Below are 115,343 nucleotides of genomic sequence, written 5' to 3'. Positions count from 1 at the left end.
GGCGGACTCCCGTCGTACCCGCACCCCCGCCTGCTCCCCGACTTCTGGGAGTTCCCGACGGTATCGATGGGCCTCGGCCCGATGAACGCCATCTACCAGGCGCGGTACAACCACTACCTCAACGATCGCGGCATCAAGGACACCACCGATCAGCATGTGTGGGCATTCCTCGGCGACGGCGAGATGGACGAGCCGGAGTCGCGCGGTCTTGCGCACGTCGCGGCGACCGAAGGCCTCGACAATCTGACGTTTGTCGTCAACTGCAACCTGCAGCGCCTCGACGGCCCGGTTCGCGGCAACGGCAAGATCATCCAGGAGTTGGAGTCGTTCTTCCGCGGCGCAGGCTGGAACGTCATCAAGGTCGTATGGGGCCGCGAGTGGGATTCGCTGCTGCACGCCGACAAGGACGGCGCGCTCGTCAACCTGATGAACGTGACTCCGGACGGCGACTTCCAGACCTACAAGGCCAACGACGGCGCGTTCGTGCGTGATCACTTCTTCGGCCGCGACCCGCGTACCAAGGAACTGGTCAAGGACCTCACCGATCCGGAAATCTGGAACCTCAAGCGTGGTGGCCACGACTACCGCAAGGTTCACGCCGCGTACGCCGCCGCGATGGCTCACAAGGGCCAGCCGACGGTCATCCTCGCGCACACCATCAAGGGCTACACGCTCGGCAAGCACTTCGAGGGCCGCAACGCGACGCACCAGATGAAGAAGCTGACGCTGGACGACCTGAAGGCCTTCCGCGACATGCAGCACATCCCGATCTCGGATGCCGAGCTCGAGAAGGATCCGTACCTGCCTCCGTACTACCACCCAGGCAACGACGCTCCCGAGATCCAGTACATGCTCGATCGCCGAAAGGCACTCGGCGGTTTCCTGCCCTCCCGCAATACGGACGCTGCACCGCTGAAGCTTCCCGAGGACAAGACGTACGACGTCATCCGCAAGGGTTCGGGCAAGCAGGAAGTGGCCACGACCATGGCCATCGTCCGCATCCTCAAGGAACTGCTGCGCGACAAGGAGATCGGCAAGCGCATCGTGCCGATCATCCCGGACGAGGCCCGCACCTTCGGTATGGACTCGTGGTTCCCGTCGCTGAAGATCTACAACCGCAACGGACAGCTCTACACGTCTGTCGACGCCGAACTCATGCTTGCCTACAAGGAGAGCCCGGTCGGCCAGATCCTGCACGAGGGCATCAACGAAGCCGGCTCGACGGCGTCGTTCACCGCGGTCGGAACGTCGTACGCGACGCATGGCGAACCGATGATTCCGCTGTACATCTTCTACTCGATGTTCGGTTTCCAGCGCACCGGCGACGGCCTGTGGGCAGCAGCCGACCAGATGGCCCGCGGATTTGTTCTCGGCGCAACTGCCGGCCGCACGACGCTGACCGGTGAGGGCTTGCAGCACGCCGACGGACATTCGCTGCTCCTGGCATCCACCAACCCGGCCGCGGTCACCTACGACGCGGCGTTCTCGTACGAGTTGGCGCACATCGTCAAGGACGGCCTGCGTCGTATGTACGGCGGTACAGAAGGTGTTGCCGGCTTCGGCGGCGAGAACATCTTCTACTACCTCACCATCTACAACGAGCCGTACGTGCAGCCTGCCGAGCCTGCCGACCTGGACGTCGAGGGACTGCTCAAGGGCATCTACCTCTACAAGGCATCCGATGCGCAGGGCCCGAAGGCTCAGATCCTCGTTTCCGGTGTTGCCATGCCGGAAGGCCTGCGGGCTCAGCAGATGCTCGCAGACGACTGGGGTGTCTCGGCTGACATCTGGTCCGTCACGTCCTGGGGCGAACTGCGCCGCGAGGGTGTCGAGTGCGAGCGTCAGGCTCTGCTCAACCCGGGCGTCGACGCTCCGGTTCCCTTCGTCACCAACGCGTTGGCGTCGGCGCAGGGTCCCGTTGTGGCGGCATCGGACTGGATGCGCGCTGTCCCGGATCAGATCCGCCAGTGGGTTCCGGGCGACTACATCACGCTGGGCACCGACGGTTTCGGATTCTCCGATACCCGCACTGCCGCTCGTCGTTACTTCAACGTCGATGCCGAGTCGATCGCCGTGGCCGTGCTCAACGGTCTGGCCAAGGAAGGTTCGATCGACCGAAGCAAGGCCGTCGAGGCAGCTGGTCGGTACCGCATCGACGACGTGAATGCTGCCCCCGAGCAGACCGGGGACACCGGTAGCGCATAGTTTCCACCGCTACTGAGAACCACTTCCGCCCATTGCTGCGGGTGTCATCACGACATCCGCAGCGATGGGCGTAGGTTTTTGTCATGCCTGATCCTGATTCTGATGTGCCTGCATCCGGGGTACCTCCGGTAGGAGTACGACGCATCCGGTCGTCGACTTCCGGGTTGCAGGCGTCGCTGTCGCGGCGGCGTCAGGTTCGCGATCCACTGCCCGAGGCTTTGCTGCGGCGGGTCAAACAGTTCTCCGGACGGCTGGCGACCGAAGCCGTGACGGTCATGGAGGAACAACTCCCGTTCTTCGACACCCTGGACGCGTCCCACCGCGCAGACGTTCAACTTTTGGTGCAGACGTCAGTGGTGAATTTCCTCGAATGGCTCAGGCAGTTGGATTCGGAGATCAGCTTCGGATACGAGTCCTTTCCGGTCATTCCTCAAGAGTTGGCGCGGCGGCTGACGCTGCGGCAGACGGTCGACATGGTTCGCGTTGCCATGGAGTTCTTCGAGAAGTGGTTGCCGGCGTTGGCTCGCAACGATCAGCAGCTCATCGCGTTGACCGAGGCTGTTCTTCGGTACGGACGTGAACTCGGATTTGCTGCTGCATCGGTGTACGCCAGCGCCGCTGAATCGCGTGGCGCATTGGACAGCCGACTGGAAGCACTGGTGGTCGACGCCGTTGTGCGCGGCGATACCGGCTCGGACATGCTCTCGCGCGCTGCCACGTTGAATTGGGATGCGACTGCTCCGGCAACGGTCATCGTCGGATCACCGCCGCCCGATGAACGGGTCTCGGTCGCAGGAACCGTCCACGCCACTGCTGCGGCCCACGGCCGAGCGGTACTCGCAGTCGTTCAGGGCAGCCGCCTGGTGATGGTTGTCAGCGGCGACGTGACCAGCAAGTCCGCGCAGAGCGAGTTCATGCAGGATCTTCTGCGAAGCTTCGCCGGCGGCCCGGTGGTGATCGGCCCGACGACCCCAAGTCTGAGCGCCGCGCATTTCAGTGCGTCTGAGGCTTTTGCCGGAATTAAAGCGGTCGTGGGATGGCGGGGAGCGCCGCGCCCGGTGTTTGCGACGGAGCTACTGCCGGAACGCGCACTACTCGGCGATCAAGCTGCCGTCGACGCTCTCCAGGATCATCTCGTTACTCCGTTGGCGGAAAGTGGCTCCGTCTTGACCGACACTTTGGACACTTATCTCGACTGTGGAGGTGCGGTTGAGACTTGTGCACGTCAGCTGTTTGTTCATCCAAATACGGTGCGATACCGCCTGAAACGAATTACCGAAGTGACCGGTCGGGATCCAACCAATCCACGCGACGCGTACGTCCTGCGTATAGCCGCTACCGTGGGCCGATTAAGCGAAATCGATAACAAATCGGACACAACGTTCACTCCCGTCACACCGTTCACAGTGTGACAAATTGCCTTGTAACCCTTTCGCGTCCAATTCCGATGAGGAAACGCGACGTGGGAATTTGTGGGAAACCTACAAAACACACCACCAGAGTTCATCGCCACCGACATCTCGAACTTCACTGCTGCCAGTGTTCTCTTAATAAGTGATTTCCTTGCTTGCCCCGGGACAGGGCTCTCAGACACCCGGCATGCTCAGCCCATGGCTGGCATTGCCCGGAGCACAAGACCGCCTGGAAATGTGGTCGAAAGCCGCAGGTCTCGACCTCGTCCGTCTCGGAACCACCGCGACCGCGGAAGAAATCACGGACACGTCCGTGACTCAGCCCCTGGTCGTCGCAGCAGCACTGCTTGCCTACGAGGAAATCGAATCGCAGGGCCTCCTCGGAACTGGCGTCATTGCCGCCGGTCACTCGGTGGGCGAACTCGCCGCGGCGGCAATCGCGGGCGTCATCACTGCTGACGAAGCTGTCGCACTCGCAGCACTGCGCGGCGCGGAGATGGCCAAGGCATGCGCACTCGAGCCCACCGGCATGTCCGCGGTCCTCGGCGGTGACGAAGCCGAGGTACTGGCCCGCATCGAGGAACTCGGACTCGAAGCCGCTAACCGAAATGCTGCGGGTCAGATTGTTGCAGCCGGTTTACTCAGCGCCCTCGAAGAGCTTGCGGCCAGCGCACCCGAGAAGGCTCGCGTGCGGGCACTTCCCGTCGCCGGTGCCTTCCACACCCGATTCATGGCTCCGGCCCAGGACGCCGTTGCAGCTGCTGCCGCCAAGATCACCCCGTCTGATCCCACGCGCACGCTGCTGTCCAACTCGGACGGCGCACCGGTCTCCTCTGGTGCCGACGCCCTCACAAAACTTGCCGCGCAGGTAACTCGACCCGTTCGTTGGGACCTCTGCTCCGCTTCGTTGCGGACCGCAGAAGTCACCGCGATCGTCGAACTCCCGCCGGCCGGAACCCTCGTTGGTATTGCCAAGCGCGAAATGCGTGGCACTCCGACGGTGGCCCTCAAGAACCCGGAGGATATCTCCGCTCTGTCCGGACTGACCTAGCCCGGGCGCTTCACCCTGAGTTCAGCTGCCCAGAAGCTGGACTTGGTTCACCACCTCAATCGATCAAGAAGGGAGCCACACCAGTGGCCCACACTCAGGAAGAAATCATCGCGGAACTCGGCCAGATCGTCGAGGAGGTCACCGGAATCGAGCCTTCCGAGGTCACCGCTGACAAGTCGTTCGTCGACGACCTCGATATCGACTCCCTGTCCATGGTCGAGATCGCAGTTCAGACGGAAGACAAGTACGGCGTCAAGGTTCCGGACGAGGATCTGGCCGGCCTGCGCACCGTCGGCGACATCGTCGCGTACATCCAGAAGCTCGAAGCCGAAGGCGCCGAAGCCAAGAACGCAGAGTGAGCCGACCGTGACTTCCGCTTCTACCCGCAGGGGGAAATTTCCCGACATCGTTGTCACGAGCCTCGCGACGACGACGTCGGTGGCTGGTGATGTGGATGGCACGTGGAAGGCTTTGCTCGCCGGCGAAAGCGGCATCGGAGTCCTCGACGACCCGTTCATCGACGAATTCGACCTTCCGATTCGCATCGGCGGGCACCTCAAAGTTTCACCGGACGAGGGTCTGTCGAGAGTTGAAATCCGACGGATGAGCTGGGTCGAACGACTCGCGCTGACCCTCGGCCGGACTGTGTGGAGCAATGCCGGCAGTCCCGAGGTCGATCAGGACCGCCTCGCGGTTGTCATCGGCACCGGACTCGGCGGCGGCGACACGCTGATCGACGCAGTCGACAAGCTTCGCGGAGGTGGATACCGCAAGGTGTCCCCGTTCTCGGTGCAGATGGTCATGCCGAACGGGCCGGCGGCAACGGTGGGACTCGAGCTCGGCGCCCGTGGTGGCGTCATTACTCCCGTCTCCGCATGTTCGTCGGGTTCCGAAGCGATCGCCCACGCGCACCGCATGCTTGTCATGGGTGACGTGGACATGGTGGTGGCCGGCGGAGTCGAGAGCTTCATCGACGCCGTTCCCATCGCAAGTTTTGCCATGATGCGTGCGATGAGCACCAATAACGACAATCCGACCGCGGCTTCGCGTCCGTTCGACAAGGACCGCGACGGATTTGTGTTCGGTGAAGCCGGCGCGCTGATGATCCTCGAAACCGAGGAGCATGCAAAGGCGCGTGGCGCCACGATTCACGCACGTTTGTTGGGCGCGGGAATCACGTCCGACGGTTACCACATCGTGGCACCGCATCCCGAGGGTCTGGGCGCGGCTCGAGCCATGACGCGGGCAATCGAGATGGCCGGTCTCTCGAAGGCCGACATCAAGCACATCAATGCTCACGCCACCGCGACGCCGATCGGCGACATCGCGGAGGCAACGGCAATCAACTCCGCCGTGGGCAACCACGCGGCGGTGTACGGACCGAAATCCGCACTGGGACACTCGATCGGCGCTGTCGGTGCCCTCGAGTCCGTTCTGACGGTTCTGGCTGTGCGCGACGGGATCATTCCGCCGACGCTCAATCTCGACAACCAGGATCCAGAGATCGATCTCGACGTCGTCAAGGGCGAAGCCCGAACCGGCAGTTTCGATTTCGCACTGAACAACTCGTTCGGTTTCGGTGGGCACAATGTTGCGCTCGCTTTCGGCCGGGCATAGCCAGTCGTTGACCTTGTCCGCGGGTGATGTTGGAACGGAAATGACAACATCACCCGCGGGCACACCGATCGGCAGTTCTGCCGAAGGCACGTATTGAAGGAGGACGCGATGACCATCCTGGCCCCCGTGACTAAGTCCGAATCGTCGACAGATCCGCGTGATCCCCTTGCGCGCCTGGAGAATCTGTTCGATCCGGGAACCACGGTTCCGCTTCACCCGCGCGACAAGTCAGGTGTGCTCGCCGCATCCGGAAAAATCGACGGCGTCCGCACCATCGCCTACTGTTCCGACGCCACCGTCATGGGTGGTGCCATGGGCCTCGACGGATGCAAGCATCTGGTCGACGCCATCAACACCGCCATCGACGAGCAGACCCCCATCGTGGGGCTCTGGCATTCCGGTGGCGCTCGCCTCGCTGAAGGCGTCGAAGCTCTGCACGCTGTCGGACTTGTCTTCGAGGCAATGGTCCGCGCATCAGGCCTTATCCCACAGATTTCGGTTGTCCTCGGATTTGCCGCAGGCGGCGCGGCGTACGGACCGGCTTTGACCGACGTCGTCATCATGGCGCCCGAAGGTCGAGTGTTCGTCACCGGACCCGACGTCGTACGCAGTGTGACCGGCGAACAGGTCGACATGGTCTCGCTCGGCGGACCGGACACCCACAGCAAGAAATCAGGCGTCGCACACATCGCCGCGCATGACGAGTCCGACGCCCTGCATCGGGCCCGTCGACTCGTCTCCATGCTCTGCGACCAAGGCACGTTCGATCAGCGCGCCGCCGAACTCGGCGATTCCGATTTGCGGGCGATGATGCCGGCGTCGGCGAAGCGCGCGTACGACGTGCGTCCGATCGTTCACGAACTGCTCGACAACGTCGAAGGTGAGTCGAGTTTCGAAGAGCTGCAAGGTAACTACGCGCGCAGCATCGTCACAGGATTCGGCCGGATGGCCGGTCGCACTGTTGGTGTCATTGCCAACAATCCGCTGCGACTCGGCGGCTGCCTCAACTCCGAGAGCGCCGAGAAGGCCGCGCGATTCGTTCGCCTCTGCAATGCCTTCGGTGTGCCACTCGTCGTAGTCGTCGACGTCCCCGGATATCTCCCCGGCGTGTCGATGGAATGGGAAGGCGTCGTCCGCCGCGGGGCAAAGCTGTTGCATGCCTTTGCCGAAGCCAGCGTCCCCCGCGTCACCGTTGTCACCCGAAAGATCTACGGCGGCGCCTACATTGCCATGAATTCACGGGCCCTCGGTGCCACGGCTGTATTTGCGTGGCCGAATTCCGAGGTCGCCGTCATGGGCGCAAAGGCCGCGGTGGGCATCCTGCACAAGCGCGCCCTCGCCGCCGCTCCCGACGACGAACGCGAAGCCCTCCACGACCGGTTGGCCGCTGAACACGAAGCCATCGCAGGCGGCGTCGACCGGGCCGTCGAGATGGGTGTGGTGGATCGGGAAATCGATCCCGCGAAGACTCGCAGTATCGTCACGGCCGCCCTTGCCGCCGCTCCGAATGTGCGTGGGCAGCACAAGAATATTCCGCTGTAGGAACGCGTCGAACGCAAGGTGAGCCCCGCCGATAACGGCGAGGCTCACCTTTTCATTCACGCTTGCGGATCAGCTGACGCGGCGGTGCAACCACATCACTTCAGCGCCCTCGCCGGAGCATCGATACGGTTCCAACTCTTCGTCCCAGGGCGCCCCCATTGCCCGGTCGATTTCTCCGACGATGTCGCCGCCCGCGTCGATGATGGATCGAAGCCGCAGTTCGCCGACAACAACGTCTCCGTTGGCACTGGTGGAACCGCGCCACAGCCCGAGACTGGGAACGTGGCTGTAGCGCTCACCGTCCACGCCGGCACTGGGGTTCTCGGTGACCTCGAATCGAAGCTTCGGCCACGCCCGTAGTGAATCCACCAGTCGGGCACCGGTTCCGACGGGCCCCGACCAATCCGTTGTTGCACGCAGCAGTCCATTGTCTGCCAACTGCGATGTCCACCGCAGTTTGGCAGGACAGCCCAACGCGGCGGACAAAGCCCAATCCACGTGCGGGCACAGCGCTGCGGGTGACGAGTGGATGAAGACCACACCAGTCGTCAGTTCCGCGAGGTGATTCGGTTGCACTCGAGCCTCCTGCTTCGACGAGGGACGTCTTCCCCAACGACCTCTGTCGAATGTGTGAAGCAGGCTCGATTGAATAGTGTGCCTGTGTTACCCGTGTTGCGCTAGTGGAACAAGAGAAAATTGTTACCGAATGTCCGTTATAACGTGATCGGACAATTCAGTCCATAGCGGCTTTGCCCAATCACCGAAGGCGCGATCGGTCAGGACAACGCAGGCAGCGTCGATATCGGGATCCACCCACAGGAAGGTTCCGGACTGACCGAAATGGCCGAAAGTCGACGCGGAATTCTCGAGTCCGGTCCAATGCGGATTCTTTTGTCCGCGTATTTCGAAGCCCAATCCCCAATCATTAGGCCGCTTGGAGCCGTATCCCGGCAAAATACCGTTGAGCCCGGGGAATTGCACCGAGGTCGCCATTTTGTACGTCTGCGGCGAAATCAGCGTCGGGGCTAGTAGTTCAGCAGCGAAGCCGGCCAGGTCGGCCGCCGATGCCTGCGCTCCGTGGCCTGCCGGGCCGACCAGCGCCGCACTCGTCATCTTCAGCGGTTCGAACACCGCCTCAGCCAGGTAGTCGGCAAACGAAATCGAGGTTTCGTGTTCGACCAATTCGGCAAGCACCTCGAATCCCGCACTCGAATAGATCCGCTTCGACGCGACGGGAGCTTGGACGGTCCGCTCCCCGAAGGCCAGGCCGGACGCGTGAGCCAGCAGATGCCGCACCGTGGATCCTTCGGGGCCTGCTGGTTGATCCAGCTCGACGGCGCCTTCCTCCACGGCAATCAGAATTGCGTAGGCGCACAGGAGTTTTGTTACCGAAGCCAATAGGAACACGCGGTTCTGGTCGCCGTTCGACGCAGAAATGCGGCCGCCCCCGCCGGAATGTTCTCCCGTGAGGACGACCGCTGCCGCATTGTCGACGGGCCACTGATCGATGACGTCAAGACTGTGCACCCGATCAGACTACTGGCCCACGAATTCAGCTGTAGATCACCAGTCCGCTTCGGTGTAACGGATCACGCCGCGGATATTCTTGCCGTCCAGCATGTCCTGGTAGCCGTCGTTGACACCTTCGAGGGTGTACGTGCGGGTGACCATGTCGTCGAGGTTGAGCTTGCCCGCCTTGTACATCGCGAGCAGGTTCGGAACGTCCTGGCGGGCGTTGCCGCCGCCGAAGATGTTGCCCTGGAGGTCCTTCTGCAGCATCGACATCAGGAACAGATTGAGCTTGACGTCCATGTCCGTCAGATGCCCCATCGCAGTGACAACACAACGTCCGGCCTTGGCCGTAAGGATCATCGCCTCTTCGACGTATTCGCCCTTCATCTCACCGACGGTGATGATGGTCTTCTGCGCCATCCGTCCGTGTGTCGCCTCGATGATGGGTTGAATTGCCGCAGCAGCACTCTCGAACGCGTGGGTGGCACCGAACTTCAGAGCCTGCTCACGCTTCCACGGCACCGGGTCGATGGCAAAGACGTACCGCGCACCGGATGCAACGGCACCCTGCAGCGCGCTGATTCCCACGCCGCCGACGCCCATGATGACAACGTCCTCGCCTGGCTTGACGTCGGCAATGTGCGTCGCCGATCCCCAACCGGTGGGAACGCCGCAACCGACAAGCGCGGCAACCTCGAACGGAATGTCCTTGTCGATCTTCACCACCGAGGACTGGTTCACCACCATGTACGGGGCAAACGTTCCCAGCAAGCACATCGGGATCACGTTCTCGCCGCGAGCCTGAATTCGGTACGTGCCGTCACTGATTGCCTGACCGCTGAGGAGTCCCATGCCGAGGTCGCAGAGATTCTGGTGTCCGGCCGAACAGGCGGGACAGGTTCCACAGGCCGGGATGAAGGACAGCACGACGTGGTCGCCGACCTCGAGACCTGAGACCTCGGGGCCGAGTTTGGTGATGACGCCCGAGCCTTCGTGGCCGCCCATCACGGGGAACGACGGCATCGGCGTGGCGCCGGTGACGATGTGGTGATCGGAGTGGCACATTCCGGCCGCTTCCATGCGGATCTGGACTTCGCCGGCTACCGGATCGCCGATCTCGATCTCCTCGACGGACCATTTCTCGCCCAGGCCCCACAGGATTGCACCCTTGGTCTTCACGTCAGTTCACCCTTTCATTCGCACACCCGCATCTATCACTGTGACCATAGCCACAAATAGCGGAAATTGGAACGTGTTCTAACGAAAGTTTTCGTGCCGCAGGTCAGACGTCCAATTGAGCTGGGAAAACACGTGTCGGACATTTAGGAATCGGCCCGCTCAGTGGGACAACAACTCAGTGGGACAACTCTGCCGACCACGGCGGGTCCGCGCCGGGTCGTGACACCGTGACGGCGGCCGCACGCGCCGCAAACTCCAGCGCCGCCTGCCATTGAGGTGCCGTGAAGCTGCGAACAGCTACGGGATCGAGTGCGTCGTGGCGCTGCAAGTAAGCCAACAGAGCGCCGTGCACCGTGTCCCCCGCTCCGATGGTGTCGGCGACGCGGACCGTCGGCGCCGGTACCGAAACCTCGAATCCCGGTGTCAATACCGTCAATCCATCGCCGCCTCGCGTCAACAAGATTGCTCCGACACCGTCGGCCAGCCACTCACGACCGTCGACCGAACCCAGCCACGCCGCGTCGTCGTCGCTCACTTTGAGAATGTCGATGGACGGCAACCAGGTGCGGAACCGTCGACGGTACGCGTCGGGGTCGCTGATGACGGCCGGTCGAATATTGGGGTCCACCATGGTGAGTCGTCCGCGTCGATGCGCCTCGAACAGCAACGCTTCGTACGCCGACGCTCCGGGTTCCAAGACCAGCGAGAGGGTTCCGAACGAGAAGGCGCGGGCGTCGGGAAGTTCCGGCGCACTGAAAAGCCGATCCGCTGTCCCCTCCAGATAGAAGCTGTACCGGGCGCTACCGTCGTCGGAAAGATTGACGACGGCAAGTGTGGTCGGCTCCGGACCCCGTTCCACGGCACTGGTGTCCACGCCCGACGCGGTCAGCGAGTCGATCATGCGATCACCGAACGCGTCGGACGACAATCGGGAGACAAACCCGACAGCCGACCCGAGCCTGCCCAACGCGAGTGCGACGTTGAACGGTCCACCGCCGAGTTTGGGTGAGAAGTTCTCCCCCACCGGCACCAGATCGACCAGTCCCTCACCACACACCACGACGGATCGATTTCGGGTATCAGTCATCGGTAGACCTTAACTTTGAGGCGATCATGGTAATGCCCTGCTCGGCGCGATCGAGTTCGAGCGCCGAGCAGGGCACGATGTCGGATGGAGACTCAGTTACCCACGCGCTCACCCGTCGTGGGGTCGAAGAGGTGCACCGGTCCGTCTACCCGCTCGAATCCGAGCGTCTGGCCGTACTGCAGTTGCGATCGCCCACCTGTACGTGCGACGAGTGAAATCGGGTCGGCATCCGTTCCCGGCACATGGGCGTAGATGTACGACTCGTTGCCCAGTTCTTCGACCAGATCGATCTGAGCGGCGATGCCGGTTCCCGCGGGAACCACGTGGAATTGTTCCGGCCTGATTCCGACGGTGACTGAATCCAGCCCGGCGGCAGCAATTGCCGTCATCTGCTCTCGCTCCAAGGGAACGTCGACGGATCCGAATCGAACGCCGCCGGACGTGACGGGCGCCGTCACCAGGTTCATTCCCGGCGATCCGATGAAACCGGCGACAAACGCGTTTGCCGGACGATCGTAGAGCTCGGTCGGTGACGCAAACTGTTGCAACTTACCACCTTTGAGCACTGCGACGCGATCACCCATCGTCATCGCTTCCACCTGATCGTGAGTGACGTACACGGTGGTGGTTCCGAGTCGACGCTGCAATGCCGCGATTTGCGTACGCGTCTGGACCCGCAGCTTTGCGTCGAGGTTGGACAGCGGTTCGTCCATGCAGAACACCTGAGGCTCACGAACGATGGCACGTCCCATGGCAACTCGCTGACGCTGACCACCGGACAGCTTGGCGGGCTTGCGGTCCAGGTACTCCGTCAGATCGAGGAGCTTTGCAGCTTCGGCAACCTTCTTCTTTCGTTCCTCCAAAGGAACTCCACGCATCTTCAGCGCGAAACCCATGTTCTCGCCGACGGTCTTGTTGGGATACAGGGCGTAGTTCTGGAAGACCATCGCAATGTCGCGATCCTTCGACGGGACATCGGTCATGTCCTTGCCGTTGATCGTGATTGCACCGGAGTCGATGTCCTCGAGCCCGGCCAACATGCGCAGCGCAGTCGACTTTCCTGATCCTGAAGGTCCGACGAGGACGATGAACTCACCGTCCTTGATATCGAGATCGAGCGAATCGACAGCGAGGGTTCCGGCACCTTCGTAGATGCAAGACGCTTTCCGGTAAGAGATTTCAGCCATGACGAACTCCTGAAAGTGTGGGGCGAACTAGTGGATTGCGCCGGGTCATTTGATGGCGCCGAAGGACAGGCCGCGCACCAGCTTGTTCTGGGCGAACCAACCGGCCAGGATGACGGGCAACGCCGCCATGGTTGCTGCTGCAGAGAGGCGAGCCCAGTACAGGCCCTCGCCCGTGATGAAGCCGACCAGGAAGACCGGAATCGTCTGAGCTTGAACAGCTGTCAGGTTGACTGCGAAGAAGAACTCGTTCCACGAGAAGATCACGCAGATCAGCGCAGTGGCAGCGATTCCGGGCGAGATCAGGGGCAAGATCACCTCGCGAACCGAGGTCCACAAACTCGCGCCGTCCATGCTGGCTGCTTCGAGGAGCTCGCTGGGTACTTCGAGGAAGAACGAGCGCATCATCCACACAGCGATCGGCAGATTCATCGACGTGTACAGGATGACCAGAGCCCAGATGTTGTCGAGCAATCCGATGTCGTTGACGATCACGTACAGCGGCACGATCGCTGCCACGACGGGAAGCATCTTGGTACTGATGAAAAAGAACAGCACATCCTGCGTCTTCTTCACCGGGCGAAGCGAGAGCGCAAACGCCGCTGGAACACCCAGTAGCAGAACAAGAATGGTGGACATTCCCGTGGCAAATGCCGAGTTCGCCAGCGTCGTACCCAGACCCGAATCGAGAACGGCACGGAACTGCTCGAGTGTCGGAGTGAAGAACAACTTCGGCGGATCCGTGTAGGCATCGGCCTCGGTCTTGAACGCCGTCAGAACCATCCAGAAGACCGGAAAGAAGAAGCCCAGAGCGGCAATCCACGCCACAACCGACCAGGGGCTGAACTTGCTGCTTTTCTTTTTCTTCACTACGGGCTTGTCGGTCGTCGCGCCTGTCGTATCTACGGTAGTCATCACGCAGCCTCCTCATTACCGGTGAAGCTCTTGAAGATCAATCGGAGCGCGAGTGTCGACACGATGATGGTCGCGATCACTGTCACGACGCCCATCGCCGCAGCTTGACCGACGTCGAAGCCGAGGAACGCACGCTGGTAGATGTAGAACGGCAGGTTCGAGCTGGCGACTCCTGGCCCTCCCGCCGTCATCATGTACACCGCGTCGAAGGTGTTCACGAGGTAGATCGCACCGAGCACGGCGCCGAGTTCGATGAATCGGCGCAGATGCGGCAACGTCAATTCGCGGAACATCGCAAACGGCTTGGCGCCGTCGACTCGCGCGGCCTCGAGAATGTCGCGGGGCATGGACTGCAGCCCGGCCAGGATCAGCAACATCATGAACGGGGTCCACTGCCAGATCAAATTGATCATGACTGCCGCGAGCGGGAACTTGCTCACCCAGTCAACCTGGCCGACACCGAACGGTTGGAGGACGAAGTTCACGATGCCGAACACCGGGTCGAACATCGTTGTCTTCCACAGCAATGCGCCGGCGACCGGGGTGATGAGGAACGGCGTGATCAGCAGCGTTCGCACAATTCCGCGGCCGAGGAACGCTCGGTCGAGAAGCAGTGCCAGCGCCAGTCCGAGGATCACGGACACGATGACCGTTCCCACGATCATGATGACCGTGTTGACAGCCACCTCACGGAACTGACTGTCCTTGAACACCTCGATGTAGTTGTCCAACCCATTGAAATGCCGTGATCCCGGCCGCACGAGGTTCCACGACTGCGTGGAGTAGTACAGCGTGAACAGGAACGGAATCTGGGTGACAACGATCGCGAAGATCAACGCCGGCAACAACGGACCTCGACGACGCCACCCCTCGGCGCGGGAGATCTTCTTCTCGATTCGGACCGGCGGCGCGTCGTCCACCGCAGTTCTGGGCTCAGCAACCGTAGTCATCGGTTCTCCTGATAGGTCTTGCCGACCACCTCGGCATACTGCTGCGATTGTTCGAGTGCTTCTTTCACACTCTTCTGACCCGCGATGGCAGCGCTGATCTGCTGGCTGACGCGAGTGCCCAGATCCTGGAACTCAGGAATGGTGAGGAACTGGACTCCGGTGTACGGAACCGGTTGCACTGTAGGGTTTTTCGGATCTGCGTTGTTGATCGATTCGAGGGTGATTTCACCGAATGCCTTGGACGCTTCCTGATACTCCGGAATCTCGTACGTCGAAAGACGACTTCCCGGCGGCACCCTCGACCAGCCGAGCTCCGTGCCGACTCGCTGGATGTAATCCTTGTTTGTCATCCACGAGATGAACTTCCACGCATCGTCCTTGTTCTGGGCCGACTCCGGGATCCCGAGCGCCCACGTGTAGAGCCATCCTGGATCGGATTTCTCGACCTTCGGAGCCTTGGCGTAGCCGATGTTTCCGAACACCTTCGACGACGCGGGATCTTCGAGAACCGACACCGCCGACGTCGCGTCGTACCACATCGCGGTATTGCCCTGCGCGAATTGTGTTGCACACTCACCGAATCCACTGGTCGCGGGACCTGGTTGACCATGTTCCGTGACCGTGTCCACGTAGAACTGAACGGCGTCTTCCACCTGCGGACTGGTCAGCTGCGCATTCCAGTCTTCGTCGTACCAGCGACCTCCGAAGGTGTTAATCACGGTATTCAGTGGCGCGAGGACCTCTCCCCAGCCAGGCTTTCCGCGAAGGCAGATGCCCGACATCTTGGCGTCGGGGTTGTCGAACTGCTCTGCCCAACCGGCAACTTCCTGCCACGTCGGATCTTCGGGAACCGTGATGCCGGCCTCGTCGAACAGGTCTTTGCGATACATCAGGAACGACGACTCACCGTAGAACGGAACGGCGTACATGCTGTCCTCGTAGGACAGGGACGTCTTGATCGACGGAATGAAGTCGTTTTCGTCGTAACCCGTTGTGGCATTGGCATACTCGGACAAATTCACGAGCCAACCATTGGCAGCCCATTGCGGCGTCTCGTAGTTGCTGATCATGACTACATCGAATTCACCGCCGCCCGTAGCCGTCGATGCCGTGATCTTGGCGCGCGCCTGATTCTCGGAGAGGCTGACGAACTTGAGGTCGATCCCCGGGTTCTCGGCTTCGAAAGCGGGTGCCAATTTGATGGCGTCCTGCATCTGTGAGTTCGACACCATCGCAATGGTGACGGTTCGTTCGCCGGAACCACCGAGTGCGCCCGCACCCGCACATCCCGACACCAGGAGGCAGAGAGCCGCAGCAGCAGCGCCCCACACTCGTCTTCCTGTTTTCACGGATTACCTTCCTTCACACTCACGTGTCAGTTGCACGCTCAGCCGGCAGAACTCGTGAGAGAGCTAGCTTTCGAGCAGCCACTGGGCGCACTCGACATCGGTGACGAGTACGTGTGCCAAACCTCCGCGCAATGCGCCCAGAACGGCCTGGCGTTTGTGTGTTCCCCCCGAAATCAGAATGGTCTGATCACAGGATTTCACTGCGTCGAGCGATACGGATACCGTGCGCTCGGGTAGTGGCCCCTCCACTGGAGTTCCGTCGATCGTGTAGAAACGGCCCCCGATTTCGCCGACCGCGCCGCGACTTTCCAACTCGTCCAGCATGGTCGAGTCGACAAAGCTACCGGCAAACAACGTGGTGGCCGTGGATACGGCGCCAACACCGAAAACCATGATGTCGGAATCGGTTCCAGCTTGCAGCGCCTTTGATATGACCGAATCGTTTTGCATCGACTCCACAGTCGCCGGATCGGCGTACAACGGAGCATTGAGGCGAATCGGATTGGCCTGCAACTGTTGTGCACATCGGCCGATAGTGAAGTCAACGCCGGTTTGATAGTCGGTCACCGTCATGGAGCCGTCAAGTTGTACCACAGCCGAGCACTTTGCCGCCCGATCCGGCAAAGAACCCGCTACCGCAACAGTTTCCGGCCCCCACGTGAATCCGAGAACGCTCGACGGCTGCAGACGCCGAACCAGCACGTCAGCAGCGCGACGGCCCAACGCATCGTAGTCGGGATCGTCTGAATCCGAATTCGCTTCGGGGACAACCAAAACTTCCGCCAGGCCGAAACACTTCTCGAGCTCGGACTCCAATTCCGTGTTCACCGAACCTTCCAACTCCGGCGGAACCAAGATCTCGACCCTGACCAAGCCTTGCGACCGCGCCCGAGCCAGCAAGCGGCCCGCCGTCGGCCTCGAGACACCGAGTTTTGCCGCGATCTCCGCCTGAGTAGCACCTTCGAGGTGATACATCGTTGCCGCGCGCAGCGCGAGTCGGACATCCTCGGACGCCGGCGTCTTCGACGTCTTGGGTCCCGTTGGCTGAGCCGACTGGTTCACGCGTTCTCCTCGTTGATTCTTTTGGTTGATTCTTTTGGTCGTGAGCAAATGCTCACTAGATGTTCTTATGCTCACTAAGCTAACATCTACGTTGTGACCCACACAACAGTTTCCGGTGAATCCATCGATCTACCTGCGACAATTCGGGCAAATGTCCTTATTTCAGTCGGAAAGATGCAGATGGAGGAAAGACCGCGACCGTCGCCCAGGCCTGGCGAAGTGCTCGTCCGCGTCCATGCGGTTGGCGTATGCGGATCGGACGCCCACTATTTCCGCGAAGGCCGCATCGGCCCCTACGTCGTCGAGGCTCCCCTCGTTCTCGGACACGAGGCGTCAGGTCGGATCGCAGCCGTCGGGGACGGCGTTGATCCCAGTCGCATCGGACAACGGGTCTCCATCGAGCCACAGAAGCCCGATCCGACCAGTTCGGAATCGAAATCCGGCCGATACAATCTCTGCCCTCACATGGAGTTCTTCGCGACGCCTCCCATAGACGGTGCGTTGACGGACTACGTGACCATTGGCGCTGACTTCGCACATCCGATCGCCGATTCCGTGTCCTATGAAGCCGCAGCGCTATTCGAGCCACTCTCTGTGGGCATCGCTTCCGTCCAGAAGGCGGGTATCACCGGTGGGTCCCGAGTCCTCATCGCGGGCGCCGGACCGGTGGGAATCGTGACGACACAGGTAGCCAAGGCTTTTGGCGCCACCGAGGTCATCGTCTCGGACATCGACGCCGCCCGACGCGAGGTGGCACTGAAGTTCGGCGCCACCGCCGTGGTTGATCCCCGCGAGTGCGATGTACGTTCACTCGGCGTCGACGCGTTCATCGACGCCTCGGGAGCCACAGCCGCCGTGATCGACGGCATCCATGCTGTTCGGCCGGCCGGGACAATAGTGTTGGTCGGAATGGGCGCAGACGAAATCCCGCTGCCCGTCCCCATCATTCAGGGTCGCGAGCTCGTCCTCACCGGCGTGTTCCGATACGCCAACACGTGGCCGATCGCCGCGGCACTGGTCGCGTCCGGTCGCGTCGACCTGGATTCGATGGTCACAGCCCGCTTTTCACTCGAACGCTCGCGCGAGGCGCTGGAAGCCGATCGCGTCCCCGGCAGCATCAAGGCCGTTGTCATCGTCGCCGAAGGAGACTAGAACTTTCATGGAACTCAACACGAAGACCTTGCGCGACTTCGATGCTTCACTCGAAGTGCCGAACTACGACCGGAGCAAAGTCACCACCGGCATAGTGCATTTTGGTGTCGGCGGCTTTCACCGCGCGCATCAGGCCATGTACATCGACACCCTCCTACGCCAAGGAGAAGGCTTCGACTGGGGAATCTGCGGCGTCGGAGTGATGCCGTCGGACAAGCGGATGAAGGATGCGCTCGGCGCTCAGGACGGTTTGTACACGCTGGCGCTCAAGCATGCCGACGGAACGCTCGAAGGCCGTGTCATCGGGTCAATTGTCGAGTACCTGTTTGCTCCGGACGATCCACGTGCTGTCATCGAGAAGATGGCGTCGGAGTCGACAAAGATCGTGTCCCTCACCATCACCGAGGGCGGTTACAACATCTCGCACACCACCGGTGAGTTCGAGGCATCCAATCCCGATGTCGTACATGATCTTCGGCCAGGAGCTCTCCCCTGCACGACGTTCGGACTGGTCTGCGATGCTCTCGCCCTTCGCCGAGAACGCGGCCTCGCGCCCTTCACGATCATGAGTTGCGACAACATCGAAGGGAACGGCGCCGTCGCACGAACAGCTTTCGGAGCCTTTGCCGCCCTGAAAGATCCGGAACTTGCAGAGTGGATCGAGCAGAACGGTGCGTTCCCCAACTCCATGGTCGACCGGATCACGCCCGTCACTACTGCCGAGGTGACTGCCGAGATCGCCCAGGCATTCGGCGTCGACGATCAATGGCCTGTCGCAGCGGAACCGTTTACTGCGTGGTTCCTCGAGGACGAGTTCACGGTGGGCAGGCCACCTTTGGAAAATGCCGGCGTGAATGTGGTGCCGGACGTGCGCCCGTACGAACTCATGAAGCTGCGTCTCCTCAATGCCAGCCATCAGGGCATCGCTTACTTCGGCTACCTCGCCGGATACCGACTCGTTCACGAGGCATGCCAGGACGAACTCCTGTCCGGGTTCCTGCTCGACTACATGAACCTCGAAGCAACGCCGACCCTGGATCCGGTCCCCGGCGTCGACCTCGATCAGTACAAGAAGACGCTCATCGAGCGCTTCTCGAACCCACAGGTTCGTGACACGATTGCGCGTCTGTGCGCCGAATCGTCCGATCGAATTCCCAAGTGGCTCTTGCCGGTGATTCGCAAGCAACTCGACACCGGAGGGCCCATCAATCTGTCCACCGCCATCGTGGCCAGTTGGGCGCGCTACGCCGAGGGCGTCGACGAGAACGGCGACCCGATCACCGTGGTCGATCAATTGGCCGACACGTTGGTGCCCCTTGCCCAGAAGCAGGCGGTCGACCCACTCGCCTTCATCGGCAACCGTGCCGTTTTCGGCGACCTGGTCGACAACCGACGATTTGTCGCGAGCTTCCGAACAACACTCGACTCGTTGCACTCGGTCGGAGCCCGAAAAACCCTCGAGGAGGTGCGCGGGCTCTGACTACCCCGACACGTCGTGCAGGTGATGGATCGGATCATGAATGAAGTACATGGCCAATGATTCGACGGTGAACGCCGATCCGTCACTGCGGAGTCCACGCCTCCCCAGCTGACCCTCCGCGACTGATTCGAATGCGCTCGCGACGGCTTCAGCAGCGTCGGCCAATTCCGAAGCGACTGTCGCCGAATCCTGCTCGTTGTAGCGATCGGCAATTGCTGTTGCGTCTTGGTCCCAGTTCTCGAAGTGCGGATCGTCGAATGTGAGCATCTGCTCCAACCGGGCTCTGAAAATCCTGAACACGTCACGCACATGGGCGGAATACTCCAACGCCGACCAGGTTTCGCTGTTCGGCCGTACCGTCACGTCTTCGCGCTGCAGCACCTCAGCCCAGGCTGCAGCATTCCTGCGAACCAGATCGGGAACATCAGCGAAGGTGATGGTGGTCGAGTCGAACCCGCACTCTGTGCACGGGCGTTCGAGCACCCAGGTCCAGTTCTTTGTGTCCGGCGTGATCGGCATGGATCGAGAATAGTCCGCCCACGGCGGGTATTGATTCCATCGCCGATCGTGGAAGAGAGTTGTGGGGCGGGCGGGGCTCGAACCCGCGACCAATGGATTATGAGTCCACGGCTCTAACCGACTGAGCTACCGCCCCATCCGAGTTGCATGACATCTCGGCGCGTCCGAATGTTACCGGCACCGCTGACGCGAATCACAACCGGGCAGGGTGTGACTGGTGTAACTCATATCGGAGCAGGTACCTCGACTTGGTTCGCACGGGTGCCGGAACCCGATAACGTTGGAGAGCACACCCCACTGAACAGGATCATCACATGAAGCTTGCACTCTCTGAATTCAAGAACTCCAAGGCCACGATCCGGATCATCATGTCCGACGGCGCAAAGCTCAACGGCACCGTCAAGGACTTCTCCGAGGACACGTTGGTGCTCAACTCCCCCAACGGGGTCTACTACATCAACCCGGCCCACATCGTTCGCTTGTTCGAGCCTTCGGACCGCGCAGCGAAGTAGTCGCTCGCACCATGAACACCGAAGCCCGGCGCAGAATCCTGCGCCGGGCTTTCGCTTCAGACAACCACCGACTTCGAACGACCACCGACAGGAAGGGCAACAAATGAAGGTCACCGCCAAGGTCACGAAATCCGGCGATTGGTGGGCCGTCGAGGTGCCCGAAGTCGACGGCGCATTCACCCAAGCACGCCGACTCGATCAGATTCCCGACATGGTCGCTGACGCGGTGCACCTTCTCACGGATGTTCCTGCCGGGGATGTCGAGGTCACGCTCGACGTCAACCAAACCCACAGCCCCGGCGCGCAATTCGAATAGCCGCCAGTCGGCCGAATCGCCATGCAGCCTCGGGGCTCGTCCGGGCGATCATCTTGTAGACGCGGCGGAAAGTGTCCACTGGCGGCATAGTTGGCATGGTGTCAGGTATGCGGCGATGTCGTTTGGGGCCGGTATTGGCAGGCTCCGTTGCTGTTCTCGCGGTTGGGGTAGTTGTTGCTTTCCAGATTGTGGACGACCGACGGTCCCCGGCAGCTGCCCCGCAGGGGCAGGTTATCGGGCAACCCACATGTCTGGCGCCTGACGTGCTCGAGGCGGTCATTCCGATACCGGTCCAGTCACCGGAGTACCTAGTAGACCCATTGCCTCCGGCAGGAACGATTCCCGAGAGCTTCCAACCGACATCGGTGGTGGTGTGCGAATTCCTGAAGTTCGCGGACGACAACAGTGGGGCGATCCTGAGGCAGACGAGGAGAAGCGGTGATTTGACGCGAGTCATCGCTGAATTGGCGCAGCCCTCGCTCGATCGTCCGTGGTTGGGCGAGTGCCCCACTGGGTCGACCATTCCTACTCCTGTGGTTTGGCTGGTCGATGCCGTAGGACACGGTGTGAGAGTTGCTTTTCCGACTGGAGGAGTGTGTGAGCACCCACTACCGGAGGCATACGAGGCAGTCATGAACCTGGCCGTGCAGGAAGACCAGGTGCACTATCTTCCCAGTGCGTTGTGAGCTTCCTACCTGCTGACAACGATCAAATCTCGGACGAATACCTCCCCTGGATATTCTGATGTACCCGTCCGGATCCAGCCGGTCAGCGCCAGCCCTCGAATCATTGCGGTCACGAGGCTCACAACAACTAACCTGACGGTCTGTCATAGACAGCCGGGCTGCGGCGGCATAGATCTACCGACTGCGCCAGCGATCAACCTGCGGCATGGCACCGGCGCATGGCGGCGTTCGCACAGTCTTGCCACACTTGCGGCAGTAGTGCGTTCGATGCCCGCCGTTCTCGGCCGTCACACAGCCGCATACTTCCCATCCGACGAGACAGGTGCCACCGGTGAGGGCGTGCCCGCTGGGGCAACTGGTCGGCGCAGACTCGACAGACATACCAGAATCTTCGCACACACATTCGAATGACAGTTGTCGGTCACGCGGCGCCTGGCAGGCCTTCGACATAACCGTGCAACAAAAAATCCCTGATCCGCATTGCTGCGGATCAGGGATTCTTCTGAACGCTCCCCCGGCTGGACTCGAACCAGCAACCGTCCGATTAACAGTCGGAAGCTCTGCCAATTGAGCTACAGGGGATTGTCTTGCTCGCTTCGCCCGTTCCGGCGTTGCCTGAGAAACTGTAGCGAATCCACCGCCGAAGTACCAAATCGCCTGCCCAGCGAGTCATCAGGCAGGATGGAGTCAGGACGATCGGTGCTGGAGGGAAGCAGGAATGATGCGTTTGTTGATCGGTGTTGCCGCTGGGTACGTCCTGGGGACGAAAGCAGGGCGGGCCCGGTACGAACAGATCAGTCGGGCCGCGAAGGCGGTGGCGACCAGTCCTGCCACGAAGAAGGTGCTCGACGCGTCGCGTCAGAAGCTGGCTGATTCGCTCAGCACGCAGCCGAAATTGGAGCCCATGAAGCCGATCAACGAGGAAACCACGATCCTGATCCCTCATGACCAGTTGAAGAAGAACCGCTAGTCAGACGCTGTTGTCGCCGACGGCTTGCTCACGCAGCTGTCGGCGGTACTGCTCGAGGGCGACGAGGTCGCCGAACAGCGAGTTGTACTCGTCCGGTGCTGCGGCGGGTGAGATGCGCTGCAGTTTGGATTTGAGGTCTGCGACCTGTTCGCCTACCCAAGCCTCCTGCAGTCGCGCGAGCACGCCGCTGATGTAGCGGGGAACTGTGTCCTCGTCACATGGCATCGGTTCGACGGCAAGTTCGGAGATCACTGAGGCAACTGTCACATCTTCGACGCCCTTGGTGACAACCTCGATCCATTCGGCGCCGCCGAAGCCCTTGCTGGTGCCTCCGGCGTCGGACATCGACTGCCTGATTGCCACGTAGGCGGGATGAGTGAACGTCTCGACGGGCAGTGAGTCGAACACCGTTCCGGCGATCCCTGGGTACTGCAGGGCCGCTTTGAGCACCGCTCGCTGCGTGGACAGCCCCGGATCGTTGGGCCGGGGCCGTGAGATGCCGATCGGGAGCGCAAGGGCGTCGTCGCTGGGCTCCGGAATGACCTGACGACGCTTCGGGGCGGGTGAAGAACCACGGGTGGACGCACGTTTGCGAGCTTCGTCACGGACACGTCGACGCACGGACGGCAGGTCGTCCCACCCGACCCATCCACACAGCAGGTTGGCGTAACTGTCGCGCAGAGTCGATTCCTTGATCTGCGCGACGACGGGAACGGTACGACGCAAAGCCTCGACGCGACCTTCCGCTGTGTCAAGATCATGCTCGGTGAGTATCGACTTGACCACGAACTCGAACATCGGGGTGCGCCTCGCCACGAGGTCGCGGACTGCGGCGTCGCCCGACGCCAGCCTGAGATCGCACGGGTCCATTCCGTCGGGAGCGACGGCAACAAACGTCTGCCCGGCCATCTTCTGATCACCTTCGAAAGCCTTCATCGCGGCAGCTTGCCCCGCGGCATCGCCGTCGAAGGTGTAGATGATTTCGCCGCGAAAGTAGCTGTCGTCCATCAGGAGTCGGCGCAGCATCGCCAGGTGTTCCTCGCCGAATGCGGTGCCACACGACGCGACGGCGGTCTTGACGCCGGCCAGATGCATCGCCATGACATCGGTGTACCCCTCGACCACCACAGCCTGATGCCCCTTGGCGATGTCGCGTTTCGCGAGATCGAGGCCGAACAAGACCTGAGACTTCTTGTACAGGATGGTTTCCGGGGTGTTGACGTACTTGCCTGGCATGGTGTCGTCGTCGAAAAGTTTGCGGGCACCGAAGCCGATTACGTCGCCGGCAACGCTCCGGATGGGCCACAGGAGTCGACGATGGAAACGGTCGATCGGGCCGCGTCGCCCCTCCTTGGCCAGGCCGGCGGCTTCGAGCTCCTTGAACTCGAATCCCTTGGCCATCAAGTGCTTTGTGAGTGTGTCCCAGCCTTCGGGGGCGTAGCCGCAGCCGAACTGCAAGGCCGCAGCGCCGTCGAAATTTCGCTCGGTGAGGTAGTCGCGCGCAGCTTGGGCGTCTGGCTCCCGCAGGCGCGCCGCATAGAACTCCTGCGCTGCCGCGTTGGCCGCGATCAAGCGCGCACGGGTGCCGCGATCGCGCTGAACCGAGGGACCGCCGCCCTCGTAGGAGATCGAGTAGTTCAGCCGGTCGGCCAACTGCTCGACAGCCTCGACAAAACTGATGTGGTCCATCTTCTGCAAGAAGGAGTAGACGTCGCCGCCCTCACCGCAACCGAAGCAGTGATAAAGCCCATGGTTGGGACGAACGTGGAACGACGGCGACTTCTCGTCGTGGAACGGGCACAGCCCCTTGATGGAGTCGCCACCCGCACGCTTGAGCGAGACGTATTCACCGACGATGTCTTCGATGCGTGTGCGTTCGCGAATGGCCGCGATGTCTCTGTCAGAAATTCGGCCCGCCACGTATGTCAGTCTAGGCGGTCCACGAACTGCGCCTGACACGGCAAGTTCGTCACGGGTGGTCTGGAGTCTTGCGGTAGGAGTTCGGTGTGAAACCGAGGACGTTGCGGAAGTCGGCGGACAGGTGGGCGTGGTCTGCGTAACCGAGATCGGCCGCCACCTGCGCGATCTTCACCGACGGATCTTCGCGTAGCCGCTGTGCGGCTTCCTGAAGTCGGTAGCGTCGAATGATCGCCAATGGCGGCAACCCGACGTATCGCTGGGCAAGGCGTTGAACACCACGGACGGAGGTGCCGAGAAGTTCGGCGATATCACCGACACGGATCACTGTCCGATCCGAAGCGATCAGGTCTTCCATGGCATTTGCCTGTCGACCACTCTCGTCGTCCGGCGCAATGTGATCGGCCGCCCACTCGGAGAAAGCCGCAATCGCACGCTGCCTACCCACCTCGTGGTCAGCCTCACCCATCGCCGACATCACTGCCTCATGCAAGTCCGGCGCGGCGATCTGCACTTCGGTGTTCTGGATGGTCTGCGGATCAGCGCGCAACGACGCGAGGCCCGCCGGCCGCAACAGTGCACCCACCGCCCAGCCACTGCCGGACAGGTCACGGTGCGACGCCCCTGTCGACGGGCCGACCAGGGACACCCCGCCGGGTTCGACCACGAGATTGGAAGCGGGGAACGGAAGCACTTCCTGTCGGACAGTTCGGCCGGGCGCCAGCTGCCATCGCGGAATCCAGAACCAGCGGATACGCCCTTCCAACGAGGCGTCGGCCGGTTCGCGGTGGAACGTCGGGAGTTTGGTCGGGTACAGAATCCCGCGACTGTCATTGGCCATGACCAACTGCCGTCCTCCTCGTTCGTCGCAAATCTTCAAGCCACAGCCCATCTGACGGCGCTACCTTCGTTTCATGAACGCAGACAGCATTTCCCAGCAGGGCGTGACCGGCGAGCACACAACAGACGGCATCCCGCACGGCTCGACGAGCTTGACCCCGTTTCTGGCGATCAAGGGAGCCGCCGACGCGATTGAATTTTACCGGTCGGTGTACGGCGCACGCGTCGTCGACATCACCGAGTTCAGCGGCGTCGTCGTCCACGCCGACCTCGATTTCGGAAACGGTCGGCTCCAACTCGGCGAACCCAACCCCGATTACGGCCTCGTCGAGGCACCTTCCGGCGACGCCGACTCCTACTCGATGGGCCTGTACTGCTCAGATGTCGACGCCGTCGTCGAGCGCGCAGTACAAGCCGGCGCGACCGTTCGTGAATCGGTAAGCACGTTCGTCTCGGGCGACCGGTTTGCCTCGATCCGCGACCCCTTCGGCGTGCGTTGGTCCATCATGACGCGCGTCGAGGACCTCAGCGAAGCCGAGAGTGCGCGCAGGGTCGCAGAATGGGCGCTGACGCAAACGCCGTCGAGTTGAGCAGTCAGCCCCAACTGGCCTGCGCGCCGAGGCTGGCTTTGTCGACCCGCTCGAGGCGACTCTCCGTGTACGACGCGATCTGATCCACGACAACTCGGGTGCGCGCCGCATCGTTTTCCGCTCGCTCCCAGGCAGGCAGCAAGATGGGGTCCAATCCGGCGGGCGCGGTCGCCAGCAGCCATTCCGCGACGCGATGAACTCGGTCACGTTGACGGTCTTGGCGGGCCTTGTGCCCGTTGTCGGACATCACGTAATACAGCGCAACGGTTTTGAGCAGCGCTACTTCGGATGCCACCGCTTCGGGGATGTCGAGGTCTGCTTGGTACCGCGACAGCGGCCGGTCTCCGTTGGTCAGCCGGGTGCGGGCGATGGCTGCCGTCGCAAAGCGTCCGACCAATTCGCTGGTCAGGTTTTTCAATGCCACGGAACTGTTCAGGGTCCCGTCGTAGCTGCCGACGCTCTGTACGACGGGCAGTTCCGACAACCGCTGCGCAGCGTCGATCAGATCGTCGATCACCAGGCCGCGAAACTCCGAGGCACCCAACTCGGCGAGAGCGCGCTGCTCGCTCGGATCGGCCAGTGACCGAAGGTCGATACGGCCGGCAATCACCCCGTCCTCGACGTCGTGCACCGAATAGGCGACGTCGTCGGCCCAGTCCATGACCTGAGCTTCCAATGCTTGCCGACGCCCGGGCGCTCCGTCGCGGACCCAGGCCAGCACATCGGCGTCATCGTCGTAGGCGCCGAACTTGGCTCCGGGTTCCGGCCTGGTCCACGGATATTTGATCGCGGCGTCGAGGGAAGCTCGGGTGAGGTTGAGTCCGGCACTGCGACCGTCGGGCCCCAAGATCTTGGGTTCGAGGCTCGTGAGGATGCGCAGGTTCTGGGCGTTGCCTTCGAACCCGCCGCAGTCTTTCGCGACCTCGTCGAGTGCCTTCTCACCGTTGTGCCCGTACGGAGGGTGCCCGATGTCGTGGGCCAAACCGGCGAGGTCTACGAGATCGGGGTCACAGCCGAGGCCGTCGGCGATACCGCGACCGATCTGCGCAACTTCCATCGAGTGCGTGAGCCGGGTACGCGGGGTGTCACCATCGCGAGGACCGACTACCTGGGTTTTGTCGGCCAGGCGTCGTAGCGCCGCGGAGTGCTGCACGCGAGCGCGATCCCGCGAGAAGTCGGATCGATGTTGGGCGGCGGCAATCTGAGTTCCGGGCAATCCCGCTCGCTTCGGAGCCTCGACAATGCGGCGCTCCAGATCGTGCTCGGAATAGGTTCCGCCGCCGTACGTGGTGTGTGCCGTCATTTCGGTTGTTCCTATTGCCCTGCCGTGTAGGGGAAGTCAGCGGAGAAGTGCGTCAGTTGGTACCAGAGCAGAGCGCCGGTTTCGCGCGCGATGCCATGCAGTTGGGATTCGCGGGTGAACACGGCCGGCCCTTGTCTGGTGGGCGCGGTCCAGGCTTCGAGGCCGGTGTCGCGGGCCATGGTTCGAGTGCGCAGGGAATGCCACGGGTCACTGACCAGAACTGCGGAATTGATTCCCTGCGAAGCCATTTCGTCGCTGACGGCATCAATGCTCAGCAAGGTGTCCGAGCCGGTTTCCACAGCGGTAATCGCACTCGACGGAATCCCGCGGTCGGTGAGATACATCTTTCCGGACGCGGCTTCGGTGTACTCGTCACCTTCCTGCTTGCCGCCGACGGTGATGATCTGCGGCGCTACCCCACGCTTGTACAGCTTGTACGCCTGCTCGAGCCTGGCTTCGAACACCGACGACGGAGTTCCCGAATACTGAGCGGCCCCGAGAACAACAATCGCGTCGGCTGGTGTTGTGTCGTCGATCCGCGCAACCTGCCAGACCCGGACCGCGGTTCCGCCGATCAAGACGAAGGTCATCAGTAGAGCCCCGGCGATGAGGCGTCGGGTCCATCGAGCCAGACCTTCGCCGAAGCCGCCGCCAGCCCCGGAGGGCGCAGAGTTGCGGGAGCGGTTGCCGAAAGCTGGTTTCACTCCCGCAATTGTGCCAGCCCTGATCGCTCCCCCGCGCTGCCGACGCGCCATAACGGTTAGATTTGCGTCATGGCCTTCGCAGCACACATCGAGCAGTCGTCTCCAGCAGACCACGACCGGGCATTCGTCCGGCCGATCCGGCGTTGGGGAAGCGCGAGCGCCGTTGCGGCGATCTTCGCGATCCTGGCATTGATCTTCAGTCCTGCCACTGCGTCGGCTGATCCGCCGTTGGTCCTTCCCAACCAGATCACCGATACCTCTGGCGTACTCAACGACGGCCAGAAGGAGGACATCCAAGCTGCGCTCGACCAACTCAGCGAAGACCATCAGATCGATCTGTGGGTTGCGTTTGTCCCCGACTTCAACGAGATGGGTGGCCAGGCGTGGGCCGATCAGACAGCAACGAAGTCCACTCTCAGCGGCACCGACGTCCTGCTTGCCGTCGCGACCACGGAGGGCGCCTACTACCTCGACGTGCCGCCCGGACTGACAAACATCACACAATCCGACATCGACTCCATCAAGTCCGACGCGACGGAACCGGCTCTCGCCGACGGTGATTGGGCTGGAGCCGCCATTGCCACCGCCGGCGCGCTCGGTGACGCAAACGCCAAGAGTGGCGGCATGTCCGTAAGCACACTCCTCATCGGCGGCGGCGCGGTCATCGTCGGAACCGGCGGAGTGGTTCTGTACTCACGCAAGCGGAAGAGCGATCGAGACAAGGCCAGCCTCGAGGCCGCAAAGAACATCGCGCCCGACGACATCGCTGCCTTGAACGCACTTCCGTTGCCGACGCTGGACGAGCGAGCGCAGGCCATTCTCGTCGAGACCGACAACGCCATCGCGTCGAGCCAGGAAGAACTCGAACTCGCGCGGGGCGAATTCGGTGATGCGGCCGTCGCGCCGTTTGCCCAGGCTTTCGACAAGGCCAAGGCGACACTCGCCGGAGCCTTCGGTATCAGGCAGAAGCTCGACGACGCTATCCCGGAGTCACCCGAGCAGCGGCGCCAGATGCTCATCGACATCATTTCCTCGTGTGGCCGTGCCGATCAGGAACTCGATGCGCGGGTCGACGAGTTCGACACGATGCGTGATCTTCTCATCAACGCGCCCGCTCGCCTCGATGCCCTGACTCAGGCTGTTGTAGCCGTCAGCGTGCGGCTGCCGGAGTCCGAGAAGATCCTGAACGAGCTGAAGAACCAGTTCCCGGCTCCGACCCTGGCGCCGGTCGCCGGCAACGTCACCATGGCCGGAGAACGCTTGACTCTGGCCGAGCAGTCCATCGAGCAGGGCCGCGACGCCGTTGCCTTGCCCGCCGGTAAGCAGGGCGCCGCCGTCACAGCGATTCGGACCGCGGAGGCCGCGCTGGATCAGGCTCGCAAACTTCTCGACGCCGTGGATCACGCGGCAGACGACATCCGCAACGCTATCGCTACCCTCCCCGCCGCGATGGACGACGTTCAGCAGGGCATCACCGCTGCCGACGCCTACCTGGCCCAGGGCGGCGATAGATTGGCCGCCGCCAAGGCCGGTGCACAAGCCGCGTTGGCTCACGCCCAGACATCGAAGGACAGTGATCCACTCGGCGCCTTCAACCAGATTGTGGCCGCCGACGCACAACTCGACGCATTGCTCGCAGAGGCTCAGGAGCAGAAGCAACAGCTCGAACGGGCGCAGCAACGCCTCGCGCAGGACATCCTGGCGGCCCAGGCACAGGTCACTGCTGCCGGCGATTTCCTCAATACGCGACGCGGCGTCATCGGCGCCGAGGCGCGCACCCGCTACGCCGAGGCGCAGCGCCATCTGCAGGCAGCTCAGCAGTTGCAGGGCACCGATCCGTCGACGGCTCTGCAGCACGCGCAGGCTGCAACGACGCTGGCCACGCATGCTCTGCGGGCGGCCCAGAGCGACGTCAGCACATGGGAGGCAAACCAGCGTCCCCGCGGCGGAAGCGGCGGCGGCGGCAACGCGGCAGGCGCCATTCTCGGCGGCATCCTGATCAACAGCGTTCTGCGTGGCGGCGGCGGTGGACCGCGTTCGTACGGCGGTCCGAGCAGCAGCGGCCGGGGCGGCGGATTCGGCGGCGGCGGGTTCGGCGGCGGCGGTGGAGGACGCGGCAGTCGCGGCGGTGGCGGCGGCGGCCGGTTCTGAGTCAACTACCCGAGGTAGTAAAATTCTGACTTTGTTCGCGACCGACCTCGTCGTACGCTTCATCCGGCAAGTCGGGATCACAGATCATACGAAGGTGTTATGAACAACGTCGCTCCGCAGATTACCGTCGTGGTACCCACGTACAACGAGCGTGAAAACCTGCCCAAGCTCGTCGATCGTCTCGCCGCATTGAAGATCCCGAACCTGGCAGTACTCGTGGTGGACGACAACTCCCCCGACGGAACCGGCGAGGTAGCTGACAAGCTCGGCATCGACGGCCCCATCCCGGTGGGTGTTCTGCATCGCACCGCCAAGGACGGACTCGGCCGCGCGTACGTCGCCGGTATGACGCGGGCGCTCGCCGAGAACGCCGACATCGTCATTCAGATGGACGCCGACCTGTCTCATCCGTCCGAAGTGATCCCCGCCATGATCGAGATCCTCACCACAACCGACGCTGCGGTGGTGCTCGGTTCGCGCTACGTCGAGGGCGGCGCCGTGGCCGGCGACTGGCCGTGGCACCGCAAGGCACTGTCGGCATGGGCCAACTTCTACGTCAACGCAATCTTGCGGCTGCACGTCAAGGACGCCACCGCCGGATTCAAGGCGTGGCACGCAAAGACGTTGCGCGCCATCGACGTCGAATCGGTGCAGAGCAACGGTTACGCCTTCCAGGTCGAGATGAACTACCGAGTTGTGCAGCGCGGCATGAAGATCGCCGAAACCCCCATCCGTTTCGAGGAGCGCACCGACGGCGTCTCGAAGATGAGCCTGGCTGTTCAGCTCGAATCGGCACTGGTTCCCTGGAAGCTGAAGTTCGGCAAGAAGTCACTCTGATTTCGCTCTGAAGAACTCCGCGGTCTCGCGGTCGGATGGATAAAAACATTCGATCGCGATCTCTGCCAAAGTGACATCGCGCGGCGTACCGAACACGGTGGTGGTACTGAACATCGCCAGTTCGGTGTCGCCCGCGCGAATCCGCAAGGGCACCAACAGAGAACTCTCGTCCTCATGCCACTCGCCGCCGCTGGGATAAGTCAGCAATTCTTCCAACAGCGCACCCAACTGCGCGTCGGCGGTCACCTCGACCTCACGGCGCAGCCGAGCGATCACGTGATTTCGCCACTGCGCCAAGTTCACGATGCGCTCAGCCATGCCTTCGGGATGCAAACTCAGCCGCAGAACGTTGACCGGCGGCTCCAGAAGAAACGACGCAGCGCCCTCCGTCAGGATGCTTACCGCCCGATTGCCGACGATCAGATCCCACTGGTGATCGACCACCACAGCCGGGTACGGGTCATGGGCGTCGACGATGCGATTGATGGCGTCGCTGACCGCGGACATCGGCGTTTCCGCCAACGCATTCTCCGAATAGGCCGGTGCGTGACCGCCCGCCAGCAACAGCGTATTCCGCTGCCGTAGCGGCACTTCCAAACACTCGGACAAGTGGATAATCATGTCCTTACTGGGTTTCGATCGACCGGTTTCGATGAAACTCAAGTGCCTCGTCGAAACTCCGGCAGCGGAGGAAAGCCCCAACTGAGTGAGCCGTCGTCTCTCACGCCACGACTTCAGCTGGGCTCCCACATGCGTGCTCTGAGTCATCCACTCAACGTAGCGACAAGGTGTAATCAACGCCATGACCTCCGAGGTAATCGACTGACGACACATCCGCTTGGCACAGTGATCTCAGCCGGGAAACAAACCCCGGACCTCGACAACCAGGAGGATCTGCCATGAGTGACTTCGACGCAATCGCACACGCCTACATCGACCTGTGGAACGAAACCGATGCCGGCGCTCGTCAGGAACGAATCGAGCAACTGTTCGCGGCCGACGGCCGGTACACCGATCCACTGGCAGATGTGACCGGACACAGACAGATCGACGCGATGATCAGCGCTGTGCAGCAGCAGTTTCCGGGCATGACCTTCACACTCGCCGGACCGGTGGACTCACACCACAGCCAAGCTCGGTTCGGCTGGAAGCTCGGCCCGGCCGGCAAAGAATCCCTGATCGACGGATTCGACGTGCTCGAACGAAATGACGACGGCCGGTTGACGCTTGTTCTCGGGTTCCTCGACAAGGTGCCCTCAGCCTGAATCCCCCACCACCGACAGCGCTGCACCTTCAGCGCTGTCGGTGACCCGTGCCATCATCATTGCCGATGAGCGCTCACGGATGTACCTGGTCCACACCGATTCCCGAACCCGAGGGCGCGGAGTACAGCGCTCACTCCCTCACTGTCGACGGGCGCAGCGCCGTGTACCGTCGCGCAAAGACGACTCCTACCAAACTCGGGCAGTTCGTGACGCTGTGGCGACGATCGGACGCCGGGCCGATCCGCCCGTTCGATGTTTCCGACGGCGTCGAATTGTTCATCGTGAAGGTATACAACGAAGAACAACTGGGGCACTTCATTTTTCCCGTCGACGCTCTCATCACGAATCGAGTGGTTTCGACAGACTTCACGGGCGGTAAACGCGCCATTCGCCTCTACCCGCCGTGGGTAGCGCCGACCAGTGTGCAGGCCGTCAAATCCCAGCGCTGGCAACTCGAGTTTTTTCGCCCCACTCACTGCAACTGATACGTCGCCATGATGACTCCGGTTGTGGTGGAAACACTTTCGGTGAGAGTGAACCGCGCGAGTGCGGCGCCGTCAGGAAACAACCTGCGTCCCGTTCCGAGAACCACAGGATGGATGAGCAGAATGTAGGTGTCGATCAATTGGCGCTGCGCCAACGACGTGATCAGTTCCCCACTACCCAGAATCACCAGATCCGGCCCCTCGGTGTCCTTCAACTGGGCAACCGCGTCGGCCGCGTCACCGCGGAGCAACGTCGAGTTCTTCCACGGCAGCGGTTCAATTAATGTCCGCGACGCAACGTATTTCTGCGTGTTGTCGAGCACTTCGGTGAACGGATTGTCGGTCTGGTGCGGCCAGTACGACGCAAAACTCTCGTACGTCCGTCGCCCGAAGAGTAGCTGCGATCTCGCAGCCATTCCCTCGCCCATCTTCCGCGCCATGACCGCGTCACTGAACGGCGCAGCCCATCCCCCGTGCTCGAATCCGCCGCGACGGTCCTCGTCGGGCCCACCCGGTGCCTGCATGACACCGTCGAGAGTCACGCTGTTGGTCACACTGAGTTGTCTCATATGTCTGTTCTTACGCCTCGAAGGCCGCCGGGAACAGCAAACGGGCGGCCTCCCTCGTTATCGAGGAAGGCCGCCCGAGACGGATACGGCTTAAGAACCGATCAGTCGCGTCGCAAGGTAGCTCTCGACCTGATCGAGTGCGACGCGTTCCTGAGCCATGGAGTCACGCTCGCGAACGGTGACGGCCTGGTCTTCGAGGGTGTCGAAGTCGACCGTGATGCAGAACGGGGTGCCGATCTCGTCCTGACGACGGTAGCGGCGGCCGATGGCGCCGGCGTCGTCGAATTCGACGTTCCAGTTCTGACGCAGTTGCGCTGCAAGATCTTTTGCCTTTGGCGTGAGATCCGCATTGCGCGAGAGCGGCAGGACAGCGGCCTTGACCGGAGCGAGACGACGATCCAGGCGCAGCACCGTGCGCTTGTCGACGCCACCCTTGGCGTTGGGGGCTTCGTCCTCGGTGTACGCGTCGACGAGGAAGGCCATGAGCGAACGGGTAAGACCTGCGGCCGGCTCGATGACGTACGGCGTGTAGCGCTCGCCGGTTGTCTGGTCGAAGTAGTTCAGCTCGGTGCCCGAGTGCTTGGAGTGCGTCGAGAGGTCGAAGTCGGTGCGGTTCGCGATGCCCTCGAGCTCACCCCATTCGCTGCCCTGGAAGTGGAAGCGGTACTCGATGTCCGTGGTGCCCTTGGAGTAGTGCGAGAGCTTTTCCTTCGCGTGCTCGTACAGGCGCAGGTTGTCCTTGTTGATGCCGAGGCCGGTGTACCAGTCCAGGCGGTAGTCGATCCAGTACTTGTGCCACGCGTCGTCCTCGCCGGGCTTGACGAAGAATTCCATCTCCATCTGCTCGAACTCGCGGGTGCGGAAGATGAAGTTGCCTGGGGTGATCTCGTTGCGGAAGCTCTTGCCGATCTGGCCGATGCCGAACGGCGGCTTCTTACGCGACGTGGTCAGCACGTTCGCGAAGTTCACGAAGATGCCCTGCGCGGTTTCGGGACGCAGGTAGTGCATGCCCTCTTCGCTCTCGACGGGGCCGAGGTACGTCTTGAGCATCATGTTGAAGTCGCGCGGTTCGGTCCACTGGCCGACGGTGCCGCAGTCGGGGCACCCGATGAGGTCCATCGTGACGTCGTCCGGGTTGTCGAGCTTCTTCTTCTCCGCGTACGCCTCCTGCAGGTGATCCTGACGGTGACGCTTGTGACAGTTGAGGCACTCGACCAGCGGGTCGTTGAAGACGCCGACGTGTCCGGATGCAACCCACACCTCGCGGGGCAAAATCACCGAGGAGTCGAGGCCGACAACGTCCTCGCGGCTGGTGACCATGTTCCGCCACCACTGACGCTTGATGTTCTCCTTGAGCTCGACACCCAATGGGCCGTAGTCCCATGCGGACTTGGTGCCTCCGTAGATCTCACCGCACGGGTAGACCAGGCCTCGCCGCTTGGCGAGATTGACGACGGCTTCGATCTTGGACTTGGGTGCCACTGGATTGCTCTCCATCTGGGTAATAGATGCACGGTTTTCCTGCGCTTTTTGCATGTCCAGACTAACCGGCCCCGGAAGTGGACTTCGCGCCACGGTTGACATGCGTACTTGTGCATATCAAAATGAATGTGATTTGCAATAGTGTGGTCTTATGGCTACGCAGGAACGTTGTGACACACCCCTCGAAGGAGCCTCGCTGTGAGCATTGCGGATACCGGCGATCTCCACAACCACCATGATCACGACGCGCTCGATCACACACATGACCCGTTCGAACCCGTCCCCCCAGCCGTGGTTCCACCCAAGGAAACTCTGGCTGCGGCCGGTGAGATCCTGCGAGCGCTCGCCGCACCTGTCCGCATCGCGATCGTGCTCCAACTCCACCAGTCGCAGCGGTGCGTCCACGAACTTGTCGGCGCCCTCGGCGTCACCCAACCGCTCATCAGCCAGCACCTTCGTGTCCTGAAGGCTGCGGGCGTCGTGCGTGGCGAACGCCACGGACGCGAAGTTCTCTATCGACTGGCCGACGACCATCTGGCCCACATAGTCGTGGACGCTGTCGCCCACGCAGAAGAAGGATGATCACCACCAACATGAACACCACCGGTCAGTCTGCATTCAAGCGCAGCGCCACTGTCGGCATTCGATCGACCAAACAGCGCAGCGCGATCTCCGCACTGCTCGACGACATCGGCGAGTTCAAGTCGGCGCAAGAGCTGCACGATGAACTGCGCAAGCGTGGTGAAGCCATCGGCCTGACCACCGTCTACCGAACCCTGCAGACCCTCGCCGACGCCGGAACCATCGACGTCCTACGCACCGACACCGGTGAATCCGTCTATCGCCGTTGCTCTTCCGGCCACCATCACCACCTCGTGTGCCGCAATTGCGGCTACACCGTGGAGGTGGAAGGCGCGATGGTCGAGCAGTGGTCACAGACCATCGCCGACGACAACGGTTTCACCGACGTCAGTCACACCGTCGAAATTTTTGGTACCTGCCGCGATTGCGCGGCCGCGACTTAATCAGCCAGCGAAAACCGAAGCAGATTGGATTCGCGCGGCTCGAAACCGAGTTTCCGGTAGAGCTGATTCGCGGCTACCCGCGAGCTCCTCGAGGTCAGATCCACAGTGCGGGCACCGAGCTCCTCGGCGCGAGCGAGGGCTGCTGTGGTCAGCGCGGATCCGACCTGTCGGCCTTGAGCCGCCCCGTCGACCACAACGTCCTCGATCCAGGCGCGGTAGCCGGTCGGGGTCGGAAAGACGACCAGGGTCAGCGTTCCGACGATACGACCGTCGAGCCTGGCCACGAAAAGTGTGTTCGTGGGGCAGGCCACAACCTTCTCGAGCGACGCCGCGGTGACTGGTGGCGCCGACTTCGACAGCTGCGGAATGAGTCTCGCGCAGGCTTCAACCAGCTCGTCGGTGACTTCGCAGGCCTTGTGGATCTCGAGCGTCATGGACTACTCCTCGAAGAATCGGTGCGTTCAGGTTTAAGGAAGTAGTCCCTGTCGAGCCGTATCGGCTCCCGTGAGCGCCAGGAGCAGCATCGTAGTGAGCGCTTCGTCTTCCAGTCCCGCTGCCGGGAACGTGTACCGCAGAATGACATCTGCGAGACTGCCGTGCCCGAACACCGCGATGGATCCGAACTGGATGGTGCGGTTGCGCTCGGCTACCTTGCGGTGCAGCGCGGCGCTGACCGGTCGGTCCCACGCCAGCACGCACGTCATCGACAGAACGTCGAGGCCTTCGGAGAGGTTCATCGCCTGAACCGAGCACAATGCGCCGGAGTACTGGAAACCCAGTGAACCGTCGTCAGCCACGTCGACGGTCACAAAATGTGCCAGCGCTTCGGCGGCACGCTCTTGCAGTCGCGCGGCGTTGTCGGTCTCAGTCATATTTTCACCTGTCATTTCACTCCACCAAATCGGCGGTCACGTGAGGCATATTCGACACACGCGGCCCACAGGTCACGACGATCGAAATCGGGAAACAGCTTCTCCTGGTACACCATTTCGGCGTACGCGGACTGCCAGATCAAGAAGTTGGACGTACGCTGCTCCCCTGAGGGGCGCAGGAACAGGTCGACGTCCGGCATGTCGGGTTCGTCGAGGTACTTCGCAACGGTGGCCTCGGTGATCTTGTCTGGATTGATCTCGCCGGCCGCGACCCGCTTGGCGATTTCCTTGACCGCGTCGGCAATTTCGGCGCGCCCACCGTAGTTGACGCACATCGTCAGGTTCATCACCGTGTTGTTCTTGGTGAGCTCTTCGGCGATCTCGAGTTCCTTGATGACACTCGCCCACAATCGTGGCTTCCGGCCCGCCCAGCGAACCCGAACGCCCATCTCGTTCATCTCGTCGCGTCGACGACGAATGACGTCACGGTTGAAGCCCATGAGGAAACGCACCTCGTCGGGGCTGCGCTTCCAGTTCTCGGTGGAGAAGGCGTACGCGGAAAGCCACTCCACGCCCATCTCGATGCACCCGCACACCGTGTCCATCAGTACGGCTTCGCCGCGCTCGTGACCAGCTGTGCGCGGCAAACCGCGCTCCTGAGCCCAGCGTCCGTTGCCGTCCATCACCAGCGCAACATGGCGCGGGATCAATTCGGTTTGCAGGATCGGCGGTTTTGCTCCGGACGGGTGTGGGTCAGGGGGCCGGATCACCCGATCTGCAGCAGAATCAAGCGGGGTGCGCGGTTCGCGTCGTCGAATCACGCGTTCCATCCTGCCCCACCGCTGCAGCGCCCTCGACCGCCGCATGCGGCCTTGACCGTTCGATGAGCGGTAGCGTGCGCAATTGTCGCTCCAGATGCCACTGCAAGTGCGCTGCGACCAGGCCACTCGCCTGAGTGCGCAGCGAGGTCGGCGCCACGTCGGTACCTTCCCACTCCCCCCGCAGCAACGCTTCCATCAGATCAAGGACACCGGGAGACGGAGTCGCAGATCCGGGTGGGCGACAGTACGTACAGACCGCCCCGCCGGCCGCGACGTGGAAAGCGCGGTGCGGGCCGGGAGACGAACACTTGGCACATTCCCCGAGTGCGGGCGCCCAACCCGCGTAACCCATTGCGCGGAGAAGAAAAGCGTCGAGAACAAATTCGACGGGACGGCCCTGCTCGGCGATAGCCCGCAGGGCGCCGACAGTGAGCCGCTGAAGTTGCGGCGCCGGTGCACGTTCTTCACCGGCCAGCCGTTCCGCGGTTTCGAGTACCGCGCAGGCCGTGGTGTACCGGCTGTAATCGTCGACAATGTCGGTGGCAAAGGCGTCCACCGTCTGGACCTGCGTGATGATGTCCAGATTTTTACCCGGCAGGAGTTGGACGTCGACATGCGCAAACGGTTCGAGCCGCGCACCGAACTTGGAGGTAGTTCTGCGGACACCCTTGGCCACGGCACGCACCAACCCGAATTGACGGGTGAGCAACGTGACGATGTGGTCGGCTTCGCCCAGCTTATGCAGGCGCAGCACCACCGCCGTGTCTCGATACAACCTCACCGAACAAGTGTCCCACGCGGCACCGACGGTTTATACGACCGCTAGCGACGGGATTTTGTCCAACGCCTCGGTTCACCGCGATACCGGGCCCTGTCACCGGCGATTCCGAACTTCTTCCAAGCCCGCCGCGAGACTGGATTCATCAGCCCCAACTCGTCTGCCAATGCGCGCATTTCACCGAAGTAGTTACCCAGGATTCGGCGCGAGGTAGGACTGTCCCAAAATGCTTCCCGGATCACCGAGTCGGGGATGTCGAACTTTTCCGCAAACTCCTTCGGCGGTGCCATGATTTCGCCGGACAGCCAACGCATCGCGCCGGGGAAGGCGACAGACGTCATCGCACGGCCGAATGAACTCAGTCTCGGAACATGCGTGCGCAGGAAATCATGCGCGAAGGAAATGTGCCTGGCCTCTTCCGCGATGTGAATCTCCATGGTGCGCAACATCACCGGGACGGTGTCCTTGCCTTCGCGGATGAGGTCCTTCTGGAAGTGATCGATCGGTTCCTCACCGGCCAGGATGCCGATGAAGAAGATGACCGGGAACCTAGCGCCCAGCAAGCCGACATACGGAGACATTCGGCGAAACAGCGGGCGCATCCCCGGTACGTCGACGCCAACCCGATTGACGAATTCCTGGAACATCTGAATGTGATTGCACTCTTCGGTCATCTCGTGCAGGCAATACCGAAACTCCGGGGATTGGTTCGGCAACGCCATGATGTAGTCCATCATTCCGCGAATCAGGATGCTCTCGAACGCCGAACCCACCTTGGTGACGTTGGCCTGGCGCCACTTCCCCATCGCGATGCGACGCTCGAGGGACTGCTCCTGATACCAACTCGTGGCACCGAGCGGATCGGATATCGACGACAGCACCCACCGGGGGTCGTCGGGATCGATCGCGTATTCCGGTGCATCCCAATCGATGTCGAGATAGGGGTCGAACCTCCTGTGCACCGAGCCGTCGGACAGCGTCGCCAGCAACTCGCGGTACGACTGGTCCATGGTGATCGATGTCGACCTGGCCATCGGTGTCTCCTCACAGTGCCTGTAACTCGATGTGGCTCAACTTAGTGCTACGGCGAGTCTCACACAACCCCTATGGCGTCGACGTGCTCACTTCAGCTCATTCATCGCCTCTTCCCGAATACGCGGAAACTGCTCACCCATGGCGGCAGCAAGAGCATTGGCACCTGACAGCGGCCGGACCATCACCGTGAACTCGTCGATCAGCCCGTCGTCGTCGAAATGCAGAAAGTCGCAACCGTTTACGAGCTTGCCGTCCACTGTTGCCTCGAAGACCAAGGCATGATCGCGCCCATCTGCCGACTCGATCTCGCGCACATACCGGAAATCCTCGAACACCCGCATCACACCGCGCAGGATCGACGCCGTGATCGCCTTGCCGGGATACGGCATGAAGGCAACAGGACTGGTGAAGACCACGTTGTCAGCGAGCAGCGCCTCCATGGCGTCGGTATCGCGCGCTTCGACAGCACTTCGGAAGGACTTCATGGTGACTCCTCGTCATGGGGTTGTTCGGCGGCCAAGTAATCATGCGCGCTGCGACGCCCACCCACGCAGCAATCGAAGACCGTCGTTCAGCCCTATCGCACGCGTCACTCGACCGAGGACAATGGAACGTACGCCGAAGGGGGTCACATCATGAACGAAAAGCACTGGTCGGTGGATATCACCATCGACGAACACACATCCGACACGGCAAACCGAACTCGCGCGATTGCCCGACTGCGGGCGCAGGAAGACACGCATTTCGCAGGAGCTGGTTTCGCGCGCTGCAATCCCGCCGACCGAGACGTACCCGAGATCGGTGACGAACTTGCGGTCGCGCGCGCTTTGGCCGACCTTTCTCGTCAATTGATCGAGGCCACAACTTCTGATCTCGCAAGCGCTACGCACGAAACAATTCGGCTGACGTCCTGACGCTGCTGCGCGAGCGGCTAGTCCGGGAGCAGCGGCACCGAAACGTCGGGATCGCGGCCGATCAGCACTGCCCGCGTGAGCGCCCCCGAGCCGAACTTCTTCCGCACACTGTCCATCGCGGAGTCGAGGGCAGCGGTATCCGGCCCGCCGTCGAAGGACAGTTCCAATTGCTCCGCGCCGCTTCGGTCCAGATTGGATACGGCAACACCGATCAGCGTGATGCCTTTGTCGGCGATGAGTGGCGCCGCTTCACTCAGCAGCGCCATCGCCGCATTCAACAGATCTGTGGTTTCCGCCGTCGAACGGCGCAGCGTGTGGGAACGGGTTGCCCGCGTGAAATCGCCGAAACGGAGCCGGAGTGTGACGGTGCGGCCGGTTTGTTGCGCGGAGCGCATGCGCCGCGACACCCGATCGACCAGCGACATCAACGACACCTCGAGTTCGGATCGTGAGTGCACACCTCGACCTAATGCGTGCTGAGCGCCCATCGAGCTTCGGCCGCCGTACGCACGCACCGGCCGCGGATCCCGGTTGTGCGAGAGCGCGTAAAGGTGTCGGCCGGCGCCGCGACCCAGAATCGACACGATGGACGACTCGTCATGCCGCGCGATGTCCCCCACCGTCGCGATGTCGAAATTCCGCAGCTTCTGCGCCGTGATCTTGCCGACGCCCCACAGCCTTTCCACGGGCAGCGGATGCAGGAATTCACGCTCACCGTCCGGTGGCACCAGCAGCAATCCGTCGGGTTTGGCATAGGCACTGGCGACCTTTGCCAGGAACTTCGTGCGGGCAATGCCGACGGTGATGGGGAGGCCAACCTGCTCGGCCACGTCTCGTCTGAGGTTGGCGCCGATCTGCAGTGGCGTGCCGACAATGCGTGCCAGTCCCCCGACTTCCAGGAAGGCTTCGTCGATCGAGATCCCCTCTACCAGCGGCGATGTGTCATGAAAGACCTCGAATACGTCCTTGCTCGCCTGTGAGTACGCGTCCATGCGCGGCGGAACGACAATTGCCTGCGGACACAACGTACGCGCCTGACCACCACTCATTGCGGTCCGGACCCCGAACGCTTTGGCCTCGTAGCTGGCCGCCAGCACCACACCCCCGCCCACGATGACGGGTCGCCCGATCAAACCAGGATCGTCTCGCTGTTCGACGGAGGCGTAGAACGAGTCGAGATCGGCATGCAGGATCGTGGCGTCACCGGACCGGTGATCGCCGCGAGCATCTGACGACATCGACACGAACAGATGTTCGCACAGGCCACCGACATATCTGATCTGGCGAAGATGCGGGCGCCGTCAACTAACTTCTAATCGCTCTGGCCCCGCGAGAAAAATCTTGTTAGTCGATCGACAACGGACACCAAGTCGGCACAATCGGACCACAAACGCCCTCCACAAACCAACCTGCCATTGACTGCCAGCAAGTGCTAACTCCGTGTTGTTAAGGTGCCGAATGTTGCTCTGTCCATGGGACTTCGATGTACGAGGTATGAACTGACGTTGTTGTTCGACTTCGCGATGCCACTCAGGTAGGCGTCATGACTAGTTCGGTCATCCTAATGGTCGCCGCCCGATCCGGGTGAAACCGTTGACTGGAACGCTTCCAGAAATCTGCCGATGCAACCCTAGAACGAATTTGCCGTCATGCTCGATAAGTGTAATCCGACCCTTCTATTCACCCGGTTCGAACTCCGCCATATCTCCACCCTCCAAAAACTCGCGAATAAGGTCATTACCACGAAACCATTTGAGTAGGAGCATTGACCATTGTTGAGTGGTAATAACTCCGTCGATTCGAAACACTTTACGATATAGGGCGTTCTTCGTTACACCTAGCCCGAAACTGCCGCACGCCTGATTCCTCAACAGATCCGCGTAGGATTCTTCCTCAAATACTTTTACTGCACCATCACAGTGAACAAAGCCAGAAATTTCGGGATCTCGAATTGAGTGAAAATATCTAATAAGAACCTTACCATCGACGCGCGACCAATTCTCGGAAACTCGTTCCTCAACCTCAATATGTTTTAGAAAAATATTTGATGATCCATCAATTCTGGATTCAGATCTCACGATCGCATAATCATAGGCCGCCCGTCCGGAATGCTGATCAAAATCACCTTTCACTACCGTTCCATTCGAGTGCAGATCGTCCAGCCATCCTTCGGACGGCATATTCCTAGGACCGAAAACGTGATCTTTCTCGAAGTGCGGCAGCCAATGATCTGCAGGCATTAGGCGACGCTCATCCAACGCAATTCTGGCTATATTGCTAGGATGGCTCGCCTCCACTCTTAAAATTTCTTCAATAAGCTCAGTATTCATACGGCCAACGTACGAACGTCGAAGTAACTGATGATAATGCACCATATGCCCATCCACTCTACCAATTTGACTATCTCCGTCCACTGCATTTACCGGCACAAGCCCATACTTATCAAGCTTCGCAAAAAGGTCCGGATGCTCAGCAAAAACTCTACTGTCCTTACATCCTCGATCAAGTACAACTTCTGGAATAGCAGAGTAGAATGGAATCGCTGCTTCCTCAATGATCATTTGGCCAGGTGAGTCAAAACCATCGGAAAAATATTCGCTTAAACCTACTATCGCAAATTCATCAAGCGAATCGATATACGAATTAACCTTCAGCAGAATTTGAGTATTTAATTCTTCAACAATTTGGCATACCCCCAGTCCAAGAAAACTGGGAGGAACCGCATAGTCAAGCATCGCTTGGATCAGGTCGTCGAATACCCGGTCATCAACCATTGCGTCCCGTAGAATTTTCCGTGCGTCGAAGTGCTGGGAGTATGACATCCGGCAACTATCCCATGGTTTGGTTACAACTAGTACCAGAACCGCAAGCAAGAATGAATTGCATTCCCTCCCCGTCGCGACAGGACAGGTAGATCTGCATCCTGAAGGAGCCGACAGAACTATCTGCTACTTAGCTTCACCCTGTTCACTATCGACTTCGAGCCTAACCATCGAAAGATATGTCCGCGGTGCTGTTGCTGGACTGGAAGTCGTGGATTCCCCCCATATGCGACACAGAACCTGCACCACCCACCGCCTCAAGTCAGACCGGCATGGCCAGCGAGGCCGAACGACGGGCGGTTGCCAGGCTGCTCCAAAACCGATCGCTTCAATCACCATTCGACAACGCACCGTCTTTCAGGTACTCCATATACTGTCACCTAGGCGGATCCTGACTCAGCTGCGAACCGCAGGACAATAGATCGCAAGTATTGGGCAGCAATGACGTCATCAACTGCTCGAAATAGCTCCAGAATCACTGCCGACCAATAACTCACAAGTCTCTATCAAACCACGAGGTTCAGTCTGCTAGCCGATCATGCGGGGCATGGTTGCGCACTCCGACTGCACAGGCTCCGTCATAGTCGACTCACGATCAGTGGCCCCACCACTCGCGACGATTAACACAGCCCTGCACGCCTTACGAAGATCTGTGCAGTAACGTCCTCCTAGTGATCCCCACGATGACGCTTCCGGTGCCTGACAGTCTCGATGGTCCCGCTTGGCAACGTCTCTGTTATCGAATGCTTCGGCAGCACCACGGCGCAAAGCTCGTTGAGGTGCCCGACACGGTCGGCGGCGACGCGGGGCTTGATGCATTTACGACCGATGGAATTGTATATCAAAGCTATTCTCCGCAGGAGCCGCTAACTCCAAAAGTCCGATATGAAAAGCAACGAGATAAAATGACAGTTGATATAGGAAAGTTCATCAAAAACCAGGAAAAAATATCACGCCTATTTGGCCCTACCGTTGTGATCAACCACTGGGTGCTCCTCGTTCCCCGTATCGATGATCGGCGACTGTTTGAACATGCACTCGCGTCCCAGACACCGCGGATCCGTGAGGAAAAACTTCCGTATGCTGGCAATTCTATTGTAGTCACTGCAGAAACACCGACCGCATACGAAGCAGCATACCGTTCCATCGTCGAGAATCGCCTAGCGGATTTACACCTCCCAAGTCCTCGAAAACCTGATTTCGCCGCGATTAATTCGACAGACGTTCAGATACTAAAGGACAAACTGCAAAAAGTCCCCCTAGTTTCCGCCAACGGAGCATATCGAGAGAAACTCGTCAATCAATTACTTTCGTCATACATAGCAGGACAGGATCACCGTGCATGGATGTCCGATCATCTAACCGAGATGGAAGCGGATCTTGATGATCAGTTTGACGAACTCGAAGCACTCCTTGAGAGCGAGTATCCTCTCGATGGCGATGCCCCCGAAGCCCTGCTGAAGCGCGTGCTTAATGAAGCACGAGAGCGAATTACCACTGTTGCGCCAAATGTTAAACCCAAAGATAGAACAATAATCGCGCAGGGCCAAGTGGCTGATTGGCTCATGAGGTGCCCACTGAACTTCATCGGGCCGGAGGACAATTCCGAATGACGATATCCGATACCGACGATCAGCTTCAATCGATCGAGTCTTCGCGGGTTAGCTTCGTTCGACAACCCAAGGCCATTCCCGCGCATCAACGAATAGCATACCGGATATCGTTACTAATATTGATAATCTCACATTTTCGCGGCAAATCCGCCTCAATTACAAATTTACATCTATTTATGTGGGGAATGCGCTCTGCGCGCACTCGCCAGATGCTGGCATCGTGGTGGAGTGGGGCAAGACCCCCAGGAGTTTCTTCCTTACGAATCGACCCAAGGCTGGCAGTCACACTAAATATTGCCACAGTCGACAACCTCCTGCGCATCACGATATCGTCGGGCCGCGTTACTCTGACTGAATCGGGACGCGAAATTCTAAACCTCATAAACGAAGACGAAGATTTAATGCAGATCGAAAAAGAATATCTAAGAAATTTTTCAAAACTGAGCGATACAGAACTGTCTCGACGTCTGGGGGTTTACTTGTGAAAGCTATAGTGCGTGCAGTTCACCTCAACGTCGAGACCGAATCTGGAAGACTAAATCGCACGATAAAATTCGAAAATGGTCTAAACATAATCCGAGGAAGGAATAGCGCAGGAAAAACTCAGGTTTTACGCGCAATATGCTGGAGCCTAGGCGTCGAGTCCATGTTCGGACCGATTCGGAAAAATTCTTCGATAATGGGAAGCGTCTTTAACGATGAGGCAATGCTCCCAGCGGGAACTACCTCAAAGGTTATTGAATCCTATACAGCAATCGAACTGGAAAATTCCCTGGGCGCCATAATGACGACCAAAAGGTTCGTAAAAAATAGAGAAGTAGAAAAGGATCTAATTCATGTTTGGCAAGCACCAGTTATTACCGAGGGGGTAGATCCTGGAAGAGCAGCCGACTACTTCGTTAATCGCGCTGGATCGGCACGCGGCGAATTCGGTTTTGCGCGTCTACTTGCCGAATTCCTGGGATGGAATCTCCCAGAGGGGCCTCGTTACACAGGTGGCGAATCCGTTCCACTATATGTGGAATTACTTTTTCCGTACCTTTACGTGGACCAAAGAGACTGGGGCGACGCCGGCCCCCGCCGAGTCACACACCTTCTCGTCCGCGAACCTTCTCGACGTGCGGCAGAGTTCCTACTGGGATTGCAGGGACCCCAAGCTCAGTCAGAGCGGGATCGATTGGCCTCTCGCATGGACGAACTTCGAGGCGCCTGGGAAAGAAGCTTCACAGCTGCAGGGACAGCAGCTCGTATTTCTGGCACTCGAATAGTAGGGGTACCTAAATGGCCAGCCGGATTGCGCGACAAGTCCGTACAGCCAACCAATCTAGAGGGAACTTCTTTAGTCGTCTTCCATAACGGTGAATGGCTCGACTACTCCGAAGTCGTCGCCCAACTCGAAGCTCGAACGGTGGTTACAACGAACCGCGTCGACCCACAGGCACCCAGTCTCATTCCCTCACACCTCCAAGACCAGCTGACGATCGCTGAGGAACGATTATCGTCGACCTTGGCAGCAGCAGCGGTGGTCGATCAAACGCTTACCCTCAACGAGGGCCAAGTTTCCGCTCTCGACCGAAGAATCGCTGCACTGACAGAAGAACGAGATCGCTACAAGGATCTAAAGACACTCAAGCGACTCGGAAGCATCCAAACAAGCAATCACCTAGCGGACTCTGATTGCCCGACTTGTCACCAGTCCCTGCTGTCGGTCGAAGCCGAAAGTTTGGGCCCGGTCCTAGATATAGAGGAATCTGCCACTATTGTAATTGCGCAACTTAAGACACTTAATTCAATGCGTCAGCATGCTATACTTTCCATGCAAGAATCTAGAGATGCCTTTACGGGTCTTCAGCATGACGCAGACGATTCAAGAATACTAATTCGCGCCATTCGCGCAGATTTAATTGCTCCACCTAATTTCCCCACCGAGTCCGAAATTGCAGACAGAATATCGGCAGAAGTTCGTCTCGCTGAACTTGAACGAGTTGGACAAGCGATCAATTCAGACATTGACAATCTAGAATCGATAGCCATACAAGTCGCCAGCACACGTGCAGAGATTCAGAACCTGCGCACTAACGGATCCAACGATGATTCATCCCGGATACAAGAAGTTGAACTCAAGATGCAACAACAGCTTGAAGAATTTGGGTTTCTGAGCTACTCAGCTGCGAAAGTTGTGATTGACGATGAAACACTACGCCCAGTGAGAAACGGTTTCGATCTGACGACGGACGTTAGCTCAAGCGACGTTGTTCGCATCAAGATCGCATATCTGAATGCAATTCGAGAAGTGGCCACCGAGGTCCAGTCACCCCATCCTGGACTGCTGTTTCTAGACGAGCCTCGCCAGCACGAGATGGACGAAGAAAACTTCCGTCAGACTCTTCGCCGTTTATCAACTAGCTCCAAATCGCACGGCCAAGTTATCGTAACAAGTGCTGCGTCCGTTGAATCCCTGGCAGCACAAGTCGGCGATGCCCCCGCCAACGTGATCGACCTACTGGATGAAAGACTTCTAATTCCAAATGGCCCAGGTAGCACTTTGGATTCCCAACCGATCTCCAACCAAGACAGCTAATCCTCCTAGACAGTTCTTCGGGTTTGGCTGACGGACCCGCCATTCAAATTCGTCTCCGGAAACTGCGTTGGATCCAGACCATTCCGCATGGCCTCGAGCACAATGGGGAATACGCCTGTCGTGCTAGGCCTTAGGTGTACACAGTGCGAACCCCTTCCGCAGCACACCGGAGCGAGGCACGATTAGGGGAGAGGTACGACGGCTGGACCCGCAGCGATTGACGATCGGAGGCAACTGTGACCGACGTCCCTACCCGCCCCCGAACCCCTGTATCGATGGCCTCGTGGCAGGTACACCAGCCTGGGCCGGTCCGAACGCACCCATTGGTCGAGGTTCAGCAATCGCGGCCGGTGCCTACCTCGGGCGAATTACTGGTCCGGGTTCTCGCCTGCGGAGTGTGTCGCACCGACCTGCATATTGCCGAAGGCGAACTGCCCGTACATCGCGCAAACGTGGTTCCCGGCCACGAAATTGTCGGTGTGGTCGAAGAGGTCGGTACGGCGGTCGAGGACTTCTCCCCTGGCGATCGCGTCGGAATTCCGTGGCTGCATTCCACGTGCGGCGAGTGCGAGTACTGCTTGCGCGGCCGGGAGAACCTGTGCCCGAACTCCACGTACACGGGCTGGGACATCGACGGCGGCTACGCCGAATATGCCGTGGCGACAGCCGAATTCGCGTTGCGCTTGCCGGACGGGTACAGCAATGCCGAAACCGCACTGCTGCTGTGCGCCGGCATCATCGGATTTCGGGCACTTCAGCGCGCCGAGGTCCCCGATGGTGGGCGACTGGGGATTTACGGTTTCGGCGGGAGCGCACACATTGCCGCGCAAGTCGCGATTGCGCGGGGCGCAGAAGTCCACGTCATGACGCGCAGCGAATCGGCGCGCGCACTGGCCTCTCAGCTCGGCGCAGCCTCGGTGCAGGGTAGCCGCGACCGTCCACCCACTCCGCTGGATTCAGCCATCCTCTTTGCTCCCGCCGGAGATCTGGTTCCGACTGCACTCACCGCGCTGAACCGTGGCGGAATCCTGTCGATCGCCGGGATACACCTCTCCGACATACCGAGCCTGAACTATCGGCACCACTTGTTCTACGAGCGCGAAATTCGTTCGGTCACCGCAAACACACGGCGCGATGCTCGGGAGTTCCTCGCGTTTGCCGGCGAGCACCACCTCGAAATCACCGCCAACACGTATCCGCTAGCCGATGCGAATCGGGCCTTGGTCGACCTGGCCGAGGACCGAATTACCGGCGCTGCCGTCTTACTGCCTCAACTTGTCGACTCAGGAGGACGAGCATGAATGCACCAATTGTCGTGGGAGTGGACGGTTCGACGCGCTCGTTGGACGCGGTTCGCTGGGCGTCGCACGAGGCAGTTCTCCGCCGGCGGCCTCTTCATATCGTTGCCGCGATCCGCGGCGAACCGAGCACGTACGGAAACGCTTTCACTCTCGCTGCGCCGCAGTTTGCCGCGAAGCGCCGGGAAGGAAAACTCAGACTGTCCCGTGGCCGAGCGGCGGCGCTGCCTGCAACAGGTGACGGCCCGGTTGTCACCGAACATCTCGGTTTCGGTCACCCCGTCGACATTTTGCTCGAACAATCAGCGGACTCCGCAATGCTGGTCGTAGGCTCGCGTGGCCTCGGCCGGTGGGCTGACGGGATCCTCGGTTCCGTCAGTACCGCGATCGTCTTGCACGCCCGGTGTCCGGTGGCCGTGATCCGAGAACTACCCTCGGAGGACGAACCGGCGCGAGGCCGTCCCGTTGTTGTCGGCGTCGACGGCAGCGAACACAGCGAACCTGCACTGGCCCAAGCCTTCGAAACGGCGTCGCTGCACGGCGTCGAACTTGTTGCCGTCCACGCTTGGAGCGACTCTCACCTGTCCACAGCATTCCGCACCGATCCCGACGGCGAGTCTCTCGACTGGGATGCCGTCGCTATTGCCGAGCACGCAGTTCTCGCCGAACGGCTTGCCGGATGGAAGGACCAGTATCCCGACGTCGTCGTTCGTCGAGTTGTGGTGCACGACAACCCTGCTCAAGAGCTGATCACCGAGTCGAAGTCTGCGCAATTGGTTGTTGTCGGCCGACGGGGACGCGGCGGTTTCAAGTCCATGTTGCTGGGCTCGACAAGTCGAAACCTCTTACACCGAGCGCTGTGTCCGCTGCTGATCGTCACGCACCCCTGAGCCGACACCACCCGAATTCTCACACCACCGAGCTCTCACACCACGAAGCGGTAACCCATCCCCGCTTCCGTGATCAGGTGCTTGGGGTGAGCCGGGTCGTCTTCGAGTTTGCGACGCAGTTGAGCCAGATAGACCCGCAGGTAGTGGGTCTCGGTGTCGTAGGCCGGTCCCCACACCTCACGGAGAAGTTCCTTCTGCCCGACCAACTTTCCGCGGTTGCGCACCAGCATCTCGAGCATTCCCCACTCGGTGGGCGTCAGATGTACCTGCTCGCCGCGCCGACTGACCGTCTTCGCCGACAAATCGACGGTGAACGAGGCCGTCTCCACCGACGGTTCCGACGTGTCAGTTGCCGATACTCCTCGTCGGGCCGCCGCGCGCACCCTCGCCAGGAATTCGTCCATCCCGAACGGCTTGGTGACGTAATCGTCCGCACCGGCATCCAACGCTTCGACCTTGTCTGCCGAGTCGGTGCGTGCCGACAACACGATGACCGGCGCGGTACACCAGCCACGCAGTCCGGCAAGCACTTCGGTGCCGTCCATGTCCGGCAGACCGAGGTCGAGAATCACCACGTCCGGCGGCCGTTCCGCTGCAGCGCGCAGCGCCCCTGCTCCGGTGGACGCCGTCACCACGTCGTATCCACGCACAGTGAGGTTGATGCGTAGTGCCCGCAAGATCTGCGGTTCGTCGTCGACAACCAGTATCCGGCTCATGACTCGCTTCCATTCGTTCCTGCACCGGCCAGTTCGACCATCATCGTCAACCCACCGCCCGGAGTGTCGGTGGCACTGACCGTTCCGCCCATCGCGTCGACAAATCCGCGAACCACGGACAGTCCGAGCCCGACGCCGCCCGTGTTGTCGCGATCCCCCATTCGCTGAAACGGCTGGAACATCGATTCGGCTTCGCCGCGCGGTACACCGGGGCCGGTATCTGCGACGGTGATGACGGTACGGTCTCCGACACGTGCTGCTCCCACCCGCACCGGAGTTCTGCCGCCGTATCGCAAAGCGTTGTCCACGAGGTTGGCGATCACTCTCTCGAGCAAACCCTGATCAGCTTGCACGGCAACAGTACCCACGTCGACGATCACACTGTGGGATCGGGAGTCCGACCTGCCGCCGATGCCTAGTCCGAGCAGCGCCCGGTGAACAACTTCGTCGAGGTATACCGCCCGCAACGTCGGCTTGACCACTCCCGCAGCCAGTCTGGACGAATCGAGTAGGTTGCCGACCAAAGCGGTCAACTGATCCGCAGACTCCTCGATGGTGGCCAGTAGTTCTGCCGTGTCCTCGGGTGAGAACTCGATGTCGTCGCTGCGCAAGCTCGACACAGCAGCCTTGACGCCGGCAAGCGGTGTCCGAAGGTCATGGCTCACAGCCGAAAGCAATGCTCGGCGCAGTTGATCGGCCTCGGTCAGTGCCGCCGCCTTGCTCGCTTCGACCGTGAGCTTGTCCTGACGGATCATGCCGACCGCCTGGTGCGCGACAACGGTCAGCACCCGTCGGTCACGCGCACTCAGCTCCGGCCCCGATAGCAGTAGCGCGTATTCGCCGTCATTGACCTCGCACACGGTATCCGCGTCAGCCTCACGTGTCGGCGGTTCTGCACCCACTGCCGCGACTACGCCGTCCTCATGATGCACCACCGAAACCCCACGTTGACGGTAGATTTCGCGAGCTTTCTCGAGCAGCGTGGACAGGTCGGCGCCGCGGAGAACCGACCCCGCAAACAGTGTCAGAAGTTCCGCTTCCTCCGAAGCGCGCTTCGCTTCCCGCGCTTTTTTGGCGGCCGCATCCACCAGAACGGCCACTGCCACAGCCACTATCAGCAGAACGACCGTCGTGATGAAGTTGTCGGGTTCGGCAATCGTGAAGCTGTATTTGGGGTCGGTGAAGAAGTAATTGAGCAGTAGTCCCGATATCAGAGCAGACACCATGGCCGGCCCAACACCACCGAGTAGCGCGACCAGAACCACCACCACGAAGAACAACGCGTTTTCGCCCTGCACACCGGAGATCCGGTCGATCAGACCCATGAGTCCGGCTGCGGCCGTCGGAACCACCACTGCCGCAATCCACGACAGCAAGCGGCGCTCGGATCGGCCGAACAACGAGATCCGACGGCGGACGGTCGCTTCCTCGTGGGTGACCATGTGCACGTCGATGCCGCCGGACTGCTGAACGACCGCCGCGCCGATCCCCTCGTCGAGAATTCGGGCCAACCGTGACCGCCGCGACGTCCCCAAGACCAACTGCGTGGCGTTCTCCTCACGCGCGAACTCGAGGAGCGTCGACGGTACGTCGTCGCCGACCACGGTGTGCAGTGTTGCGCCCACTCCGGTTGCCAGTGCGCGCACCTTTCCCATCTCCGGTGCCGAGACACCGGTGAGGCCGTCGCCGCGAACGACGTGCACCACCATGAGTTCGGCACTCGACTTGGAGGCGATCCGAGAAGCGCGTCGTACCAGGGTTTCCGACTCCGGTCCCCCGGTCACCGCAACGACAACGCGCTCGCGCGCTTCCCAGGTGTCGGTGATCTTGTTCTCGGCCCGGTACTTCGCCAGCGCCGCGTCCACCTGATCGGCTACCCACAGAAGCGCCAACTCGCGTAGCGCGGTGAGGTTTCCGCGCCGGAAGTAGTTTCCGAGGGCCGCGTCGACTCGTTCGGGGGCATAGACGTTTCCGTGGGACAGTCTGCGTCGCAATGCTTCCGGAGTGATGTCGACCAACTCGACCTGCGCCGCACCGCGCACAATTTCATCCGGAACCGTTTCCTGCTGTGTGACCCCCGTGATGTGCGCGACTACGTCGTTGAGGCTTTCGAGGTGTTGCACGTTGACGGTCGAGAGGACGTCGATTCCGGCGTCCAACAACTCCTGCACGTCCTGCCACCGCTTGTGATTCTTACTTCCCGGTGTGTTGGTGTGCGCCAATTCGTCCACCAACACCAAGGCGGGACGACGAGCCAGCACCGCCTCGACATCAAGTTCCGGCATCCGTGTGCCCCGATATTCGACCAGCTTGGGCGCGATGATCTCGAGGTCGCCGATCTGCTCGGCGGTGCGGGCGCGGCCGTGTGATTCCACAACGGCCGCGACCACATCGGTTCCACGGGCCCGGCGGCGATGAGCCTCACCGAGCATCGCAAAGGTCTTTCCGACGCCTGGCGCTGCGCCGAGGTAGATGCGCAGTTCACCTCGTTTGCGCGTACCGACCTTCTCAGAAGAACTCACGTGACAATCATCCACCAGCAGTCGACGTGGCACACGTAGGCGCCGTCAATCCGAGAGCAAGATTCAGTTCGAGGACGTTGACGCGCTCCTCACCGAGGAAGCCCAACTGCCGCCCGTCGGTGTGCTCGCTCACCAATTCCCGTACCGCGTCTTCGGATATCCCGTTGGTCGAGGCAACCCGGGGCACCTGCAGCAGCGCGTAAACCGGGCTGATGTGCGGATCGATGCCCGAGCCCGAACCGGTGACGGCGTCAACGGGGACGGACGACGGGTCTACACCCTCGCGATCCGCGATGGCGGCCCGACGCTCGGCGATGAAGTCGGCAAGAATCTCACTGCTAGGCCCCTGGTTCAAGGGCAACGCAGCGGCGGGATCACCCGTTGCAAAGGGGTCCTCGTCCGCAACCGAGCCCACAACCCGGTTGTGGAAGAACGGGTCGCGCGCTCCCTCCGGCACCTGCGGATCGACGCCTACCCAAGCACTTCCGACTACGCACCCGGCCGCATCGGTCACTGGTGATCCTTCAGCGGAACCGGAACTGATCCGGCCAACTCCCCAGACCGCGGCGGGATAGATCACGCCGAGAATCACGGTGAGCGACAGCAGCACCAGAAGGCCCGCCCACACCTGTTTGGCAAAACCGATAGTGAAACGCATGGCAGGTCACCCAATCCCGGGAATCAAACGAACAACAAGATCGATCAGCCAGATACCGATGAACGGCGTGATCACACCGCCGAGTCCGTACACCAGCAGATTTCGGCCGAGCAGCGCCGACGCCGTCGACGGCCGGTATCGAACGCCCTTCAGGGACAGTGGAATCAGCGCGATGATGACAAGCGCATTGAAGATCACGGCCGAGACGATTGCCGACTCGGGAGTGGCCAGTCGCATGATGTTCAGCGCATCCAACTGCGGGTAGATACCACTGAACAGAGCCGGCAGAATCGCAAAGTACTTCGCGAGGTCGTTTGCCAGCGAGAACGTGGTCAACGCGCCGCGAGTGATGAGCAACTGCTTGCCGATCTCGACGATCTCGATCAACTTGGTGGGATCGGAATCAAGATCCACCATGTTCCCGGCCTCTTTGGCCGCCGAGGTACCGGTGTTCATCGCGACGCCGACGTCCGATTGCGCCAGTGCGGGAGCGTCATTGGTACCGTCGCCGGTCATCGCCACGAGGCGACCACCCTCCTGTTCCTTTCGGATCAGGGCAAGCTTGTCTTCCGGCGTTGCTTCCGCCATGAAGTCGTCCACACCAGCTTCGTCCGCAATGGCCTTGGCGGTCAACGGATTGTCTCCGGTGATCATAATCGTGCGGATTCCCATGGCGCGCAGTTCCGCAAACCGCTCTGCCATACCGGGCTTGACGACGTCCGAGAGTGCGATGACGCCCAGAACCGACGCTTTCTCACCCTCTGCCACAGCCACAACAAGTGGTGTACCGCCCGCCTGGGCTATCTCGCCCACGGAATCGGTGACGGCAACATCGACTGTTCCGCCGTTTCGCGCAATCCAGCCCAGGACGGCATCGGCCGCGCCTTTGCGGATCTCGCGACCAGGCAGGTCCAGTCCACTCATACGCGTCTGCGCTGTGAACGGAACGAACTCTGCCCGGTTCTCGTCCGCTGTCGGTTCGGTTCCCAGGCCGAACTGTGCGGCGCACAGTTCGACAATGCTGCGCCCCTCGGGAGTTCCGTCCGCAAGGCTCGACAACCGCGCTGCGGCAGCAAGCTCGAGCGCCGAGACACCCGGAGCGGGATGCAGCGCCGTGGCCCGGCGATTACCGAAGGTGATGGTTCCGGTCTTGTCCATCAACAGTGTGTCGATATCCCCGGCAGCTTCGACGGCGCGTCCCGACATCGCAAGCACGTTGCGCTGCACCAGACGATCCATCCCGGCGATGCCGATAGCGGACAGCAGTGCGCCGATCGTAGTCGGGATCAGGCACACCAGAAGGGCGATCAATTTGATCGGATCCTGCTCGTGGCCGGCGTACAACCCCATCGGACCGATTGCAACGACCGCGAGCAGGAAGATCACCGTGAGCGACGCAAGCAGGATGTTGAGCGCAATCTCGTTCGGTGTCTTCTGACGCGAAGCGCCCTCGACCAACGCAATCATCCGGTCCACAAACGACTGGCCGGGTGCCGCCGTGATCTCCACGACGATGCGGTCGGAGAGTACCGTCGTACCACCGGTGACGGCGCACCGGTCACCACCCGATTCGCGGACCACCGGTGCGGATTCGCCGGTGATGGCGGACTCGTCGACTGAAGCGATACCTTCGACGACATCGCCGTCGCCCGGTATGACCTCACCCGCCACCACGATCACCCGATCGCCGACAACGAGGTCGGTACCGGACACCATCTCGATGGCACCACTCTGCGTGATGCGATGGGCAGTGGTGTCCTGCTTCACCTTTCGCAGACTGGCGGCCTGCGCCTTACCGCGCCCCTCGGCCACGGATTCGGCGAGGTTGGCAAAGATCACCGTGAACCAGAGCCACAGTGTGATCACCCAAGAGAAGACGGACGGTTCGGCAATCGCCATGACCGTCGTGATGACGGAGCCGACGAACACTACGAACATCACCGGATTGCGGGCGAGATGCCGCGGGTCGAGCTTGCGTACGGCGCCCGGTAGTGCAGTGATCATCTGCCGCGGGTTGAACGCGCCGGCCTTGACGTGGTGGGAATGGACGGCGCCGTCGACGCTGTCCACCGCCACAGGTTTTTCTTCGGTATTGAGGGTCGCTTCGGTATTCATGGTCATTGGAGCGCCTCCGCGATAGGGCCCAGTGCGAGGGCCGGGAAGAATGTGAGTGCGGCAACCAACACAACGGTGCCGGTGAGGAGTCCGGTGAACATCGGCCCCGACGTGGGCAGGGTACCGACGGTGGGCGCCACCTTCTTCTGCGATGCCAATGATCCGGCCAATGCGAGCACAAAGATGATGGGCAGGAAGCGGCCGAACAGCATGGCGATACCGAGCGAGGACTGGAACCAGTCGCTCGTGACGGTCAAACCGCCGAATGCGCTGCCGTTGTTGTTCGACGCCGACGCGAAGGCGTACAGCACTTCACTGAAGCCGTGGATGGACCCCGGCGAACCCGGATCTCCGCCGTTTCCTTGATATCCCAAGGTCGACCCGAGAATCACTGTGATGCCGGTGCCGATCAACACCAGCGCAGGCATCACCAGAATCGAGAGCGCTGCCAGGGTGATTTCACGTCGGCCGAGTTTCTTACCGAGGTACTCGGGAGTGCGGCCAACCAGGAGTCCGCCGACAAACACCGCGATCAGCGCGAGGACCAAGATGCCGTACAGACCGGTTCCGACCCCGCCGGGAGCGATTTCCCCGAGCAGCATGTTGAGTAGGACCGCACCGCCGCCCAAGGGAGACATACTGTCGTGTGCGGAGTTGACTGCGCCGGTGGATGTTCCGGTGGTGCTCACCGCGAACAATGCCGATCCGGGAATCCCGAAGCGGACTTCCTTACCTTCCATCATCGAACCTGCTGCGGTTGCGGCGACACCGCGAGCACCGGATTCAGCGGCCAATGTGACGGCCAGCAATCCGCTCCACAACAGACCCATCACAGCGAGCAGCGTCAGCCCTTGACGGCGGTCACTGACCATCGTTCCGAAAGTCCTTGTCAGACAGACCGGAATCAGCAGTATCGCCAGAATTTCGACGATGTTGCTGAGCGGCGTCGGATTCTCGAACGGATGGGCGGAGTTGGCAGCAAGGATTCCGCCGCCATTGGTTCCGAGTTCCTTGATCGCTTCCTGCGACGCCACCGGCGCAAGCGCATTGGTGACGGCATTTCCGTCGAGACCCGTCGACGCAAATCCGCTGTGGAACGACTGAATCACGCCCTGACTCAACAGGATCAGTGCGATCACAAACGAGAACGGCAACAGGATACGAAGGCATCCTCGTGTGAGGTCTACCCAGAAGTTCCCGATCTCACCGCCCCTCGCTACTCGGACGAAGCCGCGAACGAGCGCAATCGCCACCGCCATACCCACAGCTGCCGATACGAAGTTCTGAACAGCCAAACCCAACGGCTGAACGACATTGCTCATCGTCGTTTCCGGAGTGTATGACTGCCAGTTCGTATTGGCCACAAAGGAAATCGCCGTATTGAACGCCACCGCCGGGCTCACCCCTGACAGCCCGTCACTGAGCGGCAATACACCCTGTATCCGCTGAAGGAAGTAGAGCAGCAACGCACTCGCGAGCGAGAATCCCAGCACACTGGCGGCGTAGCCGTACCACGTCTGCTCAGCCCGTGAATCGATCCGGCCGACGCGGTAGATGACGCTCTCCACCCGCAGATCACGGGTCGAGGTGTACACCCGAGCCATGTAATCGCCAACCGGAACGTACGCGATCGCCAACACAATCAGAACAAACGCAATCTGCAGTCCGGCTGCCAGAGCGGGCGACATCAGAACCTCTCAGGATCTACGAGCGCAACAAGGAGATAAACAACCAGAGCCGCGGCCACGGCAATCAGCACGGCGCTGACAACACCGGCGACCGTCATTTGGGAGCGCTCGCTTGTAAGGCGCGAAGAACCAGTGCGCACACGAGAAAACCACCAAGAATCAGAGCAACGTAGGCCAAGTCGGCCATGAGCTTCCCTCTTCGACATCAAAAACCGTGCTGCAGTTCATCGCAGCCATGACGCACCAGGAGCGCTCTCCCAGCTTCGACCTGAAAATGTCGGCTTTGACGCTCTCTGACGATCCGTTTACACAGCGGACAACCGTCTTGACGGAATCTTGACGCGCCACCCACCGTCGTCGATACTGAAACGCGTTGCTGATCGGTCGCTCGATAAGTTCCGAATTAAGGAGTTCAATGCCGCCGAGACCGCATACGGAACTGCGCCATGCCCCTACCTTGATCGATCAGGTGGCCGGCCTGACGTCGGGCGCCACGTCGTCCGTAACAGCCACGACCGAGACACTCGACCGCATCGACGCAGCGCAGTCGACACTCAATGCGTTCAAGATCGTTCGCCGCCGGCAAGCTCTCGAGGAAGCCGCCGACGCAGACCGCCGGCTTGCCCGCGGCGAGCGACTCCCGCTCCTGGGCGTACCCATCGCGGTCAAGGACGATGTCGACATCACCGGCGAGCCCACTGCATTCGGTTGCCCCGGCGACTTCCCCGTCAAGACGGAAGATTCCGAGATGGTTCGACGGTTACGCGCCGCCGGCGCTGTCATCGTTGGAAAGACCAACAGCCCTGAACTAGGCCAGTGGCCGCTCACCAGCGGTAGCGCCTTCGGATACACCCGCAATCCATGGTCACGTGAGCACACTCCCGGCGGTTCGTCCGGCGGTACCGCAGCCGCGGTTGCGGCCGGATTGGTCAGCGCCGGAATCGGTTCCGACGGAGCCGGGTCGATCCGGATACCAGCGGCCTGGACCAATCTGGTCGGCATCAAACCACAGCGTGGCCGCATCTCCACGTGGCCCGACGCCGAAGCGTTCTACGGCCTGACCGTCAACGGACCACTTGCCCGCACGGTCGCCGACGCAGCCCTTCTCCTCGACGTAGCAGCCGGAAACCACGACGGCGACCTACACACGCCGACGCCACTCACGGTCAGCGACGCGGTCGGCCGCGATCCCGGAAGGCTGAACATTGCTCTCTCCCTGCGTAATCCGTTCACCGCTACACCGGTCACACTCGATCCCGAAGTGCGAAGGGCTGTATATGCCGTCGCCGACACGCTGCGCAGTCTCGGCCATCGCGTCGTCGTGGACGATCCCGCCTACGGACTGATCTTCGGCCTCAACTTCCTGCCACGCTCACTCGTCGGGGTACACGATTGGCTCGGGCGCCTCCCCGACCCGGCGCTCGCAGACCCGAGAACTCGCGGAAATGCACAGAGCGGCAAGCTACTTCGCGGGGCACCGTTGCGTGCCGCTCGCGCGGCCGAGCCGAGAATGCGCAGGCGCATCGGCGCAATCTTCGACAAGTACGACGTTGTCCTTGCGCCAACCACGGCAACTCCGCCGATCCCGGTCACCGCTATCGACGGTATCGGCGGCTGGCAAACCGACAAGGTGATGACTGCGGCGTGCCCGTATGCCTGGCCATGGAATGTCCTCGGGTGGCCCTCGATCAATATCCCCGCGGGATTCAGCAGCGCCGGCCTGCCGATCGGAGCACAATTGATGGGTAGCGAGAGCACTGAGCCGTTGCTGGTTTCGCTCGCCTCGCAATTGGAGTCGGTGCTCCGCTGGGATCAGAGTCGTCCTCAACAGTGGTGGTGAGCCCAAATGGCCGCAGTAGACATCCGAACAAGCATCCTCGACGCGGTACTTCACATCGTTGCCACCGAAGGTATCTCCGGTGTGAGTAACCGTCGCATTGCATCCGACGCCGGGGTGTCACTGGGTTCCGTCACGTATCACTTTCCGAGCCAGTCGGACATGCTCCGGGCCGCACTGTCCCGGTTTGCCGCCGAGGAGACTGCCCGCATTCTCGACCTCGTCGAGCAGTACCGCGACCAGGATTTGAGCGCGGAGGATGCGGAGGCCGCCACGGAGAGCATCGCGCAGGACATCGCTTTTGTGGTCGAGCGGATCGCACCGTTCGAAATGTTCGTCGCCGCAGGCCGCGATCACGAACTTCACCAGATAGCCGCGGAGTGTTTTGCGGCGTACGACTCTTTGGGAGTCGCAGTCCTGACCGCGCTCGGGGCACCTGATCCGGAATCCGTCGCGTCCTACCTCGTCGCGATGATCGTGGGCCTACAACTGCGCCGCCTGGCAACAGGTATCGACAACGCGGATGTTGCGTCGTCGATCCTGTTGGTACTCAAAGGGGCTGCGCCCTAGAACCCGAGCCGGCCCAACTGCTTGGGGTCGCGCTGCCAGTCCTTGGCAACCTTGACGTGCAACTCCAGGAAGATCCGCACACCGAGGAGCTTCTCGATCTGCAGACGCGCGCTGGTGCCGACTTCCCGTAGGCGCGCTCCGCCCTTGCCGATAACGATGCCCTTCTGGCTGGGCCGCTCGACATAGAGCAAAGCGTGGACGTCGAGCATCTCGCCCTGCTTCTCGGTGCGTCCTTCACGCGGAATGACCTCTTCGATCACGACGGCGAGAGAGTGCGGCAATTCCTCGCCCAGACCCTCGAGCGCGGCTTCACGGATGAGTTCGGCCATGAGCACCTCTTCGGGCTCATCCGTCAATTCACCGTCGGGGTAGAAGGCCGGACCCTCGTCCATCAGACCGGACAGCACGTCGACCAGGATCTCGACCTGCTCACCCGACTGGGCGGACACAGGCACAACTTCGCACTCGGGTCCGAGCAGGGTGGACAGTGCTAGCAACTGCTTGCCGACGGCGTCGCGGCTGACCTTGTCGATCTTGGTGACGATGCCGACCAGCGTCGTCTTTGGCGCCATCTGGCGGACCTGCTGCACGATCCAGCGGTCGCCGGGGCCGATGGGCTCGTCAGCCGGAATGCACAGGCAAATGACGTCGACCTCTGAGTACGTGTCACGAACCAGGTCGTTGAGGCGCTGGCCGAGCAGGGTGCGCGGCTTGTGCAGACCCGGAGTGTCCACCAGGATCAGCTGGGAATTCTCGCGGTGCACGATGCCGCGGATCGTGTGGCGCGTCGTCTGCGGACGCGAGGACGTGATGGCGATCTTGCTGCCGACCAACGCGTTCGTCAACGTGGACTTACCCGTATTGGGCCGGCCGACGAAACACACGAACCCCGACCGGAATTCCTTCTTACTCATACCTACTCCTCGTAGAACGTCTCGCTCAGTCATCGTTGTCTTCTGCCGCATCGTCTTCCGAGCGAGGCGCACGCTGCACAAAAACCGTGCTGATGCGCACACGTCCACGGCCGGTGTTCGTTCCCTCACCGCGCAGGATCAAACCGTCGTACTCCACCTCGGATCCGGGTAGCGGCACCCGGCCGAGCACGTAACCGATCAAACCGCCGACGGTCTCGACTTCGTCGTTCTCGAGTTCCAGATCGAACAGTTCGCCGAGGTCCTCGATGGGCAGGCGCGCCGAGACGCGGAACATCCCGTCACCGAGATCTTCGACGGGTGGTGTCTCGTCTTCGTCGTACTCGTCCGCGATCTCGCCGACGATTTCCTCGATGACGTCCTCGATGGTCGCGAGGCCGGCAATTCCGCCGTACTCGTCGACGAGGATCGCCATGTGGTTGCGGTCGCGCTGCATTTCGGCGAGCAGGCTGTCGAGTGGCTTGGAATCCGGAACGAATACCGCCGGACGCATCACCTCACAGACATTGACGCTGCGGCCGCCGTCGGGCAGGTGATAGGTCTGTTTCACCAGGTCTTTCAGGTACACGACACCAAGAACGTCGTCGACGTTCTCACCGATCACCGGTAGGCGCGAGTGTCCGCTGCGCACTGCCAACGATGTTGCCTGTCCGGCGCTCTTGTCGTTCTCGATCCACACCATGTCGGTGCGTGGCACCATGACCTCGCGGGCGGACGTGTCGCCGAGATCGAACACGGACTGGATCATGCGACGCTCTTCGTCGTCCACGACGCCGCGAGCCTGTGCCATGTCGACCAGTTCACGCAGTTCGATTTCCGACGCGAACGGGCCGTTCCGAAATCCTTTACCCGGCGTCAGCGCATTACCCAGAAGAATGAGGATGCGACTGACCGGCCCGAGAAGAACACCGATCCACAACAGCGGCAACGACGCCGTCAGAGCGATCGAGTACGCATGTTGACGACCAAGCGTCCTCGGCCCGACACCGATCACCACGTACGAGACCAACACCATGACAGCAGCCGTGGTTGTCAGAGCCCAGCCCATCGACATCACATCGATGAGTGCGCCTGCCAACACGACTGTTGCGGTGATCTCGCACAAAATGCGAAGCAACACCATGAGATTCACGTATCGCGGACGATCGGTCAGAATGCGTTGCACGCGCTCAGCGCCTGCTCGCTCCTCTTTTGCCATCTCGTCGATGCGTGCCGACGATATTGTGTTGAGCGCCGAATCCACGGCGGCGAAGAGTCCACCGACCGGGACCAGAGCAACGGCTAGTACCAACAGCGCGATTGCGCTACTCACTACAGATCCCCCGGCTGTTCGATTATCGGTCTGCGCCGTCGACGAACCCGGTCTTGCCGAGCAGTTTCTGATCTCGCTCCGCCAGCGCGGCCTCGCGTTCGATCCGACGCAAATCCTCGTACCACTCTTCCAGGAGACTGTTCTGCAGTCCGAACATCTCCTTCTCCTCTTCCGGCTCCGCGTGGTCGTAGCCGAGGAGGTGCAGCACCCCGTGGACCGTCAGCAACGCAAGCTCGTGGGCCAGTGAATGCCCGGCCTTGTCTGCCTGATCGGCCGCGAACGACGGGCACAGGACGATGTCGCCGAGCATCGACGGTCCGGGTTCCGGGGAGTCGGGGCGTCCGCCTGGCTCCAGTTCGTCCATCGGGAAGGACATGACGTCCGTCGGCCCCGGAAGATCCATCCACCGGACGTGCAGATCTGCCATCGTCGCGGAGTCGACGAGAACCATCGACAGCTCGGCCGCCGGATGGACATCCATCCGTGCGATCACGAAACGGGCGACACTGATCAACTCCGGTTCGGAGATGTCCATGCCCGATTCGTTCGAGACCTCGATGCTCATGTGCGACGCTCTTTCCTGGGAAAAGTAGGGGTTGGTGCGTCGCTCAGCCTACCGTCGAGGTGAATGAGCATGCGCAGCGCGGCGTTGTGCTCGGTTGCCGAGCCTCGGCTCCCCGTCGCGATCCGTTTCGTGGCGTTCGTAGGCGTCGACGATGTCGGAGACCAATCGATGGCGGACGACGTCGCTGCTGTCGAGCTTCGCGAAGTGGATATCGTTGATGCCCGTGAGGATTTCGGATGCCGCCCGTAGGCCCGATCGAGCACCGCCCGGGAGGTCGACCTGCGTGACGTCTCCGGTGACAACGATCTTGGATCCGAATCCGAGCCTGGTGAGGAACATCTTCATCTGTTCGGCCGTGGTGTTCTGCGCCTCGTCCAGGATGATGAACGCGTCATTCAGGGTGCGACCACGCATGTACGCCAGTGGCGCCACCTCGATGACCCCGGCTGCCATCAGTTTCGGAATGGCCTCGGGATCCATCATGTCGTGCAGTGCGTCGTGCAAGGGGCGCAGGTACGGATCGATTTTCTCGTGCAACGTGCCAGGCAGGAATCCCAACCGCTCGCCCGCCTCGACGGCCGGACGCGTCAGGATGATGCGTGAGACCGACTTGGACTGTAAGGCCTGCACAGCCTTGGCCATCGCAAGGTACGTCTTACCGGTGCCTGCCGGCCCGATGCCGAAGACGATGGTGTTCTCGTCGATCGCGTCGACGTAGCGCTTCTGGTTGAGCGTCTTGGGACGAATTGTCTTGCCGCGCCGCGACAAGATGTCGAGCGAGAGCACCTCGGCCGGGGACTCCCCGACCTCGTTGGTGAGCATGCCGATGGTTCTGCGGACGGCGTCGGGTGCGATGGGCTGCCCGCGCCTGGCCATCACGGCCAGCTCGGCGAATACCCGCTCCGCGAGGGCAACGTCGGCCGGTGTTCCGGACAGTGTGATGGTGCCGCCACGAACGTGAATATCGGCAGAAAGCTCACGTTCGATCGCGGTGAGGTTTTCGTCCGTCGATCCCAGGAGTTGACGCACGGTCTCCGGCGCCAGGTCCATACTCGATCGGACGGTGCGCTCTGCGGGCAGAGCGCGCTCGGTAACGGTGGATGTACGGTTGCCGCCGAACTCACTGTGTTCACTCACGTGGAGAATATGGCCTGCTTCCTGGTCCGAAAGAGCCCGCTCGACCCGAGGGCTCCGATACTTCGAAGTCTAGCGCCCGAGTCCGACACCGCCCACTTGTTAATCCTCGGGCGCAACGGGCGGCACTGACTTTCGGATCCATTTCCAGGCGTCCGCGACTATCTCCGCGCTGCGGTCCGGGCTGATCCCGACCAGGACGAGACACACGATCGCGAAGGACTCTCCCGAGTCCGTGATCACCCCACTGTTTGCCTGGTCGAACAGCGTGATGGTCACCGATTCGGTCATCGCTACCAAGGTTTCGGCCGGCAGATAGGTCGAGAAGATACCTTCTCGCTGGCCTTGCTCGACAACTCTGATGCTCAAGGCGCGAGCGGGTTCCATCAGGTCGAGGATGCGCTGCTCACCCAATTCCTTTCGGGCGAAGCTGAGCAGCACCCGGAACCGATCTCCCACCGGCCAGGCCAACAACGCCAGCACGGCGGTCGCAAGTTCCGGGTTCTCGGGCGGCTCCCCGGCGCGACTCAATGCCGCCACCAGATCAGCGGACGCCTCGTCCACGATTCCGTTGATCAGGGCGTCACGGCTCTCGAAGTGTGCGTACACGGTCCGCCGCACGACGCCGGCGGCTTTTGCGACGTCGTCCATGCTGGCGTCGGGATCGACTGCAAATGCTGTGATCGCCGCTTCGATGATGCGACTGCGGTTCGCCCGCGCCTGACTGCGTCGCTGCCGCGTTGCCGGCACAGCAGTTCCCGATTCCGTCAACGCGTTGTCCACCTTCCTCGTGTGATCTACATCAATGATAGTTGCACAATGGTGTGCAAGTTATTAACTTACACAGCACTGTGCAAATAGATCAGAAACGGAGTCGCGCCATGACAACACTCGTGAGCAAACCGGTCACAGAAATGGACCAGCCGTATCCACGGCGATGGGCCGCGCTCGGGGTGCTGTGTCTGAGCTTGCTGATCGTGGTCATGGCCAACACGGCACTGATCGTCGCGGCGCCGGACATGACCCGCGACCTCGGACTCACCAGCACACAACTTCAATGGGTCATCGACGGCTACACGGTCCCCTACGCCGCGTTGATGCTGCTGTTCGGCGTGATCGGCGACAAGTACAGTCGTCGCGGTGCACTCCTCGCCGGACTCGCGGTGTTCGCCGGCGGCGCAGTCTTCGGCAGCATTGCCGACACCACCACCGCCGTCATCGCGGCCCGCATGATCATGGGCGTCGGTGCCGCGATCATCATGCCCGCGACGCTGTCACTCCTGGTCGCGACCTTCCCGAAATCCGAACGCTCACGCGCTATCGCAGCGTGGGCAGCCACCTCGGGTCTTGCCATCGCGCTCGGCCCTCTGCTGGCCGGATGGATTCTCGAAAGTCATTCCTGGAGTGCCACATTCCTGATCAACGTTCCAATCGCAGCAGTTGCTGCCCTGGCCGCCGTATTCCTGGTGCCGCCGAGCAAGGCCGAGCACCTCGGTCGCATCGACTGGATCGGCGGCGCGCTGTCGGTCGTCACCATCGGCGCACTTGTCTACTCGATCATCAACGGCTTCCACTTCGGGTGGACCGCAGGACCCATCAGCGCAGCAGTGCTTGCCGCACTCGGCCTCACGATGTTTGTCGTCTGGGAACTGCGGCATCCCCAACCGCTCCTCGACGTCCGTAAACTCGGTCAGCGTGTGGTCGGCGGCGCCACACTTGCCGTACTGCTTCTGTTCCTGGCCGCATTCGGCGCTATCTACTACATCTCGCAGCAATTCCAGTTCATTCTCGGATACGGAGCACTCGAGACCGGTGTCCGTCTGTTGCCCTTGGCAATTGCCGTGTCGATCGGTGCGGTGGTCAGCGGCCGGATCACCCCGCTGATCGGTGTCCGCGCATCCATCGTCGGTGGCATGCTCATCGCTGCGATCGGCGTCCTCATCCTCACGCAGGTGGACGGCAACTCCGGCTACTGGATGTTCGCGGTCCCGCTGATCCTGCTCGGGCTCGGCATCGGCCTCAGTGAACCACCGGCCACCGACGCCATCATGGACAACTTCTCCGAGGACGATCTTGGCGGTGCCGGCGGTCTCAACGACACTGCCATCGAACTCGGCGGATCACTCGGAATTGCCATCCTCGGCTCGATTCTGGCTGCAAGCTACAAAGATTCGATAGCAGGATTCATCAGCGGAATGCAGGTCCCGCAACTGACCGGCGAACTGGCCGAGCAAGCCGCCTACGCACTCGAAGTGTCCGGAGAATCCGTCGGCGGCGCTTCCCTGGTCGCCGAAGAGATGGCCGACAATCCATTGGCCGCGGCTCGAGCTCAGCCGCTACTCGACGCAGCCGGTGCCGCGTATGCCGACGCGATCTCGGCCGCCAGTTGGGCGGGCGGCCTCGCACTGCTCGTCGGCGCGATCGTCGTCGCGTTCATCCTGCCGCGCAAAAAGGCTCTGGTATCAGTGTGACGTAGCCGGTGGGTCTTCCAGAACCAGTTCACGGGAGACCCTCCACGACTCGGCCCCGGGCGAGAGAAATGCATCGTGCCCCTCGCCCTCGACCACACGCAATGCCACGGGATCACCGGCTGCCTGCGCCGCTTTCACGTACCGCGCACTGACCTTGGCTGGGACTTGCAGATCATCGCTGCCCGTCACACATACGACGGGGACGCCGATCGGCAACCGATGTTGCGGCGACGCACTCCGATACAGATCCGGATCCGATTCGAAGGGGATGCCGAAAAGATCCTCGATGTAGCTGATACGTCGACCACGCTCGGCCGCCGACGCGAGATCCAGTGCAGCGGCTTGCGCGACAACGCGCTCCGGGCGCGTGAACACGTCCTTCTCCCCCGCCAGCCAGACCGCGAGGTGCCCACCGGCGGAGTGCCCGACAAGGCGAACCTGCGTCAGGTCGAACACGACGCCGGAAGCTTCGGCCACAATCCCGGGAATCGCGTCGTACGCGGTTTTCACGTCTGTGGACATCTCCGGCCAGCCGCCGCCGGCCCCAAGGCGCCGGTACTCGATGTTCCAGACCGCCACACCAGCTCGCGCGAGTTCGACGGCAAATGCAGTGCCGAGATTCAGTCCGTATTGCCCGCTCCAGAATCCGCCGTGGATTTGCATGACCACAGGAACTGGGCCGTCAACGGTATCGGGAACGTACAGATGACCGAACTGCTGACCGTGGGAACCGTAGGAGATCTTGATCCGAGACACCAGGAAAACCTAGCTCAGGCGAGGGCGCTGCCCGCGGCCCACTGGTCCCAGGACAGGCTCCAGTCGCCGTTCTGCCACACCTCGAGCGGAGCGCCACCGGTGTTCTTGATCTCGACAACGTCACCGGGCTGTGCGAAGTCGAAGAACCATTTGGCATTGGCCGCACTGAGATTGAGGCAACCGTGTGACGTGTCGGTGTTGCCCTGAGCCCAGACGGTGCTTTCCAACTCGTGCAGATAGATACCGTCGGTGCTGATACGCGTCGCCCAGTTGATGGTCTCTTTGTACCCGAGCCGGGAGTTGATGGGCAGACCGTACGTGGACGAGTCCATGATGACCGGGTTTGCCTTGTCCATGACGGTGTACGTGCCTGGTTGTGTCCAGAAGGACAGTGTGGTGTCGCCGATGGTTTCGGTTCCACCCATGCCCATGGACGTCGGCATTTCCTTGATCACCTGACCGTTTTCGTACACGGTCACCATCTTGGTGTTGTCGTCGGCAATGGAGATGTGGGAGTCACCGATCGTGAAGGCGACGGTGTCGTCCTGCTCGCCGTACAGACCCTTGCCTAACTCTTTGCCGTAGATGTTTGCGCTCACCGACACCGTGGTTCCCGGCGTGTAGTACTCCTGCGGGCGCCAGTGAACGTTCTGGCTGTCCACCCAGTACCAGGATCCGGTGACCGGCGGATTGGTCGTCACCAGTAGCGACTTCTCGGCAGCGGCCTTGTCTCCGATCGATTCGTCGAAGTGAACCGCAACGACGGTGCCGACGCCGTAAGTGCCGCCCTCGGAGATCGACGCGCCGCCGGTGGTGTTGATGTATGCCCGCGTTTGATTGCTCGGGGCGACCGTCGTGAGCGTCGTATTCTTGGTTGTGGCAACACCATTCGAGTCGACTGCATCGACAACCAGGTCGTAGGACTTGCCGTAGCCCAGTGGTTCACTCGGCTTCCACGCCGTCTTGTCCGGGGTGATGATTCCGGCGACGTCCTTACCCTCAGGGTTCGTGAGGGTGACACTGGTCAAAGTGCCTTTGGCGACCTCGACGGTGATGGGGTCGAGCGGGTTGATCGGAGTGCCGCCTTCTGCAGGCGACACCGAGATGACAGCGACGCTGGTTGCCGTGGTGGCAACAGCACTCGCAGCCGGATCGGCCTTGTCGTCAGTGGATACGGTGCACCCCGCAGCCAGCATCATTGCCGCGACGGCAGCCACCGCGCCTGCAACTCGCTTGTGCGCACGTGAGCGCATCATTCCTCCTGAGATTTCCGAACGAACCCGCGGAACGCCGCCGGGCAATTCAACGATAGTGGTCATGGCTGACACTTCGCTGAGCGCAAGGTCTCAATTGGCTTCAGATCACATACCGATCAGTGCAGCGGTCGTGGTCCCCAGCGATCGGTCAGAACACCGATGGCCCCCAATGCAACTGCGCCGGCCGTCGAGGTTCGCAGCACAGTCGGGCCGAGTAGCACGGGGGTTGCGCCCGCCTCCGAGAGTGCAGCGATTTCCGAGTCGTCGAGCCCACCTTCAGGTCCGACAACCAGAAATACTTCTTCCGCACTTGCCAGGGGAAGTGCCGCCAGCGCAGTGGTGGCCGACTCGTGCAGAACAGCTACCACGGCGCCGCGCGCAACGGCTTCGCGAACCACCGCAACCACAGCCGCGGTCTTGTGCAGCTCAGCGATCTCCGGAACAAATGCCCGGCGCGACTGCTTGGCCGCCGACACCGCGGCACTACGCCAACGAGCGACGCCTTTGGTGAGCTTCGCGCCTTCCCATTTGGCGACGCACCGCAGTGACTGCCACGGAATGACGGCATCGATACCGGCCTCGGTGGCCAACTCGACAGCCAACTCGGAACGCTCCGCCTTCGGCAATGCCTGAACGAGTGTCACCAGCGGCTTCGGTTGCTCGAGTACCTGTACGTCACTGACCAGAAGTTCCAAGCGGTCTTTCCCGGCTGCGATCACCTCGGCGTCGGCGACGCGGCCACGGCCGTCAGCCAGTACGAGGCGCTCACCGACACCGATCCGGCGGACGGTCGCCGCATGGCGACCCTCCGGACCGTCCAGAACCGCAGTCTCACCGACGCCCGGAACGGGGTCGAGGAAAAAGACCGTCGCAGCCACTGTCAGCGGCCGCTGAATGCTTCGCGAAGACGCGAGAACAACCCGCCACTGTTCTGCGACCCGGTGGAGACAACTTCGGCCTCGTCACGATCGCGGAGCAACTTGAATTCCTTGAGCAACTTGGACTGCTTGTTGTCGAGGCGGCTCGGGATGACCACTTCGAGGTGAGCGTGGAGATCGCCGCGCGTACCGGACCGCAACTTCGGCATACCGTGTCCGCGAACAACGGCGACGTGACCGGGCTGAGTTCCCGGCTCGATGACGATTTCCTTGGGGCCGTCGATGATGGTGTCAACGGTGACCGTCGTACCCAGCGCCGCATCGACCATGGGGACACGAATGGTGCAGTGCAGATCTTCGCCGTCGCGGACGAAGACCTCATGCTGCTGCTCGACGATCTCGACGTACAGGTCGCCGGGATGTCCACCGCCGGGGCCGACCTCACCCTGTGCGGTCAAACGGATACGCATGCCGCCTGCAACACCCGCCGGAACCTTCACGGTGATGTCGCGCTTCGCACGCACGCGGCCGTCGCCACCACACTTGTGGCACGGATCGGGAATGGTCTCGCCGGCGCCGCGGCACGTGGGGCACGGACGCGACGTCATGACCTGGCCGAGGAACGAACGCTGGACAGACTGCACTTCACCGGCGCCGTTACACGTCTCACAACGGACAGGCTTGGAATCACCGTTCGTGCCGGCGCCCGTGCAGCTGTCACACAGAATCGCGGTCTCGACGGTGACGTGCTTGCTGACGCCAGTCGCACATTCTTCGAGAGTCAGTTTGGTGCGCAGCAGGGAATCGGCACCGGGCTGCACGCGACCGCGAGGTCCACGGCCTGCGCCACCGCCGCCACCGAAGAACGCTTCGAAGACGTCGCCGAGGCCGCCGCCACCGAATCCACCGCCGAAGCCGCCACCGCCGCCCCCACCGGATTCGAGGGGATCGCCGCCGAGGTCCACGATGCGACGCTTCTCCGGATCGGTGAGAACCTCGTACGCCGTCGAGATCTCCTTGAACTGGGCCTGCGCTGCCTCGTCCGGGTTGACGTCAGGGTGCAGTTCGCGAGCCAGCTTGCGGTATGCGCGCTTGAGTTCCTGATCGGTCGCGTTCTTGTCGACGCCGAGCAATCCGTAGTAATCCCGTGCCACGTTTTTTCTCTCGTCCTTCTCTTACTTCTAGTTTTCCTCGTACCTCACGAAGAGGAACGTCGGCCTGCGGCGACGCACGTCATCGTTCGGAGAGGACTTCGCCGATGTATCTGGCAACGGCGGCAACCGATGCAATTGTTCCCGGATAGTCCATCCGAGTGGGACCGAGCACACCGACACCACCGAAAACGGTACCGGCCGCACCGTAGCCCGTCGAAATCACGGAGGTCCCGCGCATTTGCTCGACCTGAGTTTCTTCACCGATCCGGACAGTGACCATCCCGGCGTTCTGGGTCGATGCCAGCAGTTTCAGCACCACTACCTGCTCTTCGAGCGCTTCGAGAACCGCCCGCAACGAACCCGGGAATCCGGCCAGGCCGGAGAAGTCGGAGGCGTTGCGCGTCAGGTTGGCCGTTCCGCCGAGGACAAGACGCTCCTCGGGATGCTCGACCAGCGTCTCGACCAGGATCGTCGCGGACCGGACAACGGCGTCGCGCAAATCGTCGGGAGCCTCGTCGGCCAGTTCGGAGACGGCGATGGAGGCTGCTGCCAGACGCTTGCCTTCCAGCGCGCCGCCCAGCAATGCACGCAACCTGGACAGATCCTCGTCCACCAGAACGTCACCCAACTCGACGATGCGCTGATCGACGCGCCCGGAGTCGGTGATGAGAACGAGAAGCAACCTCGCCGGGGTCAACGCCACCACTTCGAGATGACGGACCGACGACGCCGAGAGTGTCGGGTACTGAACTACGGCTACCTGCCGGGTCAACTGAGCCAGCAGACGCACACCGCGCCGCAGCACGTCGTCGAGGTCGACGCCGGATTCCAGAAATTCCAGAATGGCGCGACGCTCGGGCCCGGACAGCGGTTTGACGTCGGCTATGCGGTCGACGAACTCACGGTATCCCTTGTCTGTCGGCACGCGCCCAGAACTGGTGTGGGGTTGGGCGATGTAGCCCTCGGCTTCGAGAAACGCCATGTCGTTGCGCACGGTGGCACTCGACACACCAAGGTTGTGACGCTCGACCAGAGCCTTCGATCCGACCGGATCCTGCGTGGAAACGTAGTCCGCGACAATTGCGCGCAGAACCTCGAATCGCCTGTCGTCGGTACTCGACATCGTTGCGACCTCCGTTTCCCGCGCGCTGTGTGCACTGATCTCAACTGGCAGTCTAATCGCCCGAGCGCCAGTCTCGGGTGGTGGCCTTACTGTGGAGTCATGATTTTCAAGGGCGTGATGGACGGCAAGCCGTATCCCGACCACGGACTGTCCCTTCGTGACTGGTCCAAATTTCCGCCGCGTCAGGTCCGGCTCGACGAGATCGTGACCACCACCAAGGTCCTCGAGCTTGACCGCCTTCTGTCGGAGGATTCCACGTTCTACGGCGATCTCTTCCCACACGCCGTCCAGTGGAAGGGCACCTTGTACCTCGAAGACGGCCTGCACCGGGCGGTGCGTTCAGCACTGCGGAATCGCGTCGTTCTCCATGCGCGAGTCTTCGACTACGACGCGATGCCCGGAATTATCGAAGGTTCGCACTAACCGATCTGCAGCGACGCGAGCAAGGCACGCTCAGCCTGGCCGGGCCACGTTCCGGCCAGGGTGAGTTCACCCAATTCAGCGCCGGCGTCGATCACTCTGAACACCGTCAGTTCCAGCGTCCCGGATGTGATCGTTGTTGCCGAACCCATCGTTGTTGCCGAACCCATCGTTGTTGCCGAACCCACGGAGGAGCAGTTCACCGCCCTAATCGATGGAACGTCTCCGGACCCGCTACCCAACACATGTGTTGTGACCTCACGGGCATTGCCGGGGTCAGCGAACTCCAGCGCCGCTTCGGTTCCTCCGGTGACGATGGTCGTTGCCAGTGCGCGGACATACACCGGATCGCAGCACGCGTCGTACACCCAGCGCTGTCCCAGGACGGAATGGTCCATGGTGGAGATCAGGAAGGCTTCCGCCCCGGCGAGTGGAGCACCTCGATACGTGAGCGGGATCTGGAGAACCGCTCCGTCCGCAGTGCGGAGCAGATGCGTCTCGATGCCGACCTCGCCGTCCGGATCATCGAAGCGGTACGCGTCGATGTGCTCGAGGCTCGAGGTATCGGCGGATCCGACCCACGGTTGCCCAGGCACCCAAGCCCTGAGCAGTTCGATCTTCGACGGATTCAATTGCGCACTGTGTATGAGGGCCACGCAGGTGAGGTTACTGCGACAGCGCGGTTACTGCGATGACGAGTAGCGCCGCACTGCAATCGGGATCGCGACCGCTAGCAGCACCGCAGTCCACCCGAACGCCGCGGCAACGGGATGCTGCATGGGCCACGATGCATCGGGCGCAACACTGGTACCCGAACCGAACAGCTCACGCAGCGCCGCGACCACCGCACTGACGGGATTCCACTCGGCCACCGTTGCAACAACACTCGGCATGGTCTCGGTGGGGACAAAGACGTTCGAGAGCATGATCGTCCCGAAGATCAGCGGGGCGAGCTGTTGGAGCATCTGCTCGTCCCGGATGGCACTGCCGAGTACGATCCCGAGCCACGCGAGTGCCCACCGGAATGCGACGAGGAGCACTAGCGCAAGCGCCACGTCTGTGGCCGACGCGTCGATCCGCCATCCCGACAGATACCCGACTCCCGCCATAGCGGCCAAAGCCACTGCGCCGGTGACGGTTTCCGCCAGTGCCAGACCCGCGGGCATAGCAACAGGATGGATGGGCAATGCACGAAGTCGATCGGTCAGGCCGCTGTGCAGATCGGCATTCACTGTCGAAGCGGTGACCACCAAGCCCATCGACGCAACAAGGACAAGTACACCCGGAGTGAGATACGACCGATACGCGGCCCCGTCGGCGCCACCGGACAGTGCACCACCGAAAACGAAACCGAACAGCAGCATCATGCCAAGGGGCGCAGCAAGAGTCACTGCAACCAGTGCGGGCGCGTGGCGATACACCGCAACGATCCGCATGAACAGAATTCGGGTGCCGGTAAACGCCGAGACGGCACTTCGGGTGGGCGTGGTCATGCGGAAATCCTCTCGCTGGTGTGGCCGGTGAGGGCCAGGAAGGCGTCGTCGAGTGTTGCCCGGCGACGCCCGATGTCCTGCACGGCAATTCCGGCGTCGTCGAGCGCCCGCAGTATCGGCAGCAGCGCGATCGACTGCCCGTCGAAGGCAAAGGACAGTTCCGTCGCCGAATCGTGAGAAGCACCTGGCCGGCCGCCGAATCGCCCGACAATCTCGGCGACCTCACCACATCGGTGCCCGTCGGCGATCACCACGTCGAGACCTGTTCCCACAGCCTCGACGATCTCGTCCGGGGTTCCGGCAGCAACTACTTTTCCGGCGTCGATGATGGTGACGCTGTCCGCCAGCTTGTCGGCCTCGTCGAGGTATTGGGTGGTCAGTACGACGGTCGTGCCGTCGTTCACGAAACTTCGTACGTATTCGTAGATTTCGTGTCGGCTTCGCGGATCGAGACCTGTCGTCGGTTCGTCGAGGAACAGAACGGCCGGGCGCACCACCATTCCCGCGACGATGTCGAGTCGCCTTCGCATGCCGCCGGAATACGTCTGCACCTGCCGGTCGGCAGCATCGAGGAGTTCAAATCTTTCTAGTAGTTCCCCCACATGCAGACGCGCAGCCTTAGCCGCATATCCATTGAGCCGAGCACACATAGCGAGATTCTCGGCGCCGGTCAGACGAGGATCCACGGCATGAAATTGTCCGACCAGTCCGATGTTCTTCTTCACCTGCGCGGCGGCCAGGACTGTGTCGAAACCGAGAACACGAGCGCTGCCCGCACTGGGCCGCAACAGCGTGGCAAGCATCCGCACGATCGTCGTCTTGCCGGAACCGTTCGGTCCGAGCAACGCATGAACAGTCCCCGCGGGGACGCTCAGATTCACGCCGTCGACCACCGTGCGTTTTCCGTAACACCTGGTGAGTGATTCCGCTTCGATAGCCGGCACGTCTACCTCCTCAATTGGGAACACTGTTCGCAATTAGAGAATAGACAACTGCGAACAGCGTTCGCAACTACCGAAGTGGGGCATGCTTGGTGCTATGACCAACGCCGGACCACCGGCCTCGCTGTGGCTGCGAGGCGAGGACACCAAACGAGGACCCCGCCCGGCTTACACGCTGGAACAACTTGCCGACACGTGCGTCCGAATCGCCGACGACCAGGGGCTCCGCGCAGTGTCGATGCGCGGTGTCGCACAAGAACTGGGCACGGCCGCCGCGTCGTTGTACCGGTACGTCAACGGCAAGGACGACCTGATGGCACTCATGGCCGACTCCGTCGGGGCCGAATACGACTACCCGCCACTGACCGGAGACGTGCGCACCGACGTCCTCGCCATCGCCGTGCAGTCGCGGGCGATTCACCGCCGACACCCTTGGCTCAGTCAGATCCAGCCGACCGGCCTCGGCCCGCAGTCGATGCGCTACCTCGACCAGATGGTCGGCGCGCTGTCACCGACCGGCCTGAGTGCACCGGCGACGATGACCGGAATCGCACTACTCACAGGCTGGGTTACCAGCTTCGCAGCGCAAGAATCTGCGGGAATGTCCGCCGGCTCCTCTGCCAACAGCGGGGCCGAACACATCGGCGCACTACTCGCCCACGGCGACTATCCGCACCTGGCGGCACTGTATGCGAGCACCGATATCAGCACACCCACAACAGAATCAGCACCCACAACAGAATCGATAGACAACAACACGGCATTCGAAGCCGGAATCGACGCACTACTGTTCGGCATCGCCCCGAATAATTGAGCCCCTACCACCACATCGCAGTGGCCAGTTTCGTCCACAGGTACACAGCGGACAGAAATGGCCCTAAATAATGCGTGCTTTTGACCGAACTGTCCGTTATCTTTGCTCAGTGGTTACCTACGGTGCCACACCGCCCCTGTGCGGGATTTTGCCGCAGAGAGGCACAGTCATGGTTCACCGGCGCCGATTACGCCCTGTCGGTCGTTTACAGGGTCTCGCCGTCGTATTGACTGGAGGTGTGCTCACTCTTGCTGCTGTGGCAATCGCTGCGGCCGGACCAGATGACATGCCGGTCGAACCACTCGGAAACGTGGCCTCCTGGGGATGGGACGGCTCCGCCCTCGCCGCGAAGGCCCCTCGAGGTAGTGGCTTCACCGCCTACGCCGAAGGCGGCAGCCATTCGCTGGCGCTGAAATCCGACGGCACCATCACATCCTGGGGAAACGACGGCTCCAAGCTGGTCACGAACACCCCCACCGGTAGCGGCTTCACCGCCATCGCCACCGGCACCTACCATTCGGCGGCACTGAAATCCGACGGCACCATCACGTCCTGGGGCTGGGACACCTATAAACAGGTCACAAACACACCTACCGGCAGCGGGTTTACCGCCATCGCCGCCGGAGACAGCCATTCGGTGGCGCTCAATGCCGACGGCACCATCACATCCTGGGGAGACGACGGCTTCAACCAGGTCACGAACACCCCCACTGGAAACGGCTTCACCGCCATCGCCGCCGGCAACTACCACTCGGTGGCATTGAAATCCGACGGCACCGTCGTCTCCTGGGGAGGCGACAGCCACCGGGTGGTCACCGGCTCTCCTCGGGGCAGCGGTTTTACTGCGGTCGCCGCCGGCGCACACCATTGCGTGGCACTGAAATTCGACGGCACCATCACCTCGTGGGGCTGGGACAACGACAAGCAGGTCACGAATACGCCCAGGGGTAGCGGCTTCACCGCCGTCAGTGCCGGCGCCAACCATTCGTCGGCCCTGAAATCCGACGGCACCATCATCTCCTGGGGCGATGACAACTTCACTCAGGTGACAAACGCCTACCCGAAGTAGCTACTCAGGTCAGTACCGTGCGGATGACGGCGTCGGCAAGTAGCCGACCACGATCGGTCAGGATCAGATGGCCGTCGTCGACGATCGCCAAACCGTCGACGACAACCTGATCGGCCGAATCGCGTTCGGACACAGTTAATTCCGATAACGGCAGGCCGGTGCGCAACCGTGCGGTCAGCATCACCCGCTCCATGTGAATGTCGTCGGCGGACAGTTCCTCACTGCCACCGACGGGCAGTTGACCCTGTGCGAGTTGCTCCGCGTAGCGCGCCGGGTGCTTGACGTTCCACCACCGCACTCCGCCGACGTGACTGTGCGCGCCGGGACCGGCACCCCACCAGTCGCCGCCGTCCCAATAACCGAGGTTGTGACGGCAACGGGTATCCCCGGATTCGACCGTTTCCGCCTTCGCCCAATTGGAGACCTCGTACCAGGACAATCCAGCCTCGGACAGCCGCGCGTCGATCCATTCGTACCGCGACGCCAACACATCGTCGTCGGGCGCGGGCAATTCACCACGGCGAACCTTGCGCGCCATCGCAGTGCCGTCCTCCACGATCAGCGCATAGGCCGAGACGTGATCGACGTCGGCGGAAAGAACTGCATCCAAGGAAGCATCGAGATCAATATCCCGCTCCCCCGGCGTTCCGTAGATCAAGTCGAGGTTCACGTGCGCAAACCCTGCCGCGCGCGCCTCTTTTGCGGCCGCTACTGCCCGGCCCGGTGTGTGCGTGCGGTCCAGGATCTTGAGCACATGCTGGGCCGCCGACTGCATACCGAGAGAAATTCGCGTGAAACCGGCGCTGCGCAGGGCGTCGAAAAACTCCGGCGACGTCGATTCGGGATTCGATTCCGTCGTGACCTCGGCACCGGGAGCCAGACCGAAACTGCTCCGCACCGCCCCGAGCACCTCGGACAGACCGTCGCCGCCCAGCAGCGACGGGGTTCCGCCACCGACAAACACCGTCTCGGCCGCCGGTGCTCCGGTCATCTGCGCCGCGAGGTCGAGTTCGCGTTTGAGCCCTTCAAGCCAGGACTGCGGCGACGCCGAGGTCCCCAACTCGCCCGCGGTGTACGTGTTGAAGTCGCAGTAGCCACATCGCGTCGCACAGAACGGGACGTGGACATAGATCCCGAACGGCCGCGTCCCGACGCCCTCGAGCGAGCGAGCGGGCAACACGAAGGGGGTTGTAGCGGTGACATTCACTCCACCAGTCTCCCAGCATCGCGCGTGCCGACCTATTCGCCGACCTGGCCGGACCACCAAGTCCCCTGAGCACGCTATTTCCCCCATTTTTCGTGGAAATAGGTCCCCGAGTCGGAATTATCGAGTTGACGTGGCACAATGGTCCGCATGACCGGACCAGGAGTACGACTTGTGGCGCGTCGCCACGTCGACTTCAAGCGCGTGTGCAGTTCCACGTGTCTGCACTGCTGTTGCTGTTGATCTTCAACTGATCAACAAGCCTTCCCCGCTCATCTCCACCTGTTTCCCCAGCCTTCAGCGTTTCCGCTGCCTGCTTGGTGAGCACATCTGCCGGCCGCAAGCCTTTCGAGCCCGAGGACAGCCCCCTCACTCGACACGGTCCGGTGCACCCCGATCGGACAGAGTCACAATGCTGCAGCGTTTGCGTGCCTCGTGCCTGATCAACACCGCCGAAGATCCAGGAGTTCATCGATGACGTCGACAACCGACGCCGCCCCGACTGCCGATTCGGCAGCGCCCGCCGAGGCACGGCCCGCTCGCGCTGCTCGCCCCACGAAGCAGCGCGCCGAAGGTCAGTGGGCCCTCGGATACCGCGAGCCGCTCAACGCCAACGAGCAGGCCAAGAAGGACGACAACCCGCTCAACGTGCGAGCGCGCATCGAGAACATCTACTCGAAGCAGGGTTTCGACAGCATCGACAAGAGCGACCTGCGCGGCCGGATGCGGTGGTGGGGCCTCTACACCCAGCGAGAGCAGGGATACGACGGCACCTTCACCGGCGACGAGAACCTCGATCTCCTCGAGGCCAAGTACTTCATGATGCGAGTGCGCTGCGACGCCGGCGCTCTCAACGTCGAGCAACTGCGCACCATCGCCGGTATCTCGAAGGAGTTCGGCCGCAACACCGCAGACCTCTCCGACCGTGAGAACGTTCAGTTCCACTGGATCGAGATCGAGAACGTCCCGGAGATCTGGAAGCGTCTCGAAGACGTCGGACTCAAGACCACCGAAGCCTGCGGTGACTGCCCCCGCGTTGTCCTCGGTTCTCCCCTGGCCGGCGAATCGTTCGACGAAGTCCTCGATCCCACTCCGGCGATCGACGAGATCGTGCGCCGCTACATCGGCGACCCCAAGTACTCCAACCTGCCGCGCAAGTTCAAGACCGCCATCTCCGGTCAGCAGGATGTTGTTCACGAGATCAACGACATCGCCTTCATCGGCGTGAACCACCCCGAGCACGGCCCCGGCCTCGACCTCTGGGTCGGCGGCGGACTGTCCACCAACCCGATGCTCGCGCAACGCGTCGGCGCCTGGATTCCGCTCGACGAGGTTCCCGACGTCTGGGAAGGTGTTGTCTCGATCTTCCGCGACTACGGCTACCGTCGTCTGCGCGCGAAGGCCCGGCTCAAGTTCCTCATCAAGGACTGGGGCATCGAGAAGTTCCGCGAAGTTCTCGAGACCGAGTACCTGAAGCGTCCGCTCATCGACGGTCCCGCACCGGAGAAGCCCACGCGCCCGATCGATCACGTCGGCATCCAGAAGACCCGAAACGGCCTCAATGCCGTCGGTTTCGCGCCGATCGCCGGCCGAGTGTCCGGCGATATCCTGGCGCAGGTCGCCGACGCAGCAGAGAAGGCCGGCAGCGACCGGATCCGCTTCACCCCGTACCAGAAGCTCATCATCCTCGACGTTGCAGACAACACGCTCGAGCCGCTGATCGCCGACCTCGACGCACTGGGCCTTCCCGCCCGTCCGTCGCACTGGCGCAAGAACCTGATGGCCTGCTCCGGCATCGAGTTCTGCAAGCTCTCGTTTGCCGAGACCCGCAAGCGCTCACAGGTTCTCGTTCCGGAACTCGAAGAACGTCTGGCCGACATCAACAGCCAGCTCGACGTGCCGATCACCATCAACATCAACGGCTGCCCCAACTCGTGCGCCCGCTCGCAGGTCGCGGACATCGGCTTCAAGGGCCAGCTCGTCGACGACGGTGACGGGAATCAAGTGGAGGGTTTCCAGGTTCACCTGGGAGGCAGCCTCGGATTCGACAGCGCCTTCGGACGCAAGCTGCGCCAGCACAAGGTCACCAGCGTCGAGATGGGTGACTACATCGACCGCGTCGTACGTCAGTTCGCGAAGAACCGCAACGAAGGTGAGCGGTTCGCCGAATGGGCAGTGCGAGCAGACGAAGGAGATTTGCGATGACAGTGGACATTTCGCGAGCAACCGTCGACGAGCTTCGGGCGATCGCCGAACGCGGTGCCGTAGAACTCGACGGAGCCAGCGCGCAGGAACTGTTGCAGTGGACCGAGGACACGTTCGGCGACTCGTACATCGTTGCATCGAATATGCAGGATGGAGTGCTGGTTCACCTTGCCGCACAGGTACATCCGGGCGTCGACGTACTTTTCCTCGACACCGGCTACCACTTCCCCGAGACCATCGGCACGCGTGACGCTGTCGAGCAGGTGTACGGCGTCAACGTCATCAACGCTCGCGCATTGGCAAGCGTCGGCGAGCAGGACATCGCGGAGGGCAAGGACCTCTTCGCCCGCGATCCCAACCGTTGCTGCGCACTTCGCAAGGTCGCGCCGCTCAAGCAGACGTTGTCCGGCTACAGCGCCTGGGTTACCGGCATCCGCCGCGTCGAAGCTCCTACTCGCGCCAACGCTCCGCTGATCTCCTTCGACGAGGGCTTCGGACTCGTCAAGATCAATCCGATCGCTCCGTGGTCGGACGAGGAGATGCAGAACTACATCGACACCCATTCCATCCTCGTCAATCCGCTTGTCGACGAGGGCTATCCATCCATCGGCTGCGCGCCCTGCACCAGCAAGCCAGCCCCCGGCAGCGATCCGCGTAGCGGTCGTTGGGCCGGTGCCTCCAAGACAGAATGCGGGTTGCACGCATCATGACAGTTGACTTGACACTTTCACGTCCTCAGCTCGACGGCACACAGTTCGATACTCTCGACGCCCTCGAGTCCGAAGCGATCCACATCTTCCGAGAGGTGGCCGGCGAGTTCGAACGCCCGGTCATCCTGTTCTCGGGCGGCAAGGACTCCACGGTGCTTCTGCACCTGGCGATCAAGGCCTTCTGGCCTGCACCGCTGCCATTCACGCTGCTGCACGTCGACACCGGCCACAACCTGCAGGAAGTCCTCGACTTCCGTGACCACGTCGTGGCGAAGTACAACCTGCGCCTGCACGTGGCCAGCGTCGAGGAGTACATCGCGGACGGTCGCCTCACCGAGCGTCCCGACGGTATCCGCAACCCGCTGCAGACCGTTCCGTTGCTGGACGCGATCTCCGAGAACCGCTTCGACGCCGTCTTCGGTGGCGCTCGCCGCGACGAAGAGCGGGCCCGCGCCAAGGAGCGAATCTTCTCCTTGCGCAACGCTTTCGGCCAGTGGGATCCCAAGAAGCAGCGCCCGGAACTGTGGAACCTGTACAACGGTCGCCACTCCCCCGGCGAGCAGGTCCGCGTCTTCCCGCTCAGCAACTTCACCGAGCTCGATATCTGGCGCTACATCGCCCGCGACAACGTCGAACTCGCCAGCATCTACTACGCCCACCAGCGTCCGGTGTACCAGCGCGACGGCATGTGGATGACCCCCGGCGTCTGGGGCGGACCGGCCGAAGGCGAAGAGCTGCAGACCCTTTCGGTGCGTTACCGCACCGTCGGCGACGGTTCGACCACCGGTGCCGTTCTCTCCGATGCAGCCGACAATGAAGCCATCCTGGCCGAGGTTGCGGCATCACGTTTGACCGAGCGCGGCGCGACCCGCGGCGACGACCGAGTTTCCGAAGCGGCCATGGAAGACCGCAAGCGAGAGGGCTATTTCTGATCATGAGCGACTTGCTGAGACTGGCAACTGCCGGCAGCGTCGATGACGGAAAGTCCACCCTCGTGGGCCGCCTGTTGTACGACACCAAATCCGTTCTCGCCGACCAGATCGACGCCGTGACCCGCGCGTCGGTGGACCGCGGTCTCGACACCCCTGACCTCTCGCTCTTGGTCGACGGTCTGCGCGCCGAGCGTGAGCAGGGCATCACGATCGACGTGGCGTACCGCTACTTCGCGACCCCCAAGCGCACGTTCGTGCTGGCCGATACACCGGGCCACGTGCAGTACACCCGCAACACGGTCTCCGGAGCGTCGACGGCTCAGCTCGTGATCCTGCTGGTCGATGCCCGCAAGGGTGTCATCGCGCAGACTCGTAGGCACGCAGCGGTTCTCGCGTTGCTCGGTGTTCCCAAGCTGGTGCTCGCCGTGAACAAGATCGACCTCGTCGAGAACCCCGAAGAGGTCTTCACCTCGATCTCCGCAGAGTTCAACGAACTCACCAGCTCACTGGGCTGGGCAAGCGAAGACGTCGTCGAGATCCCGGTGTCGGCTCTGCACGGCGACAACGTCGCCATCCGCTCGGACAAGACCCCGTACTACACCGGCCCCACGCTGATCGAGCACCTCGAGTCGATTCCGGTCGACGCCGAGCCGCACCGCGTCGGCCTGCGCTTCCCCGTGCAGTACGTGATCCGCCCCCGCACGGCGGAGTTCCTCGACTACCGCGGCTACGCCGGCCAGGTTGCCGCCGGTTCCGTCGTGCCAGGAGACGAAGTGGTGATCCTGCCTTCGGGTACGCGCACCACTGTCGTCCGGATCGACACCGCCGACGGTGAACTGGATGTCGCTCACGCCGGGCGCAGCGTCACGCTGATCCTGGCCGACGACGTCGACGTATCCCGCGGCGACACCATCGCGTCGCCGTCGGACGCACCCGAGCCCATCGGCGAATTCGACGCCACCGTCTGCTGGCTGGCCGAGAAGCCGCTTCGCCCCGGTGCACGCTTGCTGCTCAAGCACGGCACGCGCACGACGCAGGCCATCGTCGGCAGCTTGGTGGAGCGCTTCAACGAGCAGGATCTCACCACGGATCAGGGCCCGGAAACGCTCGAGCTCAACGAGATCGGCAAGATCTCGATCCGGGTGGCCGAGCCGATCGTGGCCGACGACTACGCAGTGAACCGCCACACGGGCAGCTTTCTGTTGATCGATCCCGCTGGTGGAAACACTCTCGCAGCCGGCCTGGTCGGCGACGTCATTTCCGCTGTCGAATTGGGCGAGCGCGTCTAAGAAGATGGTTCCGCTCATTGCTGTTGCACACGGAAGCCGTGATCCCCGTTCCGCTCGGGCGATCACGGCTGCCGTGGCGGCTCTTCGTGAAGCCCAGCCAGGTCTCGATGTCCGGCTGGCGTTTCTCGATCTCAATGCGCCGTCCATCGATCAGGTCCTGGACGGTGTTGCACACGACGGCCACACTCACGCCGTTGTTGTTCCGATGTTGCTGGGCCACGCTTTCCACGCCCGCGTCGACCTGCCCGGGCTCCTCGCAGCGGCCACACTGCGCCACCCGCAGTTGACCGTGACCCAAGCCGAGGTACTGGGTCGTGACGATCGATTGATCGAGGCGCTGCGGGAGCGAATTCTCGAAGCCGGTGCGCATCCCGACGATCCGTCGGTGGGTGTAGCGGTTGCCGCGGTCGGCTCGTCCGACGCGGAAGCCAACTCCGCAACTGCCGAGATTCCCGGCGCCCTCGCTACCGGAACGAAGTGGTCCGGTGTTCGAGTCTGTTTTGCCACCTCGGCGCAGCCCAGCGTGGGGGCCGCAATTTCCGCACTCCGCGAAGGCGGCGCCAACCGCATCGTTGTTGCGCCATGGTTTCTTGCACCCGGCCTTCTGACCGATCGCCTCAGTGCTGCCGCAACTACCGCTTTCGACGGCACGGTTTTTGCAGACACCATCGGTGCCCACGCCCTGCTGATCGAGACGATGATCGACCGATACAACGCCGCTGCTGAAACTCTTCCCGGCCGGTTGGTTCGCTCCGCCTGAGCAATTTCACAGGCCGTTATCAGATTGTTACCGTACTGTTGGTTCCACCAACCAGTTGGGAGCAAGACGATCACTCACAATTTCCGTCTCGGCACCGCCGGCGTCGCCTGGGTCCTGTCCGTCCTGTATCTACTGGTCGAGATCCTCACAGCCGGCGCCTGGAAGACTCCCTACAGTTTTGCGCGTGATTCCATCAGTTCGCTGGGCGTCACAACCTGCAGCACCGATTCGTGTTCACCGCTACACGACGTGATGAATGCCGCGTTCATGATCCTCGGCGCACTCACCATTCTCGGAGCAGCGTTGCTGCACAAGTACATTCCGGACGGTCGCACGAAGAAATGGATTCTGGGACTGGCAGTCGTCGTGGCCTTGAGTACCGCTGCCACCGGAATGTTCCCCGCCAACGACGGAACCTTCGTCCACTGGACTGCTGTCCTGCCCGGATTTGTCGCCCGCCACGCCGTCCTCGTGCTTCTCACCGTCTCGTTCTGGAACCACCAGCGGTGGATCGCAGTGTGGTCAGGCCTGTGCGCGGCAACAGGACTCGTCGGTGCTGTCCTTCTCCTCGGCCGAACCCTCACCTTCGGGCTCGGCGAACGTCTGACGCTCTACCCGCTTCCCATGTGGATGGCCGTCACGGGCGTCGCAGCGATCCTCGCCCTGATGCGCAGAACCGTTCTGAAAAACGTCGACATGACACTTCTCGGTAACGGATTCATCACTGCCCTGCTGTCATTGCGGCCACGTCGATCGCTGCCCCCGGTCTCCACCGACGTGCTTGCCCGGCGGGCAAAGGCTTCCGTGTAGCGAACCCGAGGCGAGCAGGGACACACTGGAAGGAGGCGACGCGAGGAGACTCCCATGACCAGTGCATCTGTTCGACACGGAATCGTGGCCGGAATCGACGGCTCCCCCGGTGCGGTGAACGCTGCGCGATGGGCGGCGTCTGCGGCCCGGAAATTCGACGAGCCCCTACGCCTGACACATGTGCTGCGCGGACAACCGGATTTCAGCGAAGGCGGCGCCGTGACCGACGAAGAGATGTTCGATCGTCACGTCCGTACCGAAGGTGCGAAGTTGGTCGAGGAGGCCGAGAACGCCATTCGTGACGACCACACCGACGTCACCATCGAGCGTGTATTCGTCTCCGGCACCACGGCGGCAGCGCTCGTCGAACTCTCGAAAACCGCACGAATCCTCTCGCTCGGACAAGCCGGAACCACCGAGATGCAGTCGGTGTTTCTGGGATCCGACACGATCAGAGTGGTGAACCGCGCCCATTGCCCGGTGACCGTCTTCCGCGGCAGCAGCGACCACGCCACCACCGACACCAGGCCCATCGTCGTCGGTATCGACGGCAGCAAACTCAGCGAACTCGCCACCGGCCACGCCTTCGAGTTTGCGGCGTTTCTCGGTGTGCCCCTCGTTGCCGTCCACACCTGGAACGAACACGCCTCGCTCGGGGGCTACTCGGAAGCGCGGCGGTTCACCGATTGGGGTCCGTACGAGGAGCACGAAAACGCGCTGCTCTCCGAATGCCTCGCCGGCTGGACCGAGAAGTACCCCGAGGTCGAGGTCACTCGCAGCGTGCAGAGAAGTGGACCGATGAAGGCGCTTCTCGAACATTCAGCCGAGGCTCAACTTGTTGTCGTGGGAAGCCACGGTCGAAGCCCGTTCATGGCCTCGATCGTGGGATCCACCAGTCAGAGCCTCATTCACCACGCCCAGTGCCCGGTGATGGTGTGCCGTGAGGGGTGAGAAACCGCGTCACACCTGGCCGACGAGGCTCACAACCGTCGGAGAGTCCACCGGCTCTTCCGGAAGGTCCGGAACCCGAGTCGCACGGGCGTACACCGTCTCGCCGGCTTCCAAATGCAGGGCAGCACTGTCTCCGCGCGTGACCTGAGCTGAGAACAGCTCCCCCGTCGCTTCGTTGCGCAGGTCCACACGAACCTCGAAGCCCAGGTACACCACACGTTCGACTGTTGCCCGGGTGACGCCGAGCGATTCTGCGGTTCCGGCTTCCTGAGCGAGAGCCATGCTGGGGTCGCGGCCGAGCCGGATGTCGTGCGGGCGCACCAACTGGCCGTTGAGCTTGGCGACAGATCCGAGGAAGGACATCACAAAATCGTTGGCCGGGCGGTCGTAGAGGTCGGCAGGTTCACCGATCTGCTCGATCCGTCCCTTGTTCAGCACAGCGATGCGATCCGCGACATCGAGGGCTTCCTCCTGGTCGTGGGTGACCAGAACCGTCGTGACATGCACTTCGTCGTGCAACCGGCGGAGCCATGTGCGCAGGTCTGCGCGAACTTTCGCGTCCAGCGCGCCAAAAGGCTCGTCGAGCAGCAGCACCTGCGGATCGACGGCAAGGGCACGCGCCAATGCCATCCGCTGACGCTGACCACCGGAAAGCTGTGCCGGATAACGATGCTGGAAGCCGTCGAGGCCGACGATCTCCAGAAGTTCGTTGACTTTCTTCTCGATCTCCGGCTTCGGACGCTTACGGATCTTGAGACCGAACGCGACGTTGTCGCGAACCGTCATGTGCTTGAACGCAGCGTAATGCTGGAACACGAACCCGATGTCACGCTTCTGCGGGGAGACGCCGGTGACGTCCTTTCCCGCAATCGTGATGGTGCCGGAATCGAGTTGCTCGAGACCCGCGATCGACCGCAATAGCGTCGACTTGCCAGAGCCACTCGGCCCGAGCAGTGCGGTCAGGGAACCGGACGGGATGTTGACGGACACGTCGTCGAGCGCCGCGAAGTCACCGTAGTTCTTGCGCGCCCCGGTCACTGTGATCATGTGTTGCTCCTCTTGCGGTCCAGCAGCGTCATCAGCAACAGGACAATGATGGCGATGCCCATCAGCAGAGTAGCTGCCGAATACGCACCAAAGGTGTTGTGATCGTCGATGTATCGCGAATGCACGAGCAAGGTCAACGTCTGGGATACCCCGGGGAAGCCCGACGACACCATGATGACAGCTCCGAATTCACCGAGAGAGCGGGCAACGGTCAACACGATTCCGTAGGTCAAGCCCCACCGAATCGCGGGCAACGTGATGCGCCAGAACGTCTGCCACCCCGAAGCACCGAGCGTCGCCGCGGCCTGCTCCTGCTCGTCACCGATCTCGTGCAGGACGGGTTCGACCTCACGGACGACAAACGGCAACGTGACGAAGATGGTTGCGAGCACCATGCCAGGCAATCCGAAGATCACCTTGAATCCCAAGGACTCGATTCCGCCGAACCATCCGTTTGCGCCCCACAGCAGGATCAGCGACACACCGACCACAACAGGCGAGACCGCAAACGGCAGGTCGACGACGGACTGCAAAACACCGCGACCGGGAAAACGCCCGCGCACCAAGGCAAGTGCGGTGACAATTCCGAAGATCACGTTGATCGGTACCACGATCACCACGATGAGCAGCGACAGATTCAGTGCCGAAATCGCCGCAGGCGTCGTGATCGAGTCGATGAACGCGCCGATCCCGTTCTCGAACGTACGCGTCAAGATCACGCCGATCGGCACCACAAGAAGAACGAACAGGTACAGCAGCGCGACGGACCGCAGTCCGATCCGCGATTTCGTGGAAATGTTCATCAGCCGCGTTCCTCACGTCGTTGACCCCGAGAAGAGAAGAGACGCAACACGAACAGCGTCACGAACGCGATGAGCAGCAAGGCCACCGACACCGCAGCAGCATTGGTCGGACGATCGATTTCGATCTGCTGCTGAATGTACTGCGACGTCACCTGCGTCACGCGCGGAATGTTGCCGCCGATGAGAACCACCGAACCGTACTCACCGATCGCTCGCGCAAACGCCAGGCCGGCTCCTGAAATCACGGCAGGAGCCAGCGTCGGCAACACAACGGAACGGAAGATCGTCCAGTTGGACGCACCCAAAGATGCTGCCGCTTCCTCGACTTCACGATCGACCTCCATCAGAACCGGCTGCACCGAACGCACCACAAACGGCAGAGTCACGAATGCCAGCGCGACGATCAGGCCGGGCTGGGTTGCGTTGAGGTGAATGTCGATCGGTGACTGCGGCCCGTACAGCGACAGCAGCACGATCGACGCCACGATGGTCGGCAACGCAAACGGCAGGTCGATCATCGCGTTCACAATTCGCTTGCCCGGGAACTCGTCTCGCACAAGCACCCACGCGATGATCGTGCCCATCACGACGTTGATCAACGCCACGACGATCGAGGCGAACAGCGTCACCCGCAACGACGCCAGCGCGACCGGTGCGGTGATGGCGTCCCAGAACCCGGCGATACCGTCGTCGAAAGCGGTGACGGTCAGCGCCGCGAGCGGCAGCAGGACGATGATGGAAAGCCAGAGTGTGGCCACGCCGATGCCGAGTGGCCCGACGCTTCCCGTGACCCGCGCGAGTTTGGGTTTGCGGGTCACGGGTGTGCGTTCAATGGTGTCGGTCACGGCAGTCTTACTTGGTTGCGTTGTCGTAGATTACGGCGATGGAACCGGTGTCCTTGGTGAACAGTGTGGAGTCGACGGTCTTCCAGCCACCCAGATCCGTGATGGTCCACAGCTTCGTGGGCTCCGGGAACTTGTCGGTGAACTCGGCGGCAACCGCGGGATCAACCGGGCGGAATCCTGCTTCGGCCCACAGCTTCTGGCCCTCGGTGGTGTAGAGGTAGTCCTTGAACGCCGTTGCCTGCTCCAGAACCTTGCTGTTCGACAGCACAGCGACCGGATTCTCGATCTTGAACGTCGTCGGCGGGGTGACGTGCTCGACCGGATCACCGTTGCCCTCGATGAACAGTGCTTCGTTCTCGTAGCTGATCAGAACGTCGCCGCTGCCCTGCAAGAAGGCTTCCGATGCTTCGCGGCCCGACTTCGGCTGGATCTTGACGTGGTCGTTGACGAGCGCGGTGATGTAGTCGAGGCCGGCCTGCGGGTTCTTGCCGCCGTCACTCTTTGCCGCGTACGGCGCCAACAGGTTCCACTTGGCCGAGCCCGAACTGAACGGGTTCGGGGTGACAACCTCGAGGCCGGGCTGGAGCAGGTCGTCCCAGTCCTTGATGCCCTTCGGGTTTCCGGGACGCGTCACGATGGTGACAACCGATCCGAACGGAATTCCGTTGTAGGCGTCCTGATTCCAGTTCTTGTCCACCAGGCCCGCGTCGACGAGACGCGTAATGTCGGGCTCGACGGAGAAGTTGACGAAGTCGGCTTCCGCGCCGTCCTTCACCTTGCGCGACTGGTCGCCGGAGGCGCCGTACGACGGGTTGAACGCAACGTTCTTCCCGTCTTCCGTCTCCTGGAAGGCGGGAATCAGCTTGTCGAAGCCGGGCTTCGGGACCGCGTAGGCAAACAGGTTGATCGTGCCGGCGCTACCGTCGCTGGCAACCGTATCGGCACCGACGGTATCGCTCGAGCCACCGCTGCACGCTGTGAGTACCACGGCCCCCATGGTCGCGATAGCAGTGAGGAGTGTGCGGGAACGGCGTTTCATTGCAGATACCTTCCGAGAGGGCTGACAGAAAAGGGCTGACACAGCGTGAAAGTCCGAGACCTCTGGGGCTGAATCCATCGGAATGTTCGGACATGAAGAGCCGACGGGGCTTTAAGATGCCCATGGTCGGGGGGCGCGAACTACGCGCAGAAGAGTTCGAGCGGGGCGCACGTGCGCCACCGAGAAATTCGAACTACAGGGAAATCAACAACAGGCGACGTCAGCGACGTCAAGCATGCCGACAGCGATCAACGCCAACTGGTGGCGGATCTGGGGAGCTGCTGCTTCGGACACGTCGAGGACTCTAGCAGAGCATTCCGGCGGTCTCGAATCGAATCTCTAACGAGTGAGAAGCCACGCCACGATACAAAGAAGGATCAGGGCGATCAGTGCAAGAGTGACCCGTGAGCGGGGCATCAGTTTTCCTCGACTTCTCTGAAAGATTTCTCGGGGGTTTTCTCGGAGATTGCCGCTGGGGTGCGTCGTAGCCACTCGAAGACCGGCGACGACAACACTGCTGACAATCCACGATCCAGACCGATCGCGATGCCGGCACACAGTGGAACAACAACGGCAAGGACCAACACGACCTGTGGGATGAAGGGAAGGCCGGCAATCCACAGCTCCACGCCGTCCCACCAACCCGCAATTCGTTCCACGCTCATCACCCTATCGTTCGCCGCCGCGGGCACCGAACGACTGCGGAGTGGACGTGCCTCAGATCTGGCCGGACAATGTCCGAATGAGTGTCGACGACGAAGTAATGCAGGCCGTCCCCTCCACCACGGCAGGCCACCACCGAAGCACCTTCCCACCCATCGACGACTACGCATTTCTGTCCGACTGCGAGACATCCTGCTTGATCGCCCGGAACGGATCAGTGGAGTGGATGTGCGTCCCGCGTCCCGACTCTCCGAGCGTCTTCGGCGCGATCCTGGATCGCAGTGCAGGGCACTTCCGGATCGGCCCGTACGGCCAGAACGTTCCGGCAGCTCGCCGCTATCTTCCCGGTGGGCTCATTCTCGAGACCACCTGGCAGACGGAGACGGGATGGCTGGTCGTGCGCGACGCGTTGGTTCTCGGCCCGTGGCACAACGTCGACAAGCGTTCCAGCACTCATCGGCGCACACCCACCGACTGGGATGCAGAACACATCCTGCTCCGCACTGTGAAGTGCGTCAGCGGCACTGTCGAACTCGAAATGAGCTGCGAACCGGCCTTCGATTACCACCGGGGTGCCGCAATCTGGGAGTACACCGGCAAGGTGTACGAGGAAGCGACGGCCACGTGCCATTCCTCGCGGCCCGGCGATCATCCGTCACTGCGCCTCACCACCGATCTGCGCCTCGGACTCGAGGGGCGCGAAGCCCGTGCCCGCACCCGGTTGGTCGAGGGCGACAACGCGTTCGTCGCGCTGTCGTGGTCCGAACTGCCGTCGCCGCAGACCTTCGACGAAGCCGCCGAGATGATGTGGCAGACCGCAAAATCGTGGCGCGAATGGGTCACCATCGGCAAGTTCCCCGACCATCCGTGGCGGGCATACCTCCAGCGCAGCGCACTCACCCTCAAGGGGCTCACCTATGCCCCCACCGGCGCCCTCCTTGCCGCCTCCACGACATCTCTCCCGGAAACACCTGGCGGAGAACGTAACTGGGACTACCGCTACGCGTGGGTTCGCGATTCCACCTTCGCACTCTGGGGCCTCTACACCCTCGGACTGGACCGCGAGGCCAACGATTTCTTCAACTTCATCTACGACGTCTCCAGCTCCGACCACGGGAAACCACACCCGTTGCAAGTCATGTACGGCATCGGCGGTGAGCGAACCCTCGAGGAGTCCGAACTGAGCCACCTGTCCGGCTACGACGGTGCCCGGCCGGTACGGATCGGCAACGGCGCGTTCGACCAGAAACAGCACGACATCTGGGGCACCATGCTCGACTCGGTGTATCTCCACATCCGCACCCGCGAGCGTGTCCCCGAAGCATTGTGGCCGCTCCTCAAGCGGCAGGTCGAGGAAGCCATCAAGCATTGGCGTCAACCCGACCGCGGGATCTGGGAAGTGCGCGGCGAACCGCAACACTTCACGTCGTCGAAGATCATGTGCTGGGTTGCTCTCGACCGCGGCGCCAAGCTCGCAGAAATGCAGGGCGAGAAGAGCTTTGCGCAGCAGTGGTCCGCCATTGCCGACGAGATCAAAGAGGATATCCTCACTCACGGCGTCGACTCTCGTGGTGTGCTCACCCAGCGATACGGGCACAACTCACTCGACGCGTCGCTGCTTCTCGCGCCGCTCCTGCGTTTCCTTCCGGCCGACGATCCCCGCATCCGGGCAACCGTGCTTGCCATCGCCGACGAACTCACCGAAGAAGGCCTGGTTCTGCGCTACCGCGTCGAAACCACCGACGACGGATTGAGCGGCGAGGAAGGCACATTCACCATCTGTTCGTTCTGGTTGGTCTCGGCGTTGGTCGAGATCGGCGAACTCGAGCGCGCGAAGCACCTGTGTGAGCGTCTACTCGGATTTGCCAGCCCGCTCAAGCTCTACGCCGAGGAGATCGACGCACACACCGGCCGTCATCTCGGAAACTTCCCGCAGGCATTCACCCACCTGGCATTGATCAACGCCGTGGTGCACGTGATCCGCGCCGAGGAGGCCGCCGAAGCCGGCGCATTCCAGCCTGCGCACAACGCGACGTAATCCCCTGCTGTGCGCCTTTCTCAACCGCCCGCGGTTAAGAAAGGCGCACAGCAGATAGGTGGCGCTCCGCATCCGCGCCGATCCGCCGAACCACGTCACCGGCGGGGTGAGTTCCATGCACGAGTCCCACCGCTTCTCCGGCATACACGACGCCGTTGTTCGGATCGGACGGGTCGTATGCCTTTGCGAGAGTGTCCTCATCGGCATCGACGCCGTCCCACGCTGCCGTGAAGTCGTTGGCGATGGCTCGGCCACCCCAACGCTGCGGCCACGGCTGACTGCGCGCTCGGTCGAACACGGACGTGTAGACGGTGTCCGCACTCCCGGCTTCGACGACGCGATCACGCGCGTAATCCGGGCCGACGGTTTCGGGGCTGGCGAGCAACGCGGTCCCGATCATCACGCCCTCCGCGCCGGCAGCAAGAACCGCCGCCAGACCACGTCCGGTCCCGATCCCACCCGCAGCGAGCACCGGCAGCGAGGTTGCTTCGAGGATCTCCTGCAGCAGAGGCAACGTCCCGATGCGGCCGGTGTGCCCGCCGGCCTCACCGCCCTGCGCGATGACGGCGTCCACTCCCGCGGCCTCCACGATACGAAGGTCCTCGAGCGTATTGATCTGTGACACAACAGGAATCCCGGCATCGTGGATGCGGCCGACATAGGCGGCGGGATCACCGAACGACAAGGTGATCATGGTCGGTTTGACCGCGATCGCGGTGTCGAGCATCAATTCGTTCTCGGGCAGTGACCACGTCATGAGCCCGACACCGAATTTCCCGCCGATCGAGCGAGCCACGTCGGCTTCGGCCTCGATCCACTCGGGTGTGTTGTACCTGGCCGCCCCCAGCAGACCCAGCCCACCGGCAGCGGAGACCGCGCCGGCGAGGGCACCACCGGCCCGCCCACCCATGGGTGCCCCGAGTACGGGGATCTCGATTCCGAATTCTCGGGACAACCAGGTGGTGATCATGCGCTCCTACTTCTTGGGCTTCTCGCCGACCGATTCGGATGTCAGTGCTGCCACGAATGCTTCCTGCGGAACCTCGACGCGGCCGATGGTCTTCATCCGCTTCTTGCCTTCCTTCTGCTTCTCGAGCAGCTTGCGCTTACGGCTGATGTCGCCGCCGTAGCACTTGGCAAGGACGTCCTTGCGGATAGCGCGAATGTTCTCGCGCGAGATGATCTTCGCGCCGATCGCGGCCTGGATCGGAACCTCGAACTGCTGACGCGGGATGAGCTCGCGCAGCTTCGATGTCATGCGGCCACCGTAGGCACCGGCGTTGGAGCGGTGAACGATCGAGGAGAACGCGTCGACGGCCTCGCCCTGCAGCAGAATGTCGACCTTCACCAGGTCTGCCTGCTGCTCGCCGGCCTCTTCGTAGTCGAGGCTGGCGTAGCCCTTGGTGCGGGACTTGAGCGCGTCGAAGAAGTCGAACATGATCTCGCCCATGGGCAATTCGTAGCGCAGTTCGACGCGGGTCTCCGACAGGTAGTCCATGCCGCCGAGCTCACCACGACGCGACTGGCACAGCTCCATGATGGCGCCGACGTACTCGCTCGGCGCGATGACGGTGCACTTGGCGACCGGCTCGTACACTTCACGAACCTTGCCTTCGGGCCAGTACGACGGGTTGGTGACGATGACCTCGGACCCGTCTTCCATCACGACGCGGTACACGACGTTGGGCGCCGTGGAAATCAGTTCGAGACCGAACTCGCGCTCGAGACGGTCACGGGTGATTTCCATATGCAGCAGTCCCAGGAAGCCGCAGCGGAAACCGAATCCCAGAGCAACCGATGTCTCGGGCTCGTACGCCAGGGCCGCGTCGTTGAGGCGGAGCTTGTCCAGAGCGTCACGCAGCACGGGGTAGTCCGAGCCGTCCATCGGGTACAGACCCGAGTAGACCATCGGCTTGGGATCGCGGTAGCCGACGAGCGGTTGTGTGGCGCCGTTGCGCGTTGTGGTGACGGTGTCACCGACTCGCGACTGACGAACGTCCTTCACACCCGTAATGAGATAGCCCACCTCGCCGACGCCCAGACCGATACTGGCCTTCGGCTCGGGCGAGATGATGCCGACCTCGAGCAGTTCGTGCGTGGTGCCGGTGGACATCATCGTGATCTTCTCGCGCGGACGGATCCGGCCGTCGACAACGCGCACGTACGTGACCACGCCGCGATACGCGTCGTAGACCGAGTCGAAGATCATCGCGCGAGCCGGACCGTCAGCATCGCCGACGGGTGCGGGAATCTGCACGATTACTTCGTCGAGCAGTTCCTTGACGCCCATGCCGGTCTTACCCGAGACGCGCAGGACATCGCCGGGTTCACAGCCGGTGATATGCGCAATTTCCTCGGCATAACGGTCGGGATCGGCAGCCGGGAGGTCGATCTTGTTGAGGACGGGAATGATCTTGAGATCCTTCTCCATCGCCAGGTACAGGTTGGCCAGTGTCTGAGCTTCGATGCCCTGAGCTGCGTCGACCAGCAGGATCGCGCCTTCACACGCTTCGAGCGCACGCGAGACCTCGTACGTGAAGTCGACGTGGCCGGGGGTGTCGATGAGGTGGAGGACAAACTCTTCACCGTTGACAGTCCAGGGCAGGCGCACATTCTGGGCCTTGATGGTGATGCCACGTTCGCGCTCGATGTCCATGCGGTCCAGATACTGCGCGCGCATCGCCCGCTCTTCGACCACGCCGGTGAGCTGCAGCATGCGGTCTGCCAGCGTCGACTTACCGTGGTCGATGTGCGCAATGATGCAGAAGTTCCGGATCTGCGCAGGATCCGTAAACGTCTTGTCGGCGAAGCTGCTGATGGGGGACCCCTTAATCGGACCGGCACCGGCCCGGATCCGGGCCACTGTCAACCCTTAGGATATCCAAGTCTCACCGCCGCCGCGCCAGCGGTTCCCGCACAGAGCACTCGGGAGTGCCCGCACCAAGCGCTCAGGGTTCCCGCGCACCATGCGATTATGCTCGGTCGCCATGGCAAGCATGTGGAAGCAGCTCGGCAGAACCCTCGGTAACTTCGCTCTGGACAAGGGCCCGACACTGCTACGCCAACTGCAGTCGTCGAACGCGTCGACGGGCACGTCCGGCCGACCGGTCGCGGCGCGCACCGTCCCCACCGCGCATCGCGCCCGCAAGGTCGAATACTCCCCCGATCTCGACGGCAAAGCCGATCCCGGCGAGATCGTCTGGACCTGGGTCGCCTACGAAGAGGACCCGATGCAGGGCAAGGACCGCCCGGTTCTGGTTGTCGGCCGAGACGGGGACACACTCCTGGGCTTGATGCTGTCGTCGCAGAGCAAGCGCAACGGCGAGCGAGATTGGGTCGCCATCGGGTCCGGCCCGTGGGACAGCGAAGGCCGCCCAAGTTGGATCAGGTTGGATCGTGTTCTCGACGTCCCGGAAGCCGGTATTCGCCGCGAAGGAGCCGTCATGGACCGTAAGAAGTTCGAGCTGGTGGCCACAAAACTTCGGGCCGACTTCAGCTGGAGCTGAAGCCGACCCGACGGACAAAGCACTACCGAAATCGCTCAACTGTTGAGGCGGCTCAGCTGTTCAAGCGATTGAATCGGCCGAACAACGCGCGGTAGATCAGTGCGCCGAGTGCGCCGCCGATGATCGGGAACACGATGAACAGCCACACTTGGCCCATGGCACCGACCTGATACGGGGCGACGGCAAGGCTGCGGGCGGGGTTCACGGACGTGTTGTCGATCGGGATCGAGATCAGGTGGATCACGGCGAGCGTGAAGCCGATGGACACACCGGCCAGCGGAACGTCGGAGATCTGGTCGGTGGACGCCAGAACGACGAACACCAGAAGCGCGGTCAACAGAATCTCGATGATCATCGTGGCGCCGATGCCGTAGCCGTCGGACACCACCATTCCCAGGAGGTTCTTCTCGGCCGACGGGCTGTGCGCTCCCCAGCCGTTAGCACCCAGGCCGTCTGCGACTCTGTTGTAGGCAGGAAGGCTGTTTGCGACGGTGTAGATGACAACACCTGCAAGAAGACCACCGATTATCTGAGCGACGATGTAGATGCCCGCATTCACTGCCGAGATTCGCCCGATGGCAAATTGGCCGACGGTCACCGCGGGATTGACGTGACAACCCGAAATCGGGCCGATGGCGTACACCAGAAACAGCAAGGTCAAACCGAAAGCCAGAGCAACTCCGAGGTTTCCGACTTTCGCACCGGCAAATACGGCGGTGCCGACGGCGGAGAACACCAGTACAAATGTCCCCACCGCTTCGGCCACATATTTCTTGACGTCCGAAATCGGTTCGACCTCGGTTAATTCCTGTGCAGTTGGAGACATATTCCCACCTTCTTCGTCAATGAAACGGCAGTAATGCTCACGCGTCTAGATTTGCCGGACTTTACGCAAGGCGAGTGATCTCCACAACAACTTCGAGATCTGTCGATCGACCGCCGGAATAGATTCCCTTCAGCGGCGGCACATCCGAATAGTCCCGACCTATCCCGACCGCGACATGCTGTTCATTCACAGCTATCACGTTTGTCGGGTCGTATCCCCACCAGGCACCCGTCCACGCCTCGATCCAGGCGTGTGATTCCCCTACCACCGTGTCCCCGATAGCGGCATCGCGCGTCGGATGCAGATATCCGGAAACATATCGACACGGAATTCCCATGGTGCGCAGTATGTCGAGTGTCAAATGCGCATAATCCTGACACACACCTTCGCGTGCGGCCCAGGCTTCGACCGCCGACGTGTGGACACCGGTAGTCCCGGGCACATACGACATTTCGCTGTGCACCCATTTCGACACGGCCACTACCGCTTCCTCCGGCGATAAACCCTGTCGCAATTCTTCGGCAATTGCCGTGAACTTCTCGTCTCGCGGGACATAATCCGTGAAACTCAATTGTTCGTTGAACCGATCCTTGATCGAATTACCGGCCAACTCGTCCCAGCCGACCTTTTCTTCCGGCGCGACAAACGGTTCCGTCTCGACAACGGAAAGACCGGTGACTTCCAGTTCCTTATGCGGCGCATGAAGATCGAAAGCCGTCACCGCAGTACCCCAATAGTCGGTGTACCGGTAGGCACGCGAAGCCGGTTGGGTCTCGACGCGGTTCAGGATGACCGTTTGCCGGTTGTCACCCCGTGGAGTCAGTCGTACCTCGTTGTACGACGACGTCACCGGAGCTTCGTAGGCATATCCGGTCGTGTGTACAACCCTCATTCGCCAACTCACAGTTCCCCCTCCACAGTCGCCTCGGCGTAGACAGCACTTGCGTCAGTCCACGCGACCCATGGCGCGGCATGGAAGTACTGCAACGAAATAGCCTCACCCAGTTCGCGACACGTCTCCTGCCAACCCAACAGTCTCAACTGCAAATCCTCGAGCAACACTCCCTGGGGGAGGAACTCGAGCTCACTTCGTGCCCTACCGAGCAATCGGGTGGCCTCAGCGCGGATCCCGACCCGGCTGGCCTGCTGCGGGTCCAGTTCCTCCAGGCACTTCTCCGCTTGCCGAATCGAGTGGAACACCGACCGCGGAAACAGCCGATCGAGAAGGATGAACTCCACGACCCGGTTCGCGTCGAGAGCACCACGGTAGGTACGGAGGTACGTGTCGTGCGCGCCGGCCGAGCGCAGCACCGACACCCAGGCAGGCGACGTCGGCTTGTCCCCCGCACGGGCCAGCAGCATGCGCACGATCATGTCGACTCGCTCGATGGAGCGACCCAACAGCAGGAACCGGTAACCGTCGTCGCGGCTGAGCGTCGAATCCGCCAGTCCCGCAAACATTGCCGCGCGTTCCTCGACGTAGCGGAAGAACTCGTGTGGCCCGAGGTAGCGCGACGCTCGCTCGCGCTCCCCCAATCCGTTGTACGTCGTGTTCAGGCACTCCCACATCTCACTGGACGTCACCTCACGTGCGCCACGAGCGTTTTCCCGGGCGCTCGACAGTGAGTCGACGATCGATCCGACCTGATTGCGACTGAACGCAACAAGATCCGTCAGCGACCGCACATCCAGTTCCTCTTCCGGCGCGTCGATTCCGAGGACCCGAAGCAACAACCGCGACGTTCGATCCGGATCGAGAGTCGTGTCGTCGAGCAGTTGGTGGACGGTCACGTCGAGGATGCGCGCAGTGTCATCGGCCCGTTCCACGTAACGGCCGATCCAGTAGAGAGATTCGGCATTTCTGGCAAGCATCCTTACATCACACTCCGTTCTGTTGATCGCTTCGGCGTGATCACTGTTGTTGTTGATTCAGTTGTGAGGGAGTCAATTCCGGGCCCTTGTCAGGTTCTGCGGATTCCGGCGGTTCGCCGACAAGTTCCTCACCCGCCAGTTCCCCGGCGTCGGTTGATGTCGCCGCGGCCAATACCCACGTGTCCTTGCTTCCCCCGCCTTGGCTCGAGTTGACCACCAACGAGCCTTCCGGGAGCGCCACGCGAGTCAGCCCGCCGGGCAATACCCAGATGTCGTCACCGTCGTTGACCGCAAAGGGACGCAGGTCGACATGACGCGGCGACAACACGTCCCCGATCTTCGTGGGCACTGTCGACAACTGCACCACCGGTTGAGCGATCCAGCCGCGCGGATCGGCTCTGATCTTTCCGGTGATCTCGGCCAGTTCCGCCGGGCTCGCGTCCGGGCCGAACACGATGCCGTACCCACCGGACCCCTCGACGGGTTTGATCACCAGTTCCGCGACGCGGTCGAGTACTTCCTCACACTCGTCGTCGAGCCAGCAACGGAACGTGTCGACGTTCTGCAGCAACGGTTTCTCGCCGAGGTAGTAATCGATGATCTGCGGCACATAGGTGTAGACAAGTTTGTCGTCTCCGACGCCGTTTCCCACAGCACTCGAAATCACGACGTTGCCGGCCCGGGCCGCGTTGAGCACGCCGGCCACACCGAGAATCGAGTCCGGGCGGAAGTGCATCGGGTCGAGGTAGTCATCGTCTATCCGTCGGTAGATCACGTCGACCTGACGTTCACCTTCCGTCGTGCGCATGTAGACGACGTTGTCGCGGCAGAAGAGATCGCGGCCCTCCACCAACTCGACACCCATCTGTCGCGCGAGCAGCGAGTGTTCGAAGTACGCCGAATTCGCGACACCCGGTGTGAGAACAACCACAGTTGGGTCGGCTTCGTTCGTGGCCGCACCGGCTCGCAGGGCGCGCAGCAAATGAGTTGCATAATCACCGACAGCGCGCACCCGGTGCGACATGAACAGGTCCGGGAACACCCGCGTCATGGTCCGACGGTTCTCCATCACATAGGAGACCCCGGACGGTGATCGCAGATTGTCCTCTAGCACCCGGAAGTCACCGACTTCGTCCCGGACCAGGTCGATCCCGGCCACGTGAATACGCACGCCGTTGGGCGGCACAATTCCCGTGGCCTCCCGGTGGAAGTGCTCACACGAGGTGACCAGCCGCCGGGGAAGCACGTGATCACGCAGAATCCGCTGTTCGCCGTAAATGTCTGCCAGAAACAACTCCAGCGCTTTGACCCGTTGTTTGATGCCCTTTTCGAGGTGCGCCCACTCCTGCGCCGCGATAACGCGCGGAACCACATCCAACGGGAAGGGGCTTTCCTGCCCCGAGAGCGAGAACGTCACCCCCTGATCGATGAAGGCGCGACCAAGAGCATCTGCGCGGGCCCCGAGGTCCTTACTGCTCGTCGGCGCCAGCGCGGAGTACACCCCTCGATAGGACTCGCGCACTGATCCGTCGGCGTCGAACATCTCGTCGAAAGCCAACTCGTAGCGACCGATGTCCGCATATCCGTCGAACACTCCGGAGGGACGCGCCCGCGTCGTGGCCGAGCCTGTATTCACCACATTGTCTGTCGTCGGCGTCATAGCAAACATGCTGCTACAGGTCCGTGGTTTGAGCAGTGCGGAAACATCACCGCAAACCCCGTGTAACCTTCTCAATCAGGCGCATCGTGCGGCGGTTTGGGATATTCGACCCTGGACTGGTAATCTTGCCAGTCGGTGCATCAGTGCGCCCACAGCTTTCTCGACCGTAACCAGCTAAAGACGACAAGGATTTTACGCGTGGCCAACATCAAGTCCCAGGTGAAGCGAATCCGTACCAACGAGGCGGCCCGACTCCGTAACCAGTCGGTGAAGTCCTCGCTGCGTACCGCGATTCGTTCATTCCGCGAGGCTGCGGCAGCCGGTGACAAGGACAAGGCCAACGAGCTCCTCGTCGCCACCAGCCGCAAGCTCGACAAGGCAGCCAGCAAGGGCGTTATCCACGCCAACCAGGCTGCAAACAAGAAGTCTGCACTCGCGCAGGCTGCAAACAAGATCTGACACATCCTCGTTGGCGGTTCGCCGTCATCAGTGGTGTTTCAATAGCCGCTCCGGTCTACTCGACCAGAGCGGCTATTGTTCGTTCAAATAATGTTCGTGCGAATAAACCGCCATACGGCGCGCCGCGCGTTTTACTTACGCAGCGCACAGACCTTACGCACCGCTGATTCCAGCGCATAGGACGAGTCGACGGCCGCACCCTTCACATCGGCGTTGAGCGCGGCAACAATCTGCATTGCGGCGCCGATCGACGCCGGGTCCCAGCCCTTCACTTCCTTGATCGCCTTCTTGACCTTCCACGGCGGCATCCCGAGCTCCGACGCCAATCGGAACGGATCACCGCCCCGGGCATACGGGCCGACCTTCGCGACGGTATGCACGGCGTCGGCAAGGGCGTCGGCCAGAAGAACGTGCGGGGTTCCGATCTGGTCAGCCCAGCGAAGTGCTTCGAGCGCGCCCCGGGTATCGCCGACGATTACTTTGTCCGCGACGTCGAACCCCGACACCTCGGCCCTGCCGGAGTAGTACTGATGGACAGCGTCGACGTCGATCTTCCCGCCGGTATCTGCAGCCAACTGGGAACACGCCGATGCCAACTCACGCAGGTTCGAGCCGACGCTTTCGATCATTGCCCCGATGACAGCGGGCGAAACCTTGACATCTGCGGACGAAAACTCGGCCCGAACAAAATCGGTCAACTGAGATTTGTTGAGTTTGGCGCACTGATGAACTACGGCGCCCAACTTCTCCAGCGCGGGCGCCAGTGCTTTTGCGCGTCCACCACCGGAGTGCAGAACAATCAGCACAACACCTTCGGACGGTTCGCGAGCCGCCTCGAGCACGAGCGCAACAGCATCTTTTCCGGCCTCGGCAGCCGCTTCCAGAACGATCACACGGTCTTCTGCGAACAGCGACGGACTGAGCAGTTCGGCAAGTTCTGGCGCATTGGCATCGCCGGCACGCATCCGGGTGATTGGCAGATCCGAGATTCCCTGCCCACGATCACCACGAACGGCCTTGATCAACGTCGACACTGCCCGTTCGATCAGGAATTCGTCGTCTCCGAGAACGAGGTGCAACGGGTCGAGGCCAGCCGGAGTACTCACCCGAAGATCGTCCCACGAGGTACCGACACCACGGACACGGACCCGTCGCCACTTCCGTACACCGCGAGCGTGCCACCTTGATCGGTACGTGCCACGACGCCACCCAACGATTCCAGCTCGCTCAACACCTGCGGATGCGGATGCCCGAAGGTGTTGCCGGCGCCGGCGCTCACCAAGGTCAGCCGGGGGCGAACCGCCTCGAGAAATGCTTTCGATGTAGTTCGTGAGCCGTGATGCGGCAGTTTCAGGACATCTGCCCGCACGTCGATTCCGCTACGCATGATCGACGCTTCACCCGCGGTTTCCGAGTCGCCTGTCAACAGTATGCGGCCCGCACTCGTGTGCGCCATCAGCACCAGGGACTGATCGTTGGCCGACGCGTCCGCGTCCACGACATCACGGGGTACCGGCAACACAGGACCGAGAACGTCGAACTGCACCGTCCCGAGAACAAACGTGGACCCGGCGCGCAGACCGACCAGCGGAACTCCATGGGCTCGTGCGGCCGCGTCCACATCGCGAAAACCTGATTCCGGCAACAACATCGGGCCGACACCCACAGCCGACACCGAACGACCGGCAAGCACGGCGTCGAGTCCGGCGATGTGATCGGCATGAAAGTGACTGATCAGAACGAGCGCAATATCCTCGACCCCGAGCATGTTCAGGCAACGGTCCATCGACGTCGGATCGGGCCCGACGTCGATCACGATTACCCGGCCATCCCCCGTCGCCAGCACCAGACCGTCACCCTGCCCCACATCGCACATCACCATGGCCCATCCCGGCGCCAGCCGCCCACCGGAGAAGACGTGGTGAAACGCCAGTGCCAGCACCATTCCCGTCAGCACTGCGCCGAGTAGCCACCGCGAGATGCGATTCCACAGCAGGAGTATCGAGACAAGCACCAGCCCCAGGACTACAAGTGCCCCGAGCAATCCCGACGGCACGGTGAGGTTTGCCCCTGGCACCGAGGCAGCCCGGTCTGCGACGGAGAGCAGCCACCACATCGGCGGCCGCACAGCCAAAGCCAGAAGTGCGGCCGCGGGCGCACTGACCAAGGCGAGCAGCGCCATCAGCGCTCCCAATACCGTGAGAACTCCGATCACCGGTGCCACCAACAGGTTTGCGGCTATCGACACGACACTGAGCGTGCCTGCCATCGCGGCCACTACCGGCGCGGTGACAGTAAACGCGGCACTCGACACTGCCGTCATCTCTGCCAGCCACCGCGGCCAACCGCGCAGCCGAAGTGCGTCGACCCACACGGGCGCAAGGATCACCAAGGCCCCGGTTGCCGTGGTCGACAACACAAATCCCCAGTCGACGGCCAGTTCCGGCATGACGATCACCAGCACGATGACGGCGGCACTCAACGCTGGCAGCGCCTGTTTACGTCGTCCCGTCACCAAACTCAGCAATCCGATCGTGCCCATCACCGCGGCGCGAAGCACACTCGGCGACGGCCGCGCCACAATCACGAACGCCAGGATCGTCACAGCTGCAAGTGCCGCCCCGATCCGCGGATCGAGTGCGGCAGCCCGCACCAGCAGTAACACAGCGCCCAGGAGAATGCTGATGTTTGCACCGGACACGGCGGTGAGATGAGAAAGACCGGCCGCCGTGAAGTTGTCCTTGACCACCGGAGACAAGGCAGAGGTGTCCCCCACGACCAAACCGGGCAGCAGGCCCGCCGCATCGGGAGCCAGTGCCTGAGCACATACCTCCGCAAATCGAGACCGCACGACGCCGGCCCACCGCTGATACCACGGTGCGCCGCCGATCTCGAGCGGCCCGCCTTCGGTGGTGATCACTGCCAACGTCAGATCCGAGCGCGATGGAACGCTTACCTTTCCCCGAATCGTAAGCGCCTGTCCGGGAAGCGTTTCCGGCCACAGTCCGCTCGGCGCGCGTACTGTCACGGCGCCGCCGGCGTCGTAGTGCTGATTACCCACGGTCACCGATCGCACCGATGCCCGGAAATACACCTGACCGGGACCCATCGACGACGCCGTCGCCCGTGGGTCCTCGGTGGGGTTCACCTCCGCGGTCACCCACCCTCCGGATGCCGCCGCGCGCGCCAGTGGATGCGCTTCGACATCTGCCATCCGCCACGCAGTCACAGCGCTGAATGCACCGCCGAATACGCAGGCCACCAATAGGACCGGAATCCAGCCCGTAGGTCCCCACCGCCACACGCAAACAGCCAGGCCGGCGCAGGCAATACCCGAAGCCACCGCGACGCACCACGCAAGTCCGGGCCCGAACACGATGCCCGCAGCAGTTGCTCCCCACACCGCCAACGCCGCGGGCACAAGCCTAGCGTCGAGAACCCGCTGCTCTGCATCCCCGTTCACACCGTGACCAGAGCTCGCAGCTTGTCGAGCCGCGCCGGGCCTATGCCGTCCACCTCACCCAATTGCTCTACATCCGTGAACTTTCCGTTGGACGTACGCCACGCGAGGATCGCACTGGCCGTGACGGGTCCAACTCCGGGAAGCGCGTCGAGTTCGGCTTCCGTCGCAGTATTCAGATTGATCGGCGCCCCACTCACACTCGGCGTAGCCGACCCCCCACCCGCTGTAGTCGAACTGATCTGCTGATCCGGCGAATCACCCACCGCACCAACAACTACTTGATCGCCGTCGGACAGTTTCTGTGCCAGGTTCAAGCTGAGAGTGTCAGCGTTGTCGAGCACCCCACCGGCCGCGCTCAGTGCATCAGCGATCCGTGAGGTATCGGGCAGTGTCACCAATCCGGGGTTGTGCACCAGCCCGACAACACTGACAACCACCGATGCCGAGCCAGAGTCATCGACGAGCGCTGACGGCTGAGCCTGATTCGATGTCGCGACCGGAATTCCCACAGCTGCAGGCAGTGCCGGCACCGCCTGGATTGTCGGCGAATCCCACCACAGTGCAAAAACACCGAGCCCGGCGGCAGCAAGCGCAATGAAAACCAACACAATTGCACCGCGCCGGTGCGGACTCCATCGCATACCGCGCCAATGTTCTGGCACCGCGGAAAACCGAGCATCCCCCTCAGATCCGTCTTCCTCGTCGACATCCAGAAGCCACTCGGGCACTGCAGGACGGGCGACGTCGCCGCTCATCGCGGAAAGTCGATCGCGCACCCTCTCCCGCTCTTGATTGATCCGCATGAGGCGACGCTAGCGAGCGGCCACTGATCTGTGCAGCGAGAGAAATCGTGTTGGGGATAACTGGCAGTCTGTGGATAACCGACTGGTCAGGGCACATCTTCCGGAAGTGGGCACACCACGACACCGATCGCGCCTACGCCGACGTGCACGCCCAGGACTGCGCTGAAATCGGTGACCACGGTTTCGGCGACATTCGGGATTCGCTCGGACAGTTGTGCGGCGATGCCCTCGGCTCGTTCCCGAGCTTTCATGTGATGGACGGCGACGGCCACGCGGCTGCGCCCCGCTCGCTCCACTGCCGCATCAACCAATCTCGCGAGCGCTTTGGTGCTGGTGCGAGTTTTTTCTTTCAAGACCAGTTTGCCGTCCACCAGGTGCAGCAGCGGTTTCATCGCCAGGGCGGTACCCAACAACGCTGCCGCGGTACTGATCCGGCCACCACGACGCAATTGGTCGAGCTTGTCGACGAAGATGAAGGCGCGCCCGCGTTCGGCTACGTCGACAGCGCGGTCGTACACGAGGTCGAGCGGAGATCCGGTCGCTGCGAATCGTGCCGCTTCCAATGCCGGGAACCCCAAACCCATACCGGTGGACGCTGAATCGACGATGCGTACCTTGCCGCCGAATTCCTCCGCCGCCTGCCTCCCGGCGTCCCAGGTGCTCGAAAGTTGCCGCGAGATGTGGACTGCGACAACGCCGTCGCCCTGGCTCAGGTCCAGTGCGCGCCCGTAGGCCTCGGTCAGCTCTGCCGGTGAGGCACCAGCCGTCGAGAGCCCGGACAGGTCGTCGGGAATGGTGTCGACGCCTTCGAGGAAATCAGCGCTGTCACGAAGGATGTGCAACGGAACGATTTGAAGCCCACACGCTTCGGAAGATTCGTGTGGGACGCAGGCAGACGAATCCGTGACGACGACAACTGACACTTCGCTACCCGACCTCACTCGCGGACGTGGGCGCACGCTGAGCTTCGGCGGCGCGAATTGCGGCAGTCATGGCCCGGGCGACACCGATGTGTCCGTCCCAACCCCAGTGAATTCCGTCCGGGTTGCCATTGTCGGAGAACACGTTTTCGCGTACCGCCTCGGCAAGATCCACGATGGGTACCTCTTTGGCTGTTGCCCATTCGGTAATCGCAGATACTGCGGCCGGACGACCGGCATGGACACTCGCGTACGCGTCACTGCGATGCACGGACGGCAACGTCGCGATCATCGGCAGCTCGGGACGCATGTATTCCAACGCGTTTCGTGAGCTCTCGAGGTATTCGACGCTCAGCTTCGGGGGCAGCGCCACGGGGCGGCCGAGTGGTGCCAGGCGCGGTTGAAGCCACTGGTATCCCTCGCGGACCACGCGTCGTAGGGCCGGTGGCCGCACGTAGCGGATGGTTTCACGCAACGCGGTGGGCAGCGGTGACGGCAGAGAATCCATACCGCCGACGGCAAACACAACAGCCCCGGCGCGCGGGACGGCAGCCCACACTCGCGGGTCCTGGGTCAGCGCCCACCACGCGTCGCGACACGTCCAGCCGATGCGCGCGACAAGCTCGACGTCCCACCCCAACTCCTCGGCGACGAGGTTGGGCCAGATCCGCGGATGGTCGGCAGCCAGTCCGCCTTTGGGGCCGAAATACGACAGCGAATCGGCAATAACCAGAAGGACGGGGCGCTGCCCGTCGGCACTCTCAGAGGACGTCATTTGCGACACTCGCAGAAGCATTCCATACGTCGAGTCGCCATTCGATGGAAGCCGGATCTCCGTGTCCGCTGAGCTGAACCCAACTCGTATTTCCGAGACCGCCCAGAATCGCCCAGCGGTCGATCGGCAAGTCGAGCAGTGCAGCGGTCAACGCCGCGATCAAGCCGCCGTGTGCCACCAGGACAACCGGCCTCTCGGCCCAGTCGGGAAGTGCCGCCAGAAGTTCCGTCACCACCGGCACACTGCGCTTCGCAACGTCGATGCGGCTTTCACCGCCAGGCGGGGCCAATGTCGCGTCAGCTCGCCACGACGCCCGGAGCCCAGGTGTCTGCTCGTCGACGTCGCTGTGGGTCAATCCCTGCCAGTCGCCGAGGTGCGTCTCACGCAGACGCGTGTCGGTGAGGACCGGAAGCCCGGCCGCATCACCGACAGCGACTGCCGTGAAGTACGCGCGCTTGAGGTCCGAGGACACGATGGTCAGCGGCGCACGGTCGGCGATCACCGGACCGGCACTCTTCGCTTGCGTACGCCCCAACTCCGACAAGTCGGTGTCGAGTTGCCCCTGCATCCGAGAATCGGCGTTGTACACGGTCTGCCCGTGGCGGAGCAGAATCAGCCGCCGCACAGGATTCGACGCCGCTCCCGGCGCCGAGGAGGTCACAGTGAAGGTTCCTGCGCGTCCGGCTCGGCAACCGTGTCGGTGTCGAACACTGTGTGTGCGTCAGCCGGTCCCGGGATGTTCAGGCCGAGTCCTTCGACCTCGACTGCCGGGCAGTCCTTCCACAGACGATCGAGAGCGTAGAAATTGCGCTCCTCGTCGTGCTGCACGTGAACAACGATCTCGGCGTAGTCGAGAAGTGCCCAACGACCCTCGCGGGTGCCTTCACGACGGATCGGCTTGTGGCCGGCCTCGCGGAGGCGATCTTCGATGTTCTCGACGATCGAGTTCACCTGACGCTCGGTAGCGGCGGATGCGATGACAAAGCAGTCCGTGATGACCAATTGCTCGGACACATCGAGCACCACCACTTCAGTGGCCAGCTTCTCGTCGGCTGCCAGGGCCGCGATGCGTGCCATGTCGATGGCTTCGGTTGTTGCGCTCACTCGATGTTCTCCAGTTTCGTCTTCTTGGTATTGCTTCTAGTTCGAATCGGCCGTCTTGCCAGGCGCCGGTTCCGACATGGTTGTCGCACCGTCACGGCGCTCCGCGTCGACAGGTCGATACAGGTTCCGCTTCGAGATGTACTGCACCACTCCATCCGGTACGAGGTACCAGACAGGACGGTCTTCGCTTGCTCGACGCCGACATTCGGTCGACGAAATGGCAAGAGCCGGGATCTCGATCAACGTCACCGCATCGGCGGGCATCGTGTCGAGGTGAGCGGCCAGGTGCTCGGTGTTGAGATCGAAACCCGGTCGCGATACTCCGACAAATTTTGCCAATGCGAACAACTCTTCCCAATCTTGCCAGGAAAGGATGCTGGCCAGCGCATCGGCACCGGTGATGAAGAACAGTTCCGCGTCCGGATGATAAGCCCGCAGGTCGCGAAGTGTGTCCACGGTGTACGTCACTTTTTCACGGTCGACATCGACCCGGGAAACGGAAAACCGCGGGTTGGAGGCGGTGGCGATGACCGTCATGAGGTACCTGTCCTCTGCCGGGCTGACGCCTCGAGCCTCCTTCTGCCACGGTCGGCCGGTGGGGACGAAGATCACTTCGTCGAGTCCGAACCTGTCGGCGACCTCACTCGCTGCGACGAGGTGACCGTGGTGAATGGGGTCGAAAGTGCCGCCCATCACGCCGAGGCGTCGAGCACGTTCCACCGATTGTCCCTTCTGCACAGCTGCCGAGCTTACGTGTCTCACACCGGCAGCAGGCCGGACACCACGTCGGCCAGCTGCTGGGCGGAGCGGCACTCGTGCATGCTGATGACCTCGTTGTACACCTTGGCAGCCGAGTCGCCCGACCCCCACTGCCCCTTGGGCTCTGGATTGAGCCAGTGTGCGTGCTTGGCCACTGCAACCATCTGTGCGAGTGATTGCAGGTTGGGGTCGCGGTAGTTGTTGCGACCGTCGCCCAGTACCAGCAGTGATGTGCGACTGGTGATGCTCTGTGCGAACTTCTCCTGGAATACCCCGAAGGCGTGGCCGTAGTCGGAGTGACCGTCGTACGTGATCAGCTCCGCTTCACGAACCATCCGTGACATCGCGGATCCGAGGTCGGCATTCGAATCGAAGTACCGGGTGACCTCGTCGGTGGTGTCGATGAACGCAAATACGCGTACGCGGGAGAACTGCTCTCGCAGAGCGTTGACCAACAGCAAGGTGAAGTGGCTGAACCCGGCTACCGAACCGGACACGTCGCACATCACGACAAGTTCGGGACGCGCGCGTTTGGGTTTGCGCTGCACCAGATCGATCGGCACCCCGCCCGTCGACATCGATTTACGCAAGGTTCGACGCAAGTCGATGGAACCGGCTCGGCTGCGACTGCGACGAACGGCAAGTCTGCTGGCGAGCAACCGTGCCAGCGGAGTCACGTTCTTCTTGAGCGTCGTGAGTTCCGCGTCGGACGCGCGTAGGAAGTCGACTTCTTCGGCCAGCTTCGGAACACCGTAGGTGGCGACGCGCTCCTTGCCGAGATTCTCGGCCGTACGTCGACGCGTTTCCTTCTCGACCATCTTGCGGAAGTCCGCGATGCGCTGGGCCGCTGTCCGCTTGGCAACCTCCGATTGATAGTCGGAGTTGTCCTTGCCCTCACTACCGCCCTGCTGATTACCGAGTAGTCCTTCGAGGATCTTGTTGAGCAGTGTTTCGGGAGCGACGTCCCGCAACGCCTGGTATGCGGAGAACGACGGTCCGTTGCTCGACTGGTACTGCCCCAGCTCTTCGACCATCGCGGCAGTGAGAAGCTCGGTCAGCTCCATGGCCTCGTCGCTGCCGTCGGTCAGCAGTTCGGCGATCAGCTCCCGCAGTGCCTGTAGATCGATGCTGCCGTCAGGCTTACGAGGCAGGCTGACGTCGACGTCGCCCACCGCACGGTCGCCGATCGCCCGCGGGAACCACAGGTCGAAAACGGCGTCGAAGGTCGCGCGATGGGTGGGCCGGCGCAGCAGCGAACAGGCCAGCCCTTCGCGGAGCGCTTCACGATCGAGGAGATCGAGAACCGACATGACCTGGCCGGCGTCGACGGTCTCGGAGGGGCCGACCATGATGCCGCGTCGGCGAAGGGCCTCGACAAAATCGACGAGGTGACCTGGCAGACCGTATGGCGCCGCCAGTCCACCCGGCTTGATCGGTGACGTACCTCCGAGTGCCATGACCAGACCTCAGTTCAGCCGAAGTTCGGCGGTGGCTCGCACCTGATCGGACTGGTGCTTGAGGATGACGCCGAGTGTTGCGCGTACGGCGTCGTCGTCGAGTGTGTCCATGCCAAGGGCGAGGAGCGTGCGTCCCCAGTCGATGGTTTCGGACACCGAGGGAACCTTCTTGAGCTGCATGCCGCGCAGAACCCGGATGGTGTTGACCAGCTGCTCGGCAATGGCTTCGGGCAGTTCGGGGACACGGCTGGCAAGAATGCGACGTTCGAGATCTGCATCGGGGAAATCGAGATGCAGGAACAGGCAACGACGCTTGAGTGCCTCGGACAGCTCACGCGTCGCGTTGGATGTCAGCACCGTGAACGGCTTACGTGTTGCGGTGATGGTTCCGAGTTCCGGGATGGTGACCGCGAAGTCGCTGAGAACTTCGAGCAGCAGTCCCTCGATCTCGACGTCGGCCTTGTCGGTCTCGTCGATCAACAGGACTGTCGGGTCTTCGCGGCGAATCGCCTTGAGCAGTGGACGCGCGAGAAGGAATTCCTCCGAGAACACATCAGCCTTGGTGGAATCCCAGCTGTGGTCCGAGCCGGACTGGATGCGCAGGATCTGCTTCGCGTGGTTCCACTCGTACAGCGCACGAGCCTCGTCGACGCCCTCGTAGCACTGCAGGCGCACCAACTCGGCGCCTGTCGTCTGGGCTACCGCGCGCGCCAACTCGGTCTTACCGACACCGGCCGGTCCCTCGATGAGCAGGGGCTTGCCCAGTCGGTCGGCAAGGAACACTGCCGTTGCAGTGCCCTTGTCGGACAGGTAACCCGTCTCGGCCAAACGCTCGATCACGTCGTCGACGCTCGAGAAGAACGGTGTTGTATCGGGAAGAGCTCGGTCCACGGTTAACTCCTAAAAAGGGTGGGGCAAGTCCAGGTGAACGATCAGGCGGGTCGGGTGTGTCCGTCGCCCCAGACGATCCACTTGGTGGACGTCAGTTCCGGCAACCCCATGGGGCCGCGTGCGTGAAGTTTTTGCGTCGAGATGCCGATCTCGGCTCCGAATCCGAACTGCTCGCCGTCGGTGAAGGCAGTAGATGCGTTGACCATGACGGCTGCTGCGTCGACGCGCGCGGTGAACTCGCGGGCAGCCGAGAGATCCGACGTCACGATTGCCTCGGTGTGGCCGGTGCCGTACGTGTCGATGTGCTCGACTGCCTCGTCCAGATCGGCAACAACCTTGAGTGCGACGTCGAGCGTGAGGTACTCGTTCGACCAGTCGTCCTCGGTGGCCGGAACGAGGCCGGGCAGATCGCCGTGAACAACGACGTCATGCATCTGCAGCGCCTGAAGCAGAGCGGGAACCGCGGTGTCGGCAATGGCTTTGTCGACCAGGATCGTCTCGGCGGTGTTGCACACGCTTGGCCGACGGGTCTTGGAGTTGAGCACAATCTTCTCGGCCATCACCAGATCGGCAGCCGAGTGTACGTAGACGTGGCAGTTTCCGACACCGGTCTCGATGGTGGGGACCGTGGCATCACGAACGACGGCACTGATCAGGCCGGCGCCGCCGCGCGGGATGACAACGTCCACGAGACCGCGGGCTTGAATCAGGTGCGTCACGGTGGACCGGTCTGCGCTCGGCAGAAGTTGAACGGCGTCTTCGGGGAGCTGCTGCGCAGCCAACGACGCACGAAGAGCGACCACAAGAGCTTCGTTGGATTTGACTGCCGACGACGAACCGCGAAGCAGTGCAGCATTTCCCGACTTCAGGGTCAGACCGAACGCGTCGACCGTGACGTTGGGGCGGGCTTCGTACACCATGCCGACAACACCGAGCGGGACGCGCTGCTGACGCAGTTCCAGGCCGTTGGGCAGCGTGGAGCCGCGGAGCACTTCACCGATGGGGTCGGGTAGTCCGGCAACCTGACGCAGACCCGAAGCGATACCTTCGATGCGATCCGCTGTCAGACGCAATCGATCAAGCAGCGATTCCTCGGTACCCGCAGCTTTCGCGGTGTCGATATCGACGGCATTTGCCGTCAGGATCTGATCACTTGCGGCAAGAACCGCGTCGGCCGCGGCGTGGAGCGCGCGGTCCTTCTGTGCTGTGGTCAGCAACGCCAGGACACGCGAAGCCTTACGCGCCCGGCGGGCAGCCTCGTGCACTACGTCGCGAGTGTCCGAGCCGGTGGAAGTTACAGCAGTCATGAATACACATTAGCCATTGGCTCCGACGCGTTCCTTTCGGGAATGATTCGGACTGTTACCGCTGTTGCACGGGATCGACCACCTTCGGGTGATCCTCCCCTTCCCCGAGTCAGGAGTTACTCCGTGAGCGTGCTGTTCGAACCTCTCACCTTGCGCGGCGTCACCATTCCCAACCGCGTGTGGATGGCACCGATGTGCCAGTACTCCGCTGATGTCATCGGCGATCAGGTGGGAGTGCCCAACGAATGGCATCGAACGCATCTGGCGAGCCGAGCTATCGGTGGTGTCGGCCTGATCCTCACCGAGGCGACCGCTGTGAGCCCGGAAGGACGAATCAGCCCCGCCGATCTCGGTATCTGGAACGAGCGGCAGGCTCGCGCGTTTGCCGAGATCAACGCGCAGCTCGCGTACTTCGGAGCGGTGCCCGGAATTCAGCTGGCGCACGCCGGCCGCAAGGCGTCGACGAAGGTTCCGTGGCGTGGCGGTAGATCGCTCGACCAGGATGACCGCCTGTCCTGGACGACCGTCGCCCCGAGCGCCGTGGCATTCGGTGATTACCTAACGCCCGCGGAACTGACAACAGATGCGATTGCCGGCATCGTCGCCGACTTCGCGGCGGCAGCCACCCGCGCGCTTCAGGCGGAGTTCAAGGTCGTCGAAATTCACGCGGCGCACGGATACCTGATCCACCAGTTCCTCTCCCCGCTCAGTAACAAGCGAACGGATCACTACGGCGGCAGTTTCGAGAACCGCATCCGCTTCCTCCTCGAAATCCTCACGGCGGTTCGAGAAGTGTGGCCCGCCGAGTTGCCCCTGTTCGTCCGTGTGTCAGCCACGGACTGGGTCAGCGAGGAGCGTGGGCTCGAGGTCGGCAGTTGGACTGCGGATCAGACTGTGTCACTTGCCAACATCCTCACCGACTACGGCGTCGACCTCGTCGACGTGTCCACTGGCGGTAATTCGCCGGGAGTACAGATCCCGGTCGAGCCCGGCTACCAGGTTCCCTTCGCCCGCCGGATCCAGAACGAATCCCTGGTTCCCGCAGCGGCAGTCGGACTGATCACCGAACCCGAGCAGGCAGAGAAGATCGTCGAGGACGGCAGTGCGGTGGCCGTGCTGTTGGGACGCGAACTCCTGCGTGATCCCTACTGGGCACGGCGCGCCGCACGTGAGCTGAATGCCGAAGTAGGACCGCGAGTTCCGTCGCAGTACGCCCGCGCATTCTGAAGGCAGGCGCAGGCACCTCAGCTTCGAAGGCGGCCGCGGCGTCGAGTCTTTGTCGCTTCGACGGGATCGATGCTGCGCTCGGCCCAGATCGACGCGAGGTGCAAGCTCATTTCCCGACCGGAATGGACGTGTGAAAATGCAGATGCAGCAGCGCGATCCGGATCGCGCTCGGCTATCGCCGCATAGAGGTGTTCGTGTTCGGCGCACTGTTGTCCGGGATCACGGTCTTTGGTGAGATGAAACAGCCACTGGACGCGCGCCTCGAGTGGCCTGAGCAACGACTCGAGCAGCGGGTTCGCCGACATCTCGACAATCATCGAGTGGAACCGTGCGTTTGCCGCGGCAATCGCCGGCTTGTCGTTCAATGCGGTTGCCGCCCGCGCTGTTTCGAGCTGGACAGAAAGCGCATTCAGCGAGTCGGCGTCCGCGCGTTCAGCGGCCAGCCTCGCTGCCAGCACTTCGAGACTCTCGCGAACATCGAAGAGGTCCCGCACGTCGTCGACGGTAAACGGAGAGACAATCGCTCCCTGCCTCGGCACCAGGACAACAAGTCCATCCTGTTGCAGCAGTGAGAGCGCCTCGCGCAGCGGGATGCGGGAGACATTCAATTCAGCAGCCAGATCGCGTTCGATCAGTCGAGCGCCCGGAGCCAGCACCAAATTGACGATGCGGCCACGAATCTCGTCATAGGCGATGTCTCGCAATGATTTTCGAGTATCCACCGGAACTTCTGTCGACACGGGCACTCCTTCGATCTTCTTCTGCACTCGAGTTGAGCGTAGCGGTGCACGATCCCCCGGGACGCGGTGTGCAGTCCCTTACGTATCGGTAACACCGACGAAATACGGGTCCTCCATTCTTCTACTTAACGGTATACCGCTAAGTGCTCGAACGAACTCAGGAGAACCCGATGAAACTTCCTCTCGCACTCGCAGCAGTCGCAGCCACCGCATTGACCTTGACTTCCTGCAGTTCAGCCGACTCCGAACCGTCGAGTGACGCCCTCTCCGTCGGCGTCTTCTTTCCCGGTTCGATCTCGGATACAGGCTTCATGGAGTCCGGCTACCTCGGCTACCAGCGAATGGTCGAGACGTACGGCGACCGGATCGACGCCAGCTACGTCGAGCAGGTCGCCGCAGCGGACTACCAGCAAGCCCTCCAGCGATTCGCGTCGACAAACGACCTGGTCATCTCCGTCGGCGGCCAAACCGACGCCGACGTCCGAAAAATCGCCGCACAGTTCCCCGACGTCAAGTTCGTCGAAATCGGCGGCCCGGCCGATGCAGTTCCGCTCGACAATCTGGCCTACTACGACCCCCAGCAGGCCGAAGCCGAATTCCTTTCCGGCGCAGTTGCTGCGAGCGTGTCCAAGACCGGCACCGTCGGATTTGTCGGTGGCGTGGAACTCCCCGCAATTGTCAACGCAGCATCGGCATTCCAATCCGGAGCCACACTGACGCGCCCGGATATTCGAGTCCTCAGCCCACAATATGTCGGCGACTTCAACGACCCAGCCAAGGCCAAGCAAGCTGCCAGCGCCGAATTTTCCGGTGGCGCTGACGTTCTCGGACAGATCGTCAACCTCGGTAAGCAGGGATTGCAGCAGGCTGCCCGCGAAGCCGGCGGCACCATGAGCGGTGGACCCATCCCCGGCGACTGCAGCGATCCCACCTATCTCGGCTACGTCCGCACCGACATCGGAACCGAAATCGAATACGCGGTGTCCTCGACACTCGACGGCACGTGGGCTGCCGAACAGGTTCCGTTCGGACTCACTTCCGACAAGGGCGGCACCGACTACGTACTGTGCAGCAGCGACCCCGCAGCCGCGGCCGCGTTGACGAAGGCCAAGGCAACCGTGGCCGATGGCACCGTGAAGTTGTACTGACCAATGGCCACACTGACACTGAACGGCGTTGGCAAGCGTTTCGGATCGGTATCCGCGTTGACCGATGTCACGATGACCGTCGCCCCGGGCTCGGTGCACTGCATCCTCGGCGAGAACGGCGCGGGAAAGTCCACGCTGTGCAACATCGTCTTCGGCTCCACTACACCGTCATCAGGCACGATGACACTCAACGGCCATACCTATACGCCGCAGTCCCCCGCCGACGCCATAGCTGCGGGAATTGCGATGGTCCATCAACACTTTTCCCTGATTCCGACCATGACCGTCCGTGAGAATCTCCTGCTCGGCACCAAAGGTTTTCGCCTTCCGGTCGATGCGCTGACCGCCAAGCTCGACGTCATCTCTCAGCAATACGGATTGACCGTCGACCTCGACGCGTTGACGTCCGACCTGCCCGTCGGATCTCGCCAGAAAGTGGAAATTGTCAAAGCTCTGCTACGAGCTCCCGAGCTGGTGCTACTCGACGAACCGACTGCGGTCCTCGACCCCGGTGAAATCGATTCACTGATCGGAACGTGCCATGCACTGGCCGCGGCCGGCACATCCGTTGTACTCATCACGCACAAACTCGGTGAGGTCGCCCGCGCAGCCGACGCGGCAACGGTACTGCGCGGCGGAAAAGTCAGTGGCGGTGGGCTTCTCACGGAGACATCGATTTCCGACCTTCTCACCGACATGGTGGGTTCTGCTGCGCCCCTCTCCCACGCCCGGGTGGTCAGGCGCCCCGCTTCGCGCGAGCCCGGACTGACACTTGCCAACATCTCGTTCACGCGCCCGGATCGAAGCGAAGCACTCACTGGTGTCGATCTGACCGTGTATCGAGGTGAGATCGTCGGTATCGCGGGCGTCGAGGGTAACGGCCAGAGCGAGTTGGCTTCGATCCTCTCCGGCGCAATCACGGCAGACACCGGGAAAATCCTTCTCGACGCGGTGGACATCACGGGTTTCGACCCCGCAGCACGAACCAGGATCGGCCTCGGGGTGGTCCCCGAAGATCGTCACGCTGAGGGGATCGTCTCGGAGTTGACAGTCACCGACAACCTGCTTCTCGGCCGGTTGAAGGATTACACGCGGTTCGGACTGCTCGACCGCGCCAAGATGGCTGTCCGAACGGCAAGTGCGATCGACGAATACTCCATCCGCGCCGATGGCCCTGGCGCCCCGATGCACTCGTTGTCCGGGGGTAATCAGCA

At 62.0% G+C, this 115,343-nt stretch carries 112 protein-coding genes and 2 tRNA genes (2 of these 114 only partly in view); 43 read left to right on the top strand and 71 right to left on the bottom strand.

The window, feature by feature from the left end; all coding sequences use genetic code 11:
- The 6 genes from aceE to R4P64_RS14065 all read left to right on the top strand — a co-directional run.
- Positions 1 to 2,205, top strand: partial view of a pyruvate dehydrogenase (acetyl-transferring), homodimeric type gene (gene aceE / locus R4P64_RS14090; protein WP_095885936.1) — the 3' portion only. It extends 651 nt beyond the left edge of the window; the window shows 2,205 of its 2,856 coding nt (coding positions 652-2,856); the start codon falls outside the window, past its left edge; it ends in the stop codon at positions 2,203 to 2,205.
- 83 nt (positions 2,206 to 2,288) lie between these two features.
- Entirely contained in the window at positions 2,289 to 3,617 is a 1,329-nt protein-coding gene (locus R4P64_RS14085) for a PucR family transcriptional regulator (protein ID WP_084702724.1), read from the top strand.
- A 142-nt stretch (positions 3,618 to 3,759) separates the two neighbouring features.
- On the top strand, positions 3,760 to 4,668 hold the full coding sequence (locus tag R4P64_RS14080) for an ACP S-malonyltransferase (RefSeq protein ID WP_033233098.1): 909 nt from the start codon (positions 3,760 to 3,762) through the stop codon (positions 4,666 to 4,668).
- Positions 4,669 to 4,751: 83 nt separating this feature from the next.
- Entirely contained in the window at positions 4,752 to 5,027 is a 276-nt protein-coding gene (gene acpM, locus R4P64_RS14075; protein ID WP_033233096.1) for a meromycolate extension acyl carrier protein AcpM, read from the top strand.
- A gap of 7 nt (positions 5,028 to 5,034) precedes the next feature.
- Positions 5,035 to 6,285: a KasA/KasB family beta-ketoacyl-ACP synthase gene (locus R4P64_RS14070; protein WP_033233094.1), complete on the top strand. Its 1,251-nt coding sequence runs from the start codon at positions 5,035 to 5,037 to the stop codon at positions 6,283 to 6,285.
- A 108-nt stretch (positions 6,286 to 6,393) separates the two neighbouring features.
- Positions 6,394 to 7,827, top strand: a complete 1,434-nt coding sequence (locus R4P64_RS14065; RefSeq protein ID WP_033233092.1) for an acyl-CoA carboxylase subunit beta — start codon at positions 6,394 to 6,396, stop codon at positions 7,825 to 7,827.
- A 69-nt stretch (positions 7,828 to 7,896) separates the two neighbouring features.
- Here R4P64_RS14065 and R4P64_RS14060 read toward each other — a convergent pair whose 3' ends face one another.
- The 9 genes from R4P64_RS14060 to R4P64_RS14020 all read right to left on the bottom strand — a co-directional run bounded on the left by R4P64_RS14060 (position 7,897) and on the right by R4P64_RS14020 (position 17,065).
- Entirely contained in the window at positions 7,897 to 8,403 is a 507-nt protein-coding gene (locus tag R4P64_RS14060; protein ID WP_033233089.1) for a DUF3145 domain-containing protein, read from the bottom strand.
- Between the two features lie 123 nt (positions 8,404 to 8,526).
- Positions 8,527 to 9,354 (bottom strand): serine hydrolase domain-containing protein, encoded by an 828-nt coding sequence (locus tag R4P64_RS14055; RefSeq protein ID WP_317821297.1) that lies wholly within the window; start codon positions 9,352 to 9,354, stop codon positions 8,527 to 8,529.
- A gap of 36 nt (positions 9,355 to 9,390) precedes the next feature.
- Positions 9,391 to 10,518: an NDMA-dependent alcohol dehydrogenase gene (locus tag R4P64_RS14050; RefSeq protein ID WP_033233085.1), complete on the bottom strand. Its 1,128-nt coding sequence runs from the start codon at positions 10,516 to 10,518 to the stop codon at positions 9,391 to 9,393.
- Positions 10,519 to 10,693: 175 nt separating this feature from the next.
- Entirely contained in the window at positions 10,694 to 11,605 is a 912-nt protein-coding gene (locus tag R4P64_RS14045; RefSeq protein ID WP_317821295.1) for a carbohydrate kinase, read from the bottom strand.
- Positions 11,606 to 11,697: 92 nt separating this feature from the next.
- Positions 11,698 to 12,792 carry an ABC transporter ATP-binding protein gene (locus R4P64_RS14040; RefSeq protein ID WP_233363509.1) on the bottom strand — a complete coding sequence of 365 codons (1,095 nt, stop codon included), beginning with the start codon at positions 12,790 to 12,792 and terminating at the stop codon, positions 11,698 to 11,700.
- 45 nt (positions 12,793 to 12,837) lie between these two features.
- Positions 12,838 to 13,704, bottom strand: a complete 867-nt coding sequence (locus R4P64_RS14035; RefSeq protein ID WP_317821293.1) for a carbohydrate ABC transporter permease — start codon at positions 13,702 to 13,704, stop codon at positions 12,838 to 12,840.
- Positions 13,704 to 14,654 carry a carbohydrate ABC transporter permease gene (locus R4P64_RS14030; protein WP_092808636.1) on the bottom strand — a complete coding sequence of 317 codons (951 nt, stop codon included), beginning with the start codon at positions 14,652 to 14,654 and terminating at the stop codon, positions 13,704 to 13,706. Before R4P64_RS14030 ends, R4P64_RS14035 begins: the two co-directional genes overlap by 1 nt.
- Positions 14,651 to 16,003: an ABC transporter substrate-binding protein gene (locus R4P64_RS14025; RefSeq protein ID WP_411742670.1), complete on the bottom strand. Its 1,353-nt coding sequence runs from the start codon at positions 16,001 to 16,003 to the stop codon at positions 14,651 to 14,653. The genes R4P64_RS14030 and R4P64_RS14025 overlap by 4 nt, the downstream gene beginning before the upstream one ends.
- 63 nt (positions 16,004 to 16,066) lie before the next feature.
- Positions 16,067 to 17,065: a sugar-binding transcriptional regulator gene (locus tag R4P64_RS14020; protein WP_317821292.1), complete on the bottom strand. Its 999-nt coding sequence runs from the start codon at positions 17,063 to 17,065 to the stop codon at positions 16,067 to 16,069.
- 141 nt (positions 17,066 to 17,206) lie between these two features.
- Here R4P64_RS14020 and R4P64_RS14015 point away from each other — a divergent pair, with 141 nt between their 5' ends.
- Both R4P64_RS14015 and R4P64_RS14010 read left to right on the top strand, forming a co-directional pair.
- On the top strand, positions 17,207 to 18,217 hold the full coding sequence (locus tag R4P64_RS14015; RefSeq protein ID WP_317821613.1) for an NAD(P)-dependent alcohol dehydrogenase: 1,011 nt from the start codon (positions 17,207 to 17,209) through the stop codon (positions 18,215 to 18,217).
- Between the two features lie 7 nt (positions 18,218 to 18,224).
- Positions 18,225 to 19,697 (top strand): mannitol dehydrogenase family protein, encoded by a 1,473-nt coding sequence (locus tag R4P64_RS14010; RefSeq protein WP_317543536.1) that lies wholly within the window; start codon positions 18,225 to 18,227, stop codon positions 19,695 to 19,697.
- Here R4P64_RS14010 and R4P64_RS14005 read toward each other — a convergent pair whose 3' ends face one another.
- Entirely contained in the window at positions 19,698 to 20,216 is a 519-nt protein-coding gene (locus tag R4P64_RS14005; RefSeq protein WP_116103060.1) for a DinB family protein, read from the bottom strand.
- A gap of 62 nt (positions 20,217 to 20,278) precedes the next feature.
- Positions 20,279 to 20,352: transfer RNA gene (locus tag R4P64_RS14000), tRNA-Ile, on the bottom strand.
- Between the two features lie 178 nt (positions 20,353 to 20,530).
- Here R4P64_RS14000 and R4P64_RS13995 point away from each other — a divergent pair.
- The 3 genes from R4P64_RS13995 to R4P64_RS13985 all read left to right on the top strand — a co-directional run bounded on the left by R4P64_RS13995 (position 20,531) and on the right by R4P64_RS13985 (position 21,730).
- Positions 20,531 to 20,728 (top strand): hypothetical protein, encoded by a 198-nt coding sequence (locus R4P64_RS13995; protein ID WP_230590060.1) that lies wholly within the window; start codon positions 20,531 to 20,533, stop codon positions 20,726 to 20,728.
- 103 nt (positions 20,729 to 20,831) lie between these two features.
- Complete coding sequence (locus R4P64_RS13990) at positions 20,832 to 21,044, top strand: hypothetical protein (RefSeq protein ID WP_045067024.1); 213 nt, start codon at positions 20,832 to 20,834, stop codon at positions 21,042 to 21,044.
- A 107-nt stretch (positions 21,045 to 21,151) separates the two neighbouring features.
- Complete coding sequence (locus R4P64_RS13985; RefSeq protein WP_317821290.1) at positions 21,152 to 21,730, top strand: hypothetical protein; 579 nt, start codon at positions 21,152 to 21,154, stop codon at positions 21,728 to 21,730.
- A gap of 509 nt (positions 21,731 to 22,239) precedes the next feature.
- On the opposite strand, the gene R4P64_RS13980 is transcribed toward R4P64_RS13985, so the two are convergent.
- A tRNA-Asn gene (locus R4P64_RS13980) sits at positions 22,240 to 22,312 on the bottom strand.
- Positions 22,313 to 22,448: 136 nt separating this feature from the next.
- On the opposite strand from R4P64_RS13980, the gene R4P64_RS13975 reads away from it, so the two are divergent.
- A complete protein-coding gene (locus R4P64_RS13975; RefSeq protein WP_033233058.1) occupies positions 22,449 to 22,700 on the top strand; it encodes a hypothetical protein in 252 nt (83 codons plus the stop codon).
- On the opposite strand, the gene dnaG is transcribed toward R4P64_RS13975, so the two are convergent.
- Both dnaG and R4P64_RS13965 read right to left on the bottom strand, forming a co-directional pair.
- Positions 22,701 to 24,620, bottom strand: coding sequence for a DNA primase (dnaG, locus tag R4P64_RS13970; RefSeq protein WP_033233056.1), 1,920 nt, complete (start codon positions 24,618 to 24,620; stop codon positions 22,701 to 22,703).
- 49 nt (positions 24,621 to 24,669) lie between these two features.
- Positions 24,670 to 25,458 carry a helix-turn-helix domain-containing protein gene (locus R4P64_RS13965; RefSeq protein WP_317821288.1) on the bottom strand — a complete coding sequence of 263 codons (789 nt, stop codon included), beginning with the start codon at positions 25,456 to 25,458 and terminating at the stop codon, positions 24,670 to 24,672.
- 73 nt (positions 25,459 to 25,531) lie between these two features.
- Here R4P64_RS13965 and R4P64_RS13960 point away from each other — a divergent pair, with 73 nt between their 5' ends.
- Positions 25,532 to 26,047: a VOC family protein gene (locus R4P64_RS13960; protein WP_033233054.1), complete on the top strand. Its 516-nt coding sequence runs from the start codon at positions 25,532 to 25,534 to the stop codon at positions 26,045 to 26,047.
- A gap of 4 nt (positions 26,048 to 26,051) precedes the next feature.
- Here R4P64_RS13960 and R4P64_RS13955 read toward each other — a convergent pair whose 3' ends face one another.
- Both R4P64_RS13955 and R4P64_RS13950 read right to left on the bottom strand, forming a co-directional pair.
- A complete protein-coding gene (locus tag R4P64_RS13955; protein ID WP_095885929.1) occupies positions 26,052 to 27,350 on the bottom strand; it encodes a deoxyguanosinetriphosphate triphosphohydrolase in 1,299 nt (432 codons plus the stop codon).
- Between the two features lie 11 nt (positions 27,351 to 27,361).
- Positions 27,362 to 27,940: a YdcF family protein gene (locus R4P64_RS13950; RefSeq protein WP_230590072.1), complete on the bottom strand. Its 579-nt coding sequence runs from the start codon at positions 27,938 to 27,940 to the stop codon at positions 27,362 to 27,364.
- 183 nt (positions 27,941 to 28,123) lie between these two features.
- On the opposite strand from R4P64_RS13950, the gene R4P64_RS13945 reads away from it, so the two are divergent.
- The gene (locus R4P64_RS13945) at positions 28,124 to 30,205 is read left to right on the top strand and encodes a TPM domain-containing protein (RefSeq protein ID WP_317821285.1); all 2,082 of its coding nucleotides are present in this window, start codon (positions 28,124 to 28,126) and stop codon (positions 30,203 to 30,205) included.
- Between the two features lie 99 nt (positions 30,206 to 30,304).
- Complete coding sequence (locus R4P64_RS13940; RefSeq protein ID WP_033233048.1) at positions 30,305 to 31,042, top strand: polyprenol monophosphomannose synthase; 738 nt, start codon at positions 30,305 to 30,307, stop codon at positions 31,040 to 31,042.
- On the opposite strand, the gene R4P64_RS13935 is transcribed toward R4P64_RS13940, so the two are convergent.
- A complete protein-coding gene (locus R4P64_RS13935; RefSeq protein WP_141486115.1) occupies positions 31,034 to 31,810 on the bottom strand; it encodes a helix-turn-helix domain-containing protein in 777 nt (258 codons plus the stop codon). The two genes, R4P64_RS13940 and R4P64_RS13935, sit on opposite strands and share 9 nt — an antisense overlap.
- Positions 31,811 to 31,941: 131 nt before the next feature.
- On the opposite strand from R4P64_RS13935, the gene R4P64_RS13930 reads away from it, so the two are divergent.
- Together R4P64_RS13930 and R4P64_RS13925 are read left to right on the top strand one after the other, a co-directional pair.
- The gene (locus R4P64_RS13930; RefSeq protein WP_141486116.1) at positions 31,942 to 32,307 is read left to right on the top strand and encodes a nuclear transport factor 2 family protein; all 366 of its coding nucleotides are present in this window, start codon (positions 31,942 to 31,944) and stop codon (positions 32,305 to 32,307) included.
- A gap of 65 nt (positions 32,308 to 32,372) precedes the next feature.
- Positions 32,373 to 32,792 carry a MepB family protein gene (locus R4P64_RS13925; RefSeq protein WP_317821282.1) on the top strand — a complete coding sequence of 140 codons (420 nt, stop codon included), beginning with the start codon at positions 32,373 to 32,375 and terminating at the stop codon, positions 32,790 to 32,792.
- On the opposite strand, the gene R4P64_RS13920 is transcribed toward R4P64_RS13925, so the two are convergent.
- Both R4P64_RS13920 and R4P64_RS13915 read right to left on the bottom strand, forming a co-directional pair.
- A complete protein-coding gene (locus tag R4P64_RS13920; protein ID WP_317821281.1) occupies positions 32,780 to 33,361 on the bottom strand; it encodes a dihydrofolate reductase family protein in 582 nt (193 codons plus the stop codon). The two genes, R4P64_RS13925 and R4P64_RS13920, sit on opposite strands and share 13 nt — an antisense overlap.
- Positions 33,362 to 33,451: 90 nt before the next feature.
- Positions 33,452 to 34,843, bottom strand: coding sequence for a glycine--tRNA ligase (locus R4P64_RS13915; protein ID WP_172936683.1), 1,392 nt, complete (start codon positions 34,841 to 34,843; stop codon positions 33,452 to 33,454).
- 198 nt (positions 34,844 to 35,041) lie between these two features.
- On the opposite strand from R4P64_RS13915, the gene R4P64_RS13910 reads away from it, so the two are divergent.
- The gene (locus R4P64_RS13910) at positions 35,042 to 35,425 is read left to right on the top strand and encodes an ArsR/SmtB family transcription factor (RefSeq protein WP_033233027.1); all 384 of its coding nucleotides are present in this window, start codon (positions 35,042 to 35,044) and stop codon (positions 35,423 to 35,425) included.
- Positions 35,422 to 35,868: a Fur family transcriptional regulator gene (locus R4P64_RS13905; protein WP_230590059.1), complete on the top strand. Its 447-nt coding sequence runs from the start codon at positions 35,422 to 35,424 to the stop codon at positions 35,866 to 35,868. The genes R4P64_RS13910 and R4P64_RS13905 overlap by 4 nt, the downstream gene beginning before the upstream one ends.
- Here the strand turns inward: R4P64_RS13905 and R4P64_RS13900 are convergent.
- The 6 genes from R4P64_RS13900 to R4P64_RS13875 all read right to left on the bottom strand — a co-directional run bounded on the left by R4P64_RS13900 (position 35,865) and on the right by R4P64_RS13875 (position 39,859).
- Positions 35,865 to 36,302: a GNAT family N-acetyltransferase gene (locus R4P64_RS13900; protein ID WP_033233025.1), complete on the bottom strand. Its 438-nt coding sequence runs from the start codon at positions 36,300 to 36,302 to the stop codon at positions 35,865 to 35,867. The two genes, R4P64_RS13905 and R4P64_RS13900, sit on opposite strands and share 4 nt — an antisense overlap.
- Positions 36,303 to 36,335: 33 nt before the next feature.
- Entirely contained in the window at positions 36,336 to 36,755 is a 420-nt protein-coding gene (locus tag R4P64_RS13895; protein WP_092808652.1) for a YbjN domain-containing protein, read from the bottom strand.
- Positions 36,752 to 37,570: an isoprenyl transferase gene (locus R4P64_RS13890; RefSeq protein WP_092808653.1), complete on the bottom strand. Its 819-nt coding sequence runs from the start codon at positions 37,568 to 37,570 to the stop codon at positions 36,752 to 36,754. Before R4P64_RS13890 ends, R4P64_RS13895 begins: the two co-directional genes overlap by 4 nt.
- Positions 37,527 to 38,342, bottom strand: coding sequence for a DNA repair protein RecO (gene recO, locus R4P64_RS13885; protein WP_033233019.1), 816 nt, complete (start codon positions 38,340 to 38,342; stop codon positions 37,527 to 37,529). Before recO ends, R4P64_RS13890 begins: the two co-directional genes overlap by 44 nt.
- Positions 38,343 to 38,383: 41 nt before the next feature.
- A complete protein-coding gene (locus tag R4P64_RS13880) occupies positions 38,384 to 39,373 on the bottom strand; it encodes a diiron oxygenase (RefSeq protein ID WP_317821277.1) in 990 nt (329 codons plus the stop codon).
- Positions 39,374 to 39,460: 87 nt separating this feature from the next.
- Positions 39,461 to 39,859: a nuclear transport factor 2 family protein gene (locus tag R4P64_RS13875; RefSeq protein WP_033233015.1), complete on the bottom strand. Its 399-nt coding sequence runs from the start codon at positions 39,857 to 39,859 to the stop codon at positions 39,461 to 39,463.
- Positions 39,860 to 40,009: 150 nt separating this feature from the next.
- On the opposite strand from R4P64_RS13875, the gene R4P64_RS13870 reads away from it, so the two are divergent.
- Positions 40,010 to 40,288 carry a DUF1876 domain-containing protein gene (locus R4P64_RS13870; RefSeq protein WP_092808655.1) on the top strand — a complete coding sequence of 93 codons (279 nt, stop codon included), beginning with the start codon at positions 40,010 to 40,012 and terminating at the stop codon, positions 40,286 to 40,288.
- 17 nt (positions 40,289 to 40,305) lie between these two features.
- Here the strand turns inward: R4P64_RS13870 and dinB are convergent, their stop codons facing one another.
- Both dinB and R4P64_RS13860 read right to left on the bottom strand, forming a co-directional pair.
- Positions 40,306 to 41,526: a DNA polymerase IV gene (gene dinB, locus R4P64_RS13865; protein ID WP_317821610.1), complete on the bottom strand. Its 1,221-nt coding sequence runs from the start codon at positions 41,524 to 41,526 to the stop codon at positions 40,306 to 40,308.
- 438 nt (positions 41,527 to 41,964) lie between these two features.
- The gene (locus R4P64_RS13860; RefSeq protein ID WP_317821276.1) at positions 41,965 to 43,110 is read right to left on the bottom strand and encodes a hypothetical protein; all 1,146 of its coding nucleotides are present in this window, start codon (positions 43,108 to 43,110) and stop codon (positions 41,965 to 41,967) included.
- Positions 43,111 to 43,781: 671 nt separating this feature from the next.
- On the opposite strand from R4P64_RS13860, the gene R4P64_RS13855 reads away from it, so the two are divergent.
- The 4 genes from R4P64_RS13855 to R4P64_RS13840 all read left to right on the top strand — a co-directional run bounded on the left by R4P64_RS13855 (position 43,782) and on the right by R4P64_RS13840 (position 49,492).
- Positions 43,782 to 44,723: a hypothetical protein gene (locus R4P64_RS13855; RefSeq protein ID WP_317821275.1), complete on the top strand. Its 942-nt coding sequence runs from the start codon at positions 43,782 to 43,784 to the stop codon at positions 44,721 to 44,723.
- A gap of 481 nt (positions 44,724 to 45,204) precedes the next feature.
- Positions 45,205 to 47,304 (top strand): ATP-binding protein, encoded by a 2,100-nt coding sequence (locus tag R4P64_RS13850; protein ID WP_317821274.1) that lies wholly within the window; start codon positions 45,205 to 45,207, stop codon positions 47,302 to 47,304.
- Between the two features lie 275 nt (positions 47,305 to 47,579).
- Positions 47,580 to 48,605 (top strand): zinc-dependent alcohol dehydrogenase family protein, encoded by a 1,026-nt coding sequence (locus R4P64_RS13845; protein WP_317821608.1) that lies wholly within the window; start codon positions 47,580 to 47,582, stop codon positions 48,603 to 48,605.
- Positions 48,602 to 49,492 carry a universal stress protein gene (locus R4P64_RS13840; protein WP_045067003.1) on the top strand — a complete coding sequence of 297 codons (891 nt, stop codon included), beginning with the start codon at positions 48,602 to 48,604 and terminating at the stop codon, positions 49,490 to 49,492. Before R4P64_RS13845 ends, R4P64_RS13840 begins: the two co-directional genes overlap by 4 nt.
- Positions 49,493 to 49,527: 35 nt before the next feature.
- On the opposite strand, the gene R4P64_RS13835 is transcribed toward R4P64_RS13840, so the two are convergent.
- The 6 genes from R4P64_RS13835 to kdpF form a co-directional block, all read right to left on the bottom strand.
- Entirely contained in the window at positions 49,528 to 50,208 is a 681-nt protein-coding gene (locus tag R4P64_RS13835) for a response regulator (RefSeq protein ID WP_033233006.1), read from the bottom strand.
- A complete protein-coding gene (locus tag R4P64_RS13830) occupies positions 50,205 to 52,730 on the bottom strand; it encodes a sensor histidine kinase KdpD (protein ID WP_317543505.1) in 2,526 nt (841 codons plus the stop codon). The genes R4P64_RS13835 and R4P64_RS13830 overlap by 4 nt, the downstream gene beginning before the upstream one ends.
- A gap of 7 nt (positions 52,731 to 52,737) precedes the next feature.
- Positions 52,738 to 53,388, bottom strand: a complete 651-nt coding sequence (locus R4P64_RS13825) for a potassium-transporting ATPase subunit C (RefSeq protein ID WP_317821273.1) — start codon at positions 53,386 to 53,388, stop codon at positions 52,738 to 52,740.
- A gap of 6 nt (positions 53,389 to 53,394) precedes the next feature.
- A complete protein-coding gene (gene kdpB / locus R4P64_RS13820) occupies positions 53,395 to 55,392 on the bottom strand; it encodes a potassium-transporting ATPase subunit KdpB (protein ID WP_230590070.1) in 1,998 nt (665 codons plus the stop codon).
- Between the two features lie 113 nt (positions 55,393 to 55,505).
- A complete protein-coding gene (gene kdpA / locus R4P64_RS13815; RefSeq protein ID WP_045066999.1) occupies positions 55,506 to 57,191 on the bottom strand; it encodes a potassium-transporting ATPase subunit KdpA in 1,686 nt (561 codons plus the stop codon).
- Positions 57,191 to 57,289, bottom strand: coding sequence for a K(+)-transporting ATPase subunit F (kdpF, locus tag R4P64_RS13810; protein WP_317821272.1), 99 nt, complete (start codon positions 57,287 to 57,289; stop codon positions 57,191 to 57,193). Before kdpF ends, kdpA begins: the two co-directional genes overlap by 1 nt.
- A gap of 317 nt (positions 57,290 to 57,606) precedes the next feature.
- Between kdpF and R4P64_RS13805 the strand changes: the two genes are divergently transcribed.
- Together R4P64_RS13805 and R4P64_RS13800 are read left to right on the top strand one after the other, a co-directional pair.
- On the top strand, positions 57,607 to 59,031 hold the full coding sequence (locus R4P64_RS13805; protein ID WP_317821271.1) for an amidase: 1,425 nt from the start codon (positions 57,607 to 57,609) through the stop codon (positions 59,029 to 59,031).
- A gap of 6 nt (positions 59,032 to 59,037) precedes the next feature.
- Positions 59,038 to 59,598 carry a TetR/AcrR family transcriptional regulator gene (locus tag R4P64_RS13800; protein WP_172936687.1) on the top strand — a complete coding sequence of 187 codons (561 nt, stop codon included), beginning with the start codon at positions 59,038 to 59,040 and terminating at the stop codon, positions 59,596 to 59,598.
- On the opposite strand, the gene era is transcribed toward R4P64_RS13800, so the two are convergent.
- From era to R4P64_RS13775, 5 genes are all read right to left on the bottom strand, one after another.
- The gene (gene era / locus R4P64_RS13795; RefSeq protein WP_033232991.1) at positions 59,595 to 60,512 is read right to left on the bottom strand and encodes a GTPase Era; all 918 of its coding nucleotides are present in this window, start codon (positions 60,510 to 60,512) and stop codon (positions 59,595 to 59,597) included. The genes R4P64_RS13800 and era overlap by 4 nt on opposite strands.
- 25 nt (positions 60,513 to 60,537) lie before the next feature.
- Positions 60,538 to 61,842, bottom strand: a complete 1,305-nt coding sequence (locus R4P64_RS13790) for a hemolysin family protein (protein WP_033232990.1) — start codon at positions 61,840 to 61,842, stop codon at positions 60,538 to 60,540.
- Between the two features lie 22 nt (positions 61,843 to 61,864).
- On the bottom strand, positions 61,865 to 62,407 hold the full coding sequence (ybeY, locus tag R4P64_RS13785) for an rRNA maturation RNase YbeY (protein WP_033232989.1): 543 nt from the start codon (positions 62,405 to 62,407) through the stop codon (positions 61,865 to 61,867).
- Between the two features lie 48 nt (positions 62,408 to 62,455).
- Complete coding sequence (locus tag R4P64_RS13780) at positions 62,456 to 63,544, bottom strand: PhoH family protein (protein ID WP_033232988.1); 1,089 nt, start codon at positions 63,542 to 63,544, stop codon at positions 62,456 to 62,458.
- 99 nt (positions 63,545 to 63,643) lie between these two features.
- A complete protein-coding gene (locus R4P64_RS13775; RefSeq protein ID WP_317821270.1) occupies positions 63,644 to 64,324 on the bottom strand; it encodes a TetR/AcrR family transcriptional regulator in 681 nt (226 codons plus the stop codon).
- 98 nt (positions 64,325 to 64,422) lie between these two features.
- Here R4P64_RS13775 and R4P64_RS13770 point away from each other — a divergent pair, with 98 nt between their 5' ends.
- On the top strand, positions 64,423 to 66,012 hold the full coding sequence (locus tag R4P64_RS13770) for an MFS transporter (RefSeq protein ID WP_317821268.1): 1,590 nt from the start codon (positions 64,423 to 64,425) through the stop codon (positions 66,010 to 66,012).
- Here R4P64_RS13770 and R4P64_RS13765 read toward each other — a convergent pair.
- The 5 genes from R4P64_RS13765 to hrcA all read right to left on the bottom strand — a co-directional run bounded on the left by R4P64_RS13765 (position 66,004) and on the right by hrcA (position 71,179).
- Positions 66,004 to 66,768: an alpha/beta hydrolase gene (locus R4P64_RS13765; RefSeq protein ID WP_317821266.1), complete on the bottom strand. Its 765-nt coding sequence runs from the start codon at positions 66,766 to 66,768 to the stop codon at positions 66,004 to 66,006. The genes R4P64_RS13770 and R4P64_RS13765 overlap by 9 nt on opposite strands.
- 14 nt (positions 66,769 to 66,782) lie before the next feature.
- Positions 66,783 to 68,021, bottom strand: coding sequence for an Ig-like domain-containing protein (locus R4P64_RS13760; RefSeq protein WP_317821606.1), 1,239 nt, complete (start codon positions 68,019 to 68,021; stop codon positions 66,783 to 66,785).
- A gap of 119 nt (positions 68,022 to 68,140) precedes the next feature.
- Complete coding sequence (locus tag R4P64_RS13755; protein WP_317821264.1) at positions 68,141 to 68,902, bottom strand: 16S rRNA (uracil(1498)-N(3))-methyltransferase; 762 nt, start codon at positions 68,900 to 68,902, stop codon at positions 68,141 to 68,143.
- A 2-nt stretch (positions 68,903 to 68,904) separates the two neighbouring features.
- Positions 68,905 to 70,056, bottom strand: coding sequence for a molecular chaperone DnaJ (gene dnaJ / locus R4P64_RS13750; RefSeq protein ID WP_033232981.1), 1,152 nt, complete (start codon positions 70,054 to 70,056; stop codon positions 68,905 to 68,907).
- A gap of 79 nt (positions 70,057 to 70,135) precedes the next feature.
- Complete coding sequence (gene hrcA, locus R4P64_RS13745; RefSeq protein ID WP_033232979.1) at positions 70,136 to 71,179, bottom strand: heat-inducible transcriptional repressor HrcA; 1,044 nt, start codon at positions 71,177 to 71,179, stop codon at positions 70,136 to 70,138.
- Positions 71,180 to 71,278: 99 nt separating this feature from the next.
- Between hrcA and R4P64_RS13740 the strand changes: the two genes are divergently transcribed.
- Positions 71,279 to 71,602: a type II toxin-antitoxin system VapB family antitoxin gene (locus tag R4P64_RS13740; RefSeq protein WP_033232977.1), complete on the top strand. Its 324-nt coding sequence runs from the start codon at positions 71,279 to 71,281 to the stop codon at positions 71,600 to 71,602.
- Here R4P64_RS13740 and R4P64_RS13735 read toward each other — a convergent pair.
- Genes R4P64_RS13735 through R4P64_RS13725 form a run of 3 tightly spaced genes read right to left on the bottom strand, consistent with a single transcriptional unit; the run spans position 71,599 to position 74,036 of the window.
- On the bottom strand, positions 71,599 to 72,255 hold the full coding sequence (locus tag R4P64_RS13735; protein WP_317821261.1) for a CG0192-related protein: 657 nt from the start codon (positions 72,253 to 72,255) through the stop codon (positions 71,599 to 71,601). The genes R4P64_RS13740 and R4P64_RS13735 overlap by 4 nt on opposite strands.
- A gap of 27 nt (positions 72,256 to 72,282) precedes the next feature.
- A complete protein-coding gene (locus R4P64_RS13730) occupies positions 72,283 to 73,092 on the bottom strand; it encodes an ABC transporter permease (RefSeq protein ID WP_317821260.1) in 810 nt (269 codons plus the stop codon).
- Positions 73,089 to 74,036, bottom strand: a complete 948-nt coding sequence (locus R4P64_RS13725; RefSeq protein WP_317821258.1) for an ATP-binding cassette domain-containing protein — start codon at positions 74,034 to 74,036, stop codon at positions 73,089 to 73,091. The genes R4P64_RS13730 and R4P64_RS13725 overlap by 4 nt, the downstream gene beginning before the upstream one ends.
- A gap of 94 nt (positions 74,037 to 74,130) precedes the next feature.
- On the opposite strand from R4P64_RS13725, the gene R4P64_RS13720 reads away from it, so the two are divergent.
- Both R4P64_RS13720 and R4P64_RS13715 read left to right on the top strand, forming a co-directional pair.
- Positions 74,131 to 74,847: a TetR/AcrR family transcriptional regulator gene (locus R4P64_RS13720; RefSeq protein ID WP_317821256.1), complete on the top strand. Its 717-nt coding sequence runs from the start codon at positions 74,131 to 74,133 to the stop codon at positions 74,845 to 74,847.
- 256 nt (positions 74,848 to 75,103) lie between these two features.
- Positions 75,104 to 75,916: a hypothetical protein gene (locus R4P64_RS13715; RefSeq protein ID WP_317821254.1), complete on the top strand. Its 813-nt coding sequence runs from the start codon at positions 75,104 to 75,106 to the stop codon at positions 75,914 to 75,916.
- A gap of 4 nt (positions 75,917 to 75,920) precedes the next feature.
- On the opposite strand, the gene hemW is transcribed toward R4P64_RS13715, so the two are convergent.
- Positions 75,921 to 77,123: a radical SAM family heme chaperone HemW gene (gene hemW / locus R4P64_RS13710; RefSeq protein ID WP_317821252.1), complete on the bottom strand. Its 1,203-nt coding sequence runs from the start codon at positions 77,121 to 77,123 to the stop codon at positions 75,921 to 75,923.
- Between the two features lie 471 nt (positions 77,124 to 77,594).
- Between hemW and R4P64_RS13705 the strand changes: the two genes are divergently transcribed.
- Genes R4P64_RS13705 through R4P64_RS13675 form a run of 7 tightly spaced genes read left to right on the top strand, consistent with a single transcriptional unit; the run spans position 77,595 to position 84,777 of the window.
- Complete coding sequence (locus R4P64_RS13705) at positions 77,595 to 79,325, top strand: nitrite/sulfite reductase (RefSeq protein WP_033232972.1); 1,731 nt, start codon at positions 77,595 to 77,597, stop codon at positions 79,323 to 79,325.
- Complete coding sequence (locus R4P64_RS13700) at positions 79,322 to 80,035, top strand: phosphoadenylyl-sulfate reductase (RefSeq protein ID WP_045066981.1); 714 nt, start codon at positions 79,322 to 79,324, stop codon at positions 80,033 to 80,035. Before R4P64_RS13705 ends, R4P64_RS13700 begins: the two co-directional genes overlap by 4 nt.
- Positions 80,032 to 80,967: a sulfate adenylyltransferase subunit CysD gene (gene cysD / locus R4P64_RS13695; protein WP_033233176.1), complete on the top strand. Its 936-nt coding sequence runs from the start codon at positions 80,032 to 80,034 to the stop codon at positions 80,965 to 80,967. The genes R4P64_RS13700 and cysD overlap by 4 nt, the downstream gene beginning before the upstream one ends.
- A gap of 2 nt (positions 80,968 to 80,969) precedes the next feature.
- Complete coding sequence (locus R4P64_RS13690) at positions 80,970 to 82,256, top strand: sulfate adenylyltransferase subunit 1 (protein ID WP_033232967.1); 1,287 nt, start codon at positions 80,970 to 80,972, stop codon at positions 82,254 to 82,256.
- 4 nt (positions 82,257 to 82,260) lie between these two features.
- Positions 82,261 to 83,016: a sirohydrochlorin chelatase gene (locus R4P64_RS13685; RefSeq protein WP_317821248.1), complete on the top strand. Its 756-nt coding sequence runs from the start codon at positions 82,261 to 82,263 to the stop codon at positions 83,014 to 83,016.
- Positions 83,017 to 83,040: 24 nt separating this feature from the next.
- Positions 83,041 to 83,826, top strand: a complete 786-nt coding sequence (locus tag R4P64_RS13680) for a DUF998 domain-containing protein (RefSeq protein WP_411742669.1) — start codon at positions 83,041 to 83,043, stop codon at positions 83,824 to 83,826.
- Between the two features lie 54 nt (positions 83,827 to 83,880).
- Positions 83,881 to 84,777 (top strand): universal stress protein, encoded by an 897-nt coding sequence (locus R4P64_RS13675; protein WP_045066976.1) that lies wholly within the window; start codon positions 83,881 to 83,883, stop codon positions 84,775 to 84,777.
- A 9-nt stretch (positions 84,778 to 84,786) separates the two neighbouring features.
- On the opposite strand, the gene R4P64_RS13670 is transcribed toward R4P64_RS13675, so the two are convergent.
- From R4P64_RS13670 to R4P64_RS13645, 6 genes are all read right to left on the bottom strand, one after another.
- Entirely contained in the window at positions 84,787 to 85,824 is a 1,038-nt protein-coding gene (locus R4P64_RS13670) for a sulfate/molybdate ABC transporter ATP-binding protein (RefSeq protein WP_033232961.1), read from the bottom strand.
- The gene (gene cysW / locus R4P64_RS13665) at positions 85,821 to 86,627 is read right to left on the bottom strand and encodes a sulfate ABC transporter permease subunit CysW (protein ID WP_033232959.1); all 807 of its coding nucleotides are present in this window, start codon (positions 86,625 to 86,627) and stop codon (positions 85,821 to 85,823) included. Before cysW ends, R4P64_RS13670 begins: the two co-directional genes overlap by 4 nt.
- On the bottom strand, positions 86,627 to 87,472 hold the full coding sequence (gene cysT, locus R4P64_RS13660) for a sulfate ABC transporter permease subunit CysT (RefSeq protein WP_033232957.1): 846 nt from the start codon (positions 87,470 to 87,472) through the stop codon (positions 86,627 to 86,629). The genes cysW and cysT overlap by 1 nt, the downstream gene beginning before the upstream one ends.
- 7 nt (positions 87,473 to 87,479) lie before the next feature.
- A complete protein-coding gene (locus R4P64_RS13655) occupies positions 87,480 to 88,511 on the bottom strand; it encodes a sulfate ABC transporter substrate-binding protein (RefSeq protein WP_172936694.1) in 1,032 nt (343 codons plus the stop codon).
- 204 nt (positions 88,512 to 88,715) lie between these two features.
- Positions 88,716 to 88,805, bottom strand: coding sequence for an Ms4533A family Cys-rich leader peptide (locus R4P64_RS13650; protein WP_309599224.1), 90 nt, complete (start codon positions 88,803 to 88,805; stop codon positions 88,716 to 88,718).
- A 122-nt stretch (positions 88,806 to 88,927) separates the two neighbouring features.
- A complete protein-coding gene (locus tag R4P64_RS13645) occupies positions 88,928 to 89,170 on the bottom strand; it encodes a hypothetical protein (protein WP_033233174.1) in 243 nt (80 codons plus the stop codon).
- 83 nt (positions 89,171 to 89,253) lie between these two features.
- Between R4P64_RS13645 and R4P64_RS13640 the strand changes: the two genes are divergently transcribed.
- Positions 89,254 to 91,212 carry a glycoside hydrolase family 15 protein gene (locus tag R4P64_RS13640; protein WP_411742668.1) on the top strand — a complete coding sequence of 653 codons (1,959 nt, stop codon included), beginning with the start codon at positions 89,254 to 89,256 and terminating at the stop codon, positions 91,210 to 91,212.
- 34 nt (positions 91,213 to 91,246) lie between these two features.
- Here R4P64_RS13640 and R4P64_RS13635 read toward each other — a convergent pair whose 3' ends face one another.
- Together R4P64_RS13635 and lepA are read right to left on the bottom strand one after the other, a co-directional pair.
- Positions 91,247 to 92,182: a nitronate monooxygenase gene (locus R4P64_RS13635; protein ID WP_317821246.1), complete on the bottom strand. Its 936-nt coding sequence runs from the start codon at positions 92,180 to 92,182 to the stop codon at positions 91,247 to 91,249.
- Between the two features lie 6 nt (positions 92,183 to 92,188).
- On the bottom strand, positions 92,189 to 94,081 hold the full coding sequence (gene lepA, locus R4P64_RS13630) for a translation elongation factor 4 (RefSeq protein ID WP_033232951.1): 1,893 nt from the start codon (positions 94,079 to 94,081) through the stop codon (positions 92,189 to 92,191).
- Positions 94,082 to 94,199: 118 nt separating this feature from the next.
- On the opposite strand from lepA, the gene R4P64_RS13625 reads away from it, so the two are divergent.
- Positions 94,200 to 94,718 carry a type II toxin-antitoxin system PemK/MazF family toxin gene (locus R4P64_RS13625; RefSeq protein ID WP_317821244.1) on the top strand — a complete coding sequence of 173 codons (519 nt, stop codon included), beginning with the start codon at positions 94,200 to 94,202 and terminating at the stop codon, positions 94,716 to 94,718.
- Positions 94,719 to 94,770: 52 nt separating this feature from the next.
- Here R4P64_RS13625 and R4P64_RS13620 read toward each other — a convergent pair whose 3' ends face one another.
- The 4 genes from R4P64_RS13620 to R4P64_RS13605 all read right to left on the bottom strand — a co-directional run bounded on the left by R4P64_RS13620 (position 94,771) and on the right by R4P64_RS13605 (position 99,076).
- Entirely contained in the window at positions 94,771 to 95,544 is a 774-nt protein-coding gene (locus R4P64_RS13620; RefSeq protein WP_033232946.1) for an aquaporin, read from the bottom strand.
- A 61-nt stretch (positions 95,545 to 95,605) separates the two neighbouring features.
- Positions 95,606 to 96,436 (bottom strand): transglutaminase domain-containing protein, encoded by an 831-nt coding sequence (locus R4P64_RS13615; protein ID WP_045066967.1) that lies wholly within the window; start codon positions 96,434 to 96,436, stop codon positions 95,606 to 95,608.
- Between the two features lie 8 nt (positions 96,437 to 96,444).
- A complete protein-coding gene (locus R4P64_RS13610; protein ID WP_033232943.1) occupies positions 96,445 to 97,416 on the bottom strand; it encodes an alpha-E domain-containing protein in 972 nt (323 codons plus the stop codon).
- Between the two features lie 40 nt (positions 97,417 to 97,456).
- On the bottom strand, positions 97,457 to 99,076 hold the full coding sequence (locus tag R4P64_RS13605; protein ID WP_033233172.1) for a circularly permuted type 2 ATP-grasp protein: 1,620 nt from the start codon (positions 99,074 to 99,076) through the stop codon (positions 97,457 to 97,459).
- A 198-nt stretch (positions 99,077 to 99,274) separates the two neighbouring features.
- Between R4P64_RS13605 and rpsT the strand changes: the two genes are divergently transcribed.
- On the top strand, positions 99,275 to 99,535 hold the full coding sequence (rpsT, locus tag R4P64_RS13600) for a 30S ribosomal protein S20 (protein ID WP_033232941.1): 261 nt from the start codon (positions 99,275 to 99,277) through the stop codon (positions 99,533 to 99,535).
- A gap of 131 nt (positions 99,536 to 99,666) precedes the next feature.
- Here the strand turns inward: rpsT and holA are convergent, their stop codons facing one another.
- From holA to R4P64_RS13545, 11 genes are all read right to left on the bottom strand, one after another.
- Entirely contained in the window at positions 99,667 to 100,641 is a 975-nt protein-coding gene (gene holA, locus R4P64_RS13595; RefSeq protein ID WP_317821241.1) for a DNA polymerase III subunit delta, read from the bottom strand.
- Positions 100,638 to 102,998, bottom strand: coding sequence for a ComEC/Rec2 family competence protein (locus tag R4P64_RS13590; protein WP_317821240.1), 2,361 nt, complete (start codon positions 102,996 to 102,998; stop codon positions 100,638 to 100,640). The genes holA and R4P64_RS13590 overlap by 4 nt, the downstream gene beginning before the upstream one ends.
- Positions 102,995 to 103,801, bottom strand: a complete 807-nt coding sequence (locus R4P64_RS13585; protein WP_317821239.1) for a ComEA family DNA-binding protein — start codon at positions 103,799 to 103,801, stop codon at positions 102,995 to 102,997. Before R4P64_RS13585 ends, R4P64_RS13590 begins: the two co-directional genes overlap by 4 nt.
- An 86-nt stretch (positions 103,802 to 103,887) precedes the next feature.
- Positions 103,888 to 104,724, bottom strand: coding sequence for a DegV family protein (locus R4P64_RS13580; RefSeq protein WP_287162900.1), 837 nt, complete (start codon positions 104,722 to 104,724; stop codon positions 103,888 to 103,890).
- Positions 104,725 to 104,728: 4 nt separating this feature from the next.
- On the bottom strand, positions 104,729 to 105,496 hold the full coding sequence (octT, locus tag R4P64_RS13575; RefSeq protein WP_045066959.1) for a diglucosylglycerate octanoyltransferase: 768 nt from the start codon (positions 105,494 to 105,496) through the stop codon (positions 104,729 to 104,731).
- Positions 105,483 to 106,157: a histidine phosphatase family protein gene (locus R4P64_RS13570; protein ID WP_045066957.1), complete on the bottom strand. Its 675-nt coding sequence runs from the start codon at positions 106,155 to 106,157 to the stop codon at positions 105,483 to 105,485. The genes octT and R4P64_RS13570 overlap by 14 nt, the downstream gene beginning before the upstream one ends.
- Positions 106,154 to 106,600, bottom strand: a complete 447-nt coding sequence (gene rsfS, locus R4P64_RS13565) for a ribosome silencing factor (RefSeq protein ID WP_033232927.1) — start codon at positions 106,598 to 106,600, stop codon at positions 106,154 to 106,156. Before rsfS ends, R4P64_RS13570 begins: the two co-directional genes overlap by 4 nt.
- Before the next feature lie 36 nt (positions 106,601 to 106,636).
- On the bottom strand, positions 106,637 to 107,338 hold the full coding sequence (gene nadD, locus R4P64_RS13560; RefSeq protein WP_072782446.1) for a nicotinate-nucleotide adenylyltransferase: 702 nt from the start codon (positions 107,336 to 107,338) through the stop codon (positions 106,637 to 106,639).
- A gap of 20 nt (positions 107,339 to 107,358) precedes the next feature.
- A complete protein-coding gene (locus R4P64_RS13555; protein ID WP_172936700.1) occupies positions 107,359 to 108,816 on the bottom strand; it encodes a vWA domain-containing protein in 1,458 nt (485 codons plus the stop codon).
- Positions 108,817 to 108,825: 9 nt separating this feature from the next.
- Entirely contained in the window at positions 108,826 to 109,707 is an 882-nt protein-coding gene (locus tag R4P64_RS13550; protein ID WP_033232924.1) for an AAA family ATPase, read from the bottom strand.
- 41 nt (positions 109,708 to 109,748) lie between these two features.
- Positions 109,749 to 111,014: a glutamate-5-semialdehyde dehydrogenase gene (locus R4P64_RS13545; protein WP_219111009.1), complete on the bottom strand. Its 1,266-nt coding sequence runs from the start codon at positions 111,012 to 111,014 to the stop codon at positions 109,749 to 109,751.
- Positions 111,015 to 111,137: 123 nt separating this feature from the next.
- Between R4P64_RS13545 and R4P64_RS13540 the strand changes: the two genes are divergently transcribed.
- Positions 111,138 to 112,241, top strand: coding sequence for an NADH:flavin oxidoreductase/NADH oxidase (locus R4P64_RS13540; RefSeq protein ID WP_317821234.1), 1,104 nt, complete (start codon positions 111,138 to 111,140; stop codon positions 112,239 to 112,241).
- A 17-nt stretch (positions 112,242 to 112,258) separates the two neighbouring features.
- Here R4P64_RS13540 and R4P64_RS13535 read toward each other — a convergent pair whose 3' ends face one another.
- Positions 112,259 to 112,981 (bottom strand): GntR family transcriptional regulator, encoded by a 723-nt coding sequence (locus tag R4P64_RS13535; protein WP_317821232.1) that lies wholly within the window; start codon positions 112,979 to 112,981, stop codon positions 112,259 to 112,261.
- Between the two features lie 170 nt (positions 112,982 to 113,151).
- On the opposite strand from R4P64_RS13535, the gene R4P64_RS13530 reads away from it, so the two are divergent.
- Complete coding sequence (locus R4P64_RS13530; RefSeq protein WP_092808688.1) at positions 113,152 to 114,129, top strand: BMP family protein; 978 nt, start codon at positions 113,152 to 113,154, stop codon at positions 114,127 to 114,129.
- A gap of 3 nt (positions 114,130 to 114,132) precedes the next feature.
- On the top strand, positions 114,133 to 115,343 hold the 5' portion of the coding sequence (locus tag R4P64_RS13525) for an ABC transporter ATP-binding protein (protein WP_317821231.1). The gene runs 292 nt beyond the window's last position; only the first 1,211 of its 1,503 coding nucleotides appear in the window; it begins with the start codon at positions 114,133 to 114,135; its stop codon lies off the right edge, out of view.

Source organism: Rhodococcus sp. IEGM 1366, from assembly GCF_033142425.1.
GTDB lineage: Bacteria > Actinomycetota > Actinomycetes > Mycobacteriales > Mycobacteriaceae > Rhodococcus_F > Rhodococcus_F globerula.
Note: the sequence above shows the minus strand (reverse complement) of the source record. Positions and strands in the feature narration are given on the sequence as shown.

Bases quoted from the DNA above. Each gene is read 5' to 3' on its own strand.
- R4P64_RS13730 (WP_317821260.1), bottom strand. From the start codon at position 73,092: ATGACCACGCCCACCCGAAGTGCCGTCTCGGCGTTTACCGGCACCCGA.
- R4P64_RS13640 (WP_411742668.1), top strand. From the start codon at position 89,254: ATGAGTGTCGACGACGAAGTAATGCAGGCCGTCCCCTCCACCACGGCA.
- R4P64_RS13945 (WP_317821285.1), top strand. From the start codon at position 28,124: ATGGCCTTCGCAGCACACATCGAGCAGTCGTCTCCAGCAGACCACGAC.
- R4P64_RS14010 (WP_317543536.1), top strand. From the start codon at position 18,225: ATGGAACTCAACACGAAGACCTTGCGCGACTTCGATGCTTCACTCGAA.
- R4P64_RS13995 (WP_230590060.1), top strand. From the start codon at position 20,531: ATGAAGCTTGCACTCTCTGAATTCAAGAACTCCAAGGCCACGATCCGG.
- R4P64_RS13555 (WP_172936700.1), bottom strand. From the start codon at position 108,816: ATGGCACTCGGAGGTACGTCACCGATCAAGCCGGGTGGACTGGCGGCG.
- R4P64_RS13635 (WP_317821246.1), bottom strand. From the start codon at position 92,182: ATGATCACCACCTGGTTGTCCCGAGAATTCGGAATCGAGATCCCCGTA.
- R4P64_RS13620 (WP_033232946.1), bottom strand. From the start codon at position 95,544: ATGTCTCCAACTGCACAGGAATTAACCGAGGTCGAACCGATTTCGGAC.
- R4P64_RS14065 (WP_033233092.1), top strand. From the start codon at position 6,394: ATGACCATCCTGGCCCCCGTGACTAAGTCCGAATCGTCGACAGATCCG.
- R4P64_RS13960 (WP_033233054.1), top strand. From the start codon at position 25,532: ATGAACGCAGACAGCATTTCCCAGCAGGGCGTGACCGGCGAGCACACA.
- kdpF (WP_317821272.1), bottom strand. From the start codon at position 57,289: ATGACGGTCGCCGGTGTTGTCAGCGCCGTGCTGATTGCCGTGGCCGCG.
- R4P64_RS14085 (WP_084702724.1), top strand. From the start codon at position 2,289: ATGCCTGATCCTGATTCTGATGTGCCTGCATCCGGGGTACCTCCGGTA.
- R4P64_RS13880 (WP_317821277.1), bottom strand. From the start codon at position 39,373: ATGGCCAGGTCGACATCGATCACCATGGACCAGTCGTACCGCGAGTTG.
- R4P64_RS13895 (WP_092808652.1), bottom strand. From the start codon at position 36,755: ATGACAGGTGAAAATATGACTGAGACCGACAACGCCGCGCGACTGCAA.
- R4P64_RS13825 (WP_317821273.1), bottom strand. From the start codon at position 53,388: ATGCGTTTCACTATCGGTTTTGCCAAACAGGTGTGGGCGGGCCTTCTG.
- R4P64_RS13685 (WP_317821248.1), top strand. From the start codon at position 82,261: ATGGTTCCGCTCATTGCTGTTGCACACGGAAGCCGTGATCCCCGTTCC.
- R4P64_RS14040 (WP_233363509.1), bottom strand. From the start codon at position 12,792: ATGGCTGAAATCTCTTACCGGAAAGCGTCTTGCATCTACGAAGGTGCC.
- cysD (WP_033233176.1), top strand. From the start codon at position 80,032: ATGACAGTTGACTTGACACTTTCACGTCCTCAGCTCGACGGCACACAG.
- R4P64_RS13870 (WP_092808655.1), top strand. From the start codon at position 40,010: ATGAACGAAAAGCACTGGTCGGTGGATATCACCATCGACGAACACACA.
- R4P64_RS13675 (WP_045066976.1), top strand. From the start codon at position 83,881: ATGACCAGTGCATCTGTTCGACACGGAATCGTGGCCGGAATCGACGGC.
- R4P64_RS13615 (WP_045066967.1), bottom strand. From the start codon at position 96,436: ATGAGGGTTGTACACACGACCGGATATGCCTACGAAGCTCCGGTGACG.
- R4P64_RS14035 (WP_317821293.1), bottom strand. From the start codon at position 13,704: ATGACTACCGTAGATACGACAGGCGCGACGACCGACAAGCCCGTAGTG.
- R4P64_RS13955 (WP_095885929.1), bottom strand. From the start codon at position 27,350: ATGACGGCACACACCACGTACGGCGGCGGAACCTATTCCGAGCACGAT.
- R4P64_RS13835 (WP_033233006.1), bottom strand. From the start codon at position 50,208: ATGAGCCGGATACTGGTTGTCGACGACGAACCGCAGATCTTGCGGGCA.
- R4P64_RS13805 (WP_317821271.1), top strand. From the start codon at position 57,607: ATGCCGCCGAGACCGCATACGGAACTGCGCCATGCCCCTACCTTGATC.
- R4P64_RS13610 (WP_033232943.1), bottom strand. From the start codon at position 97,416: ATGCTTGCCAGAAATGCCGAATCTCTCTACTGGATCGGCCGTTACGTG.
- R4P64_RS14045 (WP_317821295.1), bottom strand. From the start codon at position 11,605: ATGACTGATACCCGAAATCGATCCGTCGTGGTGTGTGGTGAGGGACTG.
- ybeY (WP_033232989.1), bottom strand. From the start codon at position 62,407: ATGAGCATCGAGGTCTCGAACGAATCGGGCATGGACATCTCCGAACCG.
- R4P64_RS13655 (WP_172936694.1), bottom strand. From the start codon at position 88,511: ATGAAACGCCGTTCCCGCACACTCCTCACTGCTATCGCGACCATGGGG.
- R4P64_RS13930 (WP_141486116.1), top strand. From the start codon at position 31,942: ATGAGTGACTTCGACGCAATCGCACACGCCTACATCGACCTGTGGAAC.
- R4P64_RS13705 (WP_033232972.1), top strand. From the start codon at position 77,595: ATGACGTCGACAACCGACGCCGCCCCGACTGCCGATTCGGCAGCGCCC.
- R4P64_RS13940 (WP_033233048.1), top strand. From the start codon at position 30,305: ATGAACAACGTCGCTCCGCAGATTACCGTCGTGGTACCCACGTACAAC.
- R4P64_RS13905 (WP_230590059.1), top strand. From the start codon at position 35,422: ATGATCACCACCAACATGAACACCACCGGTCAGTCTGCATTCAAGCGC.
- cysW (WP_033232959.1), bottom strand. From the start codon at position 86,627: ATGAACATTTCCACGAAATCGCGGATCGGACTGCGGTCCGTCGCGCTG.
- hrcA (WP_033232979.1), bottom strand. From the start codon at position 71,179: ATGTCGAGTACCGACGACAGGCGATTCGAGGTTCTGCGCGCAATTGTC.
- R4P64_RS13845 (WP_317821608.1), top strand. From the start codon at position 47,580: ATGGCCTCGTGGCAGGTACACCAGCCTGGGCCGGTCCGAACGCACCCA.
- R4P64_RS13950 (WP_230590072.1), bottom strand. From the start codon at position 27,940: ATGACCTTCGTCTTGATCGGCGGAACCGCGGTCCGGGTCTGGCAGGTT.
- R4P64_RS13770 (WP_317821268.1), top strand. From the start codon at position 64,423: ATGACAACACTCGTGAGCAAACCGGTCACAGAAATGGACCAGCCGTAT.
- R4P64_RS13925 (WP_317821282.1), top strand. From the start codon at position 32,373: ATGAGCGCTCACGGATGTACCTGGTCCACACCGATTCCCGAACCCGAG.
- R4P64_RS13760 (WP_317821606.1), bottom strand. From the start codon at position 68,021: ATGCGCTCACGTGCGCACAAGCGAGTTGCAGGCGCGGTGGCTGCCGTC.
- octT (WP_045066959.1), bottom strand. From the start codon at position 105,496: ATGACGTCCTCTGAGAGTGCCGACGGGCAGCGCCCCGTCCTTCTGGTT.
- R4P64_RS13985 (WP_317821290.1), top strand. From the start codon at position 21,152: ATGCGGCGATGTCGTTTGGGGCCGGTATTGGCAGGCTCCGTTGCTGTT.
- R4P64_RS13605 (WP_033233172.1), bottom strand. From the start codon at position 99,076: ATGACGCCGACGACAGACAATGTGGTGAATACAGGCTCGGCCACGACG.
- R4P64_RS13585 (WP_317821239.1), bottom strand. From the start codon at position 103,801: ATGCGGATCAATCAAGAGCGGGAGAGGGTGCGCGATCGACTTTCCGCG.
- era (WP_033232991.1), bottom strand. From the start codon at position 60,512: ATGAGTAAGAAGGAATTCCGGTCGGGGTTCGTGTGTTTCGTCGGCCGG.
- R4P64_RS13700 (WP_045066981.1), top strand. From the start codon at position 79,322: ATGACAGTGGACATTTCGCGAGCAACCGTCGACGAGCTTCGGGCGATC.
- R4P64_RS14030 (WP_092808636.1), bottom strand. From the start codon at position 14,654: ATGACTACGGTTGCTGAGCCCAGAACTGCGGTGGACGACGCGCCGCCG.
- R4P64_RS13900 (WP_033233025.1), bottom strand. From the start codon at position 36,302: ATGACGCTCGAGATCCACAAGGCCTGCGAAGTCACCGACGAGCTGGTT.
- R4P64_RS13965 (WP_317821288.1), bottom strand. From the start codon at position 25,458: ATGGCCAATGACAGTCGCGGGATTCTGTACCCGACCAAACTCCCGACG.
- R4P64_RS14005 (WP_116103060.1), bottom strand. From the start codon at position 20,216: ATGCCGATCACGCCGGACACAAAGAACTGGACCTGGGTGCTCGAACGC.
- R4P64_RS13800 (WP_172936687.1), top strand. From the start codon at position 59,038: ATGGCCGCAGTAGACATCCGAACAAGCATCCTCGACGCGGTACTTCAC.
- R4P64_RS13720 (WP_317821256.1), top strand. From the start codon at position 74,131: ATGACCAACGCCGGACCACCGGCCTCGCTGTGGCTGCGAGGCGAGGAC.
- R4P64_RS13690 (WP_033232967.1), top strand. From the start codon at position 80,970: ATGAGCGACTTGCTGAGACTGGCAACTGCCGGCAGCGTCGATGACGGA.
- R4P64_RS13920 (WP_317821281.1), bottom strand. From the start codon at position 33,361: ATGAGACAACTCAGTGTGACCAACAGCGTGACTCTCGACGGTGTCATG.
- R4P64_RS13530 (WP_092808688.1), top strand. From the start codon at position 113,152: ATGAAACTTCCTCTCGCACTCGCAGCAGTCGCAGCCACCGCATTGACC.
- dinB (WP_317821610.1), bottom strand. From the start codon at position 41,526: ATGTCGTCAGATGCTCGCGGCGATCACCGGTCCGGTGACGCCACGATC.
- R4P64_RS13545 (WP_219111009.1), bottom strand. From the start codon at position 111,014: ATGACTGCTGTAACTTCCACCGGCTCGGACACTCGCGACGTAGTGCAC.
- R4P64_RS13740 (WP_033232977.1), top strand. From the start codon at position 71,279: ATGATTTTCAAGGGCGTGATGGACGGCAAGCCGTATCCCGACCACGGA.
- R4P64_RS13990 (WP_045067024.1), top strand. From the start codon at position 20,832: ATGAAGGTCACCGCCAAGGTCACGAAATCCGGCGATTGGTGGGCCGTC.
- R4P64_RS13625 (WP_317821244.1), top strand. From the start codon at position 94,200: ATGGCAAGCATGTGGAAGCAGCTCGGCAGAACCCTCGGTAACTTCGCT.
- R4P64_RS13890 (WP_092808653.1), bottom strand. From the start codon at position 37,570: ATGGAACGCGTGATTCGACGACGCGAACCGCGCACCCCGCTTGATTCT.
- R4P64_RS13840 (WP_045067003.1), top strand. From the start codon at position 48,602: ATGAATGCACCAATTGTCGTGGGAGTGGACGGTTCGACGCGCTCGTTG.
- R4P64_RS13975 (WP_033233058.1), top strand. From the start codon at position 22,449: ATGATGCGTTTGTTGATCGGTGTTGCCGCTGGGTACGTCCTGGGGACG.
- R4P64_RS13860 (WP_317821276.1), bottom strand. From the start codon at position 43,110: ATGTCATACTCCCAGCACTTCGACGCACGGAAAATTCTACGGGACGCA.
- R4P64_RS13670 (WP_033232961.1), bottom strand. From the start codon at position 85,824: ATGATCACAGTGACCGGGGCGCGCAAGAACTACGGTGACTTCGCGGCG.
- R4P64_RS13935 (WP_141486115.1), bottom strand. From the start codon at position 31,810: ATGACTCAGAGCACGCATGTGGGAGCCCAGCTGAAGTCGTGGCGTGAG.
- kdpB (WP_230590070.1), bottom strand. From the start codon at position 55,392: ATGATCACTGCACTACCGGGCGCCGTACGCAAGCTCGACCCGCGGCAT.
- R4P64_RS13875 (WP_033233015.1), bottom strand. From the start codon at position 39,859: ATGAAGTCCTTCCGAAGTGCTGTCGAAGCGCGCGATACCGACGCCATG.
- kdpA (WP_045066999.1), bottom strand. From the start codon at position 57,191: ATGTCGCCCGCTCTGGCAGCCGGACTGCAGATTGCGTTTGTTCTGATT.